Source organism: Paenibacillus sp. D9, assembly GCF_001188365.1.
GTDB classification, from domain to species: Bacteria; Bacillota; Bacilli; order Paenibacillales; family Paenibacillaceae; genus Paenibacillus_O; species Paenibacillus_O humicus.
Genome location: NZ_JZEJ01000001.1, coordinates 3894433 through 3975963, shown reverse-complemented (window position 1 = coordinate 3975963; position 81531 = coordinate 3894433). Strand labels below are relative to the sequence as shown.

The 81531-nt window shown below is 60.0% G+C and carries 70 protein-coding genes, 1 pseudogene and 2 riboswitches (1 of these 73 only partly in view); of the genes and pseudogenes, 29 read left to right on the top strand and 42 right to left on the bottom strand.

The window, feature by feature from the left end; translation table 11 throughout:
• Nucleotides 1-538 precede the first annotated feature (538 nt).
• The 5 genes and pseudogenes from rho to rpoE all read right to left on the bottom strand — a co-directional run.
• A pseudogene (gene rho / locus VE23_RS17855) lies at nt 539-1855 on the bottom strand (transcription termination factor Rho); the annotation flags it as partial.
• 319 nt (nt 1856-2174) lie between these two features.
• The gene (locus VE23_RS17850; RefSeq protein WP_049868711.1) at nt 2175-3428 is read right to left on the bottom strand and encodes a UDP-N-acetylglucosamine 1-carboxyvinyltransferase; all 1254 of its coding nucleotides are present in this window, start codon (nt 3426-3428) and stop codon (nt 2175-2177) included.
• Nucleotides 3429-3963: 535 nt separating this feature from the next.
• On the bottom strand, nt 3964-4362 hold the full coding sequence (locus VE23_RS17840) for a response regulator (RefSeq protein ID WP_021881673.1): 399 nt from the start codon (nt 4360-4362) through the stop codon (nt 3964-3966).
• A 196-nt stretch (nt 4363-4558) separates the two neighbouring features.
• On the bottom strand, nt 4559-6160 hold the full coding sequence (locus tag VE23_RS17835; protein WP_048745300.1) for a CTP synthase: 1602 nt from the start codon (nt 6158-6160) through the stop codon (nt 4559-4561).
• A gap of 321 nt (nt 6161-6481) precedes the next feature.
• The gene (rpoE, locus tag VE23_RS17830) at nt 6482-7039 is read right to left on the bottom strand and encodes a DNA-directed RNA polymerase subunit delta (RefSeq protein ID WP_048745299.1); all 558 of its coding nucleotides are present in this window, start codon (nt 7037-7039) and stop codon (nt 6482-6484) included.
• A gap of 553 nt (nt 7040-7592) precedes the next feature.
• On the opposite strand from rpoE, the gene VE23_RS17825 reads away from it, so the two are divergent.
• Nucleotides 7593-8723, top strand: coding sequence for a S8 family peptidase (locus VE23_RS17825; protein ID WP_049869789.1), 1131 nt, complete (start codon nt 7593-7595; stop codon nt 8721-8723).
• Nucleotides 8724-8764: 41 nt separating this feature from the next.
• Here the strand turns inward: VE23_RS17825 and argS are convergent, their stop codons facing one another.
• The 6 genes from argS to speE form a co-directional block, all read right to left on the bottom strand.
• Entirely contained in the window at nt 8765-10441 is a 1677-nt protein-coding gene (gene argS, locus VE23_RS17820) for an arginine--tRNA ligase (protein WP_049868710.1), read from the bottom strand.
• Nucleotides 10438-10971 (bottom strand): DUF1934 domain-containing protein, encoded by a 534-nt coding sequence (locus tag VE23_RS17815; protein WP_049868709.1) that lies wholly within the window; start codon nt 10969-10971, stop codon nt 10438-10440. The genes argS and VE23_RS17815 overlap by 4 nt, the downstream gene beginning before the upstream one ends.
• A gap of 248 nt (nt 10972-11219) precedes the next feature.
• The gene (locus VE23_RS17810) at nt 11220-11741 is read right to left on the bottom strand and encodes a DNA-deoxyinosine glycosylase (RefSeq protein WP_049868708.1); all 522 of its coding nucleotides are present in this window, start codon (nt 11739-11741) and stop codon (nt 11220-11222) included.
• 114 nt (nt 11742-11855) lie between these two features.
• Nucleotides 11856-12110 carry a DUF7667 family protein gene (locus VE23_RS17805; RefSeq protein ID WP_021881255.1) on the bottom strand — a complete coding sequence of 85 codons (255 nt, stop codon included), beginning with the start codon at nt 12108-12110 and terminating at the stop codon, nt 11856-11858.
• Between the two features lie 195 nt (nt 12111-12305).
• Nucleotides 12306-13175 carry an agmatinase gene (gene speB, locus VE23_RS17800; protein ID WP_048745297.1) on the bottom strand — a complete coding sequence of 290 codons (870 nt, stop codon included), beginning with the start codon at nt 13173-13175 and terminating at the stop codon, nt 12306-12308.
• On the bottom strand, nt 13175-14002 hold the full coding sequence (gene speE, locus VE23_RS17795) for a polyamine aminopropyltransferase (RefSeq protein WP_048745303.1): 828 nt from the start codon (nt 14000-14002) through the stop codon (nt 13175-13177). The genes speB and speE overlap by 1 nt, the downstream gene beginning before the upstream one ends.
• Nucleotides 14003-14431: 429 nt before the next feature.
• Here speE and VE23_RS17790 point away from each other — a divergent pair, with 429 nt between their 5' ends.
• From VE23_RS17790 to VE23_RS17775, 4 genes are all read left to right on the top strand, one after another.
• Complete coding sequence (locus VE23_RS17790; RefSeq protein WP_084781575.1) at nt 14432-16534, top strand: transglycosylase domain-containing protein; 2103 nt, start codon at nt 14432-14434, stop codon at nt 16532-16534.
• A gap of 123 nt (nt 16535-16657) precedes the next feature.
• Nucleotides 16658-17170, top strand: coding sequence for a phasin family protein (locus VE23_RS17785; protein ID WP_127509708.1), 513 nt, complete (start codon nt 16658-16660; stop codon nt 17168-17170).
• Nucleotides 17170-18891, top strand: a complete 1722-nt coding sequence (locus VE23_RS17780; RefSeq protein WP_048747402.1) for an ABC1 kinase family protein — start codon at nt 17170-17172, stop codon at nt 18889-18891. The genes VE23_RS17785 and VE23_RS17780 overlap by 1 nt, the downstream gene beginning before the upstream one ends.
• A 123-nt stretch (nt 18892-19014) precedes the next feature.
• Complete coding sequence (locus VE23_RS17775) at nt 19015-19707, top strand: LacI family DNA-binding transcriptional regulator (RefSeq protein ID WP_049868707.1); 693 nt, start codon at nt 19015-19017, stop codon at nt 19705-19707.
• Nucleotides 19708-19900: 193 nt separating this feature from the next.
• On the opposite strand, the gene VE23_RS17770 is transcribed toward VE23_RS17775, so the two are convergent.
• Nucleotides 19901-21208: a family 4 glycosyl hydrolase gene (locus tag VE23_RS17770; protein WP_049868706.1), complete on the bottom strand. Its 1308-nt coding sequence runs from the start codon at nt 21206-21208 to the stop codon at nt 19901-19903.
• A gap of 262 nt (nt 21209-21470) precedes the next feature.
• Here VE23_RS17770 and VE23_RS17765 point away from each other — a divergent pair, with 262 nt between their 5' ends.
• On the top strand, nt 21471-22370 hold the full coding sequence (locus VE23_RS17765) for a helix-turn-helix transcriptional regulator (protein WP_157053988.1): 900 nt from the start codon (nt 21471-21473) through the stop codon (nt 22368-22370).
• A 344-nt stretch (nt 22371-22714) separates the two neighbouring features.
• On the opposite strand, the gene VE23_RS17760 is transcribed toward VE23_RS17765, so the two are convergent.
• Nucleotides 22715-23263, bottom strand: coding sequence for a YwhD family protein (locus VE23_RS17760; protein ID WP_021879202.1), 549 nt, complete (start codon nt 23261-23263; stop codon nt 22715-22717).
• Nucleotides 23264-23441: 178 nt separating this feature from the next.
• Between VE23_RS17760 and VE23_RS17755 the strand changes: the two genes are divergently transcribed.
• From VE23_RS17755 to VE23_RS17705, 10 genes are all read left to right on the top strand, one after another.
• A complete protein-coding gene (locus VE23_RS17755; protein WP_048747393.1) occupies nt 23442-25421 on the top strand; it encodes a M1 family metallopeptidase in 1980 nt (659 codons plus the stop codon).
• A 27-nt stretch (nt 25422-25448) separates the two neighbouring features.
• Complete coding sequence (locus VE23_RS17750) at nt 25449-26279, top strand: hypothetical protein (RefSeq protein ID WP_049868705.1); 831 nt, start codon at nt 25449-25451, stop codon at nt 26277-26279.
• A gap of 350 nt (nt 26280-26629) precedes the next feature.
• Nucleotides 26630-26869, top strand: coding sequence for a hypothetical protein (locus tag VE23_RS17745; protein WP_049868704.1), 240 nt, complete (start codon nt 26630-26632; stop codon nt 26867-26869).
• Between the two features lie 239 nt (nt 26870-27108).
• A riboswitch (cyclic di-AMP (ydaO/yuaA leader) is annotated at nt 27109-27271 on the top strand.
• Between the two features lie 5 nt (nt 27272-27276).
• Nucleotides 27277-27780 carry a C40 family peptidase gene (locus VE23_RS17735; RefSeq protein ID WP_048747396.1) on the top strand — a complete coding sequence of 168 codons (504 nt, stop codon included), beginning with the start codon at nt 27277-27279 and terminating at the stop codon, nt 27778-27780.
• Between the two features lie 247 nt (nt 27781-28027).
• Nucleotides 28028-28687 carry a M15 family metallopeptidase gene (locus VE23_RS17730; protein WP_232313124.1) on the top strand — a complete coding sequence of 220 codons (660 nt, stop codon included), beginning with the start codon at nt 28028-28030 and terminating at the stop codon, nt 28685-28687.
• 153 nt (nt 28688-28840) lie between these two features.
• Entirely contained in the window at nt 28841-30901 is a 2061-nt protein-coding gene (locus tag VE23_RS17725) for an alkaline phosphatase (RefSeq protein WP_048747399.1), read from the top strand.
• Nucleotides 30898-31986 (top strand): hypothetical protein, encoded by a 1089-nt coding sequence (locus VE23_RS27115; protein ID WP_198156187.1) that lies wholly within the window; start codon nt 30898-30900, stop codon nt 31984-31986. Before VE23_RS17725 ends, VE23_RS27115 begins: the two co-directional genes overlap by 4 nt.
• Complete coding sequence (locus VE23_RS17715; RefSeq protein ID WP_232316988.1) at nt 31983-32681, top strand: ABC transporter ATP-binding protein; 699 nt, start codon at nt 31983-31985, stop codon at nt 32679-32681. Before VE23_RS27115 ends, VE23_RS17715 begins: the two co-directional genes overlap by 4 nt.
• A 2-nt stretch (nt 32682-32683) precedes the next feature.
• The gene (locus tag VE23_RS17710) at nt 32684-33973 is read left to right on the top strand and encodes an ABC transporter permease (protein ID WP_048748477.1); all 1290 of its coding nucleotides are present in this window, start codon (nt 32684-32686) and stop codon (nt 33971-33973) included.
• A 78-nt stretch (nt 33974-34051) separates the two neighbouring features.
• Nucleotides 34052-34834: an exodeoxyribonuclease III gene (locus VE23_RS17705; RefSeq protein WP_049868702.1), complete on the top strand. Its 783-nt coding sequence runs from the start codon at nt 34052-34054 to the stop codon at nt 34832-34834.
• Nucleotides 34835-34955: 121 nt separating this feature from the next.
• On the opposite strand, the gene VE23_RS17700 is transcribed toward VE23_RS17705, so the two are convergent.
• The 4 genes from VE23_RS17700 to VE23_RS26010 form a co-directional block, all read right to left on the bottom strand.
• A complete protein-coding gene (locus tag VE23_RS17700; RefSeq protein WP_084781573.1) occupies nt 34956-36791 on the bottom strand; it encodes a DUF2339 domain-containing protein in 1836 nt (611 codons plus the stop codon).
• A 191-nt stretch (nt 36792-36982) separates the two neighbouring features.
• Entirely contained in the window at nt 36983-37921 is a 939-nt protein-coding gene (locus tag VE23_RS17690; protein ID WP_069202493.1) for a 3'-5' exonuclease, read from the bottom strand.
• A 131-nt stretch (nt 37922-38052) separates the two neighbouring features.
• A complete protein-coding gene (locus VE23_RS17685) occupies nt 38053-38463 on the bottom strand; it encodes a VOC family protein (protein WP_049869785.1) in 411 nt (136 codons plus the stop codon).
• 481 nt (nt 38464-38944) lie between these two features.
• Complete coding sequence (locus VE23_RS26010; RefSeq protein WP_076359549.1) at nt 38945-39097, bottom strand: DUF1540 domain-containing protein; 153 nt, start codon at nt 39095-39097, stop codon at nt 38945-38947.
• 239 nt (nt 39098-39336) lie between these two features.
• Between VE23_RS26010 and VE23_RS17680 the strand changes: the two genes are divergently transcribed.
• Nucleotides 39337-40920 (top strand): ATP-binding protein, encoded by a 1584-nt coding sequence (locus tag VE23_RS17680; RefSeq protein WP_048748475.1) that lies wholly within the window; start codon nt 39337-39339, stop codon nt 40918-40920.
• 298 nt (nt 40921-41218) lie between these two features.
• Here VE23_RS17680 and VE23_RS17675 read toward each other — a convergent pair whose 3' ends face one another.
• The 10 genes from VE23_RS17675 to VE23_RS17630 all read right to left on the bottom strand — a co-directional run bounded on the left by VE23_RS17675 (nt 41219) and on the right by VE23_RS17630 (nt 51992).
• Nucleotides 41219-42406: an anhydro-N-acetylmuramic acid kinase gene (locus VE23_RS17675; RefSeq protein WP_049868699.1), complete on the bottom strand. Its 1188-nt coding sequence runs from the start codon at nt 42404-42406 to the stop codon at nt 41219-41221.
• Nucleotides 42403-43350, bottom strand: coding sequence for an N-acetylglucosamine kinase (locus VE23_RS17670; RefSeq protein WP_049868698.1), 948 nt, complete (start codon nt 43348-43350; stop codon nt 42403-42405). Before VE23_RS17670 ends, VE23_RS17675 begins: the two co-directional genes overlap by 4 nt.
• A 120-nt stretch (nt 43351-43470) precedes the next feature.
• The gene (locus tag VE23_RS17665; protein ID WP_049868697.1) at nt 43471-44613 is read right to left on the bottom strand and encodes an exo-beta-N-acetylmuramidase NamZ family protein; all 1143 of its coding nucleotides are present in this window, start codon (nt 44611-44613) and stop codon (nt 43471-43473) included.
• A gap of 82 nt (nt 44614-44695) precedes the next feature.
• Entirely contained in the window at nt 44696-45403 is a 708-nt protein-coding gene (locus VE23_RS17660; protein WP_048743908.1) for a PIG-L deacetylase family protein, read from the bottom strand.
• 2 nt (nt 45404-45405) lie between these two features.
• A complete protein-coding gene (locus VE23_RS17655; protein ID WP_049869784.1) occupies nt 45406-46371 on the bottom strand; it encodes a GNAT family N-acetyltransferase in 966 nt (321 codons plus the stop codon).
• A gap of 78 nt (nt 46372-46449) precedes the next feature.
• On the bottom strand, nt 46450-47310 hold the full coding sequence (locus VE23_RS17650; protein ID WP_048743910.1) for a carbohydrate ABC transporter permease: 861 nt from the start codon (nt 47308-47310) through the stop codon (nt 46450-46452).
• A gap of 18 nt (nt 47311-47328) precedes the next feature.
• Nucleotides 47329-48237, bottom strand: coding sequence for a carbohydrate ABC transporter permease (locus tag VE23_RS17645; protein ID WP_048743911.1), 909 nt, complete (start codon nt 48235-48237; stop codon nt 47329-47331).
• 175 nt (nt 48238-48412) lie between these two features.
• A complete protein-coding gene (locus VE23_RS17640; protein WP_021878764.1) occupies nt 48413-49852 on the bottom strand; it encodes an ABC transporter substrate-binding protein in 1440 nt (479 codons plus the stop codon).
• A gap of 62 nt (nt 49853-49914) precedes the next feature.
• Nucleotides 49915-50829, bottom strand: a complete 915-nt coding sequence (gene murQ / locus VE23_RS17635; RefSeq protein ID WP_048743914.1) for an N-acetylmuramic acid 6-phosphate etherase — start codon at nt 50827-50829, stop codon at nt 49915-49917.
• Between the two features lie 299 nt (nt 50830-51128).
• On the bottom strand, nt 51129-51992 hold the full coding sequence (locus VE23_RS17630; protein WP_048743915.1) for a MurR/RpiR family transcriptional regulator: 864 nt from the start codon (nt 51990-51992) through the stop codon (nt 51129-51131).
• On the opposite strand from VE23_RS17630, the gene VE23_RS17625 reads away from it, so the two are divergent.
• The 3 genes from VE23_RS17625 (at nt 51982) to VE23_RS17615 (ending at nt 54824) form a co-directional block, all read left to right on the top strand.
• Nucleotides 51982-52251 carry a hypothetical protein gene (locus tag VE23_RS17625; protein WP_049868696.1) on the top strand — a complete coding sequence of 90 codons (270 nt, stop codon included), beginning with the start codon at nt 51982-51984 and terminating at the stop codon, nt 52249-52251. The two genes, VE23_RS17630 and VE23_RS17625, sit on opposite strands and share 11 nt — an antisense overlap.
• Before the next feature lie 284 nt (nt 52252-52535).
• A complete protein-coding gene (locus VE23_RS17620) occupies nt 52536-53807 on the top strand; it encodes a 6-phospho-beta-glucosidase (RefSeq protein WP_232316986.1) in 1272 nt (423 codons plus the stop codon).
• Nucleotides 53808-53828: 21 nt separating this feature from the next.
• Entirely contained in the window at nt 53829-54824 is a 996-nt protein-coding gene (locus tag VE23_RS17615) for an N-acetylglucosamine kinase (RefSeq protein WP_049868694.1), read from the top strand.
• Between the two features lie 828 nt (nt 54825-55652).
• On the opposite strand, the gene VE23_RS17610 is transcribed toward VE23_RS17615, so the two are convergent.
• A complete protein-coding gene (locus tag VE23_RS17610) occupies nt 55653-56150 on the bottom strand; it encodes a DinB family protein (RefSeq protein WP_049868693.1) in 498 nt (165 codons plus the stop codon).
• Between the two features lie 256 nt (nt 56151-56406).
• Nucleotides 56407-57348, bottom strand: coding sequence for a DMT family transporter (locus VE23_RS17605; RefSeq protein ID WP_049868692.1), 942 nt, complete (start codon nt 57346-57348; stop codon nt 56407-56409).
• Between the two features lie 91 nt (nt 57349-57439).
• On the opposite strand from VE23_RS17605, the gene VE23_RS17600 reads away from it, so the two are divergent.
• Entirely contained in the window at nt 57440-58138 is a 699-nt protein-coding gene (locus VE23_RS17600) for an ArsR/SmtB family transcription factor (RefSeq protein WP_049868691.1), read from the top strand.
• A 73-nt stretch (nt 58139-58211) separates the two neighbouring features.
• On the opposite strand, the gene VE23_RS17595 is transcribed toward VE23_RS17600, so the two are convergent.
• Complete coding sequence (locus VE23_RS17595; protein ID WP_049868690.1) at nt 58212-58751, bottom strand: DUF2062 domain-containing protein; 540 nt, start codon at nt 58749-58751, stop codon at nt 58212-58214.
• A 218-nt stretch (nt 58752-58969) separates the two neighbouring features.
• Here VE23_RS17595 and VE23_RS17590 point away from each other — a divergent pair, with 218 nt between their 5' ends.
• Nucleotides 58970-60460, top strand: coding sequence for an alpha/beta hydrolase (locus VE23_RS17590; protein WP_049868689.1), 1491 nt, complete (start codon nt 58970-58972; stop codon nt 60458-60460).
• A 79-nt stretch (nt 60461-60539) separates the two neighbouring features.
• Here VE23_RS17590 and VE23_RS17585 read toward each other — a convergent pair whose 3' ends face one another.
• The 8 genes from VE23_RS17585 to VE23_RS17550 form a co-directional block, all read right to left on the bottom strand.
• Nucleotides 60540-65816: an S-layer homology domain-containing protein gene (locus tag VE23_RS17585; RefSeq protein ID WP_084781571.1), complete on the bottom strand. Its 5277-nt coding sequence runs from the start codon at nt 65814-65816 to the stop codon at nt 60540-60542.
• 417 nt (nt 65817-66233) lie between these two features.
• Nucleotides 66234-66854, bottom strand: coding sequence for a hypothetical protein (locus VE23_RS17580; RefSeq protein ID WP_049868687.1), 621 nt, complete (start codon nt 66852-66854; stop codon nt 66234-66236).
• A 4-nt stretch (nt 66855-66858) separates the two neighbouring features.
• The gene (locus tag VE23_RS17575) at nt 66859-67794 is read right to left on the bottom strand and encodes an aldo/keto reductase (protein WP_049868686.1); all 936 of its coding nucleotides are present in this window, start codon (nt 67792-67794) and stop codon (nt 66859-66861) included.
• 531 nt (nt 67795-68325) lie between these two features.
• Complete coding sequence (locus tag VE23_RS17570; RefSeq protein WP_021878775.1) at nt 68326-68781, bottom strand: hypothetical protein; 456 nt, start codon at nt 68779-68781, stop codon at nt 68326-68328.
• A gap of 226 nt (nt 68782-69007) precedes the next feature.
• Nucleotides 69008-69316: a hypothetical protein gene (locus VE23_RS17565; RefSeq protein ID WP_048744150.1), complete on the bottom strand. Its 309-nt coding sequence runs from the start codon at nt 69314-69316 to the stop codon at nt 69008-69010.
• A gap of 269 nt (nt 69317-69585) precedes the next feature.
• Nucleotides 69586-70614, bottom strand: coding sequence for a FecCD family ABC transporter permease (locus VE23_RS17560; RefSeq protein WP_049868685.1), 1029 nt, complete (start codon nt 70612-70614; stop codon nt 69586-69588).
• A 3-nt stretch (nt 70615-70617) separates the two neighbouring features.
• Entirely contained in the window at nt 70618-71694 is a 1077-nt protein-coding gene (locus VE23_RS17555) for a FecCD family ABC transporter permease (RefSeq protein WP_049868684.1), read from the bottom strand.
• A 167-nt stretch (nt 71695-71861) separates the two neighbouring features.
• The gene (locus VE23_RS17550; RefSeq protein WP_049869783.1) at nt 71862-72803 is read right to left on the bottom strand and encodes an ABC transporter substrate-binding protein; all 942 of its coding nucleotides are present in this window, start codon (nt 72801-72803) and stop codon (nt 71862-71864) included.
• Nucleotides 72804-73616: 813 nt separating this feature from the next.
• Here VE23_RS17550 and VE23_RS17540 point away from each other — a divergent pair.
• Entirely contained in the window at nt 73617-74189 is a 573-nt protein-coding gene (locus VE23_RS17540; RefSeq protein WP_049868683.1) for a GNAT family N-acetyltransferase, read from the top strand.
• Between the two features lie 7 nt (nt 74190-74196).
• On the opposite strand, the gene VE23_RS26605 is transcribed toward VE23_RS17540, so the two are convergent.
• Nucleotides 74197-74349, bottom strand: coding sequence for a hypothetical protein (locus VE23_RS26605; RefSeq protein ID WP_157053987.1), 153 nt, complete (start codon nt 74347-74349; stop codon nt 74197-74199).
• A 148-nt stretch (nt 74350-74497) separates the two neighbouring features.
• Here VE23_RS26605 and VE23_RS17535 point away from each other — a divergent pair, with 148 nt between their 5' ends.
• Nucleotides 74498-74821: a 2Fe-2S iron-sulfur cluster-binding protein gene (locus tag VE23_RS17535; protein WP_048745628.1), complete on the top strand. Its 324-nt coding sequence runs from the start codon at nt 74498-74500 to the stop codon at nt 74819-74821.
• Between the two features lie 178 nt (nt 74822-74999).
• Here VE23_RS17535 and VE23_RS17530 read toward each other — a convergent pair whose 3' ends face one another.
• Both VE23_RS17530 and VE23_RS17525 read right to left on the bottom strand, forming a co-directional pair.
• Nucleotides 75000-76571 carry an ABC-F family ATP-binding cassette domain-containing protein gene (locus tag VE23_RS17530; RefSeq protein ID WP_048744948.1) on the bottom strand — a complete coding sequence of 524 codons (1572 nt, stop codon included), beginning with the start codon at nt 76569-76571 and terminating at the stop codon, nt 75000-75002.
• Between the two features lie 163 nt (nt 76572-76734).
• Nucleotides 76735-77529 (bottom strand): TerC family protein, encoded by a 795-nt coding sequence (locus tag VE23_RS17525; protein WP_049868682.1) that lies wholly within the window; start codon nt 77527-77529, stop codon nt 76735-76737.
• A gap of 413 nt (nt 77530-77942) precedes the next feature.
• On the opposite strand from VE23_RS17525, the gene VE23_RS17520 reads away from it, so the two are divergent.
• Together VE23_RS17520 and VE23_RS17515 are read left to right on the top strand one after the other, a co-directional pair.
• Nucleotides 77943-78266: a hypothetical protein gene (locus tag VE23_RS17520; protein WP_021878787.1), complete on the top strand. Its 324-nt coding sequence runs from the start codon at nt 77943-77945 to the stop codon at nt 78264-78266.
• Between the two features lie 38 nt (nt 78267-78304).
• Entirely contained in the window at nt 78305-78700 is a 396-nt protein-coding gene (locus VE23_RS17515) for a transporter (protein ID WP_048744951.1), read from the top strand.
• A gap of 54 nt (nt 78701-78754) precedes the next feature.
• Here VE23_RS17515 and VE23_RS17510 read toward each other — a convergent pair whose 3' ends face one another.
• The gene (locus VE23_RS17510) at nt 78755-79612 is read right to left on the bottom strand and encodes a bifunctional 5,10-methylenetetrahydrofolate dehydrogenase/5,10-methenyltetrahydrofolate cyclohydrolase (RefSeq protein WP_049868681.1); all 858 of its coding nucleotides are present in this window, start codon (nt 79610-79612) and stop codon (nt 78755-78757) included.
• 63 nt (nt 79613-79675) lie between these two features.
• A riboswitch (ZMP/ZTP riboswitch) is annotated at nt 79676-79757 on the bottom strand.
• 286 nt (nt 79758-80043) lie between these two features.
• On the opposite strand from VE23_RS17510, the gene VE23_RS17505 reads away from it, so the two are divergent.
• From VE23_RS17505 to VE23_RS17495, 3 genes are all read left to right on the top strand, one after another.
• The gene (locus VE23_RS17505; protein ID WP_021879471.1) at nt 80044-80238 is read left to right on the top strand and encodes a hypothetical protein; all 195 of its coding nucleotides are present in this window, start codon (nt 80044-80046) and stop codon (nt 80236-80238) included.
• A gap of 138 nt (nt 80239-80376) precedes the next feature.
• Nucleotides 80377-81291: a class I SAM-dependent methyltransferase gene (locus VE23_RS17500; RefSeq protein WP_049869782.1), complete on the top strand. Its 915-nt coding sequence runs from the start codon at nt 80377-80379 to the stop codon at nt 81289-81291.
• A gap of 224 nt (nt 81292-81515) precedes the next feature.
• A protein-coding gene (locus VE23_RS17495) for an S-layer homology domain-containing protein (protein ID WP_049868680.1) crosses the window boundary here: on the top strand, nt 81516-81531 show its 5' portion. It continues 1886 nt past the right edge of the window; only the first 16 of its 1902 coding nucleotides appear in the window; its start codon is at nt 81516-81518; its stop codon lies beyond the right edge, outside the window.

The following is an 81531-nucleotide window of genomic DNA, read 5'->3' as shown; positions in this document are numbered from 1 at the left end:
CCGGCCGCGCGGACTCGGCCTGCGGCTCAGGCTGCGGCGCGGACACCGGCTTTGCTGCCGCAGTCGGGCTCGCCGACTCGGTCCGAGCCGCCGGCGGCGGCGCCGAAGCCGGCTTCGCCGCTACGGCTCCGGCTTCGCCGGATGCCGCAGGGCGGCTTGCCGGACGCTCGGCGGCGCCGGTCGAGCCCAGCTCCGGAGAGGAGCCGCCGAAGCGCTGCTCCGTGCCTGCCGGACGCGTCGAAGCGGAATATCCGCCCGGACGCTGTCCGCTTACCGGACGGGAGCCGACGGGACGGGTGCCCGGACGGGAAACCCCGCTGCCTGCAGGACGATTGCTTCCGTAGGACGAGCTGCCGCTGGCGCCTCCGGGACGAGAGCTGTAGCCTTCCGTCCGCCCCGGCGGCGTAGAGGTCGGCGATGAGCTGCCGCCGATGCCCGCGACCTGAGCCGTCTGGCCGGAAGTTCCTTGCCGGTATGCGCCGGCTCCGTTGTTGCCGCTCCTGTAGCTGGACGTGTTGGACACGATCGGGCTGCCGCCTGCCGGTCCGCTGGCAGGACTGCCGCCGGCCGCCGTGGAAGGAGCGCTGCCCGTGCTGCCCCGCGCGCCGCTCTTCGACTCCAGCGTGGCCAGGAATTCGGCGTTCGTCTTCGTCTCGCCCAGCCTCTTCAGGAAATTGTCCACGAACTCCATGGAATCGTTCATATTCTTGCGGATGACCCAGATTTTATCCAGCTCTTCCTTCGTCAGCAGGAGGTCCTCGCGGCGCGTGCCCGAACGGCGGATATCCAGCGCAGGGAAGATGCGGCGCTCAGCCAGCTTGCGGTCGAGATGAAGCTCCATGTTGCCCGTTCCTTTGAATTCTTCGTAAATGATGTCGTCCATGCGGGAGCCCGTGTCGATCAGCGCCGTGGCCAGGATGGTCAGGCTGCCGCCTTCCTCGATGTTCCGCGCCGAGCCGAAGAAGCGCTTCGGGCGATGGAAGGCAGCCGGATCGATGCCGCCGCTCAGCGTGCGTCCGGAAGGCGGGATGACCAGGTTGTAGGCCCGCGCGAGCCGGGTAATGCTGTCGAGAAGGATGACGACATCCTTCTTGTGCTCGACCATGCGCAGAGCGCGTTCCAGCACAAGCTCCGCGACCTTGATATGGTTCTCCGGCAGCTCATCGAAGGTCGAGGCGACAACTTCGCCCCGCACGGAGCGCTGCATGTCCGTCACTTCCTCCGGCCTCTCGTCGATCAGCAGCACGAACAGCTCGATCTCCGGGTTGTTTTCCGAGATGCTGTTTGCGATTTCCTTCAGCAGAAGCGTCTTGCCGGCTTTGGGAGGGGCAACGATCAGGCCGCGCTGGCCGAGTCCGACAGGTGCGAGCAAATCCATGATTCGGGTGGACAAACGATGCGGATTCGTTTCAAGGACGAGTTTCTTTTGCGGGAACAATGGGGTCAAGGCAGGGAAATGCAGGCGGTCGGCAGCCGTTTCGGGGCTCATGCCGTTGACGGCATTGACTTGGAGAAGTCCGAAGTATCGCTCGCTTTCTTTTGGCGGACGGCATTTGCCCGACACGAGATCGCCGCTGCGCAGGTCGAACCTCCGGATTTGGGAAGCCGAAATGTAAATATCCTCGTTGCTCGGAAGATAGTTGATGGGACGCAAAAATCCAAAGCCCTCCGGCAGAATGTCCAGCACGCCCTGCATGAACAGAAGCCCGCCTCGTTCCGCCTGAGCGCGGAGAATGGCAAACACAAGCTCTTTCTTCCTCATCTGGTTGAAGCTCGGCACCTCGTACTGCTTGGCGAGCTTATACAGATCGTTCAATGTCATTACTTCCAGATCGGCGATCTGAAAATCACTCATGTTCTCACCACTTTATTCAGTTTTCACACCTTACCTCTTACCTCAAGAAGGGACGGTTCGAATCCTATCGGAATCTATAAGATCTATTCTTTCATTCTATCCGGCTGCACCGCGGTCTATTCCGCATCCGCGCCGGCCTGGCATCAGGTCGGAAAATCGGGACGGGATTGTCAGGAGGCCTGGACTGTCCAGAGCCGGTCGAGCCGCAGGGTTCACGCTCGTTCGGCTCAAGGTGTCCTGGCAAAAAAAGTGCGTAGCAGGCCGGCATCGGCCTGCATCGCTCGGAGGAAAAAGCCGGAGTCGAGGAGTCGGTAAGGAACTAGCGGTCCTCGCGCCACACTTCGGCGCCGAGGCGGCGGAGATTGTCGACGAGATTGTCGTAGCCCCGGTCGATATATTCAACGCCCGATATCTCGGTAACTCCGTCAGCGACGGTCAGGCCGGCCACGACAAGCGCCGCTCCGGCACGCAGATCGGATGCTTTGACCTTGGCCGCGTTGAGCCGGCTGCCTTCGATGATGGCCGAACGCCCTTCCACGCGGATGTTGGCTCCCATCCGCGCCAGCTCGGGAACATGCTTGAACCGGTTGCTGTACACGTAGTCCGTAAGGATGCTCACGCCCGACGCCTGGGTCAGCAGGCTCGTCATCGGAGATTGGAGATCGGTGGCGAAGCCCGGATAGACGAGCGCGCGCACGTCGATCGCCTCGTAATCCGGCCTGCCGATGATGCGGATCGATTCGTCCATTTCCACCACGCCGATGCCCATCTCCAGAAGCTTGGCGCTCATGGCCTCCATGTGCTTCGGAATGACGCCGTCGATCGTGACGTCCCCTCTTGTAGCGGCTGCCGCGATCATATACGTGCCGGCCTGGATGCGGTCCGGGATGATGGAGTGACGGCAGCCATGCATGCTGTCCACGCCTTCGATCCGGATCGTCTCCGTGCCCGCCCCTTTGATCCTGGCCCCCATCGCGTTGAGCAGCGTGGCCACATCGATGATCTCAGGCTCTTTTGCGGCATTTTCAATCGTCGTAAGGCCTTTGGCGCGCGATGCCGCGAGCATGATGTTGATCGTCGCCCCGACGCTGACGACATCGAGATATATTTTCGCTCCGCGGAGCTCCTTGGCGGAAATCCGGATCGAGCCGTGATCGTTCGACACCTCGGCTCCAAGCGCTTCAAAGCCTTTGATATGCTGGTCGATCGGACGAGGCTCGAAATTGCAGCCGCCCGGAAGGCCGATAACAGCCTCTCCGAACCGGCCGAGCAGCGCTCCCATCAAATAGTAGGAAGCCCGCAGCAGCTTGACCTTGCCGTTGGGCATGGCGGCCGACTGCAGGTTCGACGCGTCGATCCGCATCGTGTCCCCGCTCCAGGATACGCCGGCTCCGAGCTGCTCCAGAATCTCGGCGTAGACCGCCACATCGCTTAGATGCGGAAGATTGTCCAGGACGACTTCGGATTCCGCTAAAATAGCAGCGGGCAGCAGCGCAACCGCGCTGTTCTTGGCCCCGCTGATCTGTACCGTGCCCCGCAGCGGGAGTCCGCCGCGAACCATTAATTTCTCCATCGCTGATAAATCCTCCCCGGGAAGAACAAACATCCTCCGGCCGCATCGCGGCCGGCCGCGCCTGGCGGTGCTTGAGCTGTAGATAAAGGATAAACGCCTCGCTGCACGAGAGGCTCGAGTTCGCCAAATGGACAGCGCTGCTACATAAAGACGTTGAACTATGGGACTAGGTTGCCGCGGCATCTGCCGGGTTCTGAAGGATAGGAATGGCGGCGAAAGGCGGACGCAGCAGCCAGCGCGCCGAAGTCCGCCTCGCCGCGGAAATGCCGCTATCGCGCTTGCGTGGTCTTGAGGAATGGGGCCGATCCGAACCGGCAGCCGCCGCTTGCTTGAGCGCCGGATTCGATTCATCCGCTGCATTCGGCATCTATGGGTACAGCTTGGCTTTCACGCAGGAGAAGCAAGCCCAGTGCCGAGGCTCGTCATTCTGGGCCATTATAACATACTTGAAGTTGAGATGTGTACAGACGCGGCCTCTCCCCGGCCGCTCCATCATCTCCCAATCGAGAGAGCGGACACAAAAAAAGGTCCTTGCTCAGGACCCGATGGCGTACTTGTTGTTCTCCCCGTCGCGGCGGAGCTGCATGTTGACGGCCAGCCTCATCTCATCGATATCGAACGGCTTCGTAAAGTGCATGACTGCTCCCAAATCCGTCGCTTCCTTGATCATATCGAGTTCTCCGTAAGCTGTCATCATGATGACCTTGATGCTCCGGTTGATTGTTTTCACATGCTTCAGGATTTCCAGTCCATCCATGCCGGGAATTTTCATGTCCAGCAGGACCAGATCCGGATTCTCATTGCGGACGATGTCCAGAGCCAGCTTGCCGTTGGAAGCCTGGAAGGTCGTATAGCCTTCGCTTGTGAATACCTCCATGAGCAAGACCCGGATTCCATTCTGATCGTCGACAATCAGCACCTTCTTCTTGTCCATTTCTCTACCTCCCGAGTAGTGGTCGTTTTATCTTCAGGACAAAAGCGGCCCGTAGCGTCTCATGTATCGGCGCGGCATTAAAATAGGTCTGTTCCCTGTCTATTCGACCCCTTGTTTCCGTTTTCCTTCTTCGTTATTCAAAAAACCGCCTCCATCTCCAAGGGGAGATGAAAGCGGAATCTCCCTGTGTCGGCTCCTATTCGGAGAGCTGAAGAGAGGCGTTCACAAAACCGCGGAACAGAGCCTGCGGACGGTTCGGACGGGAGGTGAATTCGGGATGGAATTGAACGGCCAGGAACCACGGATGATCCGGCAGCTCGACCATTTCCACAAGCCGTCCGTCCGGGGAAGTTCCGGAAATGCGCAATCCGGCTTTTTCAATCGTCTCGCGGTACTGGTTGTTGAACTCGTACCGATGGCGGTGGCGCTCGTAGACAAGCTCGTCATCGTACGTTTGCGCGGCCAGCGAGCCTTCCGCCAGCTTGCATGGATAGAGGCCAAGCCGCATCGTGCCGCCCATATCCTCGATGTCCTTCTGCTCGGGGAGCAGATCGATGACAGGATAAGGCGTCGTCGGGTTGATCTCGGAGCTGTTGGCTCCCTCCATGCCGACGACGTTCCGGGCATATTCGATGACGGCAACCTGCATGCCGAGACAGATGCCGAAGAACGGAATGCGCTGCTCGCGCGCATAACGGATCGCCGCGACCTTGCCTTCGATTCCCCGGTCTCCGAAGCCGCCGGGCACCAGAATGCCGTTCACGCCTTGCAGCGCTTCAGCCGCATTGCCGTCCGTCAGCTCCTCGGCGTCCACCCAGCGGATGCTTACTTCGGAATCGGCCTCGATGCCGGCATGGGCAAGGGACTCCACGATGCTGAGGTAGGCGTCGTGCAGAGCGACGTATTTGCCGACAATGGCGACCTCCGTCTTGCGCTTGAGGTTTTTCACGCGGTCGACGAGCGCTTTCCACTCGGTCATCTCCGGCTGCGGCACATCAAGCTTCAAATGATTGACGACGTACTCGTCCAGACCTTGCTCCTGGAGCATCAGCGGAACCTCGTACAGCGTCGAGGCATCGCGGCATTCAACGACGGCGTTGGGATCGATGTCGCAGAACAGGGCGATTTTGCGCTTCATTTCCTCGGAGATGGCTTTCTCCGTACGGCAGACGATGACGTTCGGCTGAATGCCGATGCTGCGCAGCTCTTTGACGCTATGCTGCGTCGGCTTTGTCTTCACTTCGCCGGCAGCCTTGATATAAGGAATGAGGGTGACATGCACATACATGACGTTGTCGCGGCCGATATCGCTCTTGATCTGGCGGATGGCCTCCAGGAACGGAAGGCTCTCGATATCCCCGACCGTGCCGCCGATTTCCGTGATGACGACATCGGAGCCGGCTTCACGTCCCGCGCGGAACACGCGCTCCTTGATCTCGTTGGTAATATGGGGGATGACTTGGACCGTGCCTCCGAGATATTCGCCGCGGCGTTCCTTCGTAATGACGGAGGAGTAGATCTTGCCGGTCGTGACGTTGCTGTTCTTGGACAGGTTGATATCGATGAAACGCTCGTAATGGCCCAGATCCAGATCCGTTTCCGCGCCGTCGTCCGTGACGAATACTTCCCCGTGCTGGTAAGGGCTCATCGTTCCCGGATCCACGTTGATGTAGGGGTCGAATTTTTGAATCGTTACCTTAAGGCCCCGGTTCTTGAGCAATCTTCCAAGCGATGCCGCGGTAATCCCTTTGCCCAGGGATGAAACCACGCCGCCTGTCACAAAAATATATTTCGTCACTGTGTGTACCCTCCATGCTCCATTGGTCTGATTAGATTGCCCAGGCACGCCTTGCTTCATGGCATTCCTGCCTTATAAAAACAAAAAAAGTGACACCCGTATTAAGGGGGCGCACTCCTGAATAACGACATCCGATATGGAGGCAATGCCGCCGTCCACCCCCGCGGGATGGCGTGCGCTCACTGCCTTTGAGCCGATAAAATACCACTAACCGCTCCAAAAGCCCATGCAATAGTTTACTTCACCGCTTGGCCTCTGTCAAGAACGGCAAAAGCCGGAACGATGTGGGATTCCCCCCCATCCTTCCGGCTTCCCGCTGCCTTATTTCTCTTCTTCGTCCGCGTCGGAGTCGTCGTCGAAGTCTTCATCGTCATCCTCGGACTCTTCGCCTTCCGCCTCGTCGCCGCCGTCTTCATCGTCGATCTCTTCGTCGACGGCGCTCTCTTCTTCTTCGCTCTCTTCGAACTCGCGGTCTTCGTCGAATACGTCGAAGTCCTCTTCGCTCTCCGTATAGGTGTCGTCCTCTTCTCCTTCGAACACTTCCTCGTCGTCGAGGTCGTCGTCGTCGTTGATGATCCGCGGACGCTTGGCGTTGGTGATCGGATCCTCGTTCTTCTCGACCGGATACCAGCGCTTCAGGCCCCAAGTGTTGCTGCCTACGCAGGCAAACCGTCCGTCAATATTGATCTCGGTATAGACCTGGGCGATGACGTCGTTGACTTCGGCGTCCGTCAGCCCGCGGTACTTGGCGATTTCTTTCATCAGATCGCGGTAGTAAAAAGGCGTGTTCGCCGATTTCAGCACCTCGAAGGCCAGGTCGACCATCGGCATTTCGCGCAGACGCTCCGCATCGAATTTTTGAGATAGGTTCGTGCTCATGTAATCCAGACACATCCTCTCGGATAATCAAAATGGCCAGCCGATACAAGCTCGCCCTTCATGCTAAGGTCATGGTACAGTCTTGTCCACAGTCAACCTATAGTAAAACCTATTTCAATTAAAAAATCAAGACGGCCGCGAGAGGGCAGAGGGCTGCTATTGCAGCGGTCCGTCTCCCGGCGGGATATCGGAAAAGCCGGCCAAGTCCGCCGAACGGCGACGATTCATTCAGCTTGAAGACAATATGCGAGCGGCTTGCCCTTCCATCCGGGGTTCCGATCGGGACCGGAGGCTTGTCCGGCGCACCGGGATAACCGCTTGAACAGGGAAGAACGAAGGGCTGCCCCTTCGCTCCCGACTGTATCCTCCCGAACTAGGCCAGAAGCTTCTGTCCGGTTCTTAAGAGCCCTGCGACTCTTGATGGTATAGTATGAGCGCCGGCGGGCGATTGACACGGATGCGGAGCCTAAATATTGGCTGAAACGGGCAGGTGGCTCATGCGGTTCGCGTCGCGGAATCATACACTATCCAAGCATTGTCCGTCAGGAGGGACATCGTCTTGGATAATTTGCTCCGTTGGCTTCGCGACACCCTTTCCTCCACCGGCACCAAATGTCTGAATTACCTGATTCGCTTCCGGCATGAACGGGACTATAGAGCCTTCCTGGACGAGTGGAGAGCTTCTGCTCCCGCTGGCAGCCTCCGCCTGCATCCCATTCCGCTGATTCGGGCCGTCACGTTCACCGCGCCCGCAGCTGCGGGCAAACCCCGTCTGCCCTCCGGGGTATGGATGGAAGAAGACCGCCTCGTGCGGGTAGAGGCCGCTCCCGCTGCGCAGCGGGTTCCAGCCGAGAAGGGACTTCCCTGGGGCGTACAGCAGATCAGAGCCCCGCTGGCCTGGAACCGCACGACCGGACACCGGATCAAGATCGGCGTCATCGATACCGGCATCGACCACAGCCATCCCGACCTCAAGTCTTCCATAGGCAAAGGCATCAACCTGATCGACCGCACCCAGCTGCCCCATGACGACAACGGCCATGGGACCCATATCGCCGGCACGATCGCCGCGGCCAACCAGCCGAGCGGCATGATCGGAGTCGCTCCCCGATCGATGGTGTACCCGGTCAAGGCATTCGACTACAACGGAAGCGCCTATGTCTCGGACATCATCCTCGGCATCGAATGGTGCGTGCGCAGCGGCATGCACATCATCAATATGAGCTTCGGGATGAGATCGCGCAGCAAGTCGCTGCTGGCAGCCTGCGCCAATGCGACGAATGCGGGCGTCGTCATCGTCGCTTCATCCGGCAACGACGGCAAGCGCCGCTCGGTGGATTATCCGGCCCGTTACCCGCAGACGATCTCCGTCGGCGCCACCAACCGGCTCAGGCGCATCGCCGCCTTCAGCAACCGGGGGCCGTACATTGATATCTATGCGCCCGGAGACCGGATTCATTCGGCCTGGATCAAAGGCAAATACAACGAAATGAGCGGCACCTCCATGGCTACGTCCCATGTGAGCGGAGCGGTTGCGCTGCTGCTCGCCCGCTATCCCGAATTGACTCCTGCGGATATCAAGTCCATCCTCCGGAAATCCATGATCCCGCTGAGGGGAGCCAAAAATGCCAAAACTCCCGGCGAGCTCGATGTGCCCAAAATGATGAAAGCCGCAGAATCGTAATCGATTCTGCGGCTTTTTCGAGCGCTCGGGATGATGCCGGCCTACATGCGCTCCGGAGCGGAGACGCCGATCAGGCGCAGGACGTTCGCGATGACGGTCCGGACGGCTCCAAGCAGAGCCAGGCGGGCATGCGCCTGGGCCAGGTCGTCCGTGATGACGCGCTCGGCGCGGTAGTAGCTGTGCAGCTGGGAAGCCAGCTCGTAGACATAGCGGACGAGCCGGTGCGGAGCATACTGATCCGCGGCCAGCTTGATTTCCTGCGGGAATTCAGCCATTTTCAGAAGCAGGTCGTACTCATGCTCGGACGCCAGCTTGGACAGGTCCACCTCCGCCAGCGGCAGCGGGTTGATTCCCTGCTCTGCGGCTTGGCGGAGGATGCTGCAGATTCTGGCATGGGCGTACTGCACGTAATAGACGGGATTCTCGTTGGAGGTCGATACGGCCAGGTCCATGTCGAAGTCCAGATGCGAGTCCATGCTGCGCATCGTGAAGAAATAGCGGATGGCATCCACGCCGACCTCGTCCATCAGGTCCTCCATCGTGACGGCTTTGCCCGTACGCTTGGACATTTTGACCTTCTCGCCGTTCTGGAACAGGCTGACCATCTGGGCGATGAGCACGACCAGCTTGTCCGGATCGTTGCCGAGAGCTTCCATGGCCGCCTTCATGCGGGGAATGTAGCCGTGGTGATCGGCGCCCCAAATGTTGATCATCGTATCGTAGCCGCGCGCGTATTTTTCACGATGATAGGCGATATCCGGCGTCAGGTAGGTGTACGACCCGTCGTTCTTGATGAGAACGCGGTTTTTGTCGTCTCCGTATGCCGTCGTATTCAGCCAGGTCGCGCCTTCTTCCTCGTAGACCTCTCCCTTCTCGCGAAGAAGATCCAGGGCGTCGGTGACGAGCCCGTTCTCATACAGGGAAGTCTCGCTGTACCAGAGATCGAAGCCGACGCGGAACCGTTCGAGATCGCGCTTGATCTTGCCCAGCTCGCGCTCCAGTCCGTAGGCCTTGAGGAACGCGAAACGTTCCGTGTCGTCCATCGAGAGCAGGGAATCGCCCTTTTCCTCGACGAGCTGCTTGGCGAAGCCGACGATGTCCTCGCCGTGATAGCCGTCCTCCGGCAGCTCGGCTTGCTGTCCGAGCTGCTGGCGGTAGCGGGCTTCGATCGACTTGGCCAGGTTGTTCACCTGGGCGCCCGCGTCATTGATGTAGTATTCACGGGTCACTTCGTTGCCCGCGAAATCAAGCACGTTGCACAGGGCGTCGCCGACGGCCGCGCCGCGGGCATGGCCCAGGTGCAGGCTGCCGGTCGGATTGGCGCTGACGAACTCCATCTCCACGCGCTTGCCCGTGCTCTCGCCTCGGCCGTACGCGTCGCCGGCCTCATGCACCTGGCCGACGACCGGATACAGGTACGAGCGGTCCAGGCGGAAGTTGATGAAGCCTGGTCCCGCGATATCCGCCGACAGGATGGACGCTTTCTCCTTGTCGAGATGAGCCAGGATCGCCTCGGCGATCTGGCGCGGGTTTTTGCGGGCGATCTTGGTCAGCTGCATGGCGGCGTTGGTCGCCAGGTCGCCGTGGGCTTTGTCGCGCGGCACCTCCAGCACGAATACAGGCAGCTCTTCGCGGGCGGCAAGCCCGGCGGCTACGGCTGCATCGGCGATGGCGCCGCTGATGGCGGCATAAACTTGTTCAAGCACGTTCTGACTCATGAATGGGTATCCTCCTGTATATGAAGCCGCAATTGAAAGCGGCCGCTTAACTGATCCTCGATCCGCAGCCGGTAGGTCCAAGCCAGCGTCAGCGGCAGCAGGCCGCCTGCCTCGCCTTCGGCGGACAGCGCCTCCGTCTCGACCGTCATCCGAAAAGCCAGATGGCCGGATGCATAGCTGCCCTGGCGCTTCGAGCCGGCTGCGAACGTCTGCTCCGATTCCACTCCGCCGCGGCGCGTAAGACGGATCTCGTCCCCGCTCCACCGGATCAACGTCCTCACGGCGCCATGCAGCTCGTCCATCTCCTCGTAGCGGATGTATCGGCTTTTTCCTTTAGCGAAAAATTCGCCCCTATGCGTGACGGGCGGAGCCGCTTCCCCGTCCTGGCTGCTGCGGATGGCAATGAGGACGGCGGAGCGGCCTTCGTCCACGCCGGCTGTGCGGGCAGCTGTCCCGCCGTCGGCGGCTCCTTCCGCAATGGGCGGGCCGGCGGCTTCCGACGCCGACCGGCTTGTTTCGTGTTCGTTCATGCCGCAGGCTCACCCCCGAATGCTCGTCTGCACCGGGAAGGTCTCTTGCAGAGAATTGCCCGGCGCGGCTCTCCGATGTTATCTTCCCTACTATAAACAGTTCATCCCTTGATTTCAACGGCTGGAACGGCCGCAACGGCGCGATAAACAGGAAATCCCATGCCCCCGGACAGCTGGCATGGGATGTTTCTCCGCCTGATGCGGGGTACGGAAGCCGGCCGCTCCGATGCCAAGCGCCGAGGCAGCGGTCATTCCTTCAAATAAGGCAGCAGCATGCGCCACTTCTCAAGCCGGTCCTCCAGCGTGCGCATGGCCGGGGTAGGAATCGGGCTGCTCGATGGCAGGCGCAGCAAGTCCAGATGCGCAAGACCGGGATGTCCGGCAAAATGCTTGCGGTAAATCTCGTAGGACTTGCTCCCGTTGAAGGCGAGCGCCTGGAGAGACGGATAGCTGGCGGCGAGGCCGGGCAGATCGTTCGGAACCGCATTCCTTATGTTCATGTCCAGGCTGCCTTCCCTATGGCAATGGTCAATCATGTCCCATAGGCCTATCCCCTGGCCGGCCGCGTAAGCAAGCCTGTCCCCGTAAGCCTCGTCCGGTTCCAGCCCGCGCAGCCCGTACAGCAATCTCCATAAATAATTGCGCTCGTTCGCATAATAGCGCTGCTCCTGAAGCGACTTTGCCCCCGGCATGCTGCCAAGGACCAGCACTCTCGCTCCTTCGCCTATCATCGGAGGAAACGAGCGGACCTTGTCCTTGTCCTCGTCCAAGTCCGTATCACCTCAACGAAGAAATCCGGCGGGGGCCTGCGGCCCGATGCCGCAGCCGTCACCTGCCGGATTTCAGAGATAGAGCCCCGATGCGAGCCGCCGAGCCCGTCCCGGTCAGGAATTGCCCCGGAAGGCGGGCGGCGTCCCGTCGAGCTTCTCGATTTTGCTGCAAATCTCGTGATGCCACTCCGTGTCGCCTGTCATCGATGCGATCAGCGACATATTGTACAAATTCGCCAGCCGCCTGCAGTGGGAAGCGTTGACCGCCAGGCAGTGCTCGAAGTCCGCCTGTTCTTCGTCCGTCAAGGCACGGCGTTCGCGAATGGTCCACAGCTCGGCCAGATGTTCATGTATCGGCAGCAATCCCATTGTGTTGCACCTCCTTGTATTCTATCAGCCAGTATCGCCAAAGAACTAGAGGTCCAAGCACGGCGGACGAAAAATTTCGGCCTCCTCTTACCAGCGGCATATCCCGGACAAGGACTTCCGGCTTCTAAAGGGAGAGCTGCTGCACTGCCGGAATGAAAAACGGCCGGCCCTTGCGGGCCGACCGGCTTGATCTCTTTACTTGATGAAGCCGAGCAGCATCTCGCGGATCACCTTGGAAGCGACGATCTGCGTCTGCTCCGTCGGATCGTAAGCCGGGGCTACCTCAACCAGGTCGCAGCCGACGACGTTGACGCCGGACTTCGCGATGGCATGCACCGCCTCCAGCAGCTCCTTGCTCGTGATGCCGCCTGCTTCCGCAGTGCCGGTGCCCGGCGCGGCGGAAGGATCCAGGACGTCGATGTCGATCGTCAGGTAGACCGGACGGCCAGCCAGCTCGGGCAGCGCCTTCTTCAGCGGCTCGAGCACCTCGAACGGATGGAAGTTGATGTTCTCGCGGGCATACTGCCACTCCTCGCGGGAGCCGGAGCGGATGCCGAATTGATAGATGTTCTTGCCGCCCATCAGGCCGGCCGCCTTGCGCAGCGGCGTGGAGTGGGACAGCGGCTCGCCTTCGTACGACTCGCGCAGATCGGCGTGAGCGTCGAAATGGATGATCGCGAGGTCCGGATATTTCTTGTAGACCTCCTGGAAGATCGGCCAGCTGACGAGATGCTCGCCGCCGAGGCCGACCGGCATCTTGCCGTCGGCCAGAATGCCGGCCACGAACTCGCCGATGATGTCGAGCGAGCGGGCAGCGTTGCCGAACGGAAGCAGCAGGTCGCCGGCGTCGAAGTATTCGATCTCTTCGAGGCTGCGGTCCAGGTACGGGCTGTATTCCTCCAGGCCGATCGACACCTCGCGGATGCGGGCGGGGCCGAAGCGGGAGCCTGGGCGGAAGCTCACGGTAAAGTCCATCGGCATGCCGTAGATGACGGCGCGGGAGGCTTCATAATTCTCGGAGCTGAGGATGAAGACGTTGCCGGAGTATTTTTGGTCGATTTTCATTATTTCACCAGATCCTCGACGAACTTCGGCAGCACGAACGCAGCCTTGTGCAGGCGCGGCGTGTAGTACTTCGTCTCGCGCTCCGGAATGGCGGTCTCGTCCACGGCGAGCGGATCATGCTTCTTGGAGCCCATTGTGAAGGTCCACAGGCCGCTCGGATAGGTCGGAACGTTGGCCCAGAACACGCGCACGACCGGGAATACTTCCTTCACGTCTCGGTTGACGCTCTGGATGAGGTCGGCCTTGAACCACGGGTTGTCCGTCTGGGCGACGAACAGGCCGTCGTCCTTCAGCGCCTCGTAGATGCCTTGGTAGAAGCCGCGCGTGAACAGGTTGGCCGCAGGGCCGACCGGCTCGGTGGAGTCGACCATGATGACGTCGTACTCGTTCTTATGGTCGTGGATATGCATGAAGCCGTCGTTCACATGGACCTCGACGCGGGCGTCGTCCAGTCCGGATGCGATGTTCGGCAAATATTTCTTGGAGTATTCAATGACCTTGCCGTCGATGTCGACAAGCACGACACGCTTGACCTTCTCATGCTTGAGGATCTCGCGCACGACGCCGCCGTCGCCGCCGCCGACCACGAGCACCTGCTCCGGATTCGGATGCGTGTTGAGGGCCGGGTGAGCGACCATCTCATGGTAGACGAACTCGTCCTTGTCCGTCGTCATGACCATGCCGTCGAGGACGAGCATCGTGCCGAATTCATCGGTCTCGATCATGGCGAGCTGCTGGAAGTCCGTCTGCTCGTTGACGTAGGTTTCTTTGATTTTGGCCGTAATGCCGTAGGTTTCGGTTTGTTTCTCGGTATACCACAATTCCATGGTAAGAGTCCCTTCTTTCTTCTTCAGGTTGGGGACGGAAGGACCGTCCATCGGATGCTGACCGCCCCGGCAAGCCGGCTCAAGCAATACGGCCTCGCCAGCGATGGGATGGCGCACGTATGCGATGGAGCAACGAGATTATATGTGCTGAAGGCAATATCCTCTAGGGCGAGAACTCGAAGCGCAGGGATGCCGGCGAAGGCTCTTGCGCATCCATTTCTCCCGTTCAAAGGCGATACGGCAAAAGAAGCTTTTGTCGGATCTGCCTCCTTAAGGTCGACGGTTCAACCTGTATTATAGTCAAATCCCCCCTTCAATACAAACGTTTCCCCGTGATTTTTCGCGCTTTTCCGCCCTTTGAATAGAGGTCCGCCGGATTATCCATACTATGGAAAAAGATGTCGAATCCGGGAAAGGAACACATCCTCTATGAGCAATCCCCTCCGTCCCAGACGAAGGCTCTCCCGCGGCCGCGGCAATTCCGTCCTCCCCCGCCTCTCCGCCCTGGCGGCCGGACGGCCGCTCCGGCTGCTCGGGCTGCTGGCCGGCACCGCGATGTCCGTGGGACTGCTTGCGCTCAGCATCCTGCTGCTGTCGCTGCGCCTTCAATCGCTGCCCGCCTCCTCGGCTGTCCGGCTGACCGAGATCTACGACGCCTCCGGCCAGCTGATGGATTCGTTCCGCGCCGGCCAAAGCCGCGAATCCGTCCCGCTGCAGCGGATATCCCCCTATCTCGTCCAGGCGACGCTCGCGATCGAGGACCATCGCTTCTACAAGCATGGCGGCTTCGACGTGAAGGGCATGGCGCGTGCGGCCGCCGTGAACCTGGAGAGCGGCCGGGCGCGCCAAGGCGCCAGCACCATCACGCAGCAGCTGGCCCGCAACCTCTATCTGACGCATGAGCGGACCTGGAAGCGCAAGCTCAAGGAAGCGATGTACACCGCCCAGCTGGAGATGAACTATTCCAAGGACGAGATTCTCGGCATGTACTTGAACCAGATCTATTACGGGCACGGCGCCTATGGAATCGGCAAGGCGGCGAGGATGTACTTCGGCAAAAGCGCCGCGGAGCTGACGCTGGCCGAAAGCGCGATGCTCGCCGGCGTCCCCAAGGGCCCGAAATACTACTCGCCTTATATGGACATGGACAACGCCGTCCGCAGGCAGCGCCTGATTCTGAAAGCGATGCTGGACGCCGGCGGCATCACGGCGGAGCAAGCGGCGGAAGCCCGCGGGCAGCAGCTCGCGCTTCGTCCGCTGGAGCCGGGCGGAACGGGCGGCGCGGCGCCCTACTTCCGCGACTACGTCCGCCAGACGGCCGTCGACCAGCTCGGCCTGGACGAGCATCTCATCAGCGAAGGCGGCGTCCGCATCTACACGACGCTGGACCCCGCGGCGCAGAAGGCCGCGGAGCAGGCCATCCGCGCCTCCATTCCGGGAAGCTCGCAGCAGCAGGCGGCTCTCGTCGCCATCGATCCCCGGACCGGCTATATCAAGGCGATGGTCGGAGGGCTCGATTACCGGAGCGGTCCGTTCAACCGAGCGCTCGCAAGACGGCAGCCCGGCTCGTCGTTCAAGCCGGTGCTCTATCTGGCCGCGCTGCAGAGCGGACTGACAGCCGTGACGCCGTTCACCAGCGCCCCGACCGTCTTCGCATACGACGAGGGACGCAAAAGCTATGCTCCCCGCAACTACAACGACCATTACACGGGCGGGCCGATCTCGATGCGCGACGCCATCGCGAGCTCCGACAACACGTACGCGGTCAACACGATCATGCAGGTAGGCGCGGACAAGGTGATCGCCACCGCCAGAGCTCTCGGCCTCAGCTCCCCGATGCAGCCGGTTCCGTCGCTCGCGCTCGGCACCTATCCCGTCAGCCCGCTGGAGATGGCATCCGCCTTCGGCACGCTGGCAGCAGGCGGCCTCCGGGCGGAGCCGGTGTCGATTCTGCGCATCGAGGACAGCAAGGGAGAGACTCTCTATGAGGCCCATCCCCGCCTCTCGAGAGCGGCAGCCGCTCCTTACGCCTATGTGCTGACCAGCCTCATGGAAAGCGTGTTCGAGACCGGAGGCACCGGCAGCCGCGTCTCGGGCATGATCCGCCGGCCGGTCGCCGGCAAGACCGGCACGACCGCAAGCGATGCCTGGCTCGTCGGCTATACGCCGGAGCTGGCTACCGCCGTATGGACCGGCTATGACAAGAACCGCCGCCTGACCTATTCGGAAGCCCATCGCGCCGCGCCGATCTTCGCTTCCTTCACGGAAAAGGCGCTCGAGGGAGTGACGCCGAAGCCGTTCATCGTTCCCGACGGGGTCGTCAGCGTCGCCGTCGATCCCGCGACCGGATTGAAAGCCGCCGCCGGCTGCTCCGGATGGAGGATGGAGCTGTTCGTGTCGGGCACGGAGCCTCAGGGCTTCTGCCGGGAAGAAGCTCCCTCCGGCAGCGAAGCGCTTCCGAAGCCGGAGCCCCAGGGCCGGCCCGCTGCCAAGGGGTGGCTGGAAGGCGTCCGCCGCTGGTGGCGCAGATGAAACGGCGGCGGCGGACGTCAATTGGATGATTAAGGGAGAGGGCTGGAGTATAATGAAAAGGAATGACCGGATGATCAGGCACGCGACTATGAAAAAGGCAGGTGTCGACGGATGAAAGATCTCATGAACAAAGCTTTTTCCCTGGGGCTGGGGCTTGCCGCCTCGACCCGGGAGCAGGCCGAGAAGCTGGCGCAGGAGCTCAGCGCCAGAGGCGACATGAGCAAGGCCGACTCCCAGCAGTTCGTCAGCAGCATGATCCAGCGCGGGCAGGAAGCGAAGGGCAGCCTGGAAACGTTCGTCCGCGAGCGCGTCAAGGCCGTCACCGACGAGCTCAATCTCGTCCACCGGGAGGAATTGCAGCGGCTTGAGAAGCGGATCGCCGACCTGGAGTCCCGTCTCGGCATTCCTTCGGAGCATGCCGCCGCGACGGCCCCGGGCAGCACGCAGCTGGAGCAAGGCGCCTATGAAGGGACCGGCAAGGCCGGACCCGGAGTTCCGCCCGTCGTCGATCCCGGACCCGGACATCCGGAGACATCCGGACACAGCTCCGTCTCCGCCGTGACGGACGAGGCGGCGGAACAATCCTCCCGTCTGCGGGAGGAAAGAGACTCGCTTCAGGACGGCAAAGAAGAATGATGCTCGGCCGCCGAATCCGCCATCTGCAGCGCTACAGGGAAATCCTGCTCGCCTTCGCGCGCAACGGGTTCGGCTACTTCGTGCGGGAGCTCGGCCTCCTGAAGCTCATTCCCCACTGGAGAACGGTGGAGGAGCCCTCCCATACCGCGGCAAGGACGACCGGAGAACGAATCCGGTCTTTTTTGCAGGAGCTCGGTCCCGCCTTCGTCAAGCTCGGACAGATCGCCAGCACCCGGCATGATCTGCTCCCGGCCGACATCGTCGAGGAGCTGCGGCAGCTGCAGGACAAAGTGCCCCCCTTTTCATTCGAAGAAGCCCGGAGGGTGATCGAGGAGGAGCTGGGCGCTCCTCTGGAATCCGTCTTCCTGGAATTCGGCCGCGAGCCCGTCGCCGCCGCCTCGATCGGACAAGTCCACTATGCAAGGCTGCTGTCCGGGGAGGAGGTCGCCGTCAAGATCCAGCGTCCCGGCATCCGCAAGATCGTGGACACCGACCTTGAAATCCTGCTCGATCTGGCCCGGATCGCGGAGAACCGGCTGCAGTGGGCAGCCCAATACCAGGCAGCGGAGCTGGTGGAGGAGCTCGCCGCGTCGCTGGCTGCGGAGCTGGACTACACGTTGGAAGGGCGCAGCGCGGAGCGGATCGCCGCCCAGTTCAAGGACAACCCGAGAGTGCGGGTGCCGGCCATATATTGGGATCTTTCCTCCAAGCGGGTCCTCACCATGGAATTCATGCGGGGCATCCAGCTGCATGACCGGGAGAAGCTGCGCCGGGAAGGCTACGAGCTGAAGGCGATCGCCGAGAGCGTCGCCGGCGTCATTCTGGAGCAGATTTTCGTCTCCGGCCTCTTTCACGCCGATCCCCACCCGGGGAACATCCTTGTCATGGAACGCCCGGAGGCCGCCCCCGGCAAGCCCGTTCCGGAGGCGGACAAGCAGAAGCCGGTCATCGGACTGCTCGACTTCGGCATGACGGGCCGGCTGACGCCGGGAATGAAGGGCCACTTCGCCTCGCTCGTCATCGCCCTGCGCCGCCAGAGCACCGATGGCGTCATCAAGGCGATCGACGAGATGGGGCTCATTCCGGAGGATGCGGACTGGCGGGAGCTTCGACGGGACGTAGACAAGCTCAGGGAAAAATACTACCAGGTGCCCTTCAGCGAAATCAGTCTGGGCGAGTCGGTTACGGATTTATTCCATGTTTCCTACAAGCACCGCATCCGGATGCCGTCCGATTTCATGCTGCTCGGCAAAGCCCTGCTCACGCTCGAAGGCGTCATCACCGCTCTCGATCCGGAATTCAGCGTTGTCAGCGTGGCGGAGCCGTTCGGGCGAAGGCTGCTGCTGGAAAGGCTGCATCCCGGGCGTCTGGCCGAGTCCGCAGCCGGCTATGCGATCGAATACGCCTCGCTGCTGAGCGAGATCCCCTCCCGCCTGCGCAGCCTCGGCCGCATCCTCATGCGCGGCAAGCTGCCGCTGGAGCTGGCGGTTCCCGACGTCGACCGGGTCATGCAGCGGCTCGACCGGATCAGCGGCAGGCTCAGCTTCAGCATCGTCCTTCTTAGCTTCAGCATCATCATGGCCGGCCTCATCGTCGGCTCCTCGCTGGGCCGCCAGCCCGGCCTGCTGTCCCGGATTCCAGCCCTCGAGATCGGCTTCGGAATCGCAGCGGCGATGTTCTTCTACATGCTGGTGTCCATCTTCCGCTCCGGCAAGAAATAATACCGCACGAAGCCCCTCGCGGCAGGCTGTACGCGTGGGGCTTTTTTTTCATGCCGGAGAGGAGAGGAAATGAGCGCTCGAAGAAGCTACAATAGAGAAAAACAGGAACGGGAGGGCGCTTGGATGAGGGTGACGATTCAAGATATCGCCAATGCCGCCAACGTGGCGAAATCCACGGTTTCCAAGGTGATGAGCGACTCGCCGCGCATCTCCGATGCGACCAAGCAGCGGATCCGCGCCATCATGCGCGAAATGAACTATACGCCAAGCAGCCTCGCGACCCAGCTGGCCCGCCAGAGCAGCTTCAACATCGGCATGCTCGTCGATATGACCCAGCGCGAGGATTTCCTCAATGCATTCTTCTACAATATCATCGGAGGCGTGGAGAGCGTCATCGGCCCGCTCAGCTATGAGCTGACGATCTCGAACGTGCAGTACCACCAGAACGGGCCGAGCTATATGGAGAGGCTGGTGCGCAGCCGGCGCGTGGACGGGCTGATCGCCAGCAGCGAGCTGCTCACCGCCGACAACACGGCCGAGATGATGGATCTCGAATTCCCGCTCGTCTCGATCGGCGAGAACGGAAGCAACGTACACTGGGTCGATTACGACAATCGGCGCGGCGGCTACATGCTGACGGAGCATCTGCTGTTGCGGGGCTGCTCCTCCGTCGCTTTCATCGGCGGCCACGTAGGCGCCGGATCCGGTTCTGGGAACAAGCCGGCTTCCATGCTACGGGGTATGTCCACCGCTATATCTGGGTGCCGGAGCCGTACCGAGCCCTCTACCGTCCGTTCTCCTCCGGCAGCGGCCTGAGTCGGGACCAAGAAGCGCTGTTTCTGGAAGGCGACGGCCAACAGCTGTTCCGCTGGATATCCGACTTCCACCGGCGCTCGTACAAAGGGTTCAAGGAAGAGGACTGATGGAGGAATGCGTACGGGTCAAGCTTGCTTGGGCAAAGGGCCTTCTGCGCCTCATCCGCCCGCTTGCTCCAACCGCCCCCCTGCCATCAGGCAAACGCCGGCAGGAGGTCGGCATGCGCCTCCAGCATCCGGTCCAGCGCTGCATAAGCCGTCTCCTTATCCTCGATAGCCGGATCCAGATCGACTGCCTTGCGGGCAAGCTTCCGGTCTCCGGCAACCGCGGCTTGAGCTACAAGCTCATGCACGTCGGAGAGCTGGCGGATGACTTCCGCCAGCGCAGGCGGCAGTTCCGGAAGAGGCTCGGCTTCCAGCTTGCCGCCGCGAACTCGGACCGGCACCTCAACAATTCGTTCCGGCGGCAGCTCCTGAATCGCATGGCCATTGGCGACGTTCAGAATGTCCAGACGCCCGTCGCTTCCCGCGGCGAGCGACAAGGCGAGACCAACCGGATGCTCCCAGCTGCCGTGTCGGAAGATGCCGGAGTCCTTGGCATCGAGCGTGCCTGCGGCGATTGCCCGAAGCTCCTCGAGCCGAAGGCTGCGTTCAGCGGCCGAGCCGTGATAAGGCGGCTCCTGGGGATACCGGATTCCCGGCTGTACGGGCAAATACTCGGCATGATGATCGACAGCCCCCGCCGCCACCGCCCCGTACTGCCCGAGCCAGCGCTTCATGACGTCCAGCTCCCGCTGCAGATCCTCGTCCAAGCCGCTCCAATCCCCGTGTTCCACGAAGCTCCTCAGCTCCGGCAGCAGATCCGCTCCGCTCTGCTTGTCCTTCATGGAGAGCACCCAGGCGAAATGGTTCAGGCCTCCGGTGACGATGTCCACCTCATGCGGCTTCCTGCCGATCAGGCCAGGCAGCAAGCCATAGCCTTGCCCGCTGCGATGGGCGATGTTGCAAAATCCGGCGACCCCGACCGAGCTGAATCTCGCCACGGCCGTCACGACTCGCGGCATCGGATTCGTAACATCGAGCAGCAGGGCTGCGGGGCAGAGCCGTTCCATGTCCCGGGCCAGCTCCATGGCCATGGCGATGGAGCGGAATGCTCCCAGCATGCCGCCAAGTCCCCCGCATTCCCGAGCCTGGTCGTCCAGTCCGAATTGCTTCAGGATATCAAAGTCCATCTTCCAGCGAAGCGCTCCCTGCGGAGCAGCAGAGAGGATGACGAAGTCCGCGCCCGGCAGCGCCTCTTCCCTGTTGTCCGTCTCCGAGACGAGGAGATCGACCCCGTGCTGCCGGGCAAGAGCCCGGCCCGCTCCTGCCATCGCGGCGGCCGCCTCCAGATTCAAGTCCACCAGCACGAGCTCTCCCTCCATGCGATGCTTGACGATGCAGTCTTCGAGGACGGTCGGTGCAAACACGAAGCTGCCTCCTCCGATCAGAACGATTTTCATCCCGCTTTGCTCCTTTGGACGGCTTCGATACTTGCGGCGCCGGACAAAATGCCGGGCTTGCCGCAGAAGTCCGTTCTTCTATATTGTAGAGAGAAGATCGGCAGGGACGGAATAACCATCCCGGCTCATCGCCAAGCTATTGTTAGCCAAAACGGACATTCCCTGCGGACGCAGCCGCCGCGTATACGGGGTGGAAGCACTCGCGGCGGGAGGTTCGCGCCGCCTATATCCATTCCTGCAGGATGAAAAGGAGCTCGGCCATTTGGAAACCCGCGATTACCGCCCTTTTATGCTGGAGAGCCTGTCGGAACGGCTGTATCTGTACGGGCTGCAGGTCAATAACGTCCGGCAAGGATTCACCAGTCTGCGGCATGTGCATCACCGGATGGTGGAAGTGAACCTGGTTCTGGAGGGAGTCCAGGAGGTCATTGCCGGCAAGGATTCCTTCCTTCAGCATCCGGGAGATTTCGTGCTGATCCATCCGGGGCAGATTCACGAATTCCGCAGCGCGGGCAGCGGCAGCCTCACTTATGCCGTGTTCCACCTGCAATGCGATGATCTCGGCCTGACCGAGCTGCTGGAGCGAAAAAACAAAGTCCTGTATTCCGCCGGTTCCAGCCTCGCTCTCGAGCTTGCGCCTAAAATGGACAGGCTGCTCAACGAAGCTGCGGAACAAGGCTCCCGCCTCGCCGTCCTCGGCGAGGCATGCGCCATGATGGCCGCTGCGGAGAAATCTCTGCGGCTTGAGCCGGACCGCCAGGATTACGGACGGGAAGCCCTTGCCGGACGGCTGGCGGCCGAAATCGAAGGCGCGCTTGCCCAGGCATGGGACGGCGAATCCGGCATGCCCCGGATCGAGACTCTCGCTTCCCGCATCGGCCTCAGCAGCCGCCATGCCGGCAGGCTGTTCCGGGAGGTGTTCCACATGTCCCCGGGCCGCTATCTGGCCATGCTCCGCGAGCAGGAGGCAATGCGCCTGCTGGCCGCAACGCCGGCTGCGGTGGAGGAGATCGCGCATGCGGTCGGTTACCGCGACGTGCAGAGCTTCAGCCGCCAGTTCCGCAAATGGACGGGTCAAAGCCCGTCCGGGTTCCGCCGTGCCGCCGGAGAAGGCGCCGCCCACTATTTGACGCCGTTGAGCCGCCGCGGCATGGAGGGATAGGCATCCGGGCAGCCTCCCCGCGCGCAGGCCGGAGCGACGCTTTGGCCGAAAAGGGCTTGCAGCTGTCAGCTGCAAGCCCTTTTTAAGGATGGAGAAGTTATTTATGGATCAGTTTCCTTATCAGCCATATAAGAAGGACAATGAACACTACCAGCACGAGCATGCCGCTGAACCCGAATCCGCTAAAGATACGAACCCCCCTCTCGTAAGATGATTCACCCTTCCTTCCCATTCCTTCCCGTATAACCCATTTCCTGCTCACAGAAGAAAATGAGCCCGACAAAAAAACCTCCGCAGCAGCCGCTCGAAGCGGCCGACGGAGGTTGGATGAGAAGCCTGGATGCTCAGCCTTCCAGCTGTTCCTTGAGCGCCGCGGGGGAATTCTCCCACCACTCGGCGTTGTTCTCGATCAGCAGCTTTTTGAGCGCCTGCTTGTCGGAAGCCGGCAGCTCCTCCAGCATGAACCGGCGCTTGATCGCATAGTCCAGGTTGTTGACATGCTGGGCGAGAATCTTCCAGCCGCGGCGGATTTCCGGATCAACCGTCATCGGACAGGCTGTCGCTCCCGCGTAGTAGGAGCCCTCGTCGTCGCGGTCGACGGCTACCCACACGATCCAGCACGGACGGCCGTTCGGAACGGCTTCCTTGTCCGTAAGGAATTTGATGCCCTTCTCTATCTTGCTCTTCGCATGAATCGCGCCGTTATCGATATAAGCCTCGCCGCCGTCGATGATGACCGAGGATACGCGGCTGAGATCGATCGTTCCCGCTCCGAAGCCGCGATGCTCCTTGCTGCTCACGACGTTGAGCGACAGCGAGCGCTTGCCCTTGGCCGGCTGCGCCGCTTCTCCCTCCGGGCTGCCCGGGGATGGCGTTCCTTGATTTTCTTCCATTGCTGATCCCTTCTTCCGTGTGAATAATGAAGTCCAAAATGGCTATAAAAGCCCGTCAAACCGCTAGCTGGCGGGACGGGCCGGGAGTTCGTCCGGATAAATTCCATTTTAGCTAATAATCAGGCAAAAGCAAACATATACATGCCTTAGAAGCTTGTCAACGGGAGGGAACCGGTCCATGGCCTCAAGCCGAACTTGCAAAACACTGCTGCTCGCCCTGCTCTTCACGTCATCTCTTCTCGCCCCGTTCCAAGGCAGCGGACATCACGGACTTACTTCTTATACATATGCCGCTGCCGCTGCCGGAAATGAACCCGGCGTGGAGCCGGCGGCCGAGAGCTCTCCCGCCCCGGAGCCGGAAGCGGAGCCGCTGTCCCGAAGAGTGACCAACTACCAGATCCAGGTCAAGCTGAGCGGACGCACGCTGACCGGGACGGAGACGGTCACCTGGAAGAATCCCGGACGGAAAACCGTGTCGGACATGTATGTCCATCTGTATCCGAATGCCTTCTTGTCGGATAAAACCACGTTCATGAAGGAATCCGGCGGAAAGCTCCGGGACGACAAGGCGACGGCCGGCAGCACCGGCTACATGCGCCTCGACTCCTTCAAGACGGAGGATGGAGAGAGCCTCCTGCCTCGGGTCCACTATGTTCAGCCGGACGACGGCAACAAGGACGACTACACGCTGGCCAAGCTCAAGCTGCCGCAGCCGGTCGCTCCGGGCGAGGAGGTCACGCTCCAGATCGGCTTCACCGTCGGGCTTCCCGAGGTGTTCGCCCGCATGGGCTATTCGGGGGATTTCACGATGGCGGGGCAGTGGTTCCCCAAGATCGCGGCCTACAACACGACCAGCACCGGCACGCGCAGCGCGGAAGGCTGGAACGTGCACCAATACCACGGCAACTCGGAATTCTACAGCGACTTCGGCGTGTATTCCGTCAAGATCGAAGTTCCCGCCGGCTACAAAGTCGCTGCCACCGGCGTCCAGACGAAGCTCGAAGCGGCCAAGGGCGGACAGCAATATACGTTCTATGCCGAGGACGTGCATGACTTCGGCTGGTCCGCCTCGCCCGATTTCCTTTACAGCGAGGAGCCTTTCTCCGCTCCCGGCGTTCCCGGAGTCCGCATCAAGCTCTATCTCGACCCGCTGCACAAGGAGCAGAAAGAGCGTTACATGCACGCCGCCAAATCGGCCCTGGCCAAATACGCCCAGTGGTACGGCAGCTACCCGTACAGCACTCTCTCCATCGTCGTTCCTCCCAAAGGGGCCAATGGCGCCGGCGGCATGGAATATCCGACGCTCGTGACCGCATTCGCCGCCGAGACGGACAATCCCGGCTACAGTCTGGAGCGGACGGTCGTGCATGAGATCGGCCATCAGTACTGGTACGGCATGGTCGCCTCCAACGAGTTCGAGGAAGCCTGGCTGGACGAAGGCTTCACCTCCTACTCCGAGGACAAGGTCATGGAAAGCGAATACGGAGTGGAGCCCCGCACGGCGCTGGAAGCGAGCTACGTCACCGATCCGGCCCCGCTCAAGCTGCTTTCCTGGTCGTTCGGCTCGCACAGCCGGTATGCGGACAATGTCTACAGCCGCGCCAAGCTGGTGCTGACCGGCATCGAGAACCGGGTCGGCACAAACATCATGAGCAAGATCATGCGGACCTATTTCAACCAATATAAATTCAAGCATCCGACCACGGCGGACTTCAAGAAGGTCGTCGAGCAGGTCAGCAAGCAGAACTGGGACGACTACTTCAGCCAGTTCGTGTACGGAGGCGAGATGGCCGACTATTCAGTCGCCTCCATCCGCGTCTCCAAGGCAGCGGACTCCGGCGCCTCCAAAATGTACGAGTCCGACGTGCTCGTCAAGCGGGGCGGCGGCGTCTACGGTCCGGTTCCGGTCACCTTCAAGTTCGCCGACGGCTCTACGGCCTCCCGCACCTGGGACGGGGTGGAATCGGATATGCTCTACAAGCTGACCGCTCCCTCCCCGCTGCTCTGGGCCGCGGTCGATCCGGACCGCACCAACGTACTGGACAACCGGCAGATGAACAACTTCCTGAAGGCCGAGGCTCCCCGCAAGCAGGAGGTCCGGATCAGCCTCGGCATCGTGAAGGCGCTGGAATGGATTGCGGGAGCGTTCGCCTGGTAGCGGCCCGAAGAGAGGAGAGTCTCAAACGTGTCTACTTATCTCAAGCAAGGGTGGCGCCTGACGATCAAACATCTGCCTGTGGCCGTCGCCCTGTTCCTGTACCGGTTGTTGTGGGGATTTTTCCTCTACCGTTATGTCGACTCCATTATCGGACCGCTGCTTCGGCGGTATCCCGGAGCGAACGAGCCTTCGCAAGGGGCGGATGCCTTGTTCTGGGCGGAAGCCCAGTTCCGGCTCATGAAGACCGATCTCGCCCAGCCGTTCCTGTGGACGCTGGCCGCCCTGCTCCTCTCCCGCATGATCGTCACGCCGCTCATCAATGCCGGCCTGTTCTATTCCATCCACCATGCGGCGGCGGGACATGAAGGCGGCACCCTATTCCTTCAGGGCATGCGCAAGGCATGGAAGCCGGTCCTGCTTCTCTATTGGGCGGAAACGCTTCTTGCCACCGCTCCTCTCTGGTGGCTGGGCTCCCGGGCATGGGATGTAGTCAGGAACGGCTCCTCTCTGCAGGAAATCGCCGTCAGCATCTTGCCTTGGGCGGCAGCGTGGCTGCTGTGGATCGGGATTCTGCATCTGCTCAGCCTCTCCCTCCAGTTCGGAGCGGTATCCAGGCTCAAAGTCTCGGCTTCCGTGTCGGGCGCCTGCAGACGGCTGCTCCCGATGGCGGGCCTCAGCCTGATCCTGCTCCTCTTCTCCGGCGTCATCGGGGCCGGCTTCAGCGCCGCAGCGATGGGATGGGCCGGATTGGCCGCCCTCGTCATCCAGCAAGCCTATCATCTGGTCCGCACGCTGCTCGACTTGTGGCTGCTGACATCACAGTACGCTTGCTGGGAGGATTCGCGTCACATTAGTTGACAAAGCGATAATTCCATCGTACAATTGTGAAAATTCTCTGACAATTAGGACTTGTTTTCAAAGAGCGCCTGCCGGTTTAATAACTTCTCAGGCATTCGGGAATCCTATCGTTCCGCTCGATTCACAGATATCGAATCCCGGCGTTCGGCAGACTGACGGGCTCCCGCTCCCCATCCGCTGTCTGCCTCCGGATGTGACGGGCATCGACAGATGCAAGCGATGAAAACAACGAATGGGCATGCTGTAAGCGCAGTTTACCGCACACACAATCGCCGGCTCTCTCGGAGCCGCCCCCATACATCGAACAGCAGAATAGAGAAAATAATCAAACCAGAGAGGAAAATCGAACGATGACCGAACAAATTCAAGCTTATTATGAAGAGCTCCACCAATCCACCGCCGAGCTGCTTTACCGTTTTGAGCATTACGACCTGAACCCCAACGCCGGCAAGGCCCTTGAGGCGATCAGCAGCGAACACGCCCGGCTCAGCCCGGATTCCGGCAGCCTGCAGGAGGAAGCCCTGATGAAGCTGGTCGGAATGAGATCCCGGCTGCTTACCCTGATGGAAGACGTCCTTTATACCGTTTGATCCAGCCGCGGAATCAGGCAAGCCCCGCCTTCTCATGGAGAAGGCGGGGCTTTTTTTGGACTTGCAGGCCACGGCGCAGAAATCGGGACGAGTCGCCAATATCATCTGCTGCGGGGAGAATAGCTCCCCTATAAACAGCGATGTAAACGCTGTCCTCATCCCTTTGAAACATGAGAATTATTAGAAAATGTCGTTTTCGGAAGGAGAAGCGGCGAAAAGCAAGAATATGTCTTCCAGTATCATTCAAAATGCCGAATTCCGTTGAACATGGAAACGGGGGAACCACTTTCCGGGTGAATTGATTTTGGGCGTCGCCAGTCATTCTCACGCATGCCGCAGGAATCATAGGGAACCTTCAACCGAACCCCACAGCTAACCTCGTAGGCTCTGGAAGGAGCAACTCAAGCTTGAAGAAGAAAGCAGCAAGCCTCATCCTCGGAATCTCTCTGCTGTTCACTGCAGGCGTAGGCAGCGCAGCGGCTGATTCCAAAATGGACGGTGTCATCAGCGATCTCGTCGGCACGCCGTACAAGACGGCCGGAACGACGACGAGCGGATTCGACTGCTCCGGATTCACGTCCTATGTATTCAAGCAATTCAAGATCTCCCTGCCGCATTCTTCCGCTTCCCAAGCAGGCTTGGGCAAGAAAGTCGCGAAGGCCGATCTCAAGGCGGGCGACCTCGTGTTCTTCAATACGAGCGGCCGCGGCGTCTCGCATGTCGGAATCTATGTCGGGGACGGCAAGTTCGCCCACTCCTCGTCGAGCAAAGGCGTCATGATCAGCAGCCTGAGCGATTCCTACTATACGAAGCGTTACGTGTCCGCACGCCGGATCATGGACGACACCAAGTACGAAAAATACGCCGACGATCCAGCCGATACGGTTGACGGCAGTCCCGATGTGGACTAGCCTGTCCTGAATCCGGATCCCCCCTTGCGCAAACCGCAGCAGCCGGCCCTTCGGGGCGGCTGCCAGCGGTTTGTTTGCTTTTTGGACTTGTCGGCGCCAAGGCGGCTGCAATTTCCAGCCCATTCCTTTCCTTACCCCCGCTGATCCAGCTGGAAACGAATTCCATGCCGATCCGCCGTTTCCTGAAGCTTTTTTTCCTTTCCGCTCGTATAAGCTTGAACAATGCGAACGAGCAAAGGAGACCTTCATGCAGCAAAGCCCTATGACGGGCGGACAAAAGGGCCGCAGCCCCAAGTCCGCAGGCCGGACTCAGACCCGGCGCAGAAACGGCCTCGGCTGCCTGCTGCTGGCCGCAGGACTTGTACTGGCAGCCGCAGCCCTGTTCAAGCTGGAGAAGCCGCGCCTGTTCGACCGGGTCGTCCCTCCGGGACTATACCGGGAGGTGCCTCCCGTAACGCAGCTGCATCCGGTGCTCGACCGGAAAAAGGACGAGCTTATCTCGCTGGCCGCCGCCAAAGGCATCAAAGTCGTCATCACCGACGGCTTCCGCAGCTCGGCGGAGCAGGATGTCCTGTACAGCAAAGGCCGGGAAGGCGGAGGCTCCATCGTTACCCATGCCCGCGGCGGAGAATCCTACCACAACTACGGTCTGGCGATCGACTTCGCTCTCAAGGACCGCACAGGCGATATTATCTGGGATATGGAATACGACGGAAACAAGAACGGCAAAGCCGACTGGCTGGAGGTCGTAGCGATCGCCAAGAGTCTCGGCTTCACATGGGGCGGCGACTGGCCCCAGTTCCCGGACAATCCCCATCTGCAAATGGATTTCGGCTATTCGATCTGGGAGCTGAAAAACGGCAATCGCCCTCCGGAGGATGGAAACGCGGGCGAGGAGAAGAACTAGCAGCCGAATGGATGCATGCATGAAAACGCCTTGCGGCTTCGCAGGCGTTTTCTTCATTTTACCAATTATTCATAAATCGTTAGCACCTGCTTAATCATTCTCTCTTACGCTGTGGAAGTGCATTCATTTCTAGTAGCGGAGGGGTTTGGGGAGATGAAGAAAGGAAAAGCAGGAAAAATGCTTCTCGGAGCGGCGCTTGCGAGCGCCATGGCAGCAGGAGGAATCGGAATGGCCGAGCTGACTCCGGCTCCTGCGGCGGCAGCCGAAGCGGCCGCGACGGCCAAAGCGGCGCCGTCCATTTACGTGGCTCCAATCCATAATGCCAAGTTCCTGGCGGGCAGCAAATTTGATTTCCGCGTGGAATTGAACGACTGGACCGGAAACGCCTCGGCCGTCAGCATCCAGATCAACGGCAAAAGCGCGGAAGCCTTTTTCGGCAAAAGCTTCGAGAAAACCAGCACCGCCTCAAGCTCCTCCTTCATGATCCGCGGCGTTACGCTGGACAAGCCGGGCTCCTACACCGTTAAGGTGACGGCCGGCTCCTTGTCCCGCACGGTCTCCTATGAAGCGGTGACCACCTCCGCAGCCGGCAAGAAGGCGAAAAACATCATCCTCTTCGTCGGGGACGGCATGTCGCAGCCGAGCATCACCATCGCCCGCGCAATGTCCAAGGGCTTGAGCGAGGGCAAGTACAACGGCCTCATGGAGATGGACAAGCTGGAGCAGCGCGCCGTCGTCACGACCTCCGGCATGGATTCCATCGTCACCGACTCGGCCAACAGCGCCAGCGCCTACAATACCGGCCACAAATCCGCCGTGAACGCCCTCGGCGTCTATCCGGACAATACGGAAAGCTCGCTCGACGATCCGCAGGTCGAAACGCTCGCCGAGATGCTGAAGCGCACGCGCGGCATGTCGGTCGGCATCGTCACGACCTCGGAGATCGAGGACGCGACGCCGGCCGCGGTCGTCTCCCATACCCGCCGCCGCTCGGACAAGCCGGAGATCGCCGACATGCTGCTGAAGCTTCAGCCTGAAGTCGTCATGGGCGGCGGATCGGCCTACTTCCTCCCGAAATCGGTTGCCGGCTCCAAGCGCAAGGACGAGAACGATCTCATCAGCGGCTTCGAGAAAGCCGGCTACAAATTCGTGGAGAGCGCCTCGGGGCTGAAAAGCTCCGGAACGCCTTCCAAGCTGCTCGGCCTGTTCCATACCGGCGACATGAACGTCTACTACGACCGCTCGACCAAAAACACGGCGGCGCTCAAGTCGTTCACCGACCAGCCGAATCTGTGGGACATGACCAAGAAAGCGATCGAGGTGCTCAGCAAGAACGAGAACGGCTTCTTCCTCATGGTCGAAGGAGCCAGCATCGACAAGCAGCTGCATACGATGGACTGGGAGCGCTCCGCCTACGATACGATCGAGATGGACAAAGCCATCGGCGAGGCTCGCCGCTACGCGGACGCCTCGGGCGACACCCTCGTCCTGGCGACGGCCGATCATGCCCACTCCGCCAGCATCGCCGGCACCTATTGGGAAGGCGACGGCAAGACGGGACGCGAAGCCGTACGCACCTATGAGCAGTCCAAGTTCCCGACCTACACCGATTCCGACAAGGACGGCTTCCCGGATACGCCGGATGTCGACCGCAAGCTCGCCGTCGTCTTCGGCGCCACGCCGGATTATTACGAGGACTACAAGTTCAGCTCCGTTCCCCAGGCTCCGGCCGTCCTCTCCGGAGATGCCTATATCGCGAATCCGGGAACGCTGGCCAATCCGGACGCCCCTGACAAGGATAAGTACCTCCATACGGGCACGCTGCCGAAATCCGAAAGCGTCGAGGTCCACTCCGCCGACGACGTGCCGCTGATGGCTCACGGACCGGGCTCCGAATATTTCAAAGGCACGCTGGACAATACCGAGGTGTTCTTCGGCATGGCGCAGGCGCTCGGCCTGAGATTGGACGGCAGCAAGCCGGACAAGCAGACCTGGATCGAGCTGGACGGCTTCCTGAAGTCCGTCGGAGGAAGCACTTCCTATGATGCCGCCAAAAACGTCACCTTTGTAAACGCCGGAGGAAGCAAGCTCGTGCTGTATATGGACAAGGGCATTGCGAAGAAAAACAACAAGCCGGTGCCGCTGAAATTCAAAAGCGAGAACGGCAGGCTGATCGTCACCAGCGATTCGCTGCTGGCTTCCCTCGGCCAATGAGGAGCCGCCCGGCAACACTCTTCCGTCCGGTCCCGCTGCTTGCGGGACTGATGGCGGCCGGGCTGCTGCTGGCCGGCTGTGGAACCAAGGCTCTCCCTTCAGGGGGAGAGCCTTCTTCCGTTTCGGCCGGCATCGGCGAGGCAGCGAAGGCGCCGGCGGGTGCCGACATCGGCGAGGCAAACGGGCCGAACGAAGCGCTGCCTGCTTCGGAGCCGGATGAAGGGTACGGAGATGAAGGAGCGCCGGCAGCGAGCCAAGCGGCTCCGAAAACGGACACGGCGGCCGGGAGTGCGGACCTCAGCAGCACAAGCGGCGAAACCGAGCAGGCGCAGAACAGCGAGGCCGGAAGCGCTGCCGGAGACTCGGTCGATGCAGCGGCAGGAACCGCCGCTGCCGGCGGCAAGGCAGGCCAGGCGCCGGAAGGCGGCCAGTCCGGCAGCGTCAAACCAGCCAGCGGGGCAAATGCCGCTGCGTCCCCCGCGCCGGGGACGGCAAATGCTGCGGCAAATGCTAAGCCGCAGCGGACGGCTTCCCCGCAAGCCGGCAAGCCGTCCGGCGGTACAGCTGCATCTGGCTCCAAGGCTGCCGCGGACGCCTCTCCCGCTCCGCAGGCATCTGCCGGCCCGAGAGCAAGCCTGCCCGGGAGCTCGGCGTCGCCTTTGCCGAGTCCGGCAAGCTCCGCTCCGCCGACCGTCCGCTCCAGCCTGGACGGACCCGAGACGATCCGTTTCTCCGAACTGTACGGCAAGGAAACGGTGCGGGGACTCACCTTCTCCGACAAGCTCAAGGAGCTCGACGGGCAAAAGGTGGAGATGATCGGCTACATGGCTCCGCCGCTGACGGCGACCGTCCGCTTCTTCGTCCTTACCCGCATCCCGCTGGCGATCTGTCCCTTCTGCTCCTCCGACGCGGACTGGCCGTCCGATATCGTCGTCGTCAATCTGCCGAAAGGCTCGGAGATGACGCCGACCGAGCATCAGGTCAAGATTACCGGGACGCTGAGCGTCGGCTCCATGACCGACGAGGAGACCGGATTCGTCAGCCTGATCCGCATCAATGCCGACAAGACGGAGGTGCTGAAATGACGCTGATTTCCATGGAGCAAGTGGTCAAGCGGTTCCGCATCCAAGGCGGCATCATGATGCCGGTGCTGGATGTCCCGTTCTTCGAGCTGCGTCAAGGCGAGCGCAAGGCTCTGGTCGGACCGAGCGGCTCCGGCAAAAGCACGCTGCTCCACCTGATCGCAGGCATATCGCGGCCGACGGAAGGCTCCATCACCTTCATGGGCAAGCGCATGGACTTGCTTCGCGAGGCGGAGCTCGACCGCATGCGAGCCGCACATATCGGCTATGTGCATCAGAGCTTCCAGCTGGTCCCCGGCTTCACGGCGCTGGAGAACGTGCTCGCCGCCGCCAGCTTCGGCCGGGTGCTCGACAAGCGCGCCCGGCGCGGCAGGGCCGCCGAGCTGCTGGAGCAGGCCGGGCTCGGACACCGCCTCCACCACCGGCCCGCCCAGCTGAGCCAGGGCGAGCAGCAGCGCGTCGCCATCGCGCGGGCGCTCGTGAACGGCCCCGAGCTGCTGCTGGCCGACGAACCGACAGCCAGCCTGGACGTCTCGACGGCGGCGCAGGTCATGGAGCTGCTCCTTGCCGCCGCTTCCGATACGGGCGCCGCGCTCCTGCTCTGTACCCATGACCCCGAGCAGGCGGCACGCATGGACAGCTCCGTATCCATGCGGGAGCTGTCCCGCGGGCCGCTCTCGCCGGCGAAAGGAGCCTAGCCATGTCCCTGCTGAGCATGGCTATCCGCAATCTGATGGCCCGCAAAGTCCAAACCGCCCTGACGGCCGCCGTCGTCCTTGTCGGAATCGCCGTCACGCTGGCGGTTCTGATCCTCTCCGGGGGCGTGCGCGGCGGCATCGAGCGGGCAAGCGAGCCGTTCGGCCTCCTCATCGGCTCCAAGGGAAGCGCCAACCAGCTCGTGTTCAATACCATATTTCTGATGGACCGCCCGCTGGACAACCTCAGCCATGCCTACTATGAGAAGCTGGCCGGAGATGACGAAGTGCAGACCGCCGTTCCGTTCGCTCTCGGAGACCAGTACCGGGGATTCCGGATCGTCGGGACAAGCGCCGGCTTCTTCGACCTCAAGGGCCGCCCCGCCGATCCGCCTTACTTCAGCCTTCGCGACGGGCGGTTGTTCAGCGGTCCCTTCCAGGCCGTGATCGGAGCGGAGGTCGCCTCCCGCGAAGGGCTCAAGGTCGGGGACCGCTTCGTCTCCGAGCATGGAGTCGCCGCCTCCGCCGAGCCGGAGGAGCATGGAGAGCATCCCTATGAGGTGGTCGGCATTCTGAAGCCGGTAGCGGCTCCTTCCGACCAGGGCATCTACGTCAGCATGGACAGCTACTGGATCAGCCATGAGCATGGGCATGAAGAGGAAGGCGGAGCGGCCGACGGCGGACAAGAGCCTTCTACTTCTGCCGAGGCTTCGTCCGCGCCTGGTCCGGCTGTGTCCGACGAGGATGAAGCTGCCCGCGGAGTGACGGCCGTCCTCGTCAAGCCCAAGAGCTACATCGGGCTGATGAAGCTGTACCAGCAGACGAACGCCGGAAAAGAAGCCCAGGCCGTGCTGCCGGGGCAGACGCTGGCCAAGCTGTTCGACATGCTGGGTAGCGGAGAGCAGGCTCTGCGCAGCATCGGATACGTCATCCTCGGCATGGCAGGCCTCACAGTCTGCCTCTCCCTGTACGGCTCGGCGATGGAGCGCCGCCGCAGCGTGGCCATCCTGCGCGCGATCGGCGCCGGCCGCCGCCATGTAATGGCCATCGTATTGCTGGAATCCTCCATCGTCATGCTCCTCGGCTGCGCCCTCGGCATCGCCGGAGCCTATGGCTTGTCGGCCGTCCTGTCCGGCTATATCGGCTCCCGCGTATCCATCGCCGTGACGGTCGGATTCCAGTGGTCTCATCTTGGCATCGCCGGCATCGTGCTTGCGGCCGGCATCGCAGCCGGACTGATTCCTGCGCTGGCCGCCTACCGGGCCGAGACGGCCCGCTACCTCGCGATCCAATAGCTTCCTCCCTCCCCGCCCGGAGCCCGGCCATGGTACACTGGACAGATAAGCCATGCCGCAAGCGGGGAGAGAATGCAAGTGAAACTGGTGTCGTGGAACGTCAACGGGCTGAGAGCCTGCGTCAAGAAAGGCTTTGCCGATTATTTCAATCATATGGATGCCGATATCTTCTGCGTGCAGGAGACGAAGCTGCAGGAAGGCCAGATCGAGCTGGACCATGCCGAAGGCTATCATCTGTTCTGGAATTACGCCGTTCGCAAAGGTTATTCCGGAACGGCCGTCTGGACCCGGATCAAGCCGTTGTCCGTCCGGTACGGACTCGAGGACGACTTCGAGGAGGAAGGCCGCATCCTCACCCTCGAGTTCGAAGGGTGGTACCTGGTCAACGTCTATACGCCCAACTCCCGGCGCGACCTGTCCCGCCTTCCGTTCCGGCTGGAGTGGGAGGAGCGCATCCTTCGCTATCTTCAAGGTCTGGACGCCGTGAAGCCTGTCATCCTGTGCGGGGACCTCAACGTCGCCCATCAGGATATCGACCTCAAAAACGCGCGCGCCAACCGCGGCAACTCCGGCTTCACCGAGGAAGAGCGGGGCCGGATGACGACGCTGCTGGAAGCCGGATTCGTCGATACGTTCCGCCACTTCCATCCCGATGCGGAAGGCGCCTATACCTGGTGGTCCTTCATGCCGAAGGTGCGGGAGAAGAACATCGGCTGGCGCATCGACTACTTCCTCGCTTCGGAGCGGCTGCGTCCGCTGCTGAAGGACGCGTCCATCGACAGCGCCGTGCTGGGCAGCGACCATTGTCCGGTCGTGCTGGAGCTGGCGGATGAGCCGGGCAGCGCCAAGGCGGAGATCTAGACGTCAGGAGCTGCAGCAGCACGCTTCTGCAGCGGGAAGCTTCAGGAGCCGACGGCAGCTGCAAGAGCTCATGGAAGGCCATAGGCACGCAAAAGAGGGTCCCGAGCGGGACCCTCTTTTTCTACTGACTTTTCTGCTTGCTGTACATCACTCGCGATACAGCGATGCCCACCACCCCGAGACCGATGAACAGAATTGCTCGGACGGCGATCGTCACGCCAGGAACGTCGATGAAGATGACCTTCAGCAGGGTGAGCAGCACGAGCAGCATGCCGGCAAATCGAGCCTTCGGCCGCCGCAGCATGATTCCGGCGATAATCAGCGCAATCGCATAGGCGACCCATACCGCGGATAAGATCAGCCTTTGGCTGTCCGTCTCCAGCGGCCTCGACGCTGCCAGCGTGAGCTGGGTCAGGAATGCCAGGCCAAGAACTCCGGTCAGCCATAACAGTGCTCCGGATGCCTGCCTTGCTCGCGGGCTCTGTTTATACGGAAGGAATATTCGGTGCAGAACCAGCAAGTCCGCCAGCAGGATGATCCAGCTGAAGGTTTCCGGCGATGCGACGGCATCGATGGGCTTCCCGATAATCCGCATCGCGCCGATGAAGAGCACGATCGTCCCCGCTCCCTGCTGGTAAGGAGCGCGGATGCGCAGGCCGATCGCCAGAGCCAGCGTCCCTTCGACTGCGAGTGCCGCTCCCGCATAAGTGCCCGGCAGCGACTCGAGCAGCAGCAGCATCCATCCGAGCGTCGCCGTGACGGCAAGCAGCTCGGCCGCTTCCTTTTTCTTGGATAGCTGCAACCAAGCCAGAAGGCTGTAGACAGCCGCACCGATCCCGACCAGAATCAGATATTGGCTTTCATGCTTCGGCATCAGCAGCAGATAAGCCCATCCCGCCGTAATCGCAAAGGAAGTGAACACAAGTCCTCTCCGCTCGGAGTAGACAGGAGCCTCCCGCTTCTCCAACAGGTACGCTGTCAGGAGGATAGCCTGCTGCAAGAGCTGGGCGCCGAGAAACCACCATTCCCCTCCATCTCCGGCTCCGAGAAGGGCGGCGACGAGGAGCGCAGGCTGCAGAAGCAGATAGGAAGCGGCGTACACCCAGCGGAACTGAAGCTTCCAGCCGATAAGCAGCGCGGAAGCTGCGAACAGCCCCTCATAAGCAACAAGAATGGAGACATGGGGAGCATCGTAGTCAAGGAGAAACGGAATCAAGCATCCGGCAGCCATGGCGAGCAGCATGAGAGACTGCGAGCGGTAGGCAAGCGCTGTCGCGCCAAACAGCAGGATGGCGATGCCGTAGAGGACGCAGGCCAGCGGAACGGACATGAATCCATACAGCATATGCGCCGCGAACAACGTCACGACGAGCAGCGAATGCGCTCCGCCAAGCAGCGCCTGGCCCAGCGCTTCCCGCTTGTGCCGCATCTGCCGGATGCCGGCCGCGAACATGCATGCCGCCGCCGCAGCGCCGAGCCAGCAGCGGACCGGGCGCGTGATCATGCCCGCATTGACGGCTGCGGCGAAGCCCCACAGCACGCCGAGCAGCAGTACGACGATGAAGATCCGCGGCAGCCAGACCCTGCCAAGCAGATGCTCCCAGTCGACTGGAGGGGCGGGCGGGCGAGGAGCAGCCTGCAAAGGCAAAGTCCCTCCCGCTGCCGCATGTCCGGAAGGACCGGCAGGCCTCGGAGCAGATCCCGGCATGGAACGATGCCCGCCCCCTGCAGGAGATTGGGCCGGCGCCGTCTGCAGGAGATGCTCGGGGAACTGCTGCCCCTCGCTTGCCTGCTCGGCGGCCTCGGTCTCATCGAATGCTCGTACCGCAGCGCCGTCCCGCCGCTCCCCTCCCGACAACGGCAAGTCCGCAGCCTGCCGCCGCCGCAGCTCCGCGAGCTCGAGCGCCAAGCCCTGAATAAGCCGTTCCAGTCGTTCAACTCTCTCTTCAAGCTTCATTTGCTGATCCCCTTTTGAACGCTAAAATAGGCCGGCTTGCTGCGAAGCCGCTCCAACTTACGTTACACCTATCAAGCCCATTCCAAATCCCATTTCAGGATTATATCGGTCCGAACTCCTTCATTATCCATTATGCTTTCATAAAAAAACGCCGGCGATGGATCGCCGGCATTCTGCTGCACAAACGTATATTAAGCGTCCGCGCCTCTCCCGCTGCGGGATGGCGCGGATGGACCTGCAGACGCCTCGCAGTCAACCGCCGGTTCTTCCGGTACGACCGCAGCTTCCCGCTCTCCCTGCACTTCCGGACCGTCTGCCGCTTCGGAGGACGATTCCCCCGCCGGACGCATGCCTTGACGCGGAGTCTGCGGCCGTTTCGGCGCCTTCACGATCTCCGCCTCGTAGTAATCCTGCAGCTCCGCCGCTTTCTTGGCGTTGTCCATGTCCACCTTCGCCTTGGCCAGCTTATCGGCCACCAGCTCCCAGGTCGGCTGCACCTTCTGCACGGCGAGGCCGCGGATCGCATTTTTCACCATTCTCCGTTCCTTGGCGTTGGAGTAGGTGTCCTTGTACTGCCGCGCGTCCGTATCATGCTGAATGTCCGGGAAGATGCGGCGGAAAATCTCCGCCGTCATGCGGGCGTCGTCCAGAGCCCGGTGGGCGCTGCCCTCAGCCGGGATGGCAAGCTCCGCCAAAGCCGCTTCGACGCTGACATCATTGGTCAGGCTGCGCGCGCGCAAATAGATCTTGAGCAGATCATAATAGGAAGCCGCGAGCCAATAGGCATCGTCAAGCTTGTGCATGCGGGTATCCAGCACGATCCGCTTCATATCCTCGCCGCCCCACGTCACGAACGTGCAGGCTTCGCTCTTGCCCAGCCAAGCCAGGAAATGGCGGATGACCGGAACAAACCCGCTCGCCGCATCGATGTCCTCCTGCGGAATGCCCGTCTTCTCCCGAATGAAGCTGTTCAGCTTGGCAAAATAAACCGGCTTGATCAGAGCCGTGAATTCGTCGATCTTCTCCAAGGCTTCGTTCAGCCGGACCGCGCCGATCTCGATAACCTCCATCGGCTTGTCGCTGGCGAACTTCCGCCCGTTGAACTCAATATCCAACACGATATAATCCATGCTCAACCTCCGCTGCAATATCCATTGTTCCCATCATACACGATATTGGACGGTGAAGGACAGCGGAGCATCCTCCGGCAGCGGCAAGAAGCCCCGTTCCTGCCTCGTGCGGCAGCAGCGGGGCTTCTTGCTTATTCCCTGCAGATCATCAGCTTATTGCCGTCCGGGTCGAGAACGACAAACCACTGGTCATGCTCGATTTCCGTCACGAGCCGGGCGCCAAGCTCCTTCATATATGCGAGCGATTCCTCCAGCTTGTCGGTGAGAAGCATGAACGCCGGCGTCTGGATCGAAGGAGCTCCGTCGGGATCGCTGCCTCCCCATTTGGGCATCGTGTCGAGAATCAATCCCGTTCCCTGCATCGGCAGCGGGCATAGATGGCCGAAATGAATCGGGCAATCCGCCTCCATCAGACCCAGCACCTTGCAGTACCAGCTGCGGGAAGCCTCGATATTCCGTACCGGAACGAAATAGCTGCCGACCTTGTTTTTGACCGGACTTGCCGCTGCGGCCGATCCCAACGTCTTCCCGTTGTCGCTCATCGTCTTCCCTCCATCGTTCATGTCAAAAGCCTTCCGCACCGCGTCAGGCCTGTACCCCTCCGTTTCTTTCTTGCGGACCGGCGATTCATCCATTCCCCATCTCCCCTTTCTCATTTGATCCGGCGAACCGGCAAGCAGCAGACGGCTCCAACAAGCCCATATCCTTCCATTTCTGTTTCCATCATAGCAAATTTCACGACGCCGGCCGAGCCATTTTTTATCCATCCGCACCGCCGGGTTCAGCCCGTTCAAGCCGCCGAGAGCTGATGCCGGAGATCCATCGCCGGTACCCGTGCGGGTCGCAGCCGCCAGTCGCTGTTCGGCCATGCCCGATGCTGCGGTTCCTGTTCGCCGATAAGGGCTGAAAACTTTTTTCTCTCAACCACTTGATAACAATTATCATTATTGGTTATTATAGTAGGAGAGCATAACGAAAAGGACAGCCGCTGCAACGGCTGCCCCAAGAGAATCATATTCGTTATTACAGTTTAGGTTCGAACGTCTTGCAATCCGTTTCTTCGGATTGGCTGGCTTGTCCACGGTGGCTGACCACGTAGATCGACGAAGCGCTGCATTTGTTGCCGTCAGCCCAGTTCTTGCAGGAGTTCACTTCGCACAGAACGTCTTTTGCCATGATGATTCACCTCCATGGTTGAATTGTCAGGGTGTACAATTCCTTTACCTCAAAAAGCCTGATATGAATCGATTCCAGCGATTCTTCGGGCTTATTTGCGTTCTCATGCACGTACACCTACTGCCATGATAACCCTTTTCCATAGAGTCCGCAATGCGAGGCTACAAATTTTCCGGAGAGTTGAACGGCCCATTTATGGTATTCTCAAAGTAACGAGTGTTCAGACAGGAGAACAGAGAATGGAGCTGCTTGATTTCGAGGAATTGAAACGATATTACCATGCCATGGGGCTGGATTCCTCCGTTATACCCGATTTCAAGGACCGGCTTGCTGTCGACGCCCTTCGTCAAAGGAAATCCGATTACGCCGATGTGCTCGAGGTGTCGCTTGATCTGGCCGAACGGTTCCTCGGCTTGCTGCCGCAGGACCCGATGCTGGTAGCCGTCTCCGACGGGGAGGGCCATGTGCTCGGCTTCGGCGGCAATCCGGCCATGATCGGCTCGCTTCACGAGTTCAATATTGTCGAAGGCGTCCGTTACGGGGAAGAGGCCGCCATCAGCTCTATCACGCTGTGCCTGGAGCGCAACGAGCCCGTGCAGGTGATCGGAGCCGAGCATTATCATCTTCCGCTTCAGCAGATGGCCTGCTACACGGCGCCTCTGCCGGATCCGGAAGGCTCGGGCCGCATATACGCCACCATCTCGATCATGACCGTAGCCGACAACGCCCATCCCCAGCTGCTCGCCCTGCTCGGCACGATGGCCGATTCCATCGAGAGGGAGCTGCTGCTGCGCAAGCAGAACACCCAGCAGCAGATTCTGACGCAAGCGCTGCTGGAAACAAGCCACTTCGGCGTGGTCCTCACGGATGAGCACGGAACGATTCTGACCTTGAACGACTCCGTGTCCCGCATGCTCAGCCTCGCAGACAAGCGCGAAGGCCTCGATGCGCGCAGCCTGCCCGTCATCGGCGGTTGCTTCCGCCAGCTTCTGGACGAAGGCGCAAACCACATCGTAGGACTCGAGCTCTCGGACAAGCGCTTCAGCGTCCCGAAGCATTTCATCCTCGACATCGTCCCCATCGTAGACGGCGACGGGCGGATGATCCGTACGGCGGGCACGCTGCGGGAGACGACGGAAACGAAGCGGGCCGAGGAGCAGCTCCGCCACAACGAGAAGCTTGTGTTTGCCGGCCAGCTGGCCGTCGGCATCGCGCATGAAATCCGCAATCCGCTCACCGCGATCAAGGGCATGCTCCAGTTCACTTCGAGCCAGCTTGATCCTGCCCATTACTCCCTGCTCATGAGCGAGATCGAACGGATCAATCTCATCACGGACGACTTTCTCGTCCTCGGCAGGCCGAAGACGCGCCAGCTCGCTATCCGAGAATGCTCCGGCCTGCTGGAAGAGACGCTGCAAATGTTCGAATTCCAATGCCGTCTGGAGAACATCTCCATAAAGCGCGAATATATCAGCTCCGGGCTGCTGCTCTGCGAGTGCGACCAGATGAAGCAGGTGTTCCTCAACGTGCTGCGCAACGCCTCCGAAGCCATGCCGCGCGGCGGGGAAATTTCGATTACGCTGGAGGCGGCCGACGGCCGTCAGACCATCTCGATCTCGGATACCGGAGCAGGCATCGACGCGGAAGAGCTCAAGCGGGCGGGAGAGCCGTTCCATACGACCAAGCCGGGCGGCAACGGCCTTGGTCTCATGATCGTCAAGCGCATCATGGCCGCGCATGAAGGCAGCTTCGCCATCGACAGCATGGCGGGAAAAGGCACGGTCGTCACGCTGGAGCTTCCGCTTGCCGGCAGCGGCCGGTAGCCGAACTCCGAATGCTGCCGCAACGGGAAAAAGGGTCGCGGAATAGTCCGCGACCCTCTTTCGTGCTTCACATCCTCGCAAACGTGCTGTATTTGGAGTCGAAAGCTCCATCACTGCTAAGCAAATACAAAATGCCCTCAATGAGCCCGATGAAGCCGGGAATTCTTTATTTCGTCTATAAAAATAAGAATGAGGACCTATTCTTCTTTTCGTCTTATATTTTCCAGAAATAAATATTTTTCCCGGTAAAGGAAATGCAAAAAAAACGGCCGTCCACTAGGACAGCCGTTGGATCCAGTCAAGGAAGCGCGAGCTTCCCCAAGACGGTCGGGCGCGATGCTCCCGTCGCGCTCGGCAGGTTGTTGGCCTGGCCGAGCAGGAAATCATGCCCGAGCAGGGCGAAGATGACCGCTTCCTTGGCATCGTCCGGAATGCCCAGAGAGCCCGAGGTCGTGACGGACAGCTCCGGGAGCAAGCCGGACAGCATTGTCAGCAGCGTCGCGTTGCAAGCCCCGCCTCCGCTGACGACCAGCTCGTGCACCTCGCAGCGGGGCAGCACGAGCTGCCGGCAGGCATCGGCGATGGAGCGGGCGGTCAGAGCCGTCGCCGTCGCGACGATATCCTCGGCGCCAAGGCCGCGGGCAGCCGCCCGTTCCAGGAAGCCGTCGGCGTATGCGGCGCCGAACAGCTCCCGGCCGGTCGACTTGGGCGGCGGCATGTGGAAGTACGGATGCTCCAGCAGCTCCGCCATCAGCTCGGCATCCGGCGTGCCGCGCGCCGCCATGGCCCCTCCGGCGTCGTAGCTGGCCGCGCCGCCGGTGAGGCGATGCACCGCGGCGTCGATGACCATATTGCCCGGCCCGGTGTCGAACGCGAATACATCCTGCGGCCCGGCTCCGGCGGGAAGCGCCGTGCAGTTGCCGATGCCGCCGATGTTCTGCAGCAGCCGGCCCCGATCCGGATGGCGGAGCAGCACAAGGTCGCCGTAGGGAGCCAGCGGAGCGCCCTGGCCGCCGACGGCGAGGTCGGCAGGACGGAAATCGCCGACCGCGACGACCCCCGTGAGCTTCGCAAGCACCGACAGATCGCCGATCTGCAGCGTCGATCGCGACAGATGAGGCCGGCCAGAGGGAGGCTCCGGCATATGCCACACCGTCTGTCCATGCGAGCTGACGAAGTCCACCTCCGACATGGATAGCCCGGCATCCCGCACCGCCTCCAGCACGGCTTCTGCGAACAGCTCCGCCATGTAGACGTTCATGCCGCAAAGGCTCTCCACATCGGATGCCGCGGGATCGCACAGCTTGCGGAGGCTCTCCCGAAGAGGCTCCCCGTAAGCGCGGGTATGGAAATGAAGCAGCTCGGCGCGGGCATCCAGGCCGCTGCCTTCAAGCCGTACGACGGCCGCATCCACCCCGTCGAGCGAAGTGCCCGACATCAGTCCGACGCCGATCGCGTACGGACGGGGAGGCGTCCAGGTCATCATCGCCCTTCCCCTCCCCTGCCGGAATCCAGCCTGCATCGTCTGGCCTCAAGCGCCAGCAGCACCGCTCCATAGGCGGCGTCACGCTTGGGCTCGACGCATCTGAGCCGAGGCAGCCGCACGGACAGCTCCGACCGGAAGGCCTCCCTCACATAGGAGCTCCGCTCCAGCACGCTCCCCAGCAGAGCGAGCTCTCCGTCCTCCATACCGAGCGCAGTTGCGACCGCCGGCACAAGCGACGCCAGCGCGGCTCCGCTGTCCGCGGCGAGCCGCAGGGCGGCCTCGTCGCTGGCATCGCATGCCTCGCCGAGAAGCGGCGCCAGCGCGGCGATCTCCGCCTTGCTGCGGCCCGGCGCATAGACGTAGCCGATCAGCTCCGGAACCGAGCCGATTCCGAGCGCTCCGTAGACGAGCTCCGTCAGCGCGGTCGGCCCGATCCTGCCGTCGGCCGCGCGCACGACGGACGACAGCATGCCGCGGCCGATGCTGTAGCCGCTGCCCTCGTCATCGATCAGATGGCCGAAGCCGCCGGCGCGATGGGCCGCTCCGCCAACGCTGCGTCCGTAACAGATCGAGCCGGTGCCGGCGATCAGCACGATGCCGTGCAGTCGGCCGTGCGCGCCGGCCAGCGCCGTTTCATGATCGCCGGCGAGCGTCAGCGCGCCGCCGTAGCCGCCGGCGCGGAGGGCGGCCTGCAGGCGGCCTCCGGCCGAAGGGTTGCTCACCCCGGCCGCGCCGATGCACAGGTCGGTAACGGCGGCCAGCGAGCCGCAAGCCGTCTCCAGCCCGCGGCAGATTTCCCGGATCGAGGCTTCGACCCGCTGCTCGTCGTGGCCATTGTAATTGAGCGGTCCCGCAGGGAAGGAATGAATGACCTCGCCCCTCTCGTCCGCCACCGCCACGGCCGTCTTGGTGCCGCCTCCGTCCAGTCCCGCCACATAGCTCATGCTGTTTCCCCCAAGCTTCAAGTCTGTGCAATATCTCCAGCGCAGTGAGCGCCCGCCGCTGCACGAATCCATCTATTTAGAACCAAACAAGGCGAAACTCTCCTGGCTCTGATTTCAGGCTTATTCGTACAAATGATAAGCCTTCTTGCGCTCCGCGAACAGACGGCTCTCGTCTGCGAACCTTTCCAGCAAGGCGTCCGGACCCTCCGTCCGATACCCCTCGTCCCCGCCGAGCAGGTCGATGAACGGCCTGCCGCCCTTGCGGTAAGGAGCGAGGTATTCGAAGGCCGGGAACAGCTCCCTGACTTTGAACAGCAGCCGTACGCCTGTCTCCACCGGACGAAGCGCCCGCTCGTCCAGAACATGCACATACACGCCGCCGCACAGGGAGCCCTGGTGCTTGGACATATACGGATTGAAATGCACCGGGCGGAAATGCACCCCGGGGAGCTTCAAGCCGTTCATTTCCTTGGCGAGCACTTCGCCGTCCACGAAGGGAGCCCCGATCGTTTCGAAAGGCGCCGTCGTGCCCCTGCCTTCCGACAGATTCGTCCCCTCGAACAGGCATGTTCCGGGATAGAGCAGCGCGGTATGGAACCTCGGAATGCCCATGGAAGGCGGAATCCACGCGCGTCCCGTCTCCGGGAACAGCATGCCGCGCTTCCAGCCCCGGCATTCCGCCACATGCAGCTCGGCGTTCCAGCCGCGCTCCGCATTGGCCATCGAGGCGACCTCCCCGGCCGTCAGGCCGTAGCGGACGGCCAAAGGATACCCGCCGACGAAGGAGCTGAACTCCTCCCTCAGCACATTGCCCTCGACCGTCACGCCGTCCAGCGGATCGATCCGGTCCAGCACGACAAAGGGAATGCCCGCGGCGGCGCAATCCTCCAGCGCGTACAGCATCGTATAGATGAACGTATAGTAGCGCGTGCCTACATCCTGGATATCATACACGACGATATCGACCTCGCGCAGCATTTCCTCGGTCAGCCTCTTGGAATCTTTGCGATAGAGGCTGTAGACCGGAACCCCCGTCTGAGGGTCGACATAAGCATCCACCAGATCGCCGGCGCCGAGATTCCCGCGCACGCCATGCTCCGGAGAGAAGAGGGCCGCAAGGCCGTACCGCTCATGCAGCAGATCGATCGTGGAGCGGAATTCCGCATCGAGTCCGGTCGGAGCCGTAATCAGGCCGATGCGCTTGCCGCGCAGCAGGCCGTCGTAATCCGAGATTCTGTCGATGCCGTTCTGAATGGCTGTCATCGCTGCCTCCTTCTGCGGCAGATGCCGCTTATCCGCCGCATCCCGCTATCCGGCCGAAGCCGCTCCCCTGGTTCGCGGCTGCCTACAGCTCGGATTGGCGCAGGCGCATCGTCTCCGGCGGAATCATGAACGTCTCCGCGTATTCCTTGCGGGCTTCGAGGCCGCGCACGCGCGCCAGGCTCTTGTAATAGTCCATGTAATTGAACGACTTGCTGCCGGTGACGAACCAATGGGTGGACAAAGCCTCGATCCAGAGGTCGAACGCCGCCTGGTCGAAGTCGACATAGACGTAAGGGACGTAGCCGACCGCGTCCTCCCAGTTCTCCCCGTAATAGAGCTTGCCGGCAAAATGGGCCGGATGCTCCCGCTCCATCGCCTTCAGCCCGGCAAAAAACCGCGCGTCGTTGACGATCCGGTGTGTCGTGGCATGGTCCTTGTGCATGCTGTTGCAGGGATGGGTGATGATGATGTTCGGCTTCACCTCGCGGATGACGTCGCACACCCGCAGGCGGATCGCCTCGTCGTCGGGAATTTCACCGTCGGGAATCTCGAACACCCTCGCTTCGCCGCCGAGCATGCCGGCAAACGTATGGGCTTCGCGGACTTTCTGCTCGCGGTACTCGTTTACGTCCTGCCCGTCCGGCACGCCGCGCTCTCCGGCGGTCAACGCGAGGGTCGCGATGCGGTCGCCCTTCAGGAAATGGCTGGCGAGCACGCCGCCCGCCACCAGCTCGACGTCGCCTACATGCGCGCCGATTCCAAGAATCGTCAATGGTTTTCTCTCGCTCATGCTCAGAGCTCCTTTCTCATGACGGCGAATTCCTTCACCGTCCGGAAACCGGCTTTTTCGTAGATGCGCAAAGCGGGATTGCCGCTTCCGGTGTACAAGGACATGTACTCCGCGCCGACGGAGCGGAACGCTTCGCAGAGGCGGAAGAACAGGATCGTGCCGAGTCCATGTCCTTCATGGCTGGGCTCGACCCCGATGCCGGCGAAGTAGCCGCGCCCGGAGTCCTCGCGGATGACCGGCCCGGCAAAGCCTGCCGCCCGCCCTTCGCGGGCGGCGAGCAGCACCGGCACGCCCGAAGCGGCGGCGGAAGCGATCTCCTGCTTCCACAGCGGGTTGCCGAGCGCCTCCAGCATCTCTGCCAGTCCGGAATGCCGCGCGGCGTCGAGCCGCTCCACCCGGTAGCCGGCAGATGCGGCCCGCTCTTCCTTGGCCCGGATTTCATCGGGCACGGAGAAATCCGCCAAAGGCAAATACATGGCCTTCTGAAGGGCCCGTTCGGCATAACCGCGCTCCAGGAGCAGGCGGTGAAGGGAGCTTCCCGCCGGAACGCCGGGAGCGTTGTTGTGCTCATGTCCCGGCGTATCCGGGATGTACCAGGGCAGCCTCATCGGATTGAAGAAGAGGACCTCCGCCTGTTTCCTGCCCAGCTCGCGGAACCGGCGCTCCAGCTCATCCAGCAGCCGGCTCCGGGCGGCATCCGCCTCCGGGCCGCTGCGGACGACGACGCAGGTGATATAACCGGCGACGTCGCCGAGCGGCAGATCATCGCCCGCGCAGCCGACGGCAAAGCCTTCGACCCGGCCTTCCTCCAGCAGGACGAAAGCCGTCCCGGCATCGAAGCTCGGATGCCCGGTCAGGGAGGAGCGGAACCGCTCCCCGCTCATTTCCTTGTAGCCGTCGCGCACGGCTTCCCCGTTCCAGAGCGCGACCGCTTCCTCTTCATAGGTGTTGTCCCAAGCGACGATCATGATGCTTTCCGCCTCCTTTGCCGGCCTCCCGGCCGGCATCGCTTCAGCCCGGCGGGTTTCCTCCCGCCCGCCGGCTCGTTAACCTTTGACGGCCCCGACGGTGACGCCTTCCAGGAAGTAGCGCTGCAGGCTGAAGAACAGGATGAACATCGGCAGCGCCGAGACGGTCGCGCCCGCCATCATCGGGGCGAAGTACGTCGTATTGGCGAAGCGGAAGTTCTTGAGTCCGACCTGGATCGTCTGCATGTCCATCGTGTTGGTCACGAGGAACGGCCAGAAGAACGTATTCCACGATTCCATGAACGTAAGGATGGCCATGACGGCCATGACGGTTTTGGACAGCGGCATGACGATGCGGGTGAAGATCTGCCACTGGCTGCAGCCCTCCACCTTGGCGCTCTCCAGAATTTCCTTCGGTATGGAGCCCATGAACTGCTTGGCCAGGAAGATGTTGTAGACGGTGACCAGGCTCGGCGCGATCAGCGCCGTATACGAGTTGGAGATGTTGAAGACGTTGACGATGAGGATGTACAGCGGAACCTGCGTCACCTGGTACGGAATCATCATAGCGACGAGCAGGACTCCGAACAGCGCCTTGCTGCCCCGGAACCGGATCTTGGCGAAGGCGTAGCCCGCCATCGTGGCGAACACGACGTTGGACGCCATCGTCACGGTCGCGACGAGCAGGGAGTTGCCCAGCCAACGGTACGAATACTCGCTGTAATCGAAGAAGAACTTGTAGGAATCGAGCGTGATCTTCTCCGGCCACAAGGAATAGCTGACCGCACCCGCCTCCACCGGATCTCCAAAGGAGGAGATGAACATGAAGTAGATCGGGAACAGCGTCGCCAGCGCGAACAGCAGAAGGAGGAAGATGATGACGGCATTGCGGACGTTGCGAAGCATCGTGTTGCCTAAGTGAGTGTTGTATAAGCCCATATCCCGGCCTCCTCCTGCTTAATATTCCACGTCTTTGCCCAGGAACTTGAACTGGATAAAGGCCATGACGGCGATGACGAGAGCGAGTACGAGCGACTGCGCCGCGGCATTGCCGAATTCAAAGTATTTGAATGCCGTGTCGAAGATCAGCAGGCCGACCATGGTCGTGGAATGGTCCGGTCCGCCGCCGGTCATCAGGTAAGCGTTCTGGAACACCTGGAACGAGCCGATGACTCCGGTCACGAGCAGAAACAGCGTGGTTGGCTTGAGGCAGGGCAGGACGATATGCCACATCTTCTGCAGGAACGAGGCTCCGTCGATATCGGCCGCTTCATAATAGCTGCTGTCGATGCCGAGCAGGGCGGCGACGTAGATGATGATGCTCGTTCCGTGGCTGGACAGCCAGGACATGAGCACGAGGGAGAACATGGAGGTCGCGCTTGCGCCGAGCCAGTTCTGGTTGCTGATGCCGAACACTCCGACCAGCTGGTTCAGAATGCCCGACTGCAGCGGATCGAAAATCCACAGCCATACGACGGACAGGGCGACGCCGGAGGCGACCGCCGGAAGATAGTAGATCGCTTTGAAGCTGGTCTGCATCCATTTTTTGAGCGGCATGATGAGAATCGCCACGCCGAAGCTGAGCATCAGCGCGACCGGGACGGTCAGCACCGTGTAGAGCACGGTATTGCCCATCGACTTCCAGAACAGGCTGCTCTGGAAGACGGAGACATAATTGTCGAGGCCGACATACGACGAGCCGAGCGGCTTGTAGTCCTGGAAGCTGATGATGAAGGCGCTGACGACAGGGTAGGCCGTGAACATGGCGTAGACGACCAGAGCAACGGCGATGAAGGCGTAGGCCCAGGCTCCGTCCCCTTTGTTCAAGCGGTACTTGGTCTTGATGGTTGAAGCTTCTCTTGCCATGATGCAGGACTCCTTTCCGCTTCCGCTGGTAGGCTTCCAAGCAGATCGACTTGGCCGCCTTGACCGGCGGGCGTTCGCTTGCCTGGAGTAGAGGGATAAAGCTTGCGCTTGTCCTTGTTTCCGATCCGATAAAAGAGATCGGATAGCCGCTTGTGGCGGCTATCCGAGCTGGAGGCTAATCCTGTACGACTCCGTCCGCGCCGAACGTATCGATGGCGGCCTTTTTCACGTCCTCGTACATTTTTTCCGGTGTCGTTTCGCCCGCGAGCAGCGCCTGCAGCTTCGGCACGATGACTTCCGTCTCCAGCTTGATCGCCTTGGCGCCCAGCTCGGCCGGGATGTCCGGACGGGCGGGAGCGGCCGTCGACAGCAGATGCTCTACCGCCGCCTTGTTTTCCGGGCTTTGCTTGCTCTCCATGCCTTCGGCCGCTTTGCGCGAGCTCTTCGTGATCGGAGCGGAGAACAGCTCGCCGTTGGTCGTTGCCGCAACCTGGCCGCTGGCGAGGAAGTAGGCTGCCTTGGCGACGTTCGCTTTATGCTCGGCCGTCGGCTCTTTCTTGCCGCGGAACGTAACGTAGCCGTCGACGATGGAGTTGGCTACGGCCGGCTGTCCTGCGAAGGATGGCACCGGAAGCACGACGTAATCGGTCTTGATGCTGTCCTTGACGGCGCTGCCGTCGTTCTTGTCGATCTTCTCGTTGTTCAGGCGCGACGAGTTCTCGAAGACGGCCATGCCTTTGCCCGTAATCATCGTCTGGCCGGTCAGGAACATGTTCCAGCGCTTGCCCGCGTCGATGGAGCTGAGCTCCTTGGGCATCGAGCCGTCGTCGATCATCTGGCGGATGTTCGTCAGCAGCGTCAGATAGTTCTTGCTGGTATAGGCATATTTGAGATCCTTGTCGAAGGCGGCAGGCATGCCGGCGTTCTTGACGAGAATGCCGAGATAGTCCTTGGAAGTAACGCCCGCGGTGGCAAATACGAAGCCGTAGCGCTTCGTCGTATTGCCTTCCTTCACGACGCCCTTCTTGATCGCCTCGCGGAACTCGTCGAACGTCCAGCCGTTCTGCTGCACCTTCTTCCAATCAATGCCGGCTTCCTCGAGGAACGGCTTGTTGCCGCCGATCGCGTGGACTTCCATGTAAGCCGGGAAGCCGTACAGGCCGTCGCCGTTGTACATATATTTCAGGGGACCTTCGTCGAAGTCGGCGATCATCTCCGGCGTCGCGGCGTCCTTGATGTCCATCACCATGCCCAATGGAACGTATTTGGAGATGCCTTCCGAGCCCATGAAGGCGATATCCGGCGGGCTGCCGGCGTTCACCTGCGTATCCAGCTTCTGGGTCATGTCTTCCCAGCTGGCCGGCTCGATTTTCAGGGTCAGGTTCGGGTATTGCTTGGTGAATTCGGCTTCCATCTGGTTGAAGTTGGCCTGGAAGTTGGCGGATACCGGAGGCAGAAGGGCAGTAATCGTGTCTTTCTTGGCGCCGGCGCCTTCCGAGCCGGTGTTGCCTGCTGCGGCATTGCCGCCGTCATTGTTGCTTCCGCAGGCGGATACGACGCCGGCAGAGACGACGAGCGCGAGTGCGGTTGCGGCAAATCTTGATCTTTTTTTCATTTCAAGATCCTCCCTTTTATTGGTGAGCCAATTCTATAGGTTCGCATCCGGCCCTGAGCGGTTTAGTTGGCCTGTGCGCAGATACGTATCGCTGCCTTGAGGTTGCCGGAGCTGGCGTCCAGCGCCGCCCTCGCCTCGTCCGGCTCCAGGCCGGTCTTGATCATCATGATCGCAAGCTTGCTGTCCTTGGAAGCCCTTTCAAGAGCGCGTGCCGCAGTCGCCTCATCCGCCCCTGAAGCGTTCTGGATGATGCGCAGGGACCGGTCGTACAGCTTCTTGTTGCTCGCCTTCAGATCGACCATCAGGTTGTTGTACGTCTTGCCCAGCTTCACCATCGTGCAGGTGCTGAGCATGTTGAGGACCAGCTTCTGCGCCGTTCCCGCCTTCAGCCTCGTAGAGCCGGAGATGACTTCGGAGCCGACGACCGGCGCGATGCAGATGTCGCACACTTCGCTGAGCCGCGTCCGCTTGTTGTTGACGATCCCGATGGCGGCCGCTCCGATTTCGCTGGCCCGGCGAAGCGCTTCAATGACATAGGCGGCGCTGCCGCTGGCGGAAATGCCCACGACGACATCCTTGTCGGTGACGCCGATCCGGTCGATCGCCGCGCGGCCTTCGTCCCCGTCGTCCTCGCAGCCTTCAACCGCCGTCCGCAGCGCCTGGTCCCCTCCGGCAATATACCCTTGGATAAGGAGCGGATCAACGCCGAAGGTCGGCGGACATTCAGAGGCGTCAAGCACTCCAAGCCTTCCCGAGGTTCCGGCTCCGATGTAGAACATGCGGCCCCCGTTCGACAACGATTCGTAAATGACGTCCACGGCTTCGGATATCAGCGGAATCTCGGCAGCTACGGCCGCCGGCACTTTGGCATCTTCCCGGTTCATCAGCTGCAGCATCTGCTCGGTCGAGCAATCGTCGATGGACAGCGTATCGGGATTGATTCCCTCCGTCGTCAAGCTGGCAAGGTATTCATTCATCTTGATTCCCCTAACGTGATCTGGATCGCGGCGCCAAGGCGCCTGCGGATCGATTCGTTGATTGCGTCTTGCATCTCTAATATTAAGCATTCGCAAACGGGGTGGTCAATACATTTTGAAATAAATTTTTAAAATAAAACATTATGTTGATATTTTATATCAGATCTTGTCCAAAAAGATGAATTTCATGGGAGTTAAGTTAACATAAAATTCGGTTTTCCGCATCCCGCAAAAAAAGGGCATCCGGAGCTTCAAGCCCCGAATGCCCTTTTTTGGGAGGTTTGAATACATGATTCCCGCTATCTCCTGCGTTTGCTGGCGATGATGTTATGGCTGCGGGAGAGATAATGCTTCACCTGCTGGTAGTCCGCGCTCGCTACCCCGGCGAAAAGCATGTCGATGACGGTCAGCATGGCGATCCGGGAGCCCATCGCTCCGCTGCGGATGGTGATCTCCGGGGTGGAGATGCTGAGCAGCAGATCGGCTTTCTCGGACAGCTCGCTCTTGCCGTACTTGGTAATGGCGATCGTCAGGGCGCCGCTCTTGCAGGCGATGTCGAGAGAGTCCAGAATCTCCTCGGTACCGCCCGAGTTCGAGACGAAGATCGCCACGTCGCCCTCGCGAAGCAGCGTCGCGGCCGTCAGCTGGCTGTGGCCGTCCAGATAGGCGTGGCAGTTCTTGTTGATGCGCGTGAACTTCTGCTCCGCATCCTCGCACACGAGTCCCGATGCGCCGATGCCGAACAGGAAGATGCGGCTGCAGGTGCGGAGCTCCTGGACCGCGCGCGCCACGGCATCCCGGTCGAGCAGGCTGAGCGTGTCCTCGATGGACATCATGTTGTTGCGGCCGATATTGGAGATGATCGTCTGCAGGTCGTCTCCCGGCTGGATGTCGGTATACTGCTCCTCGCCGGTCTCTTCCTTGTAGCCGAGCGCGGCCGATATGCTCACGATGAAGCTTCGGTAGCCGCTGAACCCCATTGTCTTGCAAAAGCGCAGGACGGACGCGTCGCTGGTCCGGCTTCCCTGCGCAAGGTTCTTGATGGACAGATGCGGAATCTCGTCCTTGTTCTCCAAAATATACTCTGCTACCATGCGCTCGACAGGAGTCAGGCTGTCTTTCCGCTCACGGATTTTGATGAGAACGCTGTCGTTGATTGCCATAGGCCGCCTCCTGCCGTTTCCGGTTGAAATAAAGATTTATGAAGTGCGCAGCATTCTTTTTATTTTCTACTTGAAGCGGCCGTCCGCCGTCGCCGCTCGAAAGGACGATGCGATCGGCTCGGCTGCCGCCGCTTGGCTGGCGATGAAATCTGCTTGTTCAGCGCCATTATCGTATACGCTCCCGGCGCGAAAAACAAGGGTTGTCCAAGCAAAACGGCTGGAATCTCACTTCGGGCCGCTGAAGGCTCGCGCGGAATAGAGAAGTCTCGATCCAGGATGACGATAAAGAGGAATCCGGCTGTCTCCATCCTGATACTAAAATTTTATTTTAATTATTTATATATCATTCGAATAAAAATTTCAATTTTTCATTCCCGTACCGGAAAACCTGTGCTAGAATAGCCCACATAACGGAAAGACCCCAGCAAAACGGCTTCGCCGGCTTGGCGGCGGAGATCGACAGCCGCTCGCGCGGACAGACGGCAAGCCGCATTTCTCAGCGTCCGGTTGGACCAGCAAAGGCTAAAGGAGATGGAATACGGGATGAAAATCGCCATTATCGGAGCCGGCAGCACGTACACGCCCGAACTGATCGAAGGCATCATCAAGCGCAAGGAAGGACTGCCGCTCAGCGAGCTCGCGCTGATGGACATCGACGAGCGGAAGCTCGGCATCGTCGGCGGACTCAGCGGCCGCATGATCGAAGCGGCCGGCATGGATTGCCGCGTCGTGCTTACTCCGGATCTGGACGAAGCGCTGCGCGGAGCGGACTTCGTGCTCGGCCAGATCCGCGTCGGCAAGCTGCCTGCCCGCGTGCTGGATGAGCGCATACCGCTGAAGCACGGCATGATCGGCCAGGAAACGTGCGGCATCGGCGGCTTCTTCAAGGCGATGCGCACGATTCCGGTCATGCTCGACATCGCCAGGCGCATGGAGCAGCTGTGCCCGGATGCCTGGCTGATCAACTTCTCCAACCCGGCCGGCATCCTGACCGAAGCCATCCTCACCCATACGAAGGTGAAGATGCTCGGCCTCTGCAACGTTCCCTACAATATGTTCAAGAGCATCCGCGCTTCGATGGAGCTGCCCGACGCCAGCCTCACCTATGTCGGCCTGAACCATCTGAGCTGGATCACGGCCATCGAGCACGACGGCAAGGACTACCTGCAGGAAGCGCTCGACGTCGGCCTCAACAGCGAGACGATGAAGAACATCCCTTCCAGCGGCTTCAGCAAGGAGCTCGTGCAGCTCGTCGGCGCCATCCCTTCTTCTTACCTGGAATATTACTATTTCAAAAACAAAAAGCTGAAGATACTCATGGAAAGCCGGCAATCGCGCGGAGAACGCTGCATGGAGATCGAGGAGGACCTGCTGGGCATGTATGCCGACGCCAAGCTTCATGCGAAGCCGGAGCTGCTGGCATCCCGCGGCGGGGCGAACTACTCCGAGGTGGCCATCAGCCTTGTGGACGCCATCTGGAACGACAAGCAGGAGGTTCATGTCGTCAACCTGCTGAACAACGGCGCTCTCGGCTTCATGGAAGACGGCGACGCGGTGGAAATCTCCGCCGTCATCGGCAAGGACGGAGCAAAGCCGATTCATCTGCCAAATCTGGACAACGGCCATATCCGCGATTATATGCGCATGATCAAGGCCTACGAGCGCGAGACGGTGGCGGCAGCCGTGTCCGGCAGCGAGGAAGCGGCCATGCGCGCCCTCATGATGAACCCGCTCGTCGGCGATTACAACGCGGCCCGCTCCTGCTTCGACGAGCTGAAGGAAGCTCACCGGGAATATCTCCCGCAGTTCGCATAAGGCGCCGGGGAGGACCATGACATGAAGAACGCATGCGTCATCGGCGTTGACGGCGGCAACAGCAAGACCGATTATTATTTGTTCGATCTGGACGGCAGGAAGATCGACTCCATCCGCTCCGGCACCTGCAGCCACGAGCAGTTCAAGGACGGCTACATCAGCGCCAAGCGGGTCATGGGCGAACAGCTCGGCCTGCTCCTCTCGCGCAACGGGCTGCGCGCAGAGGATGCTGCGGCAGCCGCCTTCGGCCTGGCCGGAGCGGATATCGCCTCCCAGAAAGCCAGCCTGAACCGGATCATCGGGGAGCTCGGCTTCGCACGCTTCGCGATGGACAACGACAGCTTCCTCGGGGTGAAGGCCGGCAGCGAATCCGGCAGCGGCATCTGCTCCATCAACGGGTCGGGCGCCTGCACCGGAGGCATCTCGCCTTCCGGCCGGCGGCTGCAAATCGGCGGCGTCGGCAGCGAGCTGTCCGGCGACGAGGCAGGCGGCTATTACTTGGCGCGCCGGGCGCTGCGCATCGTCTACGACGCCTTCTTCCGGCTCGGCCAGCCGACCGCCATGACCGATCCGGTCATGAGGCTGCTCGGCCTGGACGACAAGGAACGGTACATCGAGGCAGTCGTCGAGGCGGCGGCTTCCCGCTCCCTGCCGTATACGGAGCTCGTCACCGTGCTGCTCGAAGCCGCCGCTTCGGGAGACGAAGCGGCGTTCGCGGCGGTCGATCATTCCGCCCGCCAGATGGCCCTGTCCGCTGCAGGCTGCATCCGCGGGCTCGACTTCGGAGAGGAGCCGGTCGACATCGTCATGGCCGGCTCCGTCTGGGTCAAGGCCGCCTCCCCCATCATGCGGGACCGGTTCAGGCACCATGTCGGCAGCCTGTCCGGGCAGGAGTGCCGCTATGTCCTGCTCGAAGCTCCGCCTGCTGCCGGCGCCGTCCTCTGGGCGCTGGAGCTGGCGCACGGCAAGCCTGCGGAGAAGACGGTCCGGGAGCGGGTTTTGGGCTCCGTGCAGTAGCGGAAATCAACGGTAGACGGCGACACGTCGGCGGATCCTCCGAAAAGTTGCTGGCATCGGTGGCGCCGTGGATCTGAATGAATATGCCGGTACCGTGGCAGATCTGCTTGCCGAATTCGATTCAACACCCTTAGCAGAGACTGAACTTGTTCCTGCCTATAACAAGTAGCTGGCTACAGGGCAGATCGTCGACGGAAAGCTCGTCACACCAGTTGCCGAGATGCTGCAGGCGCTCGGTTATAGCGTCAAATGGGACAACGAAACAAAAATACTGTATCTGTTACAATAAAAAATCCCCCGCCGGCCTGTATGGCTACGGGGGATCTTTTGTGTTATTTGATCTTGGAAAGAGATTTGTCCATTTGCTCTTCGTTCGATTTTACCGAGTCGCTATCTACAGCATCAGCACCTCGGTAAGTATATTTGGTGTTCTGATAGAAATCGAAAGCGAATCTATCAATAGGTGTGGCTTTAGCATCATCATAATGCTTTTCGATAACTACCGATTTAAATATAGTTGGTCAAAATCTAGAATATTAAATAGAAAAGGACATTTCAGATTTGGCATCTTTCGATCATTATAAATATTCCGAGCCCAGATAAAAATTTAACCAACGCTAAAGATATTGATGAGTATGAGAAGGAATTTTTTCGATTTTTTCGCCTAAGAGATGAAGCTCATGCCAGGAGCAAAGCCCAAAGACACCTTCAAGAGGTTGTTGAAGGTGTCTTTGGGCGCGAAATTCCCGCCGTAACGGCCAAGCTGGAAGCGGCCGTTACGGGAACAAGGTCCGCATCAGCCGCGATGCCGGCATGCGGCGGCTGGCTCTAGCTGCTCACCGAGCGGGCTGAAGCCGCGAGCTCGATCTGTTTCTGGTGATGGCGGTCATGGTCGACGAATTCTCCCATAACGTAGAGCAGAGAGTAAGGGCTGCCCGTATGCGGGCAGTGGGAGGCTCCGTTGACGGATACGGCCCGGAGCAGATCTGCTTCTCCGATAGAGCGCAGCAGGGCGCACAGCTCCATGCGCGTATCGGCGAATTCCGCGAGCAGCCGCTCCTGCTTCACCCCGGATTCGGCATACTCGTAGGCCGACAAGTTGAAGGCGTTGAACTCGGGGAAAAGGATATCCTCTCCCTTTAAGACCGAGGGTATCGTATAGATGATCAGATAACGGTCCCAATTGAGCAAATGAGAGACGATTCCTGCGATCGTGGCCTTGCCCTCCGCAATCGGGCGATTCCAAGCGTGCCCGGCGACGTCAAGGCTCCGTGCCCATTTCGAGGCCGATTCGAATTCATCCAGAACAGTTGAAATGTCATTCATGAAACAAAACTCCTTTAACCCGCAAACTATATGTATGCATTCATCTTACCACAGGAACATACGTTTGTATAATTCCGAAGCAGCTTGAACGAAAAAATCCCCCGTACGGAACTGCCGTGCCGGGGAGAATATCAGAAGACGGTGCGGTCTGCGGGAATGGCCAAGAATCTCGCCGGGCAGACCCTGCTATAGGATGACAGCGGCGTCCACCAGAGAGTCTACAGCTCCCGCCCGCCATTGTCAACATTATTCCGATCTATTTTGTCGGATTATTGCTCCTTGCCTTTCCTTTCCTTTCCGATGCATGAGAGGCTCCTTCCCCCGCCGCAGTGGCGGATGGCCGGCGGAATCCGGTCCGATTGGCCAGGAAAATGCCGGCCAGAATACAGACGCCTCCCGCATACAAAGCCGGCTGGACGGTTTCCCCCAGAATGAAGTGTCCGGACAGAACGCCGAAGAGCGGCGCAAGGAACAGGAACGAGCTCGTCTTGCCGGGATCGGGACTGCGGCTCAGCACATAGTACCAGGAGGCGAACTGGACGATCGATCCCATGACGGCCAAATACAGCAGCGCGCCCAGCGAGGATGGATTGAGGTCCAGAGAGACCGGCTCGTCCAGGAAGCTCAGCGCGAGCAGCATCACGCCGCCGAACAGCATTTGCCCCGCCGTCAGGATCCAGCTGTTGAACTGAGCTCCCCATGACTTGGCCATAAGCGTGGCGGCCGCCCAGAACAAAGCCGCTCCGAGGCCCAGCCAGGTCCCTTCGGCCGCATGCATGCGGAAGCCTCCCAGAGAGATGAACACGCCTGCGGCTCCGATCAGCACCCCGAGCCACTGGGCGAGCCGATAGCGCATTCCGAGAAAGGACGAGCCGAGGACGATGACAAGCAGCGGGTTGACGAAGGTCAGAATCGACGTCTCCCCCGATGGAATCGTCCGCATGCTGAGGAAGATGCAGCCCATGACCCCCGTCGTCTGGAACAGTCCGATCGCCGCGAGCTTGGCCCAATCGGACAGCCTGCCGGGCAGCGGCTTCCGCCATAAGAACGGCGCCATCAGCAGGCCGGCGAGCGTGAAGCGCAATCCCGCCAGCAGCAGCGGCGACGCGTGGGCGAGTCCGATTTTGCCGACCGAGAACGAGGATCCCATGAGGAAGGTAGCGAGAAGGACTAGCGCCCCGTACAGATAACGATTCATGCCGGCTGCTCCTTTATGTTTCGGATGCAATCATGGTAGCATGGGGTTGATTCGTCCGCCGTCGAACGATGCATGCAAAGGAGAGAGGAACATGGACAGCACCCGGCTTCCCGACATGATTGTAATTGCCGCTCTGATCGGAGACGCCTCCCGCATGGCGATGCTGATGAGCCTGATGGGAGGAAAATCGCTGCCTGCCGGAGAACTCGCCCAGGCGGCGCGGGTATCGAAAGCGACGGCCAGCGCGCATCTAGCCAAGCTTGTGGAGGGCGGTCTGCTCCGTCAGGAAGCCTCCGGACGCCATCGCTATTACCGGCTGGCCGGTCCGGAGGTCGGCCAAGCGCTGGAGGCCATGCTCGTCATCGCGCCGGCCAAGGCCGTGAAGTCGCTGCGCGAGTCGGACGAGCAGAGGCATATGCGCCATGCCCGCACCTGCTACGACCATCTCGCCGGGAAGGTCGGGGTCGCGCTGACGGACCGTCTGCTTGCCCTGGGTTTCCTGAATGATTCCGGTCCTGATTACGCGCTTGCCGAGTCGGGCCGGCAGAAGCTGCTCATGCTTGAAGTCCGGGTCGATCCTCCGGCAGGCCAGCGCCGGCATTATGCCCGGAAATGCCTGGATTGGAGCGAGCGGCGCCATCACTTGGCGGGAAGCCTCGGCGCCGCCATCGCCTCGAGGCTGCTGGAGCTGCAATGGCTGGAGCGGATACCGGGAGGCCGCGCGGTACGTGTGACCGAGGCAGGCAGAAGAGGCCTGGCGGATACGTTCGGGTTGGAAGGGCTTGCGTAGGAGCATGGCGGCAATCCCCCTATAAAAAAGACGGCGCCGTCCGCGGCGCCGTCTTTCGTCTTTTCGGTTCCACTCAGGATTCGGCCATCACGGCTCTCGCACCTGCGGCGCGGGCACGCACACCCATCAGCAGCGGAAGGCGATACCGGGTCCAGAGAATTCGAAGCAGACCGTACATCGCCGCGGAAACGACGATGCTGTTGAGCACGGAGCCGATCAGGAAATCAACGCCGATGCCGCTCAGCGCGCCAAGGCTGTCGGCCGTCTCCTCGTAGCTGATGTCCGCGGCCGGCTCGGAGAGAAGCTCGGCCAATTCCGGCTCGGCCGGTCGGGCGAACAGCTCCCTAGACAGCTGTCCCGTAAGGTAGTTGGCATAGAAGAGAATCGGCCACAGGAAGGTCCCGACGGAAGCCGCAAGCATTCCGGAGACGGCATTGCCGCGGAACAGGCGGATCAGACCGAGCGACAGCGCGAGACCGATTCCGAAGGTCGGGTACCAGCAGGGCAGCAATCCCAGAACGGCGCCAAGCGAGATCCGGTGGGATCCCTGCCGCTGCCGAAGCAAGCGAATGCCGTGATAGGCCAGATTCCTTTTCCAGCGCTTAAGCCGCATCCGATCCCTCCTGGTTTCAAATTGTCATCGCCTAACCAACATCATATCAGCGCCGCCGGAGCCCGTCCATTGGCATGGCCTGCAATCCCGGGCTACCTCCCCGTCTGGATATAAAACAAATTTTCTTCGATTGCCAACTCCGCAACCCATAGATTCCGATCCAGGTTTTGTATATATTTGATTCACATACATATTATTTCTACCTCTTGGAGGCTTCAATGCCGTTCGTTCCGATCCGCGACATACACGTCCAGTACGACATCCATAATCCGCACGCCGAGTCGGGTACCATTGTATTCGTTCATGGAATAGGCCTGAACATGAGCATTTGGGAGCCCATGCTTCCTTATTTCAGCCAGAGCTTCCGCCTTGTGACCTTTGACCTGAGAGGGCATGGCCTAACGGAAGCCGGCACCTCCGGGCTGAGCTGGGGTTTGTTCGTGGATGACATGCAGGAGCTGTTCCACGCTCTTGAGCTGCAGTCCTTTCACTTGGTCGGCTACAGTGCAGGCGCCAGCCTGGCTCTGAAGTACAGCCTAAGTTACAAGCATCAGATTCTCAGCCTGGCCTTCCTGGCTATTCCCGCCTATTGCCCCCGAAAGCCGCTCACCGCCTTCATCCAGACCCGCAAAGCCCAGGCGCAGATCCACTCGATGCGCCATCTCGGCATGGACATGGCCAAAAGCATGACGGGAGCCTCGGAAGACAGCCCAAGCTTCCAGAGCATTGTCTCCGCCTACGGCAGGATGAATGCGGATTTCTACTTCCGGTTCCTCGAATTGTACGTAGAGGACAGTCCGTTCTCGGACTATGACTACATCTCTCACCCTGCTCTCTGCATTATAGGAGATCAAGACCCGTTGTCCCTCACCTCTTACACACTGGCTTCCAGACTGTTGAGAAAAACCCGTCTCCTGATCGCGCCTCATTCGGCGAATGCCGTTTTTCTTGATCAGCCCCGGCTGGCTTGCGAATGGATCGAGGACTTTATCGGCAAGCCTGTCCTTCATCAAAGGCGTGCTTACCCTTTCAACGAGGAAGAGAACGAGCAGGTGATGAATTATTTTGACGAAGTGTATCAAGAAGGCATGAAAAAGCTGGAATCCAACCGGGTAATCCGTATCCAGGTTCTGGGTTTCTTCCGCGTCTCCGTCAACGGAGAATCGATTATGGCTGGATGGAACCAGCGTTATGCCAAGAGCCTGCTGCTGTATCTTGCTCTCCATCGCTCTGCAACGCGGGAGCAGATCTGCGATGCCTTGTTTCCGGATATTCCCCTTAACTCTGCGTTGAAAAATCTAAGGGTATACTTGAACCATCTCAAAAAACAGCTTGAACCTGATGGAACCGAAACCGCCGCTCTCCGCATGGATAAGGAGCATATTGCCCTGAACGGAATCGTGCGCTGCGACGCTTCGAAATTGAACGAGGATTTGGACCAGGCGCTTGTCGAAGCGAACCCCGATCGTCAATTGAGACAGTGCAAGGAATTGACGGCCAACCTGCCGGGTACCCTGATGTCCGGTTTCTATGTCGAATGGTTCAACGAGTACCGCTTGCGGATGGAAAACAAGCTGGTCGAGCTTCTCAAGCAATCGGCCGCAACCGAGCGAAGAAACGGCAATCCGCATGGATCCGCCCTGCTCCTGAAGAAGGCGCTGAGCTACCATCCCGAGGATGAGCAGATCAATAGCTTGCTGGGCTCTTGATCCCTTATACGTCGCATCAAGCCGCTTCAACAAGACCAAAAGACGGGCGCCCAAGCGGCGTCCGTCTTTTTGGTCTATCCTATTGCTGGCTGTAGATCCGGAACAGCAGGGAAGCCGCTTCGGCTCTGGTTGTCAGCTTCTTCGGCTGATACGTCTGATCCCCATACCCGGTAACAAGTCCTTGTTTGACCAGCAGAGCGACGCCTTGCCTGGCCCATGGCGAGATGCTGGACTGGTCCTTGAAGCTCTTCAAGAGATCGGCGCTGCCGCTCTCCGGCTTCACACCCTCATATTTGGCCAAGGCCCGGGTCAGGATGACAGCGATTTCCTGCCTCGTAATCGCCGCCTTAGGTGCGAATGCATCGGCTGAGGTACCTTGGATAATTCCCTGGCTGTAGGCTATAGCGATCGCTTCCGAATAAGGATTGTCGGATGCTACATCCTTGAAAGCCGCCTTCGCTTGACCGGATTCCCATCCGAAAGCGCGCATGATCCAGGCCGTGAACTGCTCGCGCGTTACATTGGCGTTCGGATTGAACTTCGATTCCCGGTCCAGAACGCCCTTGTTCAGCAGTGTCGTCACAGCACCGGATGCCCAGTGGCCGGAAGCGACATCCGCGAAGGCAAGGCTTGGTTTCATCACCGTATACTTGCTGAAGTGGCCGCGGCGGACCTGTACCGTTCCGGTAATCGGATCGTATTTGCCTCCGACCGGCTCCCACGACAAGGTCTTTTCATTGAGCAGGTAAACCGTAAGGCTGGTCAGGTCTGCTTCCGAATACTTGGACAGGTCAATGGCCGATACGTCAATGGCTACCGGCATTGGACTTGCGAATGAATCCACTTTGGCGCCGCCTACGGAAGCGCTGAATTCCATGACTGGAATTTTGGCCAGCTGCTGTACGGACGCAGGCGAGGTTACGGTCGGATTCTCCACGACTTCCGCTGCCAGCGTAATTTCCTGGCCGGCAGGCACGGTGCCGAAAGTGTCGGGTTCAATGGTAAAGGAAGCATTGTTCATAACCAGTTTCAGTCCGGCCAGGCCGCTGTCCTGGATGGCCTTGATCATCTCGGAAGGCAGGGTGGAAGACAGCTTGGTCACATGCTTATCCGTTTTCGGAAGGACGATGACAGCCGTTGCCTCAATCGCAGATGCCTTATCCGCTCCGACAACCGCAGCTGTGCTGCGCTTGATTTCCTCCAATGCAGACTTGGCTGTATCCAGCTGGCGTTTGATCAAGTCCGCATCCATGGATGCTTGCAAGGAATTGCCGTCTATTCTAGCGCTCGAAGCAGGAAGCTCCACGATCCCGGCTTTCTCGGCTGCTTTGCTGCCGAGGGCTACGAGCGAATTCTGAAGGGCGCCGACCAGTTCCTTGTCGGCAAGCCTGAGCTGCTCCAGGACGGCGGCCGCCTGTTGGATGATGAGCTTGGCCGAATCAATTGGTTTAGCATCATATTCCATTCGTTCAAGGGCGTAACGGGAGTCGTTCACCATCTGAACGATAGCTTTGGCGACCGTCTCCTTATCTTGCGGGCTCGTCATCGCCGCCAGCAGCTTCGCCAAGGATGCGAGAGCAGCCGATACGTCCTTGAGCGACTGGGCAGCTGCAGCGCTGTCCGGTGCGGTTTTCAACGATGTGCCCATAGAACGGAGAAGCTCTGCCGCTTTGGCAGGGACCGTCCCATCCGTTTGGCCGGCCGCGAGCTGCGCCAGCTTATCCGCCGCTTCACCGGACGATCCTCTGCCGCCAGGGACAGCCACGGGACCCGCTCCCCCCGGAAACCCGATGGCTCCATTTCCGTTACCGGTGCCGTTGCCATTTCCGGTGCCGTTGCCGTTTCCAGTACCGCTGCCGTTGCCGTCGGGCTTGCCCGGATCCGTTCCTCCGGCATCTCCCCCCGGCGGCTCCACGCCCGGAACAAGATTTCCATCCGGCGAGATTTCAAGCATGAACTTCTTGTCCAGCTGATAGGTCTTGCCCTGGAAGATCAGGGAAGCGGTAATCGTATACTCGCCGCTTGATGGCAAGTAAATATAACTAGGCAAATGATCTTGCGAGTAGGAGTAGATCTCCTTGCCGGAGGAATCCTTGATGCTGCAGAAAATGTTCGTCGGGTTGACTTCTTCCCTCTCCGTCAAGGTTGCATTGTTGAAGATGACCCTTTTTGATCTGAAATAATTTTCAACGGCGTAGCCTTCACCAGTCACCAGCCCCCATCTTATCCAAGGCGACGAAGTAGATATCTTCAATTTCCCTTCCTTGTCCACATCGAACAAGCCGATGCCGGCGATGTCTGTAGCGGACAGCTTGGTCGTTCCACCCGAATTCAGCTCGTCTTGCGACAAGTGAATGCCGTACCGGTAGCCGTAAAGACCCTTTCTCGTATCCAGCGTAACCCGAATATTGCCCGGGGTCACAGCCACTGCATTGCCCGAACGGCCGTTATCCGTATAGGCCGATAGAACACTGCCGTTATCGGTCGTATACTCGATGCTGCTGATCGTGCTGTCGGCATCGGGTAACAGCTTGACCAGGCTCTGGGGACCTTGAGCCGCCGCCAGCGTCACGACATCATCCTTGATGTTGAAGTCCTTGAAATAATAGACTCCCTTTCCTTCTCCCCACGTTGCCAGCACGTCATAAAAGCCCTTAGCGGCATAAAACCTGTTCATCGCCTCTCCCCAGAAGCTGTAGGAGAGTACAGGCGGATAATACTGCCCTTCCAGTCCCTTGCGAATGAAGGTGACCCGATTTAAGGAATCGGATACTTTTACAAGGGCGACTTGCTGTTGTCTCGCATCCAGAGCTAGATGATAGTCACAGCCTGCTTCCGTCTGGAGCGAGCCGACCAGATAATAACCGAACGGCGAACCGCCCAGCTTGCTTTCGTCGACCATCGAACGGCGGACAAGATCAACCGTCACTTCGGACGGAGCGGGTACTACCAGATATGCAGCCGTGTCATTCCACGGAGTGTAGCTTTGCATTGTCGAGATCCGACCGTTGCTCTCCTTGATCGTCGCAAAAATCTGAGCCTCCCGGAGTTCCTTGCCTCCCGGCACGTTCAGGCCTGCGGACGATTCCGGCCGATCAAGCCCGGAAATCCGGATAACGGCTTCCCGCTGCGGATCAATGACCGTCAATGCGAACTGTCGGGTCAGATAACCGGGCTTGCTGAAGAACAGCGTTGTGCTGGTCAATTGATGACCCGGCTTGATGACGCCGTTCGCGTCGCTGGAGGAAATGACACTCGAATCGCCTGCCCGCTTGAGCTGGACGCCTTCCAGAACAGGTCCCGTTTGACCCGTCCTATGCTCGCGCACCGTAAACGTGAGATCGCTGGCTTGCTCGTAGGTCAGATAGGGCTTGTTGACCATGTCCACAAGGGCTCCATTGTTGTCCCGAACTTCGAAGTCCATCTCGCGCTTGGGAGCAACGACAAACGAAGAGGCGCCAATTAAACGGGAAGCATTCGCCTCATTTTGAGGCAGTTTGAATTCAACCGTATAGGAGCCCGTCTCCGAGGGCTTGTAAGAAAGATTGTATCTCCGGTTCATTCCCTGGCGGTCCTCGAGATCGAAACCGATACCGAAGCTGTCGTCGGCCACGGCTTGTCCGTCCTTCTTGATGACAGGCTTGATCCAGGAGAGAGGATCGGCTTCGTTGCCGTAAGCATCCTTCAGGTTGGTGGAGAAGGAGACCGTTTCGCCCAGGATGAAGCGGGTCCGCTCTTCAGCTTCCGAATAGTCGTACACCATGGTTTTGATCGTTCCCGTAATGGAAGAGCCTGTATGGAACGAGTAGCCGTCCTTGATCGGAGTGAAGCCGGATGCCGCGATCACTTCATTGCCCATTGCGTCCACGGCGGCATTCAGCTTGTAGATTTCTTTCCCTTTGGCCAGATACACCTTCTTCCCGGCCTTTACCGCAAGCTTGGTCTGAATGTAGTTCTGCTGTTCGCTCATATAGCCGGTTCGGACTACAGTCTGCTCGCCTTCACTGCGGTAATCGGCTTGAATCGAAATGGCAGAGAAATCAGCCGAATTCAAGTCGGCGCCCGGAGCGACACCGGTCTCCGCAACAAATTGGGAATAGACCAGGGCTTTATCTCCCGAGGGAAGGTTCAAGGCTGCCAGGTAACTGTAAGCTTTGCCTTTGGGCAAATAAACGGTTGTTGCCCCTTGAAGCAAGGATTGAGCATAATCGCTCATCATGACCGAATCCTGGGGAGAAGCAGTCTCCTCGTTCATGGCCAGGCCGGAAAGCGCTGCAGGCTGCCCGTTCCATCTGAAGTCCAGATTCATGCGGGCGTACGCACTGGCATCCAGGATGAGCTTCACCTTGTTCAAGCCATCAGGCGGCATCAATTCCCGAGCCGTGGCGCTGTATACATAGGCTTCGCCATTGCCCGCCTTCGATATTCTTTGAAAATCTCCCCATGCACCGGAAGATAAATAGACAGAGATGCCGGGGACGGAGTAGCCCCGTCCGCCGTTCCCCCCCGTAAAACCCTGAGAAGATTCGTTTTCAGCCGTCAGCCGTCCGTCCTTGTCCAGGAAGCGAAGCTCGGCTACGTTGTAGCCGGCATACTGACTGTCGATCATGTCCTGGAAGTAGACCGTTGCGGCTTCGTAACTAGACAGGCCGGAATCGACAAGAACAAAAGCGACTGGCACTTTGCCTGCGTAAGGGGAGATGACTTGATCGGTTCCGAGCAGCACGAACTGTCCGTTCTTGTCTGTCTTGACGGAGAATTCGTAATAGTCCCATCGGATGCGAACCTCCTTATTCATAGCTGGAGTCCCGTATTCATCCCGCACAAGTACGGTAACGGAGGCATCATCGGAGCGGACGGTGCCGTCCTCAGCTGTGATTTCATCCGCAGAGCCTTTTTCGGCATGCTTGATCTCAAATGTATAGGCAGGCTGGAGGATGTTCACTTCCTGGGTCTGGACGCGATTCTCGCCGCCTTCTCCCTTGTACGCTGCCTTCAAGATATATGTTGAACCGGGCTTCAGCGCGCCGAAGGAAAGATCGTTGATTTCGATCGGGTACACATCCCCCGTCACCGTCTGGCTCTTGTCCACCTGATGAAGAATGGAAGGGCCGAGCTGCTGATGCTTCTCGTCCTCGAGAGACAGAGTGATTCCGTCTTCCGCCATCGACAAGAAGTCGCTGCCGCTTATTTCGATGCTTGCGATCAGGTTGACGAGCTTGCTTCCATCGGGTTGTGTCACCGTAGAAGTAATCTTGTACGAGCTTGCTGCGGCCGCCGTCAGGGCATTGCCGAGCAGAAGAAGCATGGCCAGCATCAGCACTATGCCTTGTTTCCATTTCGCTAAACGATGCATTTTCTTTGCCTCTCTTCTTTCCTTGAATGGATGGTTGGAAAATCATGCAGGGTTCTTACTTTTTTCCATGCCTTTTGTTGTAGGTATTTCTTCCCATCAAGCATACAGGAGCTGCCGTTACGCGATCGTTACGCAATTATGGAAGATAAAGGAAATATGGCCGATTCATACTTTGTAACTCTACATTTTCTAGAATCGAGATGAAAAGTTAATTGGAGCTTAAAAAAAGAGACCTTGATTTTCACAAGACCTTATTCAACGGGAGTCGACCCGTTTCTTAAACGAGAAAAAGCCGCCCTCCCCGGGCGGCTTCTTCTCGTCGTTCTGTTCGGCTTCATATCCTCTGCAGCTGAACCATCAAGGTAGATGAATATCCTTGCATCAACCCGCAAGGCCGGTTGCGGAGACAGCAAGCAATCAGCTCTCGGATACCTCCCGGAAATAAAGGCGAAGAACGGCAGGAGCATGATCCTGCCCCAGCTCCTCCCACTCCGACAATCCCATGCCGGAAGCCGCAGCCGACCATCCGTAGGCATCGGCCAACAAGGCCAATTTATCCTCGGCGAAAACCTCTTCCTTCTCCCAAATCCCAGCCAGCAGCAGCTCGTCCGGCCCCTCCTTCAGGAGCGGAAGCCACTTGGACAGCTCTCCTTTGCTGTCGCAGCTTTCATTCATCATCTCGTTGTAGAGCTCCGGATCATTGATGTATATATCCGATGCTCGGCCCTGCTCGAAGAGCCTCATCCGAAGCAGATCGCTGTCCAGTACGGTATTGCTCACGGCGTATGTGCCGGCGCGAAGCGACAGCTCCCCCGCGATGCCGTCCAGCTCGTCCCAATCGCCGGCAGCGTTGCCCTCGTCGTAGATGGTCAGCCACTTGCCGTTCCGATCCCAGGCCACATGGATCGCCCGGTCGGCAGGCGCCTCGCTCCGTTCATAACTCCGTCCGTCCATGATGGCGTCCAACGCTTCCTCGAGCTCGGCCAACGTCATGGTACGGGGGATTTCAAGCTTGATATTGCTGAAAAAAGACCCCATTCCCTCATTCCTCTCTGAATCGTTCAGGTCGCGCCTGTTCCCGATGCTGAGCATAGACATTCGCCTTGCTCAGTCCCCGGATGATTCCGACTTCCTCCTCGGTCAGCTCCGGCACCTCAGCAGCGGCGATATTCTGCAGCAGCTGCTCCCGCGAGCTCGCTCCCGGAATGACGGCGGCGACGGCCGGATGGCTCAGCGAGTAGCGGATCGCCAGCTGGGTCATGCTCCGCTGCGGAGCCGCCAGCCGTTCCAATCCGCTCCGCAGCTCGCCAAGCTCGTCCAGGCTGTAATCCGCCAGGCCCTTGGCCGGCCGGCGGCCTGCAGCAAGCGCTCCGCTCGCGAGCGGACCGCGGGCGATGACGGAGATGCCCCGATCCTGCAGAAGGGGCAGAACCTCTTCCTCGGCACGGCGGTCGACGATGCTGTAAGGATTCATCACGCTGGCCATCGAGGAGCGTGTGGCATATTCCCGGATGACGTTCGGCCGGATCGAGGAAATGCCGTATTCCCGGATGACTCCCTCTTGCTTCAGCTGCTCGAACGCTTCGATCGTCTCATCGATCGGGTCTTCGATCGTCCCTCCATGCAGCTGGTACAGATCGATATAATCCGTGCCAAGCCTGCGCAGGCTCTCCTTCACAGCGGACAGGATATAGGCTTTGGACGGATCCCATGTCCAGCCCTCCTGCCCGGGGTAACGCCGGTTGCCGACCTTCGTGGCGAGGATGACGCGGTCTCTGCGTCCTTTGATCGCCCGGCCGACCAGCTCCTCATTGCGCCCGGCATCGTACAGATCCGACGTGTCCAGCAGGCTGACGCCGAGCTCCAGCGCCTCATGGACGAGCGAGACCGCCCTGCCCTCCTCCGTGCCTAGCGACATGCAGCCGAGGCCGATCTCGCCGACGAGCAGACCGGATGAACCGATTCGGTTTTTCTTCATGTCCGTTTCCTCTCCCTTCAGACGCCTCTCTAGGCCTCCAGCATACCATTTGAACTCAAGCGCCGCACGCCGCCGTTTCCTCTACGTTCAAGACGAGCGGCAGCTCCGTCCGGCTCTCTTCCCATCCGCCATGTTACGCCGGCATGGACGGTTTTCCTGGCGCTGCCGGAATGTTCCGGCTAGACTCCGCTAGCGCAAAAGCAGTTTTCTTGATTCCTTTGAAAAGGCGTGACGCGCTCCTCAATCCCGATTAATTGACTCTGATTTATTCAAGTATCCAGCGAAAGGGTCGGCTTTGTCAATTTGATTGTCGACCTGCAGTCAAAGGATGAAGCTTATTCGATAGGCCCATGCGAACGGAATTGGCTGCCCGTCGGCAAGAGCGGAAAAATGGAAAATGAGGGCTGCGGGCGGAACCGGACATAGGCAAGAGCCCTTGAATACGATTCAAGGGCTCTTCCTGGATAAGGATGAAGCCTGGAGCCGGAAAGAGAGCTGGCCTAAAGCTGGCCGCCGCCTGTTCCATTCAGGCTATTTCCCCGTAAATACGGCCATTCCGTTGTCGCCGCTGTAAGGCGCGCCTCCGGGAACCGTGATGAAGCAAATGATCAGCCTGTAGGACTGGCCTGCCGGAATGGCCTGGCTGAAGGTCAGGACGAAGCTTTTGTTCTGGCCGTCGACCGGATTGATCGAAACCTGGCTTGCAGTCAGGGCATTATCCGGCATTACTTTGTCATCCTTGCCGAGTGTAGCGATGCCGCTCGGCGCTGCGTCCGTCGTGCTCTGAACCCAGTAGTTGGATGGCTGCATGGCTTTGACGACATCCACGCTGCGGTCGTAGGTGATCCGAATCTGATTGGCCGACACTTGGGACAGCGATTGCAGCATCGGGATGGGGTCCTTGGCAGCGTGGGCGCTGCCCTGGGCTGGAACGGCGAACAAGACAACGGCGATGAACGCCATCAACTTCAAAAAAGTGATTTTCATGGGAAGTCCTCCTTTCTTTGAGCGAAGCTAACCAAATGATTTCCATCGCCGGCCCGACTTATTCTTCGCGGATCGTCTGCCTAAGCCGATTCATGAAAAAAAAGACCCTGCTCGAGAGCAGAGGCCTTCAACGATCAGGGAATGGAGGAGCAGCTGCTTGCCGGATCAACCCTGGGTTTCGCTATAGGTTAAAGACGGCTTGACAATCGGCGCTCCCCAACACGAATTAAGCCGCAATAATGCCTTTGGACTGCAGCTCGTTTTGAGAGTGCTGATCGGCAGGGTGGTACCCTTTCTCCAGAAGCTCTTTAATATACATTTTGTTGTAGATGAAGGAAAAGATGATTCCCGGTACCCAAGCGCCAAATCCTAATGTAAAAATGCCGACCGCAACCGATGCGACGAACATGATGACAGCCCACTTCAAATCGCCTCTGAAAAGAGCCGGGAAAAAGCCAAAGAAAAAGGTCGTCCAGCTAAATCCGACTTTTGCATCCTTAATCCCGCCTGCTGCATTTTTCAAACGAATGCGCATAGTAATACCCCCACTGTTTTATTCTTCCAAATATGAATTTAGTATAGGACTAAGGTAGTAATTTGTCGATATATATTTCCAAATTAGATAAATTCCTTGTTATTAAGCGAAAATATTATATATTAATATATTGATATAATAAAAATTAATAGGTATATACGCCTACTCATAAAGATAGAGAGTCTGCTCTGCTTCGCAACCCACCTGCAGGCATAAAAAAAAGCCGGAACTATTCCGGCCGGCTGCTGCTGAATAAGCTGAACATGCCTCTACTTCGAGCGGTACAGCAAATAAAGAAAATACGGGGCGCCGACTGCCGCCACGATGATGCCGGTCGGAATCTCCGCAGGCTGCAGAATCACCTTGGCGATTGTGTCGGCAGCCATGACGAGCAGCGCTCCGGACAGAGCCGTGACCGGGAGCAGCGCCTGATAGCGCTGCCCGACAAGACGGCGGGCCAGATGCGGGGCGATGAGGCCGACAAATCCGATGCTGCCGCTGACGGCCACGCAGGATCCGGCCAGCCCGACCGCGGCGGCCAGGAGCAGAACCTGCTCCCGGCTCACGAACGCGCCGAGCCCGGTAGCCATCGGAGTGCCCAGGTTGAGCACATTGAGCGTCCGGGACTTGAACAAGACATAGGGCAGGAGGATCGCAATGAACGGCAGCAGCGCCAGCACGTAGCTCCAGTCCTTGCCCCAGATGCTGCCGGCCATCCAAGTCGCAACGAACTGGTACTGCTCCGGGTTGATCCGCAGGGAGACGACGATCGTCACCGCGGCGAAGCCGGAGTTGACGGCGACGCCGTTCAGGATGAGCCGGTTCGAGGACAGCCCCTTATGCCTCCGGTACGACAGCAGGAAGACGAGCGCGGCGGCGGCTCCTCCTCCCGCCCAGGCCAGCAGAGGCAGCAGGTAGGCCGGAGTTGCAGCCGGCGCCGGGTAGTAAGCGATGAACAGCAGCACGATCAGCCCCGCCCCCGAATTGATGCCGATGATTCCGGGATCCGCGAGCGCGTTGCGCGAGAGCGCCTGCAGCACGGCGCCGGATACCGCCAGGCCGGCTCCGATCAGCAAGGAGATGACGATCCGCGGCAGGCGGAAGTCGAACAGAATAAGCTGCTGACGCTCCGTCCCGCCTCCGGCCAGCGTCCGCAGCACATCGATCGGAGAGAGCCGGATCACCCCGGTGTTCATGCTGACGACAAAAACAACGGCGATCGCCGCGCTCAGGATGGCGGCGACCAGCCAGGCTTTCCTGCGCTTGCGCCGCTCCGATTCGGACATGAATGCGCCCATCGTCTACAGCTCCCTCCGTTCTTTGTTGGCCAGATAGATGAAGAAGGGAACGCCGATCAGCGAGATCATCGCTCCGATCGGCGTCTCGAAAGGCGGATGGACCGTCCTTGCCGCCAGATCGGCCAGCACGACGAGCAGCGCTCCAAGCACCGCCGAGGTCGGGATGATCCACCGGTAATCGACGCCGACAAGCTTGCGCGCCAGATGCGGCACGAGCAGCCCGACGAAGGAGACGGCGCCGACGGCGGACACTGCCGACCCCGCCAGCACGACGACGATGGCGAGGCCAAGCCCCTTAACCAGCCCGGAGCGCAAGCCCAGTCCCCGGGCCACCTCTTCGCCGAGGCTCAGCATTGTAATCGAGCGGGAGAGCCCCATGGCTCCAGCGAGCGCAAGGGCGATCCATGGGGTCATGACCTTCAGCTCCAGCCAGCGCATGTTGGCGACCCCTCCCGCGAACCAGAAGGCCAAATCCTGGCCGATGCGGAAGTACAGCGCGATGCCCTCGCTGAGAGCCGTCAGCAGCGCCGAGAGCGTCACGCCGGCGAGAACGAGCCGTGTCGGCGTCAGCCCTCCGCGGACGGATGAACCGAGAGCGAAGACCAATGCCGCGCTCAGCGCTGCTCCGACAAAAGCCAGCAGCACGACATAACGGTACGGAAGGCCGGGCAGAAAGGCGAGGCAGAGCGCGATCGCAAAAGTCGCTCCCGAATTGAGGCCGATAAGGCCTGAATCCGCCAGCGGATTGCGCGTCATTCCTTGCATGACCGCTCCTGCAACCGCGAAGCTGCTGCCGACGAGCATGCATCCGAGCACACGCGGCAGGCGCAGCTCCTGAATAACCTGATGCTCCTTCAAGTCGGGGTTGTAATGAAAGACTGCTTCCCATACCATCCGGAACTTGATATCCATCGCGCCGAACGAGACCGACAGCGCCAGGCTGAACAGAAGCGCCGCCGCACCGGCAGCAATCAGGACAATTGCCGTCCTTGGCCTGGAATGGAGCTTATGCAGGGCGTCGTCCGCCTTTTTGCCGGCAGGCTGTCCGCCGTCCCTTCCCTTGCGTGTCGTTGCTGCCATAGTCCCGATTCCCCAGTCTGCGTATAATTTCAGGCCATCCGGCCTCCCAGCCGGCCTTCCGCATGGCCGCGGCGAGCTTCCGCGTTGATAAACGGAGCTCGGAGGCTTTGATAAACAAGGCTCCAAGCGAAAAAAGGGAGCCGCGGCTCCCTCTTCTCTATTCGTTCTTACTTTACGATATCCTTAAGCAGATTGTCGACCATCTGCGAGCTGGCAACCGGACCATAGTAGAGCCAGCTGGACGATTTCGGATATTCAAATACGTTGCCGTTCTTGACGGCCGGCACGGATTTCCACAGGGCGTCATTCAACGCGGCGGATCCGGAGTCCTTGTCGCTGTTCACGAGAATGAGGTAATCCGCATCCAGATCGGCCAGCTTCTCCAGCGAGATGGCGTTCCAGTTGCCTGCGCCCGAGGCGGAAATCTCCTTGACGACTTCCGGCGCCTTCAGGCCGAGATCCTTGTAGAGCACCGCTCCGCTCGACAGCTTGTCGCTGACGACGTAGAATTTGCCCTGGACGAGCCAGACGGCGGCAACGGATTTGCCCGGAATCGCAGCTTCAAGCTTCGCCTTGGCGTCTGCAGCCTTCTTCTCGTAGTCGTCCAGCACTTTTTGGGCTTCGTCGCTCTTGTGAAGAACCTCGCCGATCTTCAGCAGCGCCTTGCGCCAGTCGTTGTTCACTTCGTCGCCGAGCACAAAGGTCGGGGCGATCTTGGCGTACTGGTCGTACTTGCCGCCTTCGACGGCGCTGTTGGAGCCGATGATGAGCAGATCGGGATCGAAGCTGGTCACCGCTTCAAGCGGAAGATCGTACGGAATGGTCGGGAGATCCTTCAGCGAATCCTGCAGGTACTCCTGGGTGCCGTTGGCGACAGACCACTGGGCTACCGGCTTCACGCCGAGCGCCACCAGGTAGTCTTCCAGGTAGGAAGCGATGATGCGCTGCGGATCGGCCGGCACTTCGACCTCGTGGCCGAGCCCGTCCGTCATTTTGGTTTGAGCGGGCGATGCGGCCGGAGCCGGCGAGGCTGGCGGCGGCGAGGCGTCGTTGCCTGCCGCCGTGTTCGAATGATTGCCGCTTCCGCAGGCTGCGAGCAGCATGGACATGAATGCGATGCTGAGCAGCAGCGCCGGAACTTTCAGTTTGCTTTTTACCACGGGATATCCTCCTTGATGATGGAACCGATGCCGCCTGCATTGCCGGCTTGCCCGATTCGCCATTCATGACTGGTCAGTCGCTCCTGCCGATATCCAATCCGGATAGACAGGCATTTAAACCCTCAGTTAGTAATGATAATCAATATCAATTAATAGATCAACCTATTTGCTTTATTTCCATAAAATATTGTGTCCAAAAAGAAACCGATCCCGTCCCTCCGCAAAGAATCCGTACTTCAAGCCGCAATCATCATTCGATGCCTGACGAAATAACGAGGGCTTACAATGGCTGCAGCCCGAATTCAACCCATTCCACCTTAAGGAGGCTTCCATGGACGCCAAACAACGCAGCCGAATTCGACACGAAGAAGGTTCGGCGGCCGCATAAGCCTATCAAGCGGCTGCTCGGCGACCCCCTGGAGCGGAAATCCGATCACGATGCCGTCCATATCCGACCGCTGCTCCAATACATGCGGATGCTGCAGCTCGAGAGGCCGGATATCCGGGATTGATCTGAGATTTTCACGTGTTTATACTCAATAAATAAGATATCGAGCATGCAAGGACGCAAAATATGGACGAGCAGAATAATCGTTTCCTGGTTTCTTTGCTATCCTGTTCTGTTCATGCGTTCCGTTTCGGGCATTGGGGCTCCATGTTCAGATTCAGCAAGCATCGCTTATGCTGCGGGGCTCCAATGCTGCGGCTTCCTGCCGCAGGGGAGGGCAGCCTCGGAGCTTTTTCATTCCAAGGGGGATTTCAATGTCGACGCTGAACGGGAACCGCATCGAGCTGAGCTTTGTCGAGGAGAAGGATGCGCCTGCCTTGCTGAAGCTTGAGCGGAGCAACAAGGATTTTTTCCGCTTGTATTCGGGGACGAAGAACGATCAGTTCTACACGCTGGAAGCGCAGGAGGTTAGAATCGCCGGCGCCATGAAGCAGCGCGAGCAGGACCAAGGCTATCATTTGCTGATCCGGCCGCGGGGAGCGTCGGAGGTGATCGGGACGATCGCGCTGTCCGGGGTGGCTCGCGGCAGCCTCCAGAGCGCATGGCTCGGCTATATGCTTGATCGGGAGCATAACGGCAAGGGGCTCATGACCGAAGCGGTGCAGCTTATCGTCCCGTATGCTTTCGGCGAGCTCGATCTTCACCGCCTCGAGGCAGGCGTAATGCCGCATAACGAAGGCTCTATCCGGGTGCTGACCAAGGCCGGCTTCCAGAAGGAAGGACTGGCCCGCAAAAACGTGAGGATCAACGGCCGCTGGGAGGATCATGTGACGCTTGCCATCGTGCGGGAGGAGCCGGAGGAGGGGCAGCAGTCCGCCGAGGATTGAAGTCCTTTCATCCCTGCAAGAAAAAAGCCGTGCCCGTCTCCATCGAGACCAGGCACGGCTTTTGCGTCCTGCAGCCATCCAGCGCCGCCAGCATCGTCTCCCCGAGGCCTCTGGACGTCGTGCGAAGCTGGCTGCGCTCCTCCGGTTGCAGCATCGGCAAGCCGACGACCTCGGCCCAGCCCTCCTCTCCTTGCCGAATAGTTCCATGACGGACGGAGCGAAAGAGATCTTTTCAAGGCATTCTTGCAGGTATCCGGGGCATGGAGCTTGAATGTAGTAGAGACGCAACGATAAAGGAGGAATCGCCCATGCCGACGATTCAAATCGAGGGAAGAGAAGCTCTTCAGGCGAGCGAAGGCACGAAGCTCGTGCTCGCGCTGGAGGATAACGGGGTTGATATGCTTCACCGCTGCGGCGGCAACTCCCGATGCACCACCTGCGCCGTGGAGGTGCTGTCCGGCGACGCCCCGGAGATGGGAGAGGCGGAAGCAGCGACCCTGAGGAACAAAGGCATCGAGGACCCGGCCGTTCGGCTGTCCTGCCAGATCAGACTTGAGAACGACCTCGAGCTCCGGCTGATCAAGACGGCTTCTTCGACGGGATTGGAGCCCGGGCCGCGTCCCCAGGACTGAACGGGGCCTCCGCATTGTTTTGTTGACCCATGAGTTCAGTCCACAAAAAAGGCCAGGCAGAGTCCCCCGAGGACTCCGCCTGGCCTTTATGCGCTCGCCTGCCAGGGGCGGGCTTCTGCTGCAGCTCGTTCCTTGCCGCCCAAAATAGCGGGCCGCCCTCGGAGCCTTCCGCCCCGCCTCACAGATTCTGCATCGTCACCCCGGCCTCCGGATCGAAGGCCAGCATCTTCGTGCCGATCTTGTCGATGAAGAAGCGGTCATGGCTGACCGTCACGACGGCGCCTGGGAAATGAATCAGTGCCTGCTCCATGACCTGGATGCTCGTCAGATCGAGATGGTTCGTCGGCTCGTCCAGGATGATGACGGCGGCGCCGGACAGAAGGCACTTGGCCAGCGCTACCCTCGCCTTCTGTCCGCCGGACAGATTGCCGATCGCCTTGCTGAGATCCGCCTCCGAGAACTGGAGCATCGACAGGAACTTGTTCACCTTCTTGCGCGGCGCGTCCAGCCCGAGCCCATACGTGTTCACGGCATGGCTGACGGTATCCTTCGGATCGAGCTCCTCCCACATGCGGTTGAAGTAGGCGTACCCGACACCCTTCTCCCAGCTCACCTCGCCTTTCTCCGGCTTCTCCTGCCCCGTAAGCGCCTTGATGAGCGTCGACTTGCCGCTTCCGTTCGGACCCGTGATGACCAGACGGTCTTCCTTCTGGATATCGAAGCTGACGTTCTCGAAGATGATCCGGCCGTCATAGGCTTGTCCGATTCCTTTGACCTCCGCGAGCTTGTCGGGGAACCGGAGCCTTTCGTAAATGTCGGTAATGAGCACATTGACGGGATGAGGCTCGATCCGCTTCCTGCTGTCGGCCAGCTTGCGCGACAGCCGGTCCTTGGCCGACTTGCGCTCCGCCCGGCTGTCGATCGCTTCCGACTCCATGAGCAGGAGCTCCTCCTCCCACTCGAACTGGCGGTCAAGCTCCTTCTTGCGCATTTTCTTCTTGCGGACGTAGTCGGTATAGTTTCCTTCATACTCCTGGAAATGATAATTCTCGATCTCGATCGTCCGCGTGACGACCTTGTCGATGAACTGCCGGTCATGGGAGATCAGAATCATGGCGCCGCCGAACCGGTACAGCCACTGCTCCAGCCAGGCGATTCCCTCGATGTCCAGGTAGTTGGTCGGCTCGTCGAGCAGGACGACATCGGGCTGCTCCACGAGCAGCTTGGCGAGAGCGGCGCGGTTGCGCCAGCCTCCCGACAGCTCGTCCACCGGCTGATGGCGCGAGCGGTCGTTGAACCCGAGCTTCGTCAGCACCGTGTTGATCTCCACGGACACGTTCCAGCCGTCCAGGTGCTCCATCTGCTCGAACAGCTCCGCCTGCCTCGTCAGCAGCCGGTCCATCTCGCCGTCATCCGTGACGGTGCCCAGCTTCTCCGCCACCTCCTGCAGCTCCCGCTCGATCAGGGCCACCTGCTCGAAGCACAGCTCCAGCTCCTGCTGGACGGACAGGCTGCCGCTCATCTCCGAAAATTGGGAGAAGTAGCCGATCCGCGCCTTCGGATCGACCTCCACCTTGCCCGATGTCGGCTCATCCTTGCCCATGATCAGCTTGAACAGCGTCGACTTGCCGGCGCCGTTGCGCCCGATGACGGCGACGCGCTCGCCCTGGCTCACGCGAAAATAAATTTCGCGGAATATAAGAGCATCCTCGTATTTCTTCGTGACATTTTCAAGCCGTATGACGCTCATCTCTTCCCCTCTTTCCCATTCCCCCGACTAGAGACTCTCCCTTCATTCTACCAGCAATGGCGGCGAAGGCGAGAATATTCCCGAGCGGCCGCCGCGATGAGGAAAAAAAAGGACCGGACGCCGCTGTGGGGGTCCGGCCTTGCCTCTCGGAATGAATGTCGCGTTACATCGAGCTTCCCGTCTCCGCTTGCCGTTCCGTCTTGGCCTTGCCGGACAAGAACCAGCCGCAGGCCGCGATCAGCACAAGCACGATATAGAACGTCAGCTTCCAGGCTGTCGATTCGGCAAAGTCATGCGGGATGACATGCAGCGCGGGATGCGCCAGCGTGTGCACCGCCAGCTTGACGCCCACCCAGCCGACGATGACAAAGGCGGCGACTTCGAGCGACGGCCTGCTCTCCAGCAGCTTGACGAACCAGTTGGCAGCGAAGCGCATGATCAGGAGGCCGATGAAGCCGCCCAGGAAGATGACGGCGAAGTGGCCGCCGTCCATGCCGCCGATCTTCGGCAGATTCGTCGCCGGCAGCGCCACGGCCAGCGCCACGGCAGCCAGGATGGAGTCGACGGCGAAGGCGATATCCGCCAGCTCCACCTTGATGACCGTCGGCCAGAACCCGGCTTTCTTGGGCTTGGCTCCGGTATGCGGCTCTGCGTTCCGCTCGCCTTTTTTGACCATGACTTTACGGAAAATATGATTGAGGGCAATGAACAGAAGGTACAACGCTCCTATCGCCTGCACCTGCCATACGTCCACGAGGAACGAGATGACGAACAGGGACGCGAAGCGGAACACGAACGCTCCGGCGAGGCCGTAGAAGAGAGCTTTCTTGCGTTCCTTCTCCGGCAGATGCTTCACCATGATCGCCAGCACGAGCGCATTGTCGGCCGCCAGCAATCCTTCCAGGGCAATGAGGACGAGCAGCACCCATCCATATTCCATCAATAAAGCGAAATCCATCTTCTTCCTCCTCCAGATGAGCGGGCCGAACGCAAAAAGACCCTTGTCTCCCGAGGACATGAAAGCCTCGGATGCACAAAGGTCTCGCTAACAATGCGGTTCGGCATTGCCAGTAAAGCCGGAGAGCGGGCTCTCGTATTGACGACTTTACTGTGGCAGCTACTCCCCTTCGGAGTCCGGTTATCTTTTGCGTGTTCGAACAGCTTTTAATGATTGGTCTGTTGTAGTACGGGGATGGGCCCGGATGGTTTCTTTTTTATTCGGAAAATGTCACGGGCCCGGCAAGGCTCGGATCCGCCATCGCCGGAGCAAGCCGAATGGCTGACCGAATGCCGGATTTCCTGTCTGCCCGTAACCTCGCCATAGGCATCTGCATAGGATAACCCAGGTTTAATCAAAGGAGGGTCATCCTCATGAGCTCATCCTATTCCCACACGGAAGCGGCGGCGGCGCCGTTCTACAAATGCGAAGCCCACGTCGACCATACGCTGCGTTCGGTCAAGAGCCATCTGCATCAGCTCTGCTCGCAGCATGCGAATCGGCTCGTCAAGGTGGAGACGATCGACGGAGACGTCTTCGAAGGCTACATCGTCCATTGCCACAAGAGCATCCTTTGCATCCGTCTCTCCAATGAAGGCTGCAGCCGCGCCTTCCTGCCGGGACCGGTCAACCCGTACTACAACAATGTGATTCTGCCGCTTGTGCTGTTCGATCTGCTCGCCATCACCTTGCTGTAGCCTCATGCTGTCGGCATCGTCAGAAAGGAGTTTTGACCATGGGTTTCATGCTTCCTACGCCCCCGGGATTTCCGGGCGGTTTCCCCGGAGGTGCGCCGGGCGGGTTTCCGGGCGGTTCGCCGGGAGGTTTCCCGGGGGGATTCCCGGGCGGTACGCCGGGCGGTGTTCCCGGGGCGGGCGGAGCTCAGCCTCCCTCTTCGCCTCCGCCTCAAGGAGTGCCGCAAAAGCCGCTTGCTTCGGCCTTCGCCGTTGATCCCGGCGCCATCTCGGGCTGCTCCTTCCGCTTCACGTACATCTGGCCCCGGTTCGGGCCCGGATTCTGGTTCTACCCCGTTTTTGTCGGCCGCACATCCGTCGCAGGCTTCCGCTGGACCGGGTTCAGCTGGGCGTTCTCCGGCCTGGATCTGCAGAGCGTCGAGTCCTTCACCTGTTAATGAGGAAGAAAAAAAGGACTGCCGAGCGAAACTCGGCAGTCCTTTTTTCCATTCCTACAGCTTGCCCTCAACGGTCGATTTCTCCGCCGCATCCACCGTATGCTTGAGCAGCATCGCAATCGTAACCGGACCTACGCCCGCGGGAACCGGGGTAATCGCGCTCGCCTTGACGGCGCAGGCCTCGTAGTCGGCATCGCCGACATTCCCTTCGTTGTAGCCGGCATCGAGAATGACGGCGCCTTCCTTGATCCATTCTCCCTGAATGAACTTCGGCTTGCCGACGGCCGCCACGACGATATCTCCAAGCGCTACGATCTCGTTCAGCCGCTGCGTCTTGGAATGGCAGACGGTCACGGTCGCGTTGCGGTTCAGGAGCATGAGCGACACCGGCTTGCCAAGAATCGGGCTGCGTCCGACGACGACGGCATGCCTGCCCTCGATCGGAAGGCCGTAATAGTCGAGAATGGCGACGACAGCGGCAGGCGTGCAGGATGGGTAGGCTGCGTAGCCGAAGGCGTTTTGCGCAAAGCCGAGCGCCGTGACCCCGTCCACATCCTTGGCGATCGCGATGGCCTCGAACGCCTCTCTCTCGTCGATCTGCTCCGGTACGGGATGCTGCAGCAGGATGCCATGAACGGCAGGATCCTCGTTCAGTCCGCGGATTACGTCCACCAGCTCGCCTGTCGTCGTTCCCGAATCGAGATGGATCCTCTTGGACTCCATGCCGAGCTTGCGGCAGGCATTGCCTTTCATGCGGACGTACGTCTCCGAAGCCGGATCATCCCCCACCAGAATCGTAACCAGGCACGGCACGACTCCCTTTGCGGCAAGCGCCTCGACTCTTCTGGCCAACTGCTCCTTGATTTCCCCGGCCACTCGGGCCCCATCCAATATCAGCGTTTGCTCCGGCATTTCTGCAGCTCTCCTTTTTTTTGTCCGCTTAAAAACGCAAAGAGGCAAGGGGTATCCCCCCCTTACCTCTGCCCAGGCGTACGGCTGCTGTATCCATGCGCTCCCTCATGGTTGGACCCATGCTCCGCCAGTCACGCACAGTCGGAATTTACTTTTGATGATACTGAAATCAGGAAGGATTGTAAATGCATTTTCTGCGGCCGGCCGGATCGGCACCCCCATTCAAGCTTCATTACAGGTAGCGGCTCTAAGATAACGGCAACAACCCCTTGAAGGAGTGATCGGCCATGTTCTTCCGGCGCAAAAGATGACGACCAGACGATAAGCATCCGGAAAGTCCAGACCGGCTCAGGCTCCGATGCCGTCACTTACTTCGTCGCCGACGTGAAATTACGGGCACCGCGAACGTCCTGACCGCCCTGGCCAACCGCATGGTTTTCACTCACGGCAAAAAGCCGCGAACAAAATCGCTGCCCCGGTACTTCTCGCTCGTCCTGCTGAACTACGGCATGATGCTCCTGTTCCACTCCGGCATCGGCATTCCGCTCGTCGCCGCCAAGCTGATGACGGAAGCTTCCTTGTTCCTGATCAGCTATCGGGCGCAGCGAAGATTTGTGTATGACTGAATGGTAGAAATCGCCCAAAATGTGACGAAACAGTGAAATATGCAAAAATGAACTTTATATTATAACATAAATTTACAATAAAGTCAAGTGTTGTTTCTTCACTCCCCCCAATGATACAACGGAATCGAGGTGATGATCATGGAATCAAAAAGCTTGACCGCACTTGTCAGCGCGTTCTCGCGCGCCTACCACGCCGAGCACAATCCGGTCAAAATCTTCGACGACCGGATCGCCAGGCAGCTGCTGACCGATGAAGAGTACGACAGCATCTCCGCCAACATGTCGCGGGCGATCGCGTTTTTCCAGCCCGGGTTCTCGGGGACGCAGGAGCAGGCCCTCCGCCAGGTTGTCGACCGTCAGCTTTCGCCCACTCCGCTCGGCCGGGCGGCATTTGCCGAGCGGGCGCTGGCTGCGGCCGCCGCGCTTGGAGCCAGGCAGTACCTGATCTTCGCCGCAGGCTACGATACGTTCGCCTATCGCCAGCCGGAATGGGCCTCCCAGCTCGACATCTTCGAGATCGACCATCCCGTTACCGCCGCCGACAAACAGGCCCGCTTATCCGGCATGCGCATGGACCCGCCTCCCAATCTTTATTTCATCTCCGCCGACCTTCGCGAGCCGGACTGGCAGAGGCATGTGCTGGCCAGCCCCGGGTTCAATCCCGATCGGGTCAGCTTCTGCAGCCTGCTCGGCATCAGCTATTACCTCGCCAAAGAGGATTTCCGGCAGCTGTTGTCCGGCATCGTTTCCCTGCTTCCGGCCGGCAGCGGCATCGTCTTCGATTATCCGGATGAGCAGACCTTCACTCCTCAGGCAGGCGAGCGGGCGCAGAAGCAGCTCATGATGGTCGCGCGTGCGGGCGAGCCGATGCAGGCAGGCTACTCCTGCTCCGAGCTGGAGCGGATGCTCGAAGAGATGGACTTGCGGATTGATCAGCATCTGAATCCGGAGGAAATTACCAAGCTGCTGTTTCACGCCTATAATGAGAGCCAGCCCGAGCACCCGATCGAGGCCTTCGATCATGTGAACTATTGCTTGGCGGTCAAAAGGTAGCCGGAAGAGAGCCCGTCTCTATCCTGCCCTTCCTTGTGCCCGGGAACAACCGGCATTCATGCCCTGCTTTGAAACCGACAGCCCGCTGCCCTCTTCAGGCTGGCGGTTTCTATCTTCGCGCAATCGCATTCCACTGGGCTTGCGGTCTACCGATTCTCTCCTTTGCCGCCGATAACGAGGTGAAGGGCATGAGATGAAGTAGAGAAAGAAGAGGGTGGGAACAAATGAATCGCAATCAAA

Bases quoted from the DNA above. Each gene is read 5' to 3' on its own strand.
- VE23_RS17850 (WP_049868711.1), bottom strand. From the start codon at position 3,428: ATGGAGAAATTAATGGTTCGCGGCGGACTCCCGCTGCGGGGCACGGTA.
- VE23_RS17840 (WP_021881673.1), bottom strand. From the start codon at position 4,362: ATGGACAAGAAGAAGGTGCTGATTGTCGACGATCAGAATGGAATCCGG.
- rpoE (WP_048745299.1), bottom strand. From the start codon at position 7,039: ATGAGCACGAACCTATCTCAAAAATTCGATGCGGAGCGTCTGCGCGAA.
- argS (WP_049868710.1), bottom strand. From the start codon at position 10,441: ATGAGTCAGAACGTGCTTGAACAAGTTTATGCCGCCATCAGCGGCGCC.
- VE23_RS17815 (WP_049868709.1), bottom strand. From the start codon at position 10,971: ATGAACGAACACGAAACAAGCCGGTCGGCGTCGGAAGCCGCCGGCCCG.
- VE23_RS17805 (WP_021881255.1), bottom strand. From the start codon at position 12,110: ATGGGATTGCTGCCGATACATGAACATCTGGCCGAGCTGTGGACCATT.
- speB (WP_048745297.1), bottom strand. From the start codon at position 13,175: ATGAAAATCGACCAAAAATACTCCGGCAACGTCTTCATCCTCAGCTCC.
- speE (WP_048745303.1), bottom strand. From the start codon at position 14,002: ATGGAATTGTGGTATACCGAGAAACAAACCGAAACCTACGGCATTACG.
- VE23_RS17790 (WP_084781575.1), top strand. From the start codon at position 14,432: ATGAGCAATCCCCTCCGTCCCAGACGAAGGCTCTCCCGCGGCCGCGGC.
- VE23_RS17785 (WP_127509708.1), top strand. From the start codon at position 16,658: ATGAACAAAGCTTTTTCCCTGGGGCTGGGGCTTGCCGCCTCGACCCGG.
- VE23_RS17780 (WP_048747402.1), top strand. From the start codon at position 17,170: ATGCTCGGCCGCCGAATCCGCCATCTGCAGCGCTACAGGGAAATCCTG.
- VE23_RS17775 (WP_049868707.1), top strand. From the start codon at position 19,015: ATGAGGGTGACGATTCAAGATATCGCCAATGCCGCCAACGTGGCGAAA.
- VE23_RS17770 (WP_049868706.1), bottom strand. From the start codon at position 21,208: ATGAAAATCGTTCTGATCGGAGGAGGCAGCTTCGTGTTTGCACCGACC.
- VE23_RS17760 (WP_021879202.1), bottom strand. From the start codon at position 23,263: ATGGAAGAAAATCAAGGAACGCCATCCCCGGGCAGCCCGGAGGGAGAA.
- VE23_RS17755 (WP_048747393.1), top strand. From the start codon at position 23,442: ATGGCCTCAAGCCGAACTTGCAAAACACTGCTGCTCGCCCTGCTCTTC.
- VE23_RS17745 (WP_049868704.1), top strand. From the start codon at position 26,630: ATGACCGAACAAATTCAAGCTTATTATGAAGAGCTCCACCAATCCACC.
- VE23_RS17730 (WP_232313124.1), top strand. From the start codon at position 28,028: ATGCAGCAAAGCCCTATGACGGGCGGACAAAAGGGCCGCAGCCCCAAG.
- VE23_RS17725 (WP_048747399.1), top strand. From the start codon at position 28,841: ATGAAGAAAGGAAAAGCAGGAAAAATGCTTCTCGGAGCGGCGCTTGCG.
- VE23_RS27115 (WP_198156187.1), top strand. From the start codon at position 30,898: ATGAGGAGCCGCCCGGCAACACTCTTCCGTCCGGTCCCGCTGCTTGCG.
- VE23_RS17715 (WP_232316988.1), top strand. From the start codon at position 31,983: ATGACGCTGATTTCCATGGAGCAAGTGGTCAAGCGGTTCCGCATCCAA.
- VE23_RS17710 (WP_048748477.1), top strand. From the start codon at position 32,684: ATGTCCCTGCTGAGCATGGCTATCCGCAATCTGATGGCCCGCAAAGTC.
- VE23_RS17700 (WP_084781573.1), bottom strand. From the start codon at position 36,791: ATGAAGCTTGAAGAGAGAGTTGAACGACTGGAACGGCTTATTCAGGGC.
- VE23_RS17690 (WP_069202493.1), bottom strand. From the start codon at position 37,921: ATGGATTATATCGTGTTGGATATTGAGTTCAACGGGCGGAAGTTCGCC.
- VE23_RS17685 (WP_049869785.1), bottom strand. From the start codon at position 38,463: ATGAGCGACAACGGGAAGACGTTGGGATCGGCCGCAGCGGCAAGTCCG.
- VE23_RS26010 (WP_076359549.1), bottom strand. From the start codon at position 39,097: ATGGCAAAAGACGTTCTGTGCGAAGTGAACTCCTGCAAGAACTGGGCT.
- VE23_RS17680 (WP_048748475.1), top strand. From the start codon at position 39,337: ATGGAGCTGCTTGATTTCGAGGAATTGAAACGATATTACCATGCCATG.
- VE23_RS17675 (WP_049868699.1), bottom strand. From the start codon at position 42,406: ATGATGACCTGGACGCCTCCCCGTCCGTACGCGATCGGCGTCGGACTG.
- VE23_RS17670 (WP_049868698.1), bottom strand. From the start codon at position 43,350: ATGAGCTATGTGGCGGGACTGGACGGAGGCGGCACCAAGACGGCCGTG.
- VE23_RS17665 (WP_049868697.1), bottom strand. From the start codon at position 44,613: ATGACAGCCATTCAGAACGGCATCGACAGAATCTCGGATTACGACGGC.
- VE23_RS17660 (WP_048743908.1), bottom strand. From the start codon at position 45,403: ATGAGCGAGAGAAAACCATTGACGATTCTTGGAATCGGCGCGCATGTA.
- VE23_RS17655 (WP_049869784.1), bottom strand. From the start codon at position 46,371: ATGATCGTCGCTTGGGACAACACCTATGAAGAGGAAGCGGTCGCGCTC.
- VE23_RS17650 (WP_048743910.1), bottom strand. From the start codon at position 47,310: ATGGGCTTATACAACACTCACTTAGGCAACACGATGCTTCGCAACGTC.
- VE23_RS17645 (WP_048743911.1), bottom strand. From the start codon at position 48,237: ATGGCAAGAGAAGCTTCAACCATCAAGACCAAGTACCGCTTGAACAAA.
- VE23_RS17640 (WP_021878764.1), bottom strand. From the start codon at position 49,852: ATGAAAAAAAGATCAAGATTTGCCGCAACCGCACTCGCGCTCGTCGTC.
- murQ (WP_048743914.1), bottom strand. From the start codon at position 50,829: ATGAATGAATACCTTGCCAGCTTGACGACGGAGGGAATCAATCCCGAT.
- VE23_RS17630 (WP_048743915.1), bottom strand. From the start codon at position 51,992: ATGGCAATCAACGACAGCGTTCTCATCAAAATCCGTGAGCGGAAAGAC.
- VE23_RS17620 (WP_232316986.1), top strand. From the start codon at position 52,536: ATGAAAATCGCCATTATCGGAGCCGGCAGCACGTACACGCCCGAACTG.
- VE23_RS17615 (WP_049868694.1), top strand. From the start codon at position 53,829: ATGAAGAACGCATGCGTCATCGGCGTTGACGGCGGCAACAGCAAGACC.
- VE23_RS17610 (WP_049868693.1), bottom strand. From the start codon at position 56,150: ATGAATGACATTTCAACTGTTCTGGATGAATTCGAATCGGCCTCGAAA.
- VE23_RS17605 (WP_049868692.1), bottom strand. From the start codon at position 57,348: ATGAATCGTTATCTGTACGGGGCGCTAGTCCTTCTCGCTACCTTCCTC.
- VE23_RS17600 (WP_049868691.1), top strand. From the start codon at position 57,440: ATGGACAGCACCCGGCTTCCCGACATGATTGTAATTGCCGCTCTGATC.
- VE23_RS17595 (WP_049868690.1), bottom strand. From the start codon at position 58,751: ATGCGGCTTAAGCGCTGGAAAAGGAATCTGGCCTATCACGGCATTCGC.
- VE23_RS17590 (WP_049868689.1), top strand. From the start codon at position 58,970: ATGCCGTTCGTTCCGATCCGCGACATACACGTCCAGTACGACATCCAT.
- VE23_RS17585 (WP_084781571.1), bottom strand. From the start codon at position 65,816: ATGCATCGTTTAGCGAAATGGAAACAAGGCATAGTGCTGATGCTGGCC.
- VE23_RS17580 (WP_049868687.1), bottom strand. From the start codon at position 66,854: ATGGGGTCTTTTTTCAGCAATATCAAGCTTGAAATCCCCCGTACCATG.
- VE23_RS17575 (WP_049868686.1), bottom strand. From the start codon at position 67,794: ATGAAGAAAAACCGAATCGGTTCATCCGGTCTGCTCGTCGGCGAGATC.
- VE23_RS17570 (WP_021878775.1), bottom strand. From the start codon at position 68,781: ATGAAAATCACTTTTTTGAAGTTGATGGCGTTCATCGCCGTTGTCTTG.
- VE23_RS17565 (WP_048744150.1), bottom strand. From the start codon at position 69,316: ATGCGCATTCGTTTGAAAAATGCAGCAGGCGGGATTAAGGATGCAAAA.
- VE23_RS17560 (WP_049868685.1), bottom strand. From the start codon at position 70,614: ATGGGCGCATTCATGTCCGAATCGGAGCGGCGCAAGCGCAGGAAAGCC.
- VE23_RS17555 (WP_049868684.1), bottom strand. From the start codon at position 71,694: ATGGCAGCAACGACACGCAAGGGAAGGGACGGCGGACAGCCTGCCGGC.
- VE23_RS17550 (WP_049869783.1), bottom strand. From the start codon at position 72,803: ATGTCCATGCTGCTCGCAGCCTGCGGAAGCGGCAATCATTCGAACACG.
- VE23_RS17540 (WP_049868683.1), top strand. From the start codon at position 73,617: ATGTCGACGCTGAACGGGAACCGCATCGAGCTGAGCTTTGTCGAGGAG.
- VE23_RS17535 (WP_048745628.1), top strand. From the start codon at position 74,498: ATGCCGACGATTCAAATCGAGGGAAGAGAAGCTCTTCAGGCGAGCGAA.
- VE23_RS17530 (WP_048744948.1), bottom strand. From the start codon at position 76,571: ATGAGCGTCATACGGCTTGAAAATGTCACGAAGAAATACGAGGATGCT.
- VE23_RS17525 (WP_049868682.1), bottom strand. From the start codon at position 77,529: ATGGATTTCGCTTTATTGATGGAATATGGATGGGTGCTGCTCGTCCTC.
- VE23_RS17520 (WP_021878787.1), top strand. From the start codon at position 77,943: ATGAGCTCATCCTATTCCCACACGGAAGCGGCGGCGGCGCCGTTCTAC.
- VE23_RS17515 (WP_048744951.1), top strand. From the start codon at position 78,305: ATGGGTTTCATGCTTCCTACGCCCCCGGGATTTCCGGGCGGTTTCCCC.
- VE23_RS17510 (WP_049868681.1), bottom strand. From the start codon at position 79,612: ATGCCGGAGCAAACGCTGATATTGGATGGGGCCCGAGTGGCCGGGGAA.
- VE23_RS17505 (WP_021879471.1), top strand. From the start codon at position 80,044: ATGGTTTTCACTCACGGCAAAAAGCCGCGAACAAAATCGCTGCCCCGG.
- VE23_RS17500 (WP_049869782.1), top strand. From the start codon at position 80,377: ATGGAATCAAAAAGCTTGACCGCACTTGTCAGCGCGTTCTCGCGCGCC.